Raw genomic sequence first — 115343 nt, 5'->3', positions numbered from 1 at the left:
GTCCTTCTTCTGCCGCGTGCTGCGGGCCGCGGCCTCGGCGGCCAGGTGCTGCTTGAGCGCGGCGGCGAACGCGCCCGCACGCTGGCCCAGCAGCGCGGTCTGCTCTTCGGTCAGCCCGATGTTCGTCGCGCCCTGCCACACGCCGGCCTGGCGCACGGCCCACTCGGCGAGCTGCTGCTGCGGTCTGGGATAGCGTGCCATCGTGCGGGCTCCGTGGTGCCTGGTCCGTGTCCATGGTGGCTATCGGCGGGTTCCGGGCGCGCCTTGAGCGCGAGCGGGCGGGCCATATCGAGTTTCTGCACGCCCGGATCGGGCGGTGGCGGGGCCATGCCGGCGTTGGGTCCGGCCAGACCGAGGGCTGATCCGGCCGGACGGGGGCTCGGTTCGGCTGCGACGGGGGCCCGTCCGGCCGCGCACGGGGCCGGTCGCGCCCGATCCGCAGCCGGCGCGGCTCCCATAGAGCGTGGTGCGGGAAGCCCGGAGGCCATGGCGCCCGCGCCCGTCCTGGTGTGCCGCCACCGCTCCCGGCATGCCGGGCACGGGGCGGGGCGGCAAGCGACGCGCGGCCCGGCGTCGCCCGGTGCAACCACCCGTTGGCCCGCCGGTACACGCAAGAGACCATGCACAGGGGAGGACACGATGACCAGACGATCCCGCCGCCCGACCATCCGCGCCGTCGCCGCCATCCTCGGAGCCGTCGCCGCCACGGCCGCCGCCCATGGTCAGACCGTCTGCGGCGCGTGGGAGCCCCTGGTTGCCGATCTGCTGGGCGACATCGGCGGAACCCGCACTCGCGTGTCGGACCTGATCGTCTTCGACGCGGGCGACGGACCGATGCTGTACATGGCCGGGAACTTCGAAGCGGTAGTCGATCCCGTGTTCGGCGAGGTCCGCGCGCCAGGGCTGGCGCGGTTCGACGGCGAGCGATGGGAGGCGGTGCCGGGGCTCGATGGGCCGGGGCTCGAGCTCGATCGTCGAGCGATCGAGATGCACGTATTTGATGATGGCTCCGGACCTGCGCTCTTCGTGGGCGGCGAGTTCACGATGGCGGGCGGGCAGCCGGCGACCGGCATCGCGCGGTGGGACGGCGTCACGTGGAGCGGATTGGGTGGGCCCGGTGTGCCCGGCGGCCTGACGCGAATCTACGACATCCACCACCACGACTTCGGCGATGGTCCGATGCTCTACGCCGGCGGGCTGGTCTTCAAGGGGGACGGCCTGCCCTTGGAGTTCATATGGCGATGGGACGGCTCGGCGTGGTCGCAACCGGGCGATGGGCAACCCTTTAACGATGAGGTCTACGAGTTGGCCAGCTTCGATGGCCATCTGTTCGCCAGCGGAAGGTTCCAGAGCATCGGCGGCGAGCCCGTCCCGGGAATCGCTCGATTCGATGGGACGATGTGGAGCCTGCCCCTCGGTTCCGACCAGCGCATCTCGGCGAATCGATTCTGGCCCCTGCTGCCGACCGAACTGGACGGTCAGGAGGTGCTGCTCGCCGCTGGGCAGTTCAGTATCGATGAGGGCGGCACGCTGATCGCGTTCAACTTGGCCTGTTGGGATGGGCAACGCTGGGACTCGCCGACCACGGAGCCCGCCTTTAGCGTCCGCACGCCGACGACGCTCGCGACCTTCGATGATGGATCCGGTTCGGACCTGTTCGTCGCGGGCGGCCAACTCGTCGGCCGCTCGAACGTCAACCGCTTGCTCGACCGCGAGCTCTCGCCGACGACGCCACTCGGGATCGATATCGTCTACGAGTTGTTCGTATATGACGACGGAACGGGCCCGGCATTGCTCGCCGGCGGAGAGGACCAGGTCGCCGGGAGGGGGCTCCCCTTCCTTGCACGCTGGAATCCCGCCGCGCCGTGCCCGGCCGACGCCAGCGGCGATTGCGTGCTCGACGTGTTCGACTTCCTCGCCTTCCAGGACCTGTTCATGGCGGGCGACCCCGCCGCCGACTTCGACGGCGACGGCGTGTTCACGATCTTCGACTTCCTGGCCTTCCAGAACGCCTTCGACACCGGTTGCCCCTGACACCCCGGCGTTCAGGAACCGTGAAGAGTTGGTCAGCAACGCGCAGCACGCGTGAGGGCGTTCGGTGGCCTCTCTACCTTCGGGCCGAGCCGGGGCGGCAGCGGATGCCGCGCGGCGTTCGTTGGCATCGAAGAGGAGAGCCCGGATATGTTGAAGAGCATGCTTGCCGCCTGCGGCCTGGCCATCGCGACCACCGCCGCGCCCGCCGTGGCCCAGAGCCTCGAACTCGAGTTCCTCGGCCGCTACGAGACCGGGGCGTTCGACGAGGGCGCCGCCGAGATCGTCGCGTACGACACCGACAGCGGCCTCGCGTTCGTCACCAACGCGAACGCCAACACGGTCGATGCGCTCGACATCGGCAACCCGGCGAACCCCGTCCTCGCGTTTACGATCGATCTCTCGCCCTACGGCGCGGGCGTCAACTCGGTGGCGGTCTCGCGCGGCCGCGTCGCGGTCGCCGTCGAGGCCGACGTGAAGCAGGACAACGGCACGGTCGCGTTCTTCGATCGCCAAGGCGAGTTCGAGTCGGCCGTCGAGGTGGGCGCCCTGCCCGACATGGTCACGTTCACGCCCGACGGCCGCTACCTGCTCGTCGCCAACGAGGGCGAGCCCAACGACGACTACACGGTCGACCCCGAGGGCAGCGTCAGCGTGATCCGCATCCGCCCGTGGCGAAGCGTCCGCCAGCGCGACGTGCGCACGATTGACCTCGGCGGCATCGACCGCGGCGACCTCGACCGCAGCGTCCGCATCTTCGGCCCGGGCGCGACCATCGCCCAGGACCTCGAGCCCGAGTACATCGCCGTCGATCCCGACAGCCGCACGGCCTTCGTGGCCTGCCAGGAGAACAACGCCATCCTGGTGATCGACGTGCGTCGCGCCCGCGTCACGGACGTCTGGGGCCTGGGCGTCAAGAACCACGCCCGCCGCGACAACGCGCTGGACGCCAGCAACCGCGACGGCGGCATCAGCATCGAGAATTGGCCGGTCTTCGGCCTCCCGCTGCCCGACTCGATCGCCGCGTACGAGGCCGGCGGGCAGACGCTGATCGTGACCGCCAACGAGGGCGACGCCCGCGACTACGACGGCTTCAGCGAGGAAGAGCGCATCGGCGACCTCGTGCTCGACCCGGACGCCTTCCCCGACGCCGCGCGCCTCCAGCTCGACGAGAACCTCGGCCGCCTGAAGATCACGACCACCGCCGGCGACACCGACGGCGACGGCGACTACGACCGCCTCTTCAGCTACGGCGCCCGCAGCTTCAGCATCTATACCACCGATGGCGACCTGGTCTTCGACTCGGGCGACGACTTCGAGCAGATCACCGGCTGCCTGCTGCCCGACAACTTCAACAGCACCAACGACGAGAACGGAAGCTTCGACGACCGCAGCGACGACAAGGGCCCCGAGCCCGAGGCCCTCACGCTCGGCGCCATCGGCGACAAGACCTACGCGTTCATCGGGGCCGAGCGCGTGGGCGGCATCTTCGTCTACGACGTCACCGACCCGCGCGAGCCGGTCTTCGAGAGCTACGCGACCAGCCGCGACTTCTCGGGCGATCCGGCCGCGGGCACCGCCGGCGACCTCGCGCCCGAGGGCCTGGTCTTCATTCCCGCCGAGGACAGCCCGACCGGCGACGTCCTGCTGCTGGCGGCCCACGAGGTCTCGGGCACGACGGCGATCTACCGCGTCGTCGGCGGCTGCAGCGTCTTCGGCGACGTCACGGGCGACTGCCAGGTCGACGTCCACGACCTGCTGGCCGTTCTGCATGCTCTGGGCCCCTGCGCCGGCTGCCCCGAGGATCTCAACGACGACGGCCGCGTCGACCTGATCGACGTGCTGCTCGTGCTGCGGGCGATCCGGGATCGGTAAGCCAATCAGGGCTTCCGAGCCTCGACAACCTGACGCGAGGATGGCGCCCGCGTGCGAGGAGTAAACTCCCTCGTCCACGGGCGCTCCGTGTTCCTGAGCGTCGCGAGCCGACGCCGTCGAGTTGCTGACCACGAGGGAGCGAGCATGACCAGCACCAGGCGCGGCGCTTCACGCCTCGTCATCGTGGCCCTCTGCGTGGCGGCGATCGTGGTCGCCGGCGCCATCTATGCCGCGAACCGCTTCCTCTACTTCGGACCGGCACTGCCGCAGCGGGACTACCTCGCCGACTACACCCTGCACGGGCTCGACGCCTCCGGCAAGTCCATCGAGGAAGCTCAAGCCGCGAGCGCGAAGCTCATCGAGATCGAGCAGATCCTGCGCAGCGAGATCTTGCCGGCGTTGCACGACGCGGACGCACACCTGGGCATGCTGAACACCGAGGCGGAACACGAGGACGACTGGCCCGAGACCGAGCCCGTCGTGCTTGCTTCGCTGCAAGAGGCCGAGCGGCTGGGTCTCCGGCAGCTCACCGACGAATTGACCGATCTGGGCGTGTTCATCGATCCCAACATCATCAAGGTCGAGGGCAGGGACCAGATGGGGCCGCCACGCATCGCCACCCTCAGGCGACTAGGTCACATGGAATCTGACTTCCTCGTGCTCGCCGCCCGCGCGGGCGACGCCGAAGGCGTGATCGAGGCGTACACGCGCATCGCGCGGCTCGCCGATCTGGCGGCCTCGAGCGGCGGCGGCATCCTGGTGCATCTCGTCGCGATCGCGCTCCGGTCGCATGGCATCGAGGCCTTGCTGGACGCCCTTTGCGAGCGTCGACACGATCGGGCCTTCCTCGATGCGGTGTGGGCCGTTTGCATGACTGAGGATGACTGGCCCGAGATCTCCGTCGTGTTCGAGGGCGAGCTCATCACCTCGCGGCACCTGTCGTCGCCACTGGGCAACCCACCGCTCAAGACGATCAACCCGGCGTACCAGATCGAGGTGATGTCTGAGAACTACCGGACGGCCTTGGATCTGTGGAGTAGCCACCCGGTGGGCCCGGTCGCCGGACTGCGTGCATTCCGAGAGCAGACTGCCGACGCCGGAGGGCCGGGCTTGCTGGCCGACATGCTCCTGCCCTCGACAGAACGCTACCTGGCCGCGGTCACGCAACTCGAATTGCTTCGCACGGCAGAGCGCACGGTGCTGGCCATCGAGCGGCACCGAGCGACGACCGGCGCGTTGCCCGGCTCGCTCGACGAACTCGTGCCCGAGTTCCTCCCCGCGCCGCCCTCCGATCCCTTCTCCGGACAAACGCTCGTTTACGCGGTCGAGCCGTCCGCCCCCGAGGGCTACCGGCTGTACGCGCCCGGCGCCGACGGAACGGACGACGGGGGCCTGTTCGACCGGCGGAGCAGGTCCCAGGGCACTTCTCTGGATGCCCAAGGCGTCGACATCCCGATCGTACCCAGGGCCAATTAGCGGCCGCGAGCGAGTACGCCCGCCTACCATCTCGACCCGCCTGCGGGCCCGGCCAGTGCCGGAACCAGCCCCCGACCAGCAGGCGTGTTCAGACAACCAGACCCAAAGGAGCATCCAGTGGTCCGGATCCGCATGCAGCGCCTCGGGCGCACCCATCGTCCCTTCTACCGCATCGCCGCCGCCGAAAAGCGGGTCAAGCGCGATGGCAAGGTCCTCGAGAACCTGGGGTGGTACAACCCCGTCGAGAAGGACCCAGAGAAGCAGCTCAAGCTCGAATCCGAGCGCATCAAGTACTGGCTGAGCGTCGGCGCCCAGCCCAGCGACACCATGATGGACATCCTGGGCCGCAACGACCTGCTGACCCCCAAGCTCAAGGAGAAGTGGGAGGCCAAGCGTGAGGCCGACCGCAACCGCGTGGGCTGCAAGGTGGGCCTGGCGACCGCCGAGAAGGCCCAGGAGCAGATCGGCGAGCTCTCCAGCAGCGACGACGCCGAGGGCGTCGATCTCGCCGGCTACGCCTCGAGCATCAGTGAGGCCGTAAACGAGGCCCGGGCCGCGGTGTCCGCCGCCGACCCCAAGGCCGCCGACGCTGCCAAGGCCAAGGCCGAGGGCGCGCTGACCGAGGCCAAGAGCGCGATCGAGCAGGCCCAGGCCGCCAAGAAGGCCGCCGCCGAAGCCGAAGCAGCCGCCGAGGCCAAGAAGAAGGCCGAGGAAGAGGCCGCTGCCGCCGAGGCTCCCGCCGAAGAGTCCGCCGAGGGTGGCGAAGAAAAGAGCGAGTAAGCTCGCAATTTGAATCTGATCGAACGAACCCACATCGAGAGGTGTGGGTTTTTCATAGGCTACCCAATGCGATTCGACGTCCTCACGACCTTCCCCGAGATGTTCGGCCACGAGCCGCCGGCGGCGATGGCCGTCAGCATCCCGGGCCGGGCGCGGGCTGCCGGGCTGGTCGACTGGCACGCCATCGACATCCGCGAGTACGCCGGCAACAAGCACAACAAGACCGACGATCGCCCCTTCGGCGGCGGCCCGGGAATGGTCATGACCTGCCAGCCCGTGTACGACGCCGTGATGGCGGCCGAAGCGATGGATGATCGCCCGGCCCACCGCGTGTTGCTCTCGCCCCAGGGCCGCCAACTCACACAAGCCACCGTCGAACGGCTGGCATCCATGCCCCGCCTGCTCCTGATCTGCGGCCACTACGAGGGCCTCGACGAGCGCGTCATCGAAAAGCTCGAACCCGAAGAGATCAGCCTGGGCGACTACGTCCTCAGCGGCGGCGAACTCGGGGCGATGGTGCTCATGGATGCCGTCATCCGCCAGCTCCCCGGCGTGCTGGGCCACGAGGAGTCCGCGGGCCAGGACAGCTTCGGCCCTGCGCCCGACAAGGACCCGAACGGCGACCCGCTCGATGCAAGGCTCGCCGTCGAGTTGGGCATCCCCGAGGACGCCCGATTGCTCGACTGCCCGCACTACACCCGGCCCCGAGAGTGGATGGGCATGGCCGTGCCGGACGTACTGCTGGGCGGCGACCACGCCGCCGTCGCCCGGTGGCGGCTCGAGCAGCGGCTGGCCCGCACCCGAGCGCGGCGGCCCGACCTGCTCGAGCCCGCAGGCCCCGATGACACGGGCTCCCTTGCAGGCGAGGGCCCCGACGCCTAACATCTCGACCCGCCTCGTTCGCGGCGGATCTGTCTATTGATCGCTGGAGTGCCCTCGATGTCGCTTTCCAACCCCAAGAGCCAACAGGCCATCCTGGAGTCGATCGCCCAGGACCACGTCAAGACCGACGTCCCCCGCATGGACATCGGCGACACCATCCAGGTGCACGTCCGGATCGTCGAGGGCGAGCGTGAGCGCACGCAGGTCTACACGGGCGTCATCATCGGCCGCAAGGGCCGCGGCGTCAACGAGAGCATCACGGTCCGTCGCGTGGTCGACGACATCGGCATCGAGCGTACCTGGCCCCTGAACAGCCCGCTGATCGCCAAGTTCGAGGTCGTCCGCCGCGCCGACGCCCGCCGCGCCAAGCTCTACTTCCTTCGCGATCGCGTCGGCAAGAAGCGTCGCCTCCGCGACCGCCGCCGCGGCATGAAGCACGTCGAGGGCTTGAAGACGGTGCAGAAGTAGGGCTCGACTATCTTGGACGAGCGTTCGAGCGACGAGGCCGCCTCTTTCGGGCGGCCTTCTTCTTTGGCTGGTCAGGCCGGTCATCGTCGCAGTTGACATACTTGATGGGATTCGCCGCCCCGCGCGGGAAGTAGGCCGAGACGTTGCGATCGACGTATTGCCGGCGAATCTTGTCATCGGCAATCGTGCCGACGAACTCGTACCGACGCTCGGGTTCCGTGTCGCGATTGCGATCAGCGTCATCCACGCGCAGGGTCGAGCCATCGGGAAGCCAGGCCGCGATTGCGTACACCTCGCGGACGACGCCCCTGTAGATCGCCATCGCATAGTCCGCACGCCGAGCACTGGCGAGGCTGACGACCCACGCGCTGCGGGTGACGTCGTATAACTCCGCAGCGCTCATGCCGTAGCGGTGCGTCTTGGTGATGTTGATCAAGACCGCCGAGTCCTTGGGATCGATCTCGACCGGGCTCGCGCTGAGCGTCGCTATCAGTTGCTCGACGCCTGAGCGAGATCCGACCCGGCTGCCGTGCCCGCGCACGCCGTTGGTCAGGTTGTCGACCTCCAGCAGATCGATTGCCGTCGCTTCGACCAGCAGCGCCTGCTGTTCGTTCAGCCCGTATTTGAGCACCTCGATGCGTGGCTCGAGCCGCGCCTTGCGGATCTCGGCGATGCGAGCGGCCTCGTCGTTCTCGCGAACGTCCTTCAAGTGGTGGAAGCACCGATTGCCCGTCCCCTTGCCGACGTAGAAGACCTCTTCGTTGCGCGGGTCGATGTAGAGATACACGTAGAATTTCAGTTGCTTGCGTGCCCGTTCGGCGAACATCTTCATGGTCGTTGCCTCCCGGCCGACAGCGTATGCCGGGTCTACCGTGGGCCATGAACGCCCTCGTCTGCACCGCACAGTCCAAGACCGTAGCCCCAAACATCGAACACCAGACCGACTGGCCCGACCTCGAGCCCACGCCCGCCGGTCACGCGAAGCTGCGCACGCTGTGCAGCGCGCTCAACCACATGGATTTGTGGGTTGGCATGGGCATCCCGGGCGTCGATCTCACTTGGCCCCGTGTCAGCGGCTGCGACGCGTGCGCGGTCGTTGAGGAAGTGGGGGAGGGCGTCGATCCCGCCTGGGTTGGCCGCCGCGTCATCGTCAACGCCGCCGTCGAAGTCCCGCCGCGTGAGCGGCCGAGCGATCCGCCCGGCAGCACGCTCGCGCCCGACTACGAGCTCATCGGCGAGCACCACCACGGCATGCACCGCCAGTTCTTCCACGCCCCGGCTACGCATCTGGCTGATCTTGGCCCCAACGACACGAGCGACATTGATCCTGTGCAGGCCGCCGCGTTCGGCCTCACCGCGCTCACGGCGTGGAGCATGATGGTCACCAAGGGTGGCCTTCGCGCAGGCCAGTCGGTGCTCGTCACCGGCATCGGCGGCGGCGTGGCGACGAGTGCGATGCAGATCGCCAAGCACTTCGGCTGTCCCGTCGTCGTCACCAGCCGCCACCAGTGGAAGATCGACAAGGCCCTGGAGATGGGCGCCGACCACGGCGTCTTGGACAAGGGCGATGACTGGTCGCGCGACGTCCGATCCTGGACCGGCAAGCGCGGCGTCGACATGGCCGTCGACAGCATCGGCAAGGCCACCCACCTGCCCTGCATCAAGAGCCTCGCCCGCGGCGGCGCCTACGTCACCCCCGGCTGCACCACCGGCCCCGACGCCACCACCGACCTCGCCCGCATCTTCTGGAACCAGCTCCGCGTCCTCGGCTCGACCATGGGCACCCCCGCCGAGTTCCGCGAGGTCGCGAGCCTCTTCAAGGCCGGTGCGCTGAAGCCAGTGGTCGATCAGGTCTTCAAGGCCACCGACGGCCGCGCGGCGTACGAGCGGCTGGAGGCGCAGGAGCAGCTCGGCAAGATTGTGATCGACTGGCGGTAATCACCGGATCGGCGGCCAGGTGTTGTCGCCATCGGGTCCGTGCCGGCCCTTGAGCACCTGCACGACGTCTGGGCCCTCGAGCCTGTTCATAAAAAGGTACCCCATGGGACGCTTGCTGTAGACGAGCCACGGGGCGATCGGCTCCGGCGGTTCCGAGGGCAGTGGCTGGGGTTGTGGCATCGGATTGCGCCGGCCGTAGTGCGATCGCAGAATCGCTTCGAGACCGCCATGTTCGTAATCGGCACTCTTCGCGCTCCACCAGTGCCGCTGCGAACGCCCATCAAGATTGAGACGCACGCGTGCGGCGACCCACCCCGCAGCACTGGGCTCCACGACGTATCCAACATCGCCGATCTCGGCCGTGTGGTCCATCGTCTCGCGCAACCAATCGAGGCGCTCTCGCGAAGCGGCCTCTCGCAGTTTGGGCAGTAGATTCCGCCGCTCGCAATCGAGGATCATGTGAGCCGCCATGCCTCGGACACATCGATGCTGGTCATCCAGCCCCTGGCTCAGGAGTTCGTCGGTCAACGAGCTTGGGTGATCGCTCCGCAGCGTCTCGAGTGCGGTCGCTCGGAGGATCCACTCGGGCCGATCGAGCATCCACCGAAGGGTCGCCGATGCCAGTGATTCATGATGCACAAGCACAGCGAGTAGCGAGTGGCCAACCCAACGGATGTCACGCTCTTTGTCGGGCCTTCCACAGCACCAGATCATCGGGGCCATCATCGACGGGGTCGCTGGCTGCCGATCGACGACCATCGCCCTGCCGTTAGCGATCGATGCAACGGCAGCAGAGCCGTATGCCACCATCGCCTTACGCCAATCCGGCTTGATACGCTCGTCCGTCTCGACGGCGGGTAACGCGTCGATCGATGCCTCGAACTCGGCGAGTGCGGAGGCAAGGTCGTCCATCGCGAGGCACCTCGCAAGCCTAGTCCAATCCAGGCTCAGTCCAACCAATCCTCCGCCGCCAGCCGCTCGGGCACGTACGTCTCGGTGACGTAGCTGATGTCGATGTTGATGAGCGCCTCGACCTCGAGCTTGAAGCCGTTCTTCAAGAGCTTGGCGATCTCCTTCTGCCAGCCCTTGTGGTCCTTGAACCACGGGTAGGCGGCGATCTGCTTCGCGCGGGCGATGTCGCGATCGTTCAGCGAGATCTGGACGCTGTCGCTCAGGTTGCACCGCTCGAAGTCATTGGAACGAATGCCCAGGAACTTCGCGTCGGGGATCGCCAGCCGCTCGCTCTCGAAGGCGAGCGAGATGCTGCCCTGCTTGATGACGCTGTAGATGTAGTGCCCCCACGGGTCGCAGTCGAGCAGGCAGATGATCGGCAGGCCGAGTTCCTTGTTGAGGCGGTGCAGCAGGCGGCGCACGCCGCGGGGGGGCTGGCCGCTGCCCTCGGTCAGGATGCAGTTGTGCGTCTTCCAGAAGCGGTCCTCGTTGAAGCGCTGCCACACGGTGTCCTTCTCGACGTGCAGCACGAAGTCGGCCTCGCACGTGCCGAACTTCACGCGGTCGGGCTCGCAGATGCTGGGGATCGCGTAGCCGCCGCTGCCCATCTTGCGGCAGTCGATCGTGTCGCCGCTGTCCTCGATGGTGATGTTGCCGACCATGGCGCCGCGCTTCTTAGCAAAAATGTGCAGCTCTTCTCTGAGCGCACCGAGCGTGACCTCCAGGTCCTCGAGGATCGAATCGCTCTCGGTCTGGTCGTCGAAAGTCTTCTCGCCGGTCTTCTTGCCGCCCGCGTCGTGCACGTCGCCCAGCCCGGTATAGAACATGCCGCGGAGGCTGGTCGTCTTGTCCTGGTCGATGAGGCGGCTGATGCCGTGGGCGTGGCGCAGGCTCTGCATGAACTTGCGGGCCTGGCCGAGGTTGAAGATCTGCCGCGTGCTGGCCGCGCTGCCCATCTGCAGGATGCCGCGCTTCTTGTTCCAGGTGGTATTGCTCGACGAGCGCGTGGGCACGTCGAACGTCGGCTCGACGCCCGAGAGCGCGCTCTTGGCGATGCCGCCGGCCAACGCCTTCAGCGACTCCTGCGTCTTGGCGTCACGCTCCTTGGCCTCGGTCGAGCGCTTGCGCGGGGCGGAGCGGACTTTCTTGGTGGTCTTCTTGGCCATTGTGTTAGTCCTGATTGATCGGAGGGGTGTCGTAGGGACCCACGATGATTGAGTTGGTCTTGTGTTCCGTGGGCGGATTGCTGCGGAAGTACTTGTCATATCGATGCCGCATAGCCGAGAAATCGAGGCCCTCTAAACTCTTTAGCCACTGGTAGAGACGAAATGAACCCCGGTCGACTCGTTCGCTACATCCGTCCGCGGAAAGAAGTGCGCTGATTGCCCACGGCCATTGTTGCGCATTGAGAACAACGCGCTGTGCAAGATCGAGTTGATCGCTAGTGGGCATTCCTTCCTCAAATAACTCGGTCAACGCTCCCGTAATCGCCCAAACGAGTTCGCCATGAGCAATCGGATGAAGAAAATCGACATCCAAATAGCATCGACACGCCTCTTCGAGCGCCACGTCGCAGGACCCAATGCCATATGGGTGCTCCCAAACATCGACGCCGAACCGCAGATGAAGGTACGCCTGAGAACAGGAGTACCAACCGCCGGAGTCCCGCAGATCATCCGTTGGAACGCTCACTTCCGGCTCACACTTGTTTTCTTCCCGACCTTCTTGCCCGTCTTCTTCCCGTTCTTCTTCCGCCGCACCGGCACGCTCTCCTCATCACCTCCGAAGAGCCCGCGGCCCGCGTCGGACTCGGCGGCTTTCGTTGCTTGGCCGTTCGACTTCGCTTCCACCTGCGACGGCCTCGACTCGCTGTCGACGATGATCACGCCGTCGTCGTCCGAGGCACCCTTGTCCTTCTTCACGAAGTTGCCGTCCTCGTCGAGCTCGGCGTCGGCGATGGCCGTCCGGGCCTGGGCTTGCTTCAGCAATGCGTCGAGCAACGCGCCCTCGTCCTCGCCCGTGAGGGCCGACGTCGAGCGCGCGATCTCGGCGATGTATCGCGCGAACACGTCGCGCCGTTGGCCCTCGCGCCGCATCTTCTGCCGGCGGCGGAGGTACGTCCCCAGCTTCCGCCCGCACTCCTGCAGCGCCAGCCGCATCTCCTTACGGATCTCGTCGTAGTCGGCGATCGCCTCCTTGCTCTCGCTCGTGAAGGGCACCCACACGCTGGCCATGTGCACCATGATGACCATCGGGCCCACCGGCAGCGCCCCGCGCGGCTGGCTGAGGCTGTAGTTCTTCCAGCCCGTCTCGACGACGGCCTTGAACGAGCAGCATGCGCTCTGCTGATACAGCAGCGGCACGCGGTTGGCAAAGCGGATGACGCGGGCCGGCTCGTCGCCCGGCAGGTCGCCCCCGAACGCGATCGCCGCCTCGATCTGGAACGGGTTGCCGCGGTACACCGCCGGGTCGCGGGTGCTCGCCGCGTAAAACTCGGCCTTCACGCCCTTGAGCAGCCCGCTGAGCATCTGCCGCACGCCGATGGGCGCGAGGCAGTCCGTCGGCGGCGCCCGCAGCTTGCTGTCCTGCAGCGCCCGGTACAACCGCTCGGCCGCGTCGTGGTCGACGGTCTTGACGTACGTCTGCCCGGTGAGCGTCTTGCCCTTGGTCGTTGCCTTGGCCGTGACGTCCTTCACGATGGCCGGCGGCACGCGGCTGAACTCGTTCTTGAAGAAGCCGGTCAGCTGCTTCTCGTTCGTGCTCTTGAGCATCCGCAAGAAGTTGCCGAGCTCAACGCCATACGGGTGAGGCTTGATCTCCTCGGTCTCGGGCGGCAGTTCCTCGACGGCCCGCGGGAAAACGTACCGATCGGCAAGCTCGGTGGTGTGGCTAAGCTCGGTCGAGACGTCGTCAACCTCGAGCGCCGGCCCGCCCGCCGCCTTCTCGGGCGGGATGAACGTGATCTGCGCGTGCGGGTTCGCGATGGCCGTCTGCTCGAGGTACGCCTCGACGCTGGTCTTGCCGCGCTGGTAGCGGGCCTCCATCTCGATGCGGACGCGCGTGCCTGTGCCGCTCGACGTCTCGGGGAAGTCATCCGTCTCGACGTCGATGGTCACCTCGGGCTTGTTCTTCGTGGTGTCCATCGCCAGCTCGAGGTGGTGTGCCGCCTTGCGCTTGCCCGGCTTGGTCGTGATGACCATGGGCTTGCCCGTCGTCATCAACCCATACATGCCCGCCGCCGAGATGCCGATGCCCTGCTGGCCGCGACTCATCTTCATGCGGTGGAACTTGCTGCCGTAGAGCAGCCGGCCGAAGATGTTCTCGACCTGCTTGCGGACGATGCCCGGCCCGTTGTCGGTGATGGTGACGGCATACCGCCCGGGCTTGCTCGTGCTCGGTGGGGCCGAAAGCTCCTCGATGAGGACCTCGATGTCCGGCAGGATGCCCGCTTCTTCGCAGGCGTCCAGCGCGTTATCCACGGCCTCCTTGACGGTGGTCAGCAGCGCCTTGCGCGGGTTGTCGAAGCCCAGCAGGTGGCGGTTCTTGGCGAAGAACTCGCTGACGGAGATGTCGCGCTGCTTGCCCGCCATGGTTTCGGCAGTGGCGCGAGACCTGCTGGCTGGCTTGCTGGGAGTCTTCTTCGTCGCCAACATGCCCCTCCATGATGGCATAGGCCCGGCCGGGCCGGTTGCGTGCTTCCGGGCGCTGCAGGATAGCTCCTCGAATCGGTCGCGGACCGCCCGTCGCTCCAGCAAGCTGGGCAAGTGAGGCGAGGCTGGCATAGCGACTACGTAGAAATGGCGGTCAAATCGCTGCGCCGTCTTGCCCGGTTTCCCGCATCGGCTTACAAACTCGCCCGGAGAGTGAACCAACACACAGGAGAGAGCCAATGCGTTACGCCAGAATCGCCGCCAGCCTCGCCACCACAGCCGGCCTTGCCGCTTTCGCCCAAGCCCAGACCCAGTGCAGCAGCGAGGACGCCAAGGTTACGCCGGCCTCCGTCGCCACCGATGATGACTTCGGGGCGTCGTTCGATGCCGCGGCCGCCGGCTTCGGCGTCGTTGGAGCACCAATCGGTGGCGCCGATGGCGCGGGCCGGGCCTTCATCTACGCGATCAACCCCACCGTGCCCCAGCTCCAGTTCACGCTCGCGCCGAACGACGGCGAAAATGCCGACCGATTCGGTGCGGACGTGGCCGCCGACAACGCCCTCGCGCTCGTCGGCGCGCCGTTCGAGAACGAACTGGGTCCGGCCGCTGGTGCCGCCTACCTCTTCCTTCGCTCCACGGGCGCCCAGATCGACAAGCTGACCGCTAGCGATGGCAGGGGCCTCGACCTCTTCGGCGGCGCCGTCGACATCGACTTCGATCGCGCGGTTGTCGGTGCATCGGATAAGAGCAGTTCCACCGGCGCGGTGTACGTCTTTGAGATCGTTGGCTTGGATGCGGTCGAGCGGTTCAAGCTGACCGCGTCCGATGCGGCCGCCGTCGACCGCTTTGGCAGCTCGGTCGCGATCGATGGCGGCGGCGTGACGGCCGGCGAAGTGGGCTACGCGCTCATCGGCGCGATCGGCAACGACGACATGGGCGCGAGTTCGGGGTCGGCGTACCTCTTCAACATCGAGACGGGCCTCGAGACCGCCAAGATCGTGCCCGCCGATGCGACGACCGGCAACAACTTCGGCTTCGTCGTCGATTTGTTGATCGAAGGCGACGTCGCCCTGGCCGCCATCGCCTCGGACACCAGCAACCCCGACGGCAGTACCGGTTCGGTCTACCTCTATGACGTGAGCGATCGGGCCAACCCGGTCCAATTGTCGAAGGTCCTTCCGACCGATCCCATCGGGGTCGGCGGCTTCGGCATCTCGGTCTCGCTGACCGAGGACCTACTGCTCGTGGGTGCCAGCTCCGGCGAGACCACGCTCGCTGGCACGGCCTACGCGTTTGACATCAGCGACCCGGCCAACCCGGTACAGACCTCGATCATTCGACCAGCCGACGCAATCCCGTTCGCCCGATTCGGTACGTCCTCGGCGTTGTACCAAAGCCCGAGCGGACTGCGCGTGCTCGCGGGTGCGCCCTCGGCCAACAGCGGAGATCCGGTCCCGGGCACGCCCAATACCGGCGCTCTCTATGCACTGACCGTCAGCGGATGCCGCCCGGACATCGACGGCGACTGCCTGCTCACGATCTTCGACTTCCTGGGCTTCCAGAACCTGTTCGACGCGGGCGACCTCGCGGCGGACTTCGACGGCGACGGCTCGCTCACCATCTTCGACTTCCTCGCGTTCCAGAACGCCTTCGACGCGGGCTGCGGGGGCTGATCGGCAACGTCCCTTCCCTTGTTCTGGTGATCCATGAAATTGGGCTTGCTTTGCGAGCCCAATTTCGTTAGATTGTGCGTGCAGCGGTCGGCGAGCCCGCCGCATGGGGTCTCTGGGGCAGCGCCCACTCGGCGCATTGTGAAGATGGGAGCGGGCGGCATGGTTGGTGCATTCATCGGGGCCCTCATCGGCGGTGCGGTCGGGGCAGCGATCTGGGCGGTCGTCGGGTTCTACACCGGGGCCGAGATCGGCTGGATCGCCTGGGGCGTCGGCGTGCTCGCCGGGGCCGGAGCCATGGTGGGGGCCAACCTCGTCGGAGGCGGGGCAAGCACCGGCTCGGGCATCGTCGCGGCGGTCGTCGCGATCGCGGCTGTTGCCGCAGGAAAGCTCGCCGTCATCGAACTGATCTACCAAGACGATCGCGATCTTGCCGTAGCCTCGCAGTTCTCCAACGAGATCCTCATGTGCTACGTCGCCGACCAGGTCGTCGAGCATTGGGAAGACGAGGGCTACGACATCGACTGGCCCGAGCTGCCCGAAGGCCAGTACTTCCGCTGGCGCGAAGCTGATTACCCGCCCGACCTCTGGGCCGCCACCCTCGAATACTGGGACGACCAGACGCCCGAACACCAGCAAGCCGTTCGCAAGGCCTACCGAGAGCAGCACGAGACCAACGTCGCGATGGTCGAAGAGGAGTACGCCAGCATGAGCGGCGAAAACTTCCTCAGCGGCTACGACGCCATCTGGATCCTGCTCGCCGTCGGCTCGGCCTTCGGGCTCGGCCAGGGCGGCAAGGACGAATGACCGACGAGTCGTCCCGCCTGCGCCTTACCGCTCGATCCGGTCGGCCGCCATCCACAGCCAGCCATCCCGGGCCGTGAGCGTCCCCGTGACGACCACGGGCTCGGCGATCAGGCTCGTGTCCTCGTCGCGCATGGGCTCGCCGCCGGCGGTCGTCAGTAGCGCATAATGCCTGACGCCCGCCGCATCGCTCCACGAGATCATGGGCGGGATGCCGCCGCGCACGCAGAGGATCGCGCATGCCTGGTGGCCCTCGCCGCTGCCGGGCTTCATCGCGCCCAGGTAGCACTTGCTGTCGAGAATCTCGGTTGCAATCGCATGCTCGCCACGATCCGCGGGAGTCCGTGCAATCGGCCCGCCCGAGCCCTCGCCCGCGCTCGTCGACTGCACCTCGAGCATTCGCATGCCGTCGCGCTCCAGGCGATAGCCCGTGACGCTCGCGCTGCTGCCAATCAGATCGAGCACCTCCTGCGGCGGGCCGACCTTGCCCACGCCCACCAGCAGCACGCCGGCCGCGCCATCGTCAGGCAGCAGCATCGGATACGGCTCGGCCACGATCGTGCCCGAGAGCGTGATGGCGCTCGACGTATCCCACACGCCCGTTCCTGGATCGCGCTGGCCCAGCGCGGCCGCCGCGGCGGTGCCCAGCATCAGCCCCGCCAGCGCACCGACGGCCGCCAGCACGAGCGTCAGCATGGCCGCCGGCAGCGGCCGATAGATCACGTAGATGCCCGGCCGACCGCTCACGACGCACCCCCTTCGGTGATGCTTACCGGCGTGGTCGGCGTGCCGGGCTCGTTCGGCCTGGGGTTCACCTCCACGCGCCCGCCGCGCACGCGCAGCTCGTACGTCGGAATCTTCTCGGTGTAGGGCGGCGGGCTCTGGCCGTTCTCCGTGTGGTACTGGTACCCGTGCCACGGGCAGGTCGCGCAGCCGTCGAGGATCTCGCCCTCGCCCAGCGGCCCCCCCTGGTGCGCACACACGTTGCTCAGGGCCGACAGCCGATCGCCATCCCGGAACACCGCCACGCGATTGCCCGACCCCAGGCACACGACGCGCGCCCGCTTGTCGGGAATCTCGTGCGGATCGCCGACGTCGATCCAGCCATCCTCAGATTCGTCCGACGATGCCGCATCGCGCCGCCACTCGCGGCCCCCGGCAACCAGGTGCAAGCCACCGAGCACCAACGCACCACCAAGGAGCAGCAAAGGAAACACGAGCGACTTCTCGCTCCGCAGCACGCCGAACACCACGTGCGCGACCACCAGCGCATACGCCACGTACACGGCCATGTGCATCGCCTTCCACACGCCGTGCCCGAGGAGCGCCAGCCAGAAGTCGTGGCTCGTCGCCGCCATCACCAGCAGCACGAGCAGCGCGAGAAAACCGACGAACTCGAAGCCCACGCTCCCGTCGGGCCGTACGAGCACCGCGAGCACCGGGTTCTCGACGCCGAAGCCGCCGTAGAACCCGTACACCACGAACGCATGCAGCCCGGCCACCAGGAACGTCGCGACGCCCAGGTGCCGGCGGTTTGCCAGCAGGAACGTCGTGCGTGGCCAGAGCCTCGCCAGCGGTCCGATCGCCAGCACCACGTGCAGCAGCACGATCGCCAGCGTCCCGAGCGCCCGCATCACCAGGATCGGCGGCGACACCTCGTTCGGCGGCGGGTGCACCACCATGCTCATCACCATGAACACGCCGACGAACGCGACGCACGCGCCCGCGAGCACCAGGTCGTACACGACCTTGTGCCGCGTCCAATTCACGGCCCGGTACTGCACGCTCACGGCGCCGGCTCCGCCGAGACGCTCGGCCCCGGCTCGACGTCACCCGAGCGCTTCATCGCGCCGGCAACGATGATCGCCAGCGTGCCAACGAGCACGAGCACCCACATCACCACGTGCATGCGCCGATGCCCGGCCTTCACGCCTTGCCCCGCTTCAGCCACCGCCCGAGCACGACCGGCCAGAGCACCATCACGCCCGGGATGGAAAGCACGCGGAAGCCCCACGTGCCCGCGGCCGCCGCCGGGTCGAGCCGGCCGAGCCCTACGAGGCACATCGGGATCGCCACCAGCAGGCCAAGGCCCGCATACCCGAAGACGATCGCGATGACGGCGATGGCCATGCCGCGATGATACCGCACCAAGGGCGACACGCCCCTATCCTGCGCCGTGAGCGAGAACCCCGACATCCGGCTGTCCCCGACCGCCCTGGAGCCCACCGCGGGCCTCGAGTCCGCCGTCGCCCACGGCGCACCCCGGCGGCAGGCGATCCTGCTCACCGGCGCGGGCGGCGAGGTCGGCCACGGCCTCATCCACCGCCTCAGCGAGTCGACCGACACGCCCATCGTCGCCTTCGACCTGCGCCCCATCCACGACGAACTCGCCAGCCGATGCCACGCCGTCTTCACCGGCGACGTGCGCGATCCCTTCGCCATCGCTTCCATCCTCGCCCACTACGAGATCACCGAGGTCTACCACCTCGCCGCGCTGCTCAGCTCGACGGGCGAGCGCAACCCTTCCCTCGCCCACGAGGTGAACACCCAGGGCACCATGAACCTCCTGCGGCTGCTCGCCGAGCAGGCTCGCGCCACGACGCGCCCGGTGAGGTTCATCTACCCCAGTTCCATCGCCGTGTACGGCTTGCCCAGCGAGGCCGAGAAGCAGCGAGCCGGCGCCGTCGCCGAAGACGACTACCTCAACCCCATCACCATGTACGGCGTCAACAAGCTGTGCTGCGAGCACCTGGGCCGCTACTACGCCGAGCACTTCCAGTTGCTCGATCGCGGCGACGCGCCCGCGACCATCGACTTCCGCTGCGTGCGATACCCAGGCCTGATCAGTCCGCACACGGCGCCCAGCGGCGGCACGAGCGACTACGGCCCCCTGATGCTCCACGCCGCGGCCAAGGGCGACGAGGCCGTCTGCTTCGTGCCCGAGCACGCCAGGCTGCCGTTCATGCTCATGGCCGACGCCGTCGACGCGACCCTCGCCCTGGCCCGAGCCGACGGCCTGTCGCGCAGGGTCTACAACGTCGCGAGCTTCGCGCCCACGGCTGGGGAGATCGCCGTCGCCATCGCCGCCCACTTCCCGGGCTTCCGCCCGCGGTACGACATCCACCCCGGCCGGGCCCGCATCGTCGCGAGCTGGCCCGGCGACGTGGATCGCTCGGCCGCGGCGCGAGACCTGGGCGTCCAGACCCACCGCGACTTCGCCGAGACGCTCCGGGACGACCTGCTGCCGGCCGTACAGGAAATGTATGGTAGGTAAGAACGGTTATGCGGACCGTTTGTGGTGATCCCGCGCCGGAATTGCCGACCTAGCCCGCGAGCTATCATTGAGACTAGCTCGGAGTCCGGGCCCGGCTGCGTCGTTCGACGCGTCGTGCCAACAGAGGATCCCCACTGATGGGCGAAACCCAGCCTCGCGTGCGATTCGGTGACTACACCATCACGCGCGAACTCCCCGAATCGCCGATCGCCCGACGCCTACTCGCGATGGAGCCCGGCGGTCGCGACGCGAAGGTCCTGCACCTGTTTCCGATCCGACCCGACGACGCCCAGGTGGCGGTGCTGCGGCGCGCGGTCGACAACATCCGCATGATCGACAACCGGCACGTGCTGCCGGTCCAGAAGCTGCTGCTGGGCATCGTCCACCAGCCCTGCGCCGTCACGCCCTACACCGGGCACCAGGACGGCCTGATCGACCTCGACTCGCTGCTCGCCGAAAAGGGCGGCCACATGGAACCGGGCGAGACCGATCGCCTGCTGCGTCAGGTCCTCGACGGCCTCGACGCCGCCCACGAGAAGCTCGTGCACCACGGCACCGTCCGGGCCCGCGACGTCCTGGTCGACCGCCGGGGCAGCGCCACCATCGAGATGCTCGGCGTCGCGCGCACGCTCGAGGGGCTTCGCGGCTTTTCGACCGAGATGCAGCGCGACGAGATCCGCAGCGTCGTCGAGCTGGGTTTTACCTGTCTCACCGGTCACGACGCCGCAACCGTGGGCCTGCCCGCCAGCAAGCTCGTGCGTCGGCTCGACCCGGCGTGGGACGAGTTCTTTGCCCAGGGGCTCGATCCGATCAACGGCTTCGACACGGCGGCCGAGGCCATCGAGGCCCTGCCCAGCGCGAGCTTCGACCGCGAGCCCGAGGCCCAGCGTTCGGCCCGGCCCGGCCTGCTCACCGGCTTCCGTCGCACCGGAGTCGATCGTTCCTGACGCCCAGCCGAGCGCGGTAGCCGCGATGCCCCCGGGTGCGAACACTTGAACGTGCCCGACCCATCCGAATCGACGCGTCAGCCCGAGCCAGCGCCCCAGGGGCCACCGCCCAAGGGGCCCATGGCCGTCGACCTAGCCGGCCTCGAACTCCAGAGCCCCATCATCCTCGCCGCGGGCACCGCCGGCTATGCCGACGAGATCCTCGACGTGCTGCCGTCACGGGTCTTGGGCGCTGTCACCAGCAAGTCGATCACCGCCCAGCCGCGCGAGGGCCACCCGACGTGGCGCATGGTGCCCCTGCGTGGCGGCATGCTCAACGCCATCGGGCTGGCCAACACCGGCATCGATCGGTTTGCCGAGCACGTCGCGCCCAGCCACAAGCTCGCGCGAAACGACGTCCGGCTCATCGGCTCGGTCGCCGGCGACACCATCGACGGATACGTCCGCGTCGTCGCCGAGATGGACGGGCTCGACGGCGTCGACGCGGTCGAGCTCAACGTCTCGTGCCCCAACGTGCACGGCGGCGCCGACTTCGGCGTCGATCCGGCAGCGCTGTCCGACCTCGTCGCCGCCGCACGCGCCGCGCTGCCCAGCAAGCCGCTCATCGTTAAGCTGCCGCCGATCGCCGCCGGCATGCCGGGCATCGTGGCCGTCGCGAGGTCAGCGATCGAGGCCCTCGGCCGACCCGGAGGGCCGAATGAACGCCCGGGTGCCGACGTGCTGTGCCTTGCGAACACGACCCCAGCGATGGCGATCGACGTGCAAACGCGCAGGCCGCGCATCACGAACACCACCGGCGGGCTGTCGGGGCCCGCGGTGCACGCCATCGTCGTCAAGCTCATCCACGACGCCTACCGGTCCATCGCCAGAGACGAGGGCGTGCCCATCATCGGGCTGGGCGGCGTCACGAATTGGCGCGAGGCCGCCGAGTTCGTGCTCGCCGGTGCCTCGGCCGTTGGCGTCGGCACGGGCGCGATGGCCGATCCGAGCTGCCCGGCTCGCATCTACAAGGGCCTGCAGCGCTGGACCGAGCGCATGGGCGCCATCAAGCTCACCGAACTGGTCGGAGCCGTCGAACTCGATTGAGTTTGAGGACGCGTCAGGACGACGCGGGATCGGGGCCGTTTCGCCGGCTCGGCGGTGGGGGTTCGCGACGCGAGTCACGCGACGGCCTCGTCTCGGTCTCGCGCATCGGGATCCTGCCGGTCAGGTGCGCGCGGAAGCGATCCACGTCCGAGCGGAGCGCGGCGGCCTCGTCCTGTCCGGGCAGCATGCTCGGAGCCTGATCGCCTGCGTTGGCAAACGAAGAACCGTTGAACCGTGCGTTGCCGCCATCAACTTCGTAGAAGCGATTCGCGAGGCCGTCGGCCCACGGCTGCCATGCTTCGGTGCCGCCCATGAAGTGCACGGCGGCCGACACGATCATCGCGATGACCGCGGCGGCAGCCAGCGGCGGACGCAGCGAGAATTCGAGCTTGCGGTTCGACCACCGACCATCGCGGTACATCGTGACGCGTTCGCCCCGGGCATCGGCCTGCCGCTGGGCGGCCAGGTTCGACATCACTCCGGCCCGCACCCGCAGCGGCGCCTTCTCGCTGGGCCAGCCCTTCGGGTCGCGCAGCAGCGACTCGATCCGACGGCTCACGGCCTTGTGCCGGTGACGGCTGGGAGATGCGGAATGGTGCTTCGGGCGGCTCACGAGATCGATGCTACTCCTGCTCAGTATTCGCTCCATCGGGGTCGAGCGTAACGCGGGTTCCTCCTGAATCGGAGTTTCCGCGACGCTCCCACGATTCAGTGCGAATTCTTTGCGGGAATGTCCTTATGGGGCGACGCGATGTCGACCGCACGCTCACGGAGGGCCTCGCCCAAGACGTTCCGCGAACGCAGCAGCATGACCCGGACCGCCACGCCCGACTTGTCCATCACGCGGGCGATCTGTGCGGGGCTCAGGCCCTCGACGTACCGGAGCCACACGGCCGTGAGCTGGTCGCGATTCAGCACCGATTCGGCGATCTTCCAGATCCGCTTGCGATCGTGACCCGCGTCGGGATTGGCCGGCTCGAGGCTCGGAGCCGCGGCATCGACGTAGCCGATGGCCGACTCGGGCGCGACGCGCACGCGGGCGCGGCGTCGAGCCGCCGACGCGGCCAACCGAGCGGCGATCGTCAGCAGCCACGGCGCCAGCGGGCGCTCGGGCTCGTAGGTGTGCAGCTTCTGCCAGGCACGCAGGAACGTGTCCTGGGCGACGTCCTCGGCCTCGGCCGACGAGCCCGTCCGCCGGAGCAGGAAGCGATAGACGCGGTCCTGATAGCGGGTCACGAGCACGTTGTACGCAGCGACCGACCCTTCCTTGGCCAGTTCAGACAGCTCCTGATCGCTCAGGTTGTCGACCGGTACGCCGGGCCGCCCGTGCAGCGGGGCTTCGAACGGAATGGGGCCAGCAACGGACGCGGACATTGCCATCAGGTTAACGCATCCGTGCCAAAATCCCAAGCGGTTGCATGCTTGGGGTTATCCTTAAATTTCCGTTCATACCGACGGCGTCCACCCAGGAATGGGCTTATCGGTCGTTGGGCATCGAGCCCTCCGGCTCGTCGGAAACGCCCGCGAGTCGCTCGTCGCCGTCGTCCTCTTCAGGTTCCGGCGGGGCCGAAGTCGCCGCGATCGCGTTCTGCATCGCCAGCTCCACGGTCCGGCCGTCGCGCGACACGGTGCCCGAGCCGACCAGGTCGACCATGGCCTGCAGAGCCGGGGCCTCGGCGGCCATCCGGCGGGCGCCGTGCGTCCAGAATTCGACCATGTTGTTGAGCGACACGACCATGCGATCGCCGTCGGCCTGCTCGCCCCCATCGACCCGCAGCCGGGCGAAGACCACGGTCCGATCGGCCTCTTGGCGATACCCCAGATAGCCGTGGATCGCGCTGGCTGACGCGAGCAATGCCGAACTCAGCGGTGGGTGGGCACAGTCAAGATCGTTGGCTCGCACCACGATGACGCACCCGGGCGGGCTCTCATCGCCCGCCGACGCGACCTCGTCGGCTTTCTCTGGGCTCGGCGGCTCTTCGCGCGAGCCTCGAATGACGAGATCGATGCAGGCCTGCAGCCGGTCGGAATGGTCCGAGAGCACCGCGACGAGCTCGCCCGAACCGGTAGATCCCACGGGCACGAGTGCCACGTGCACCGAAAGCGACTCGATCGTCCACGCGGAGATTCCCCGGCCGTCGGTCTTACGGGCAGGACGCAAGAGCAAGGGAAATCCATCGTGATCGGCAACGTGCTGCTGGATCGCGTCGCGCAGCGCAGATCCGCCCTGGAGCATGGTCGTGGTCTGGCCCTTCGCGTCGGGCCCGCGGGTGATGGTGCCGAACATCGTGATGTCGGTCAGGTCCATCCGCGCGTCGATGCCCATGTCGCTCAGCGTCGCGCCCCAGGCCGAGGAGACCAACGCATCGAAGATGGGCTGGAGCGCTTCGGCCTCTCGGAGCCGCTCGGCATCGACGTGCACGACCCAGTCGCACCCATCGGCCACCCAGTGCTCGGGAAGCGGGCCGGCGGTCGCTCGCGATGCAGATGCAAGGACGGCGACCATGCCGAGGACGACGGCCCAGGCTCCGAGGAGCTTCGACGACGTCTGGATGAAGGCACTCGTAGACACCGCAGGGCTCCCCGTGCCTGCATAGGGGTCGCACCGGCGCGGCGTTTCGGCCGGGCCGCGAATCGCCCCCGCGATCGTGGGACGTCCGGCGAGGCAGCCCAGACGCCCTCGGGCGGTACCATCAGCCCCCGAGGGGGGTTGCACCCGCATGCTTGCGCTGTACGCCATCGCCATCTTCGTAGCAGCCGCCCTGCTCTTCTGCGTGCAGCCCATGCTCGCCCGCATGCTGCTGCCTCGCCTGGGCGGCAGCCCGGCGGTATGGACGGCGGCCATGCTCTTCTTTCAATCCGGGCTGTTGCTGGGCTACCTCTCGGCCCACCTTTTGGGTCTGGCCGGGCATCGGGCCCCGCGTCTGGCAATCGGGGTGCACGTCGTGCTGGCGGCGCTGGCGGTCCTTGCGTTGCCATTGGTGCTGCCCTCGGGCACGCCCGACGGCCCGCCGGCATTGTGGGTCATGGCCGCCCTCGCCCTGGCCGTGGGCGCACCCTATCTCGTGCTGTCGTCGGTGTCGCCGCTCGTGCAGAAGTGGATCTCCAGAACGGACCACCCGCTCGCGGCCGACCCCTACCCCCTGTATGCCGCGAGCAACGCGGGCAGCATGCTCGGGCTGCTCGCCTATCCCTTCGTGCTCGAGCCGCTGCTGAGCCTCGAGCAGCAGCGCACGTGGTGGTCCGCCGGCTACGTCGCGCTCGTCGTGCTGCTCGGCATCGGCGGCGCGTTCGCGGCTCGGCGCACGCGTGGGCCGCGGGTTGAGTCGAGCGAAGCGCCCGTCGAGCCGATCGCCTGGCCTCGCCGACTGGCCTGGGTCGGTCTCGCGTTCGTGCCGTCGAGCCTCATGCTGGGCGTGACGCAGCACCTGACGACGGACGTGGCCGCCGCGCCGCTGCTGTGGGTCGTACCGCTGGCGCTCTATCTGCTCACGTTCATCGTTGCCTTCGGCGTGCGCAGGCCCGGCCTCGACCGCTGGGTAGCCAGGCTGACGCCCATCGCGGTCGTCGGCGTCGTGGTCGCCATTCTGCTGCATGCGCGCCAGCCGCTGGTCGCTGTCGCCGGAGCGCACGTCGCCGCGTTCACGCTCGCCGCGCTGCTGTGCCACCAGCGGCTGGCCTCGCTGCGCCCGCACGCGGGCCACCTCACCGAGTTCTACCTGCTCGTGGCGCTCGGCGGGGTGCTGGGCGGCGCATTCAACGCCTTGCTCGCGCCGATGGTGTTCGACCGCGTGCTCGAGTACCCCATCGCGATCGCCTTGGCCATGCTGGCGCTCCCCGGGCTGCCATCACGGACCGCCTCGGACAAGGACGCGGGCCTCGATCGCCCGGCCACGCAGATCGCGGTCGGGTTCGCAATCATCGCGGGGTTCGTGTGCATCCTGGTCGTATTGGGGGCGCTGGGCTTCCAGCCGCTGTCCTCGTCGGCTGCCTGGTGGGAGCGGGCGCTTGCCGTGGGCTTGCCCGCCGTAGCGCTGTACGTCGTTCACGCGCGCGCGGCGGCGTTCGCGCTCGCCGTCGGCGGCGTGCTGCTGACCGCCAGCTTCTGGCGCGGGCCGGCGGACGTCGTGTACATCGAACGCACCTTCTTCGGCGTGCACACGGTCGAGGAGATCCGAACCCGCTGGCGTGACGGCTCGATCGCCACGCTGCACCAGCTCCGCCACGGTTCGACGGCCCACGGCCTGCAACGCGTCGACCGCGGCGGCGTGCCCGTGCCCCTGGCCTACTACCACGACCTGAGCCCGATCGCCGACGTGTTTGCCCTCATCGATGGCCAGGCCGCCCAGACGCAGCACCGCGCCCTCGACCGCGTTGCGCTCGTCGGTCTCGGCACCGGCGCCCTGGCCGCGTACGGGCGACCGGGCATGACCATGCACGCCTACGAGATCGATCCCGCGGTCGTGCGTATTGCCACAGATCCGCGGTACTTCACCTTCCTGAGCGAGAGCCGAGCGGACGACATCGAATACTTCGTCGGCGACGGCCGGCTGCTGCTCGAGGCCCACGAGGGCGAGCCGTACGACCTAATCGTGCTCGACGCATTCAGCTCCGACGCCATCCCCGTGCACCTGCTGACGCTCGAGGCATTCGAGAGCTACCTCGAGCACCTGTCCGACGGCGGCGTGCTGGCGGTGCACATCTCGAACGTGTACCTCGACCTGGAGCCGGTGGTGGCCAGGGCGGCCGAGGAGCTCGGCCTCTTCGCCACGATGCGTTTCGACGTGCGAGACCCGCAGGAGAGCCTGGAGACCGGGCGGTACACGAGCACGTGGGTCATGCTCGCTCGCGATGCGGCCGACCTCGAGCCGCTGGCCCGCCGCTCGCTGTGGCGCCCGCCCCGGGCGCCCGAGGGCTTCCGACTCTGGACCGACGATCGCAGCAACATCCTCTCGGTGCTCGGCGCGCCGCCGCAGGGCTAGGGCCCACATACCATCTTCGATGCCGACACTCGACTACCAGACCGCCGGAGAGAGCCACGGCCCGGGCATGCTCACGATCGTGACGGGGATGCCCGCGGGCGTGCCGATCGATACCGACGCGATCAACCGAGAGCTCGCACGGCGTCAGGGCGGCTACGGACGTGGCGGGCGGCAGCGCATCGAGACCGACACCATCGAGTTCTTGAGCGGCGTCCGCATGGGCACGACGCTGGGCTCGCCCATCGCGATGCGCGTGGCCAACAAGGACTCGCGCATGGACGACGCCGAGCGCACGCCGCCGGTCTATCGCCCAAGGCCCGGCCACGCCGACCTGGCGGGCTCGCTCAAGTGGCTGACGACCGATTGCCGGGGAACGCTGGAGCGCGCGAGCGCCCGCGAGACGGCGGCGCGCGTGGCGGCGGGGGCGCTCGCCCGCGGCCTGCTGGGGTTCTTCGGCATCTCCGTGTTCGGCTTCGTCCGCAGCGTCGGCACGGCGCGCACCGAGGCGGCGATCCGACCGGAGGATCACGCGGCGCTGCTCGAGGCCCGCGACGCGAGCGAGACGTATTGCCCTGATGCCGAGGCAACGAAGTTGCAGATCGACATCATCCGTCAGGCCAAGGTCGACAAGGACACCGCCGGCGGGCTGTGCGAGGTGCACGTCTTCGGCATGCCTCCGGGGCTGGGCAGTTGTGTTGATTGGCGGCTGAAGCTCGATGCCCGGATCGCCTACGCCGTCATGGGCATCCAGGCGTTCAAGAGCGTCGAGATGGGTATGGGCCGCCGCGTAAGCGAGTTGCCCGGCTCGCAGGTGCACGACCCGATCCGCTTCGACCGGTCGAAGGCCGACGGGCCCTCGCTGGGTTTCGTGCGAGACACGAACAACGCGGGCGGAATCGAGGGCGGCATGACCAACGGCCAGCCGGTGGTCGTGACGGGTGCGATGAAGCCGATCTCCACGCTCCTGCGCGGCATGCCGTCCATCGACCTGAACACCAAGGAAGCCCAGCAGAGCGACTACGAGCGCAGCGACGTGTGCGCCGTCTCGGCCGCCAGCGTCGTGATGGAGAACGTCGTCGCCTTCGAGATCGCCCGCGCGTTCCTCGACAAGACCGGGGGCGATTCGCTCACCGAGGTGCAGGCGCACCACGAGGCGTACATGGACTTGGTGAAGATCCTGCCGATCGAGCCGCCGATCACGACGATCGCGCGCGACGACTGATCACGCCGCCTCGCCCGATCCAGCCTGCCGCATCAGCGACTTCCAGGATTCGGCGTCGACCTCATAGTGGCGGCGCAGGCCCTCGCCGAGCTGGTCGGTCTCGCAGAGCGCCAGCGTGCACTCGGCGCCGAACGTCGACGAGGCGAACCGCAGCGCTCGGGGCAGCTGCTCGCGTGTGGTGACCAGGACGAGCGACCGGCCGTCGTAGCGGATCGGGATGAGCGCGAACTGCGCAGCCTGGCGTCCGGAGAGCACGCACAGGACGTGGTCAGGAATGTCCACGAGTGCGGGGTCGAGCCACTCGGCGATGGCGCCGTACTGCTCGGCCCAGACCGTCTCGATCTCTTGTTGGCGCACGCCGAACATCTTCTCGGCGAGTTCGCCGAACGGGCGATTCGTGCCACGCTGGGCCTGCAGCACCTGGTCGCGCTGCGTGTCGCTCAGGATGCCTCGGTCGACCAGGATCTCGCCCATTGGCTTGGACATGCCAACACCCTCCGGCGCGGCCGATTCGCAGGGCCGCGTCGGTGGTGACATCGGGCGATCAACGTTGGAGGCCGAGCGTCGCTTCCGGCCTGGCGTTGCCGGCGTGACGCAGATACTCGCGCAGGCGGCGCCGCCGTTGCGATCGCTACCGATGGCGTCTTATCCGGACGCGTTCGTCTAGCCTACTTGCCCACGCAGAAGCTGGCGAAGATCCGTCCCAGCACCTCGTCGGGCGAGACCCTTCCACCAAGCTCTCCAAGGGCGTCCAGGGCCAGGCGCATCTCGGCCGCCACCAGCTCGCCTTCGGCGGGCAGGCCGTCGGGCGGATCGGCCGCGACCGACGCGATCGCCCGCCCGAGCGAGTCAACGGCGGCACTCGCGAGCGCGTGGTGCCGCGGCAGCAGGCCGGCGCCGGCGTCCTGGCGGGCGTGGTCGATGGTTTCGGCCATCGCCAGGCGGAGCGAGTCGAGGTTCAGCCCGGAGCGCACACTGACGGCGATGGTTCCTCCGGCCTCCACATCGACCTCGTCCGCCTTCGTGCGCACGAGCATCGCTTGCGGCGCGGTGTCGGGCCCGTTGAACAAGCCCTCGGGATCGCACCACAACACGAGATCCGCCCGCTCCAACGCCGCGTCGATGACCGACTGCACGCTGGCTCCCTCGTCGGCGTCGAGTTCGATGACGGATCGATCCTGCAGGCCGGGCAGGTCGGCCAGCTCGCAATCGATGGTGCCGATCGATGGATGCTCGAGGCGGAGCGGCTCGACGACGGCGTCGCGCGTGGCGTGCTCCATTTCGGAGACCACCGAACGCGTGCGCCCGAGCAGGGCGTTGAACAGGCTGGTCTTACCCGCGTTGGGCGCGCCCGCGAGCACGACCAGCGGCCTTGCCGACTGGCTCTCCTTGCCACGCTTGCCGGTACGTTCGGCCTCGAGCTCGTCGCGCAGCGAACGCAATCGATCGTGCAGCGTGCCGGCGGCGATGGGCACGACGTGTTCTTCCTCGCTGAAGTCGGCCGCCGCCTCGACCAGCGCGAGCAGCGATGCCAGCTCGTCGACCATCTCGGCGTATCGGCGTCCCGATTGGCCCGAGAGCAGGCGGTGGGAGGCCTCCAGCTGGGCGTCGGTGCCAGCAGCGATCGTGGCCGCCACGCCTTCGGCCTGTTCCAGTGTTAGCCGGCCGTTGAGGTAGGCCCGGGCGCTGAACTCGCCGGCCTCGGCGTGGCGCACGCCGGGTTGCCCAAGCAGCAGCCGGGCGATCATCGCCACGAGCGTGGGCGAGCCAGGGGGCAACAGCTCGACGGTGTCTTCGCCGGTGTACGAGCGCGGGCCGGGCAGGCGGACGGCGAGCGTGGGCAGCGCTCCGGTCGGCAGTTTCAGACGGATCGGGCCGACGCCCCGGCGGCGGTCGATCGGGGAGACAGCGATCGCATCGATGGCGTCGAACGCGCCGCGCCCCGAGAGGCGCACGACCGCGCGTGCGCCGGAGGCCATGGGCGTTGCCGGGGCCACGATGGTCGACGTCGTGTCCATCGTGCGGAGTCGACGCCCGTCAGGGCCGGCGGCCCTTTCGGCGGTTTTCGGTCTTCTTTCGCCGGGCGCCCAGCGCGCCGCTGGTCGGGCCCTTGGCGGGCCCCTGGCCTCGGGCGGCCTGCATCATCTCCTGGCGCTGCTGGGCGCGTTCCATGAGGCGCTGCATGTAGGTCTTCTTGCCCGGGTCGCGCTGCTTGGGGGTGAGCAGGTCGTTCTTGTTGATGTGGGCGCGGATGTAGCGCATTTCGATGATGCCCAGGGCCGAGTTGGCGATGAAGTAGACCGCCAGGCCGCTGGGCGCGTTGTACATGAAGATCGGGAACATCACGACCATCATGACCTTCATCATGCGCTGCTGGGCCAGCTGCTCGGGCGTCATGGTGGCGCTGGGCGGCGGCATCATGTACTTCTGCTGCACGAAGAACACCACGCCCAGCAGCAGCGGCAGCACGTTGATCGCCGTGATCGTGCCCATCAGCGGCAGGGAGAAGTGCACCGCCTGGGGCAGCGGGATGGCGCTGTCTGGCTGGGCGAGGTCGGCCAGGAAGGGCCAGCCGCCGATCATCTGGAAGACGCCGAAGAAGGCCGCCTCGTGGCGCAGCTCAATGGCGAAGTAGAGCGAGGCATACAGCGCGATCCACACGGGCGTCTGCAGGAACATGGGCAGGCAGCCCAGCATGCCGGCGGGGTTGATGCCCTCCTCGCGCCAGAGCTTGGCCATCTCGGCCTGCATGCGCTTGGGATCGCTCTTGTACTTCTCCTGGATCTTCTTCTGCTTGGGCGCCATCTGCTGCATCTGGTGGCTGAACCGCTGCACGCGGATCTGGCTCCACTTGGTCACCGGATGCAGCACCGTTCGGACGATCAGCACGAGGATGATGATGGCCAGCGCCCAGTCGAGCGTGACGTAGTCGTGGATGAGGTTCAGCAGCCACACCAGGATGTGGGCCAGCCACGGGAACGTGCAGAAGCCGCAGGGACCGCCGAACGTGTACTGCACGAGCTGCCGGAGCATGACGGCGTTCGCCGACGGGTTCGACGTGATGAGCGAGCGGGAGAGGGGGCCCGCGTAGATGCCGATCTGGTGCGCCGATGCCTCTCCCGCAGGCACCTCGTAGGCCGGGCTGGTGACTTCGAGACCCAGCACGTAGTTGGGCTCATTGGGGCGGGCGGCCGTATCGAGCAGCACGCGCGATACCGACTCGACCGGCGTCAGCAGCGGGATCGAGCCCGCAGAGGCATCGCCCTCGGCCACGCCGTGCATCGCCACGCCGAAGTAGCGATTGGTCAGGCCGGCCCAGGCGAGCCGGTTCCCGTTGTTCTCGGCCTGGGTCGTGGGCCAGAGCCTGCGAGAGGCTTCGTAGCGCCCGGTCTGCTTGTCGCGCTTGCCCGAGACGGCCGCGATCGTCTCCATGTAGTCGCCGCCGACGACGAAGTTGGGGTTGCCTGGCTCGACGAAACCGAAGCGCACGCGCCGCTTGTCGCCGCCGTAGCCCTGGCTCTCTTGGTAGAGCTGGGCGGGGCCGAAGGTGATCCAGCGGACGTCGAGGGGCTGGTCGGTCAGGTTGCGGGCCGAGTGGCGGAGCGTGAAGTCGTGGCTCGTGCCGTCGGCCTGGTAGTGGCGCTCCAGCGTGAGCACGGGCGTGCCCTGGGCGTCCACGATGGTTGCGTCGAATCGGCCGGGCCCGACCTCGTTCCACGCGGGCTGCACCACGCCGGCATCGTCGAGGGCCGTGTAGATCGGGACGCGTTGGCCGTCGATCTCGACGGCGACGGCGGCGAAGGGCACGATGCGAACGGTGCCACCGGTGACGGTGGGGAGGTTCCAGGTCTCTTGGACGGGCACGGGGTCGGCCGAGCCCAGCTTGCGCGAGAAGCCGGCCAGCTCGATGCGCTCGACGCCCGCGCCCAGGGGCGAGAACGAAAGCTCGAGCGCGAACGCCTCCGGGTCGACGCCGCCGATGCGGGCCGGCTGCATGGCGGCATTGGGATCGAGCGCCGGGAGCACGCGGTACGCCGGCATGTCGGCAGGGGGCGGGGCCTGCGTCTCTGGTTCGGGCGAGGGCGATTCGGTCGGCTCGTCCGCGGGCTGCGCGGTCTCGCCGGCGTCGGCCTGGACCGGCTCGTCGTCGGCTGCCTCTTCGGATGCGCCATCGGTCGCCGGCGTCGTGTCGGGCGTGGCTGGTTGTTCCTGTTGGCCCTGCTGTTGGCCGGTCGTTCCGGTGCCGCTGCCGCTCTGGTTGATCACCGGCAGCGCGATGAGCAGGCCGAGGGCGACCAGGATCGAGAGCGGGATCAGGATGCGTGCGATGCTCTTGGTCGGTGCTGCCATGGGTCTCTATTGCCCGCCAAAGAGGCGATCGCCCAGGTAGTCGTCGAGCTCGGCGATGGCCTTGATCTTGTCGGCGGTGTCCTGGACGTCGTACTCGACGCGGTGGAATTCCACGCGATCCTCGTGCAGCATCGCGTAGCAGGCCCGGGGGTCGCCGTCGCGCGGCTGGCCGACCGAGCCCACGTTGATGATGATCTTCTCGCCCTCGCGGAGCTTGAAGCCCGAATCGCCCAGTTCGTCGGGCGGGTAGAAGTCTGGCTCGTCGGTAAAGACGCCCGGCACGTGCGTGTGGCCGACCACGCAGGCGCCCTCGAAGCGCTCGAAGATGGCCTCGAGCTTCTCGGGCGCGTCGCGAACGTCCTTATCGAAGATGTACTCGTTGATCGGCCGGCGGGGCGAGCCATGGACCGCCAGCAGGGGCACGCCGAAGGGCGAGTCGGCGTCGGCGACGCGGACTCGCAGCCGGCCCAGGAAGTTGTACCGCTCGGTGCGCTTGGCCTCGTCGGGCTCCGCATCGAATTGCTCGCGCGTCCAGTAGGCCGAGCCGGCGGCCATGGGGTTGAAGTTCGTGGGCTCGTAGAGGACCGCGAAGTCGTGGTTGCCCATGAGCGACCAGGCGCACCGTTCGCGGACGAGATCGACGCAGGCCAGCGGCTCGGGGCCATACCCGACGATGTCGCCCAGGCACACGACGCGATCGACGCCCTTGGCCTCGATGTCGGCCAGCACGGCCCGCAGGGCGGTGGCGTTCCCGTGCATGTCGCTGATCACGGCGGTCGGCAAAGAACAGATCCTCCGCGGGCGAGCCCGCCGGCTTCCAGGCACCCGCAGGTCCCCGCCGGGACCGCAGTGGGCGGGAGTGTACGGAACCGGTGGCCCCAAGGCCATCGCCGGCCCTCGGTGGCTGATCGGGTCCGCGACGCCCCCCATGCCGCCCGGTCGCTATCGCTCGCTGCCAGAACGGCGGGCCGGCGGCGGGCCCCGGCCGAACCGGGCGCGGGCTTCCGGCCGATATGGGGTGCGTCGGCGACCCCGGGTAGCCTTGGGGCGTCTGGGATTGGTGGGCAAACTGGCCCATCGGTTGCAGCCCCGACGCCGGCGAGCCGATGAACGGCTTGTCGGGAAGCCTCCACCCCGGCCACCGGGCCCGAGCCCGGACCGGCCGGCAATTCCACGGATACGGGTCGGCTACCAGTCGGCTTCAGAGAGGAGAAGGTCCGCCCATGCCCGCATCGGCAGTTTCCTACCAGCGCACGCGTGAGATGACCATCGACGAGCTCTTGCTCGAGAATCGGGTCGTGTTCCTGATCGGTGAGATCAACTTCGCTTCGGCGGCCCGCGTCATGATGCAGATGCTGTACCTCGAAGACCAAAAGCGAGGCCAGCAGATCAACTTCTACATCAACAGCCCGGGCGGCGCCGTCGACGACACGCTGGCGATCTACGACACCATGCAGTTCCTCTCCAGCCCCGTCGCGACGTATTGCATCGGCCGCGCCTACTCGGGCGGGGCGGTGCTGCTGACCGCCGGCGAGAAGGGCAAGCGGTACATCCTGCCCCACGCCAAGGTCATGATCCACCAGCCCTACGGCGGCGTGACCGGCCAGGCCGAGGACATCCGCCTGCAGGCCGAGCAGATCATCAAGAGCAAGCGTGCGCTGAACGAGATCCTGGCCAATCACACCGGACAGGACGCCGAAACCATCCAGCGCGACAGCGAGCGCGACAAGTACTTCAGCGCCGAAGAGGCCAAGGCCTACGGCATCGTCGACGAGGTGCTCCAGCACACGAAGAAGTCCGGCGGCTGAGCCGACGCGACTTCCAACACCCCGTCATGCCGCTGACCGTAGAAGACCACCCCAAGCCGGAGACCCCCGCCCATGAGCGTTGAATCGAACTACCTGGTGCCCATCGTCATCGAGAAGACCGGCCGCGGCGAGCGGTCGTACGACATCTACTCGCGCCTGCTGAAGGACAGGATCATCTTCCTGGGCGGGCCGGTGATGGACGACATGGCCAACCTGATCGTGGCCCAGCTCCTGTTCCTGGCCAACGAAGACCCCGAGGGCGACGTGCACCTCTACGTCAACTCGCCCGGTGGCAGCGTCACCAGCGGCCTGGGCATCATCGACACGATGAACTTCATCCAGCCCGATGTGCGTACGTACATCATCGGCCAGGCGTCGAGCATGGGCTCGGTCATCGCCGCCAGCGGCGCGAAGGGCAAGCGCTTCTGCCTGCGCAACAGCCGCAACCTCATGCACCAGCCGCTCATCGGCGGCGTGATGGAGGGCCAGGCAACTGACCTGGAGATCGAGGCCAAGGAGATCATCCGCCTCCGCGAGCGCCTGTACCAGATCTACGCCGACGCGACGGGCCAGGACAAGGACAAGATCGAGCGCGACTGCGATCGAAACCTTTGGCTCGATGACGAAGAAATGCTCAAGTACGGGCTGATCGACAAGGTCCTCGAGAACATGCCGCGCGTCGCCCACCACGAGAAGGACGACTAGGCGGAAGTGAAAGAAATCCCCGGCACCGCGCACACGCGGCTGCCGGGGACGTTGGAGAAGAGCCGACCCCGTGGCTCGGCTCCAGAGCACCACGAGTCACGCCGCCCGGGTCCACACCAGGCCCGGGCGGTTTTCTGTTTAGCGTCCGCGAATGGTCGAGCGTTCCGACCGCTCGTACTCATCGAAGAGGCGGTCCTGCTGCGAACGCATGCTGGCGTCCGCTCTCGTGTAGGTGGCCTTGTAGATCACGTTGGGAGCGATCTGCGCGTCGCGGCCCTCCCGATCCTGCCGCTGGTCGCCGTCGCGACGGTCGCTGCGATCATCGTTCTGCCGGTCCCCACGCTGGCTCGGCTGGCCGCCGAGATCGGTGCTCGCGGCCGAGCCAACCGATGTCGGTCCGCGGTAGGCCGTGATGGAGTATTGCTCGTTGCTCTCCATCTGCAGCACGATGCTCATGCCTTCGACCGCGCCGACCTTGGTGACCGTGGTCGTGCCGTCACCGTTGCGGCTCGTGCGGTCCTGGCCCGGCCGCGTCGCCGACGGGGACGTACGGTCGGCGCCGGTGAACACGATGCGGCGGGCGCCCTGGTCGTACTTGCCGGTGAAGTAGTGGATGGCGGCGCTCTGCCCGGTCATGAGCACGAGGTTGTACTCGCCCGTGCGACCGTCGTAGCCGAGGAAAGACACGCTACGGAGGGCGTTGCTGTCGAAGCCGTCCTGCCGCATCGTGCGGGTGGACGTCGTGGCCTCACGACGCTCGGCCCGACGATCCATCTCCCGCTGGTCGTCGCGCTCGTTGCCGGGTTCACCTTCGCGAACCGCGGGCCCGCCACGCGTCTCGGCCACGCCCTCACCGAAGAGCAGCGTGGTGCGGAGGATGTTCCCGTCCATCACCCGGTGCGAGCGAGCGAGTCCGTCGGCGCTCGACGTCGCCTGCGTCTGCATCGACCCATTGCGAGCCGTGCCGGTGCGGTCCTGGCGCTGTCCATTGCGCTCGACGCCGTCGCGTTCGCGGCGATCCGTCTCACGGCGGTCCTGCTCGCGGCGAGCGTCGCCGTCGCGAGGCGTCGTCGAGTCTGGGTTGGCGCCTTCGCGGCCTTCCGGCGAGCGACGATCGGTTCCGCCGGTGTTCATCGCGTCCCAGTTGGTGCGGTTCACCCGCACCTGGACGTTCCACAATCCCTCGAGCGAGGTGAGGATGTTGGCGGACGAGCCATAGCGGCCGTCGCGATCACGGACGGCGGCGGCAGCTTCTTCGAGCCGGTCCTGGCGATCCTGCTGCGTGCGATCGGGCCTGTCCTGGTCGTTGTTGCTGCGGGTCTGCGCGAGGGCGGGGCCCGCCGAGATGGCAAGGGCAAGCCCGCTCACGAAGACGAGTTGCGTGGTGTTCATCGAGGTTCTCCTTGGTCGCGGCCCGTGGTCGAGTGTGACCATCCGCCGCGGTGTTGCGTTGCTCGCGTCCGATGTGGACGAGTCAATGACACAACTTTCCCCCGGCAGGGTGGAGTCCCCCTGAAGCGGGGGTGATTTTGGCTTTATTCTGTGGAAGGCGAGTTCGAACGCCGTGGAGCGGCGCGGCAAGCGGGCAGAACGGTTCGGACGCCGTCAGCCTTGCTGAGAACCCACGATGCGCGACTCCAGCCGCTCGAGTTCGCCGGCGAACTGCGGGTCGGTGTCCCGGAGTTCGGCCACCGTCTTGGCGCCGTGCATGACGGTCGTGTGGTCTCGCCCGCCGAGGTAGCCGCCGATCTCTTCGAGCGAGTGTCGCGTGTGCTTGCGGGCCAGGTACATCACGACCTGCCTGGGGCGGGCGATCGACCGCGTCTTCTTCTTGGCCTGCAGGTCGCTGAGCTTGACGCCGTAGAAGCTGATGGCCGCGTCGAGCACCGCCTGCATGGTGGCGCTGGTGGCCGCGTCGGTCTTCTCCGGGGCGGCGATCGTCTTGCGTGCCAGGTCGAGGTCGATGTCCTGGCCGTCGACCGACGAGCGGATCTGGAGGTTCGTGATGGCGCCCTCGAGCTCGCGGATGTTCGAGTCGATGCAGGCCGCCACGTGCTCTGCAACGCCCTCGCCCAGCGTCAGGCCCCGCAGGCGGGCCTTGGTCTTGACGATGGCGATGCGCGTCTCGTAGTCGGGGGCCTCGACGGCGGTGACCAGGCCCCACTTGAACCGGCTGACCAGGCGATCTTCGAGGTCGGGGATGTCCTCGGGCGGCGCGTCGGAGCTCAGCACGATCTGGCGGTTGGTCTGGTAGAGCGCGTTGAACGTGTGGAAGAACTCTTCCTGCGTCCGATCGCGCTTGGCCAGGAAGTGCACGTCGTCGATCACCAGCATGTTGACCTGCCGAAACTCGTTGCGGAAGTCGCCCATCCGTCCGGCCTGCACCGCCTCCATGAACTGGCTCGTGAACTCGTCGCACGAGACGTACTCGATGACCCAGTCGGGGTGCTGGTCCTTGATCCGGATGCAGATCGACTGCAGCAGGTGCGTCTTGCCCAGGCCGACGTCGCCGTGGATGAACAGCGGGTTGTACCGCATGCCGGGCTCTTCGGCCACGGCCTGCGCGGCGGCGTGCGCCAGGCGGTTGCCCGGGCCGATGATGAAGTTCTTGAAGGTGTTGTCGGCGTTGATCGCGAGCTGTCGCGCGTTTCGGACGGCCGGGGCTGCCTGGCCCTGGGGCCCGACGAACCGGACGTTGACCAGCTGGCCCGAGGCGAGCCGGGCGGCCTGGGTGAACATGCCGGCGTAGTCTCGCTCCATGTGGTCGCGCTGCACGTCGCTGGCGCACCGCACCGTCAGCAGGCCCGACGCCAACGCGACGGGCTCGAGCTCGTCGAACCACACGCGCACTAGCGTGGGCTGCTCCGAACGGACCGTCGCGAGGGCTTCGGTCCACAGCGTCACCGCCTCGGGCCGGCCGCTGTGCGAGTCTTGCCCCGATCCGCTTGACGAGCCGTTGGACGAGACGAACCCCATGCAGGCACCTCAGTCCGCGTCGGTTCCGTGTTCGGCGGTGGGCGCAAGACAGAGCGGCCGTTTCCGCGGCTTGCACTGCCTGACGGGTACGGGTGGCTCGGGTTCCCACCGCTCGAACGGACGCGGTGTTCAAGATACCACAAGTCGTCGAGCGTGTCAACCGCTTCCGACACCCGGCCGATGCCGAATGCGGCTGGCGTACTCGTGGCGCTACTTTTCGCTGGACTGTTCGTTCGACTCGGCGACCAGCCGTTCGTACTCGTGGCGGTTGGCTCGATGGTCCATGAGCACGCGGACGCGCGCAAGTTGCTCGGGGTCGAGCCGCTCTTCGAGCGCCTGACGGACATCCCCCAACTGCGTGCGGCGGGAGATGTGGCCCAGGATGAGCATCTGGCAGTTCAGCAGCGGCAGCCATTGGGCGATGTCGTCCACGTGCATGTGCATGCCGATGCGTGACCGCTTGTGGTGGCCCTTCTCGAAGAACGTGCACTCGGCGATGACGATCCGGGCCTCGCGGACGTCGGCGCGGAGCAGGTGGGCCCCGGGCAGCGTGTCGCCCGTGTAGGCCACCAGGGGCACCTCGAAGCTGCGGGTGATCTCTTCGCCGCGCTTTTTGAGCTCGACGAGCTTCTCCTGTGGCAGGCCGACGAAGTCTTCCTTGAGCTTGGTGCGCTTCTCGTAGACGACGTACCCCATCGAGGGGGCCGTGTGCTCGGTGTGGAAGCCGCGAAGGTAGTGGTTGGGCTTCAGAAGGTGGCTCTGGCCGTCTTCGAGGGGGTGGATCTCGTAGGGCGTGCGCTGGCGTTCGAGGCCGACGTAGCCCTCGACCATGCGGCGGATGTCGCCCTCGATGCGTGCGTCGCAGGCGATGGCTCCGGTGCCCATGCCCTGGAACTGCCGCTGGCTGAGGTAGTAGGCCAGGCCGCCCACGTGGTCCATGTGGCCGTGGCTGAGCGCGCAGATGGGGCTGGCCAGCATCGGCCTTGGGCACGCGCCCATGTCGAAGCACACGTCGAGCTCGGGGACCTGGATCGCGGTCGCCTCGCCGGCGATCGAGATGCCCTGGACGCGGTAGGGCGGCGAGTAGATGAAGCCCAGGGAGGGCTCACGCGGCGGGGGCTTGGGCAGCATGGAAGGGCAGGACCTCGGCCCGCGATCGCGGGCAGGAAAGGCGCCGGGGCGGCCGGTGGGCCGAACGGCGCGGGGTTTCTCGTCAACACACGAGGATAGGCGATGGCGCGTCTGGGCATCGCCGCGTACGCTGGGCCATGACCAAGCCCGACCAGCCCAGCGACGCCGAGCACGCCCCGACGAAGGATGCGGAGGCGAGCCAGGCGGCCGAGAGCGAGAGCACGGCGTCGGAGCAGGAGTCGACGGAGAAAAAAGAGGGCTTCGTCTCGTTCTTCAAGCGGCTGGGGCCCGCCGGAGTCCTCGCCATCGCGTGGACGGCGATGCCGCCGCTTGGGGGGATCTTGCTGCTGGCCTTCATCGGCGACATCTCGGCCTGGCTCGAGACACACCAACTGATGGGCGTGGTGCTGTACTCGGTGCTGTTCATGTTCAGCGCCGGGTTTGGGGCGCTGCCGACGTACTCGCAGGCGTTGCTCGGCGGGTGGGCGTTCGGGCCCGTCGTCGGCTTCCTCGCGGCGTGGGCTGGCTTCGTCGGCGCGTCGCTGATCGGGTACACGATCGCGCGGACCATCTCGAAGCGCCGCGTCGAGAAGATGATCGACGAAAACGCCAAGGCCCGGGCCGTGCGGGACGCACTCATCGGGCACGGCCTGGTGCGAACGACCGCGATCGTGGCGCTCATCCGCGTGCCGCCCAACTCGCCTTTTGCGCTCACGAACCTGGCGATGGCCGCTTCGGGCGTCAGGCTCGTGCCCTACGTGGTCGGGACGGCCCTGGGCATGGCGCCGCGTACGTTCGCGGCGGTGTGGCTGGCCTCCGAGGGCGCCAAGCGCGGCGACAACCTCGTCGACTTGTTCAAGCGAGACAGGCTGGAGATCATCATCGCGCTCGTGGTGACGTTTGCCGTGCTGGGCGTGATCGGCTACATCGCAAAGCGGGCGCTCGAGAAGGTCTCGGGCGCCCAGCCGAAGCCGGTCAAGGCTGAGTGATCAGGATCAGGGCAGGCGGCGAATGGCGTTGATGATCGATTCGCCCGCGTCGCCTCGAGCGCCCGTGATCGTGGTGGCGTTCGAAGCGTCGCGCTCATCGGCGGCGATCCAATAGATCGCGTCGACCTCGTCGGCCTCGCGGATCCACTCGCCCAGCATCTTGCTGCCCGAGGCCGTCCGCGGGTCGTTCATGCCGACGTAGCTGCGGAGCGTGGCGAGCAGCTCGGTGACGTGCGAAAGCTCGTCCGCATCGGCGTTGTGCGTGTCCAGCACGCGGACGCCGGCGGCCCGCAGCGCCGCGAGCCGGTGCTCGAGCACGGCCCGCTGCTCGAGGCTCAGCCCCGTCGCGTCGCGCACCACGAGCAAGGTGCCGTCGACGTCGCCCTTGCGCTCGGCCGAAAGACGGACGGCGTGGCGGATCTCCTCGGCCAGGTCGCCCGGGGAATCGAAGCGGCGGGGCTTCCACGGAGCGTCGGGGCCATCGGGGGCGCTGATGTGGCTGCGGCCCTCGTAGTAATTGCTATCCGGGCCGGCGTAGCGCAGCGTGATGAGGCCCGCGGCGATGGCGGGCATGATGACCAGAATGATGGCAAGCCCGACGCCGAAGCGGGCACCGCTGCCCGGCTTGCTGCCCTTGCCGGTGATCTGGCGGCGACGCTGGTGCGCGCGGTTGCGGCGGTCGTGGGCGCGCTGACGCGCGGCGGCGCGCTGCTCGGCGGCGGCGCGGTGCTTGGTGGCGCCCGGAAGCGGCGCTCCGGCGCGTACGAATGCGGGCGCGGGGGCGCCGACGTCGACCGGAACGTCGGCCTGCGGCTTGGCCTCCTTGCCGCCCACCGTGAAGCTGCCCGACCACCAGTTCAGCACGCGGATCCGTCGCGGCGGAACGGCGCCCTCGCCCTCGCCGTCTTCATCCCGTGGCAGGGGCGGCGGGGGAGTCTGGTGCGCAACCGGGGAGACGGCGCGCGGGTCGTCGACCTCGTCGGCCTCCATGGCCGATGCAATCGCGGCACCGCCGCCCATGCTGGGCAACTCGGCGGGCTTGATGGCGAACATGTCCTCGGACGTCAGCACGAACTGGATGTCGCCCAGCATCTCGCCGGCCGAGCGATACCGCTTGTCGTAGTCGGTCATCGCGCGGCGGATGATCCAGCGGACGGCTTCGGGGCACGGCTGGCTGACGCGGCTGAGCCCGCCGTGGGCGGGGAAGCTGTTCTCGATCATCGAGTACAGCACGGCGCCAGCGGCGTAGACGTCGAATCGCTCGCCGTCGACCTCGTTGACCTTCACGCCGCGGAGGGCCATGCGGACCATCTCCGGATCGCGGAAGTACTCGGTGCCATGCGTGGTCAGCGTCATGGCCGAGCGCAGGTGGGTGATGAGCCCGAAGTCGACCAGGCGTGCCTTGTCGCCGTCGACGATGATGTTGTCGGGCTTGACGTCCTTGTGCCACAGCCCGCCCTTGTGGTAGGCGGCCAGCGTGTCCAGCAGGTCGCGCTGGTAGCCCAGCACGGTCTTGAGGTCGCGCTTGCTCAGGCCCTTGGCGCCCGTCATGGCGTGCATCTGCTGCGTGACGCGGGTGAGCGACTCGCCCGGCGCGTAGCGCATGACGTAGTAAAACCGCTCGTCGGTCAGCTCGTGCTCGAGCACGAGGCCCATCTTGCGGGCCGCGTCGAGGCTCCGGCTCTCACGGACGATCTGCGGTAGGCTCGAGCCTTCGCGCAGGTGGAACGACTTGATCACGACCTGGTCGACCTCGCCGAGGTTCTGACGCAGGAACGAGCCACGCTTGCGCTCGTCCGGCGTGGCGAGGTACAGCTTGCCGCCCGACCCGCCGCCGGGCAGCGATCCCGTGACGGCGTAGCCGTCGAACGCGCCGGTGCGGCGGCTGGGCTTGTCGGGCCCGGGCGCGGCGGCGACGATCTCGGGAAGCCGGCGCTCCAGGCCCTCGGTGAGCGGGGTGAGGCACAGCAGGCGTGCCGGGTGGCCGATGCACAGGCGATAGAGCGCGGCGCCGAACGTCCGGACCTCGTCGGCCACGCCCTTGCCGAAGTGGCTGGCGGCCGACCATCGCCCGATGACGATGTTGGCGACGACGAGCAGGCTCAGGATGGGCACGACGATGAGCGTGCCGACCAGGCGCAGTGCGTCGCCGACCATGCCGAAGACGAACCCGAACACGCGCTTGACGATAAACGAGAACGCCTTGATGGCGTAGACGATGATGACGACGGCCGCAGGCAGGAGCAAGAGGACGGCGAGGATCAGCAGCAGCGGGGTAGTCATCGGAGCCTCCTGGCTGGCCGGGGGGAGGATGGCCGGTCAGCCGTCCAAGGCGGCCTGTTCGTCCCTCCGTCGGAGCTCGGCCTGCCGGTGATAGATCTCGGCGATGGCCTCGTCGAACAGATCGTCGTCAGCCTTTGTTGGATTCAGGTCGAGCCCGTTTCGCGCCGCCTCGCTCAGTTCGTCCTCGGTGAAGCTGAATTGCTGGACCATGATCCTGGAACGCTCCCGGACCATGTCGCGGATCTTGGCCAGCCGGCGGCTGACCGTGGGCTCGCTGACGCCGATCTGGGCCGCCACGTCACGTCCGGTCATGCCGTCCAGGACGCGCATCCGGTAGATCGAGAAGTCCACGAATTCGGCCTCGTGCTCGACGGCACGCAGGGCGGCCTCGATCTTGGCCCGGAATACGGCCGCCTCGTACTCGGCGTCGGCCCCGATGCTCGTGGGCACGGTCGCCCAACGCTCGTCAAGGGCGACGGCCTTCTTGCCCGAGCCGCGCTTCTGGGCCATGCGTCGGTCGATCTCATCGCCCAGGACGTGCTTGGCGATGGCAAGGAGCCACGTACTGAAGCGGGCGCCGCGGCTGGGGTCGTAGCGGTCGATCGAGTCGCTGAGGGCCGCGAGCGTCTCTTGGGACAGGTCGCGGACGGTCTCGACGCCGATGCGGCCCTTGCCCCAGCGCGTGAGCTGGGTGCGCACGACGGGCCCGAAGGTCTCCCACAACTCGAACCAGGCAGCCTCGTCGTTGCTCCTAAGTCGCCCGATAAAGCTTGTGGTGACAGAGTGCAGCATCCACGGATCCCCTGGTTCCTCGATTCGGCGGGGTGCGGTGGAACGCTCGCCCCCCTCATTATGACGTGCCGGCGGGCCGGGTGATCCCAAAAAGGGGCCTCTGGCCGCCCGCATTGCTTCTTTCGGAAACGGGAAAGTCCGGTTACCCGCGAAGCCGGCAGAATGGCGAGAAACACGGCGGGGCGTGAAATCTCCCGGCGTCGGTTCCCAACAACGGCTGTGACAGGGCGAGTGGCTCCGACAAGGAGGAGCCGACGCCCGCCGGCTGACTCGGACAGGGGCCCGTGCCCCGCGATGAGCCGGAGACACGAACGCCTGTAAGGAGGTCGGCACAATGCCCTTCGTCAAGACCATCATTCGCGTCGGCGTCATCGGGACCCTCGTGGGCGGCGGGCTGATCGCCGTCGCCGGCCCAGAGCGTGTCGGCGCCGCCCTGACTCAGGCCCGCGACACCGTGAACGACACCATCGATCGCAACATCGATGATCCGGTGAAGATGCGGGCCCAGCTCCGCAAGCTCGAGAGCCAGTACCCCGAGCGCATCACCCGCGTCCGCCAGGATTTGGCGACACTCGACACCCAGACCGCCGAGTACGAGCGTGAGCTGGCCGTCGCCGAGCGCGTCGTCGAGTTGGCGCAAGCCGATCTCGAAGCGATGCACGGCCTGTTCGATCGGGCCGAGCACGCCCGGGCCCAGGCCGGCCACGGTGCCATCGTCCGCGTCAGCTTCAACGGCAACAAGATGGATCTCGTCGAGGCGCAGGCCAAGGCGGCACAGATCGCAAAAACCCGCGATGCCTACGAGCTCGAGGCCCAGTCGATCTCGCGTGACATCGATCTGCTTGGCACGCAGCGCCAGCGCCTGAACGACCTGCTGGAGAAGCTCGAGAGCGAGCGGAGCCAGTTCCAGAGCGAGCTGTGGAGGCTCAACCAGCAGATCGACGCGATCGCCCGCAACGAGCGGATGATCGACATGATGGAAGCACGCCAGAAGACCCTGGACGAGCTCGGCCCGTACAAGGCCCACAGCATCGACCAAGTCAAGGACCGCCTGGCCCAGCTCCGGGCCGAGCAGGAAGCCAAGCTCGAGAGCCTGGCGACCGGCGAGAAGGAGCTGAGCTACGAGGACCGCGCCAAGCTGAGCATCGGCGGCCAGGACGCCGTCAGCCGCGAGGACCGCGTGATCGAGGTCGCCCCGACCATCATCGAGGTGCCCGAGGTCCAGACCGAGTCCGGCCGCGTCTACTAGGTCCAAGGTACCGCTTGTCTGACTTCCGACCCCGCTTCCCGGCGGGGTTTTTCGTGCGCCGATGCCGTCGGAGGCCTGCGGCGAACAACCGTGGCGGGACGCATATCCTCTCAACCGGTCGGATCGGGCGCGGTTCGATCGGTTGTTGTTTGGCCTGCCGCGTTGGGCCCGATCCAGTTTGACTGCTTCAGGAGCTTCCATGGCCCAGCCCCTTGGCGCTGCCACCACCGAATTCGAGAAGGCCGACCGCTGCGCGAGCCTCGACCACCGCCCGCGTGTGTTGCTGGGCAAGATGGGCCTGGACGGCCACGATCGCGGCGTGAAGGTGATCGCCCGCGCGATGCGCGATTCTGGCGTGCACGTGATCTATAGCGGGCTCTGGCAGACGCCCAAGAGCCTGGCGATCAGCGCCCGCGACGAGGACGTCGACGTCATCGCGGCAAGCATGATGAGCAACAGCCACCTCACGCTGGGCCCGAACTTGCTCAAGGCCCTCAAGGGCGTGGGGCGAGGCGACATCCCGGTGCACATGGGCGGCATCTTGCCGCAGGAAGACCTGCCCGCGCTCAAGGAAGCCGGCGTTGCCCGCTGCTTTACGACCGGCGTCGGGCTCATCGACATCGTCAACGCCGCGAGCGAGACGGTCGCGGCGTACCCGCAAGAAGTTGAGGGCGGCCATCCGACGGCGCAGCTTGCACGCGACATCAGCCTGGCGCACCTCGAGCGGCCGGTCCGGTCGAGCGCCGTGCGCCGCCGGCCCAAGCGCGTCATCGGCATCACGGGCTCTCCCGGCGCGGGCAAGAGCACGCTGGTGGCCCAGCTCGTGGCCGAGCACGCGCGGCGGGCGGAGGAGGACTCGAGCCTTGGTCGGTGCGCCGTCGTCGCGTTCGACCCGATGAGCCCGATCACCGGCGGCGCCCTGCTTGGCGATCGTTTGCGCGTCGACTTCAATCGCCTGGGCGAGGCGGCGTACTACCGGTCGCTCGCGATCCGGGGCGAGGACTACCACGCCCTCGAAGACGTGACCGACCTCATCGGCGGTGCGTGCGAGGGCCATGGTCCAGATCACTCGGCCTACGACACGCTCTTCATCGAGACCGTGGGCGCGGGGCAGAACGAGACGCGCATCCGCGACCACGTCGATAAGACCATCGTCGTACTCACGCCCGGCATGGGCGACGCCGTGCAGATGGACAAGGCCGGCATCCTCGAAATCGCCGACCTGTTCGTGTGCAACAAGGCCGACCACCCGGGCGAGAACGAGCTAGTGCGAGACCTGCGCGATATCGCGGGCCGCCGGCCGATCCTCGAAACGGTCGCCACGCACGGCAAGGGCATCGCCGAACTGCTCGACGCGCTCGCCTGAGCCCGGTTACTTCTTGGCGTACAGGTCCTGCATCGCGGCATCGACCGACTCGAACTCGAAGCGGAAGCCCTCGTCGATGAGGCGCTGCGGCACGACGTAGCGGCCGTAGATTGCAAGCTCGGGGTCGGTCTTCAGGATGAGCGGTGCGGCAAGGCGAACGCCGAACGCGGGCGCCGGCAGGCCGATTGGCATGCCGATGGCCCTGCGGACCGAGCGCATGAACTCGGCCTGGCTGACGGGATTCGCCGCGCTGGCGATGTATGCTCCCGATGTAGCGTCGTCCTCGATGGCGCGCTGGAAGATGCGGTTCATGTCATGCTCGTGAATCCAGCTGAAGCCCTGCTTGCCGCTGCCGACGCGGCCGCCCAGACCGAGGCGGGCGAGCGTGCCGAGCCGCGTCATCGCGCCGCCGCCCCTGCCGACGACGAAGCTGGTCCTTAGCACGACCCTGCGGACGCCGCTCGGGCACGCCTCGTCGAACGCGGCCTCCCATGCCCTGCCGACGGTCGGCGCGAGTCCGTAGCCGAACGCCGATTGCTCGTCGCAGATCGCCTCGGGCGGGTCGCCGTAGATGTGGGCGGTCGACATCTGCACCCAGACCGGCGGGGGCGTCTGCGCTGCGTCGATCGCCTCCCCGATGGCGCGCGTCGACTCGACCCGCGAGCGCAGGATCTCGTCGCAGTGGTCTGGCGTCTTGACGCAGTCGACCGATCGGCCCGCAAGGTTGACGACGGCTGCGGCACCGTCGATCTCGGCCGACCAGTCGCCCTGCGATCGGCCGTCCCAGCCCACGGCCCGGCCAACGCCGCGGTAGCGTTCGGGCCTTCGCCCGAGTACGACCGGCTCGTAGTTTCTGTCAGCCAGGAAGGCGGCGAGCGATGACCCGAGGAATCCGGTGCCGCCGGCGATGACGACCCGTTTGGGCGTGCCGCGCTTCTCGTCTCCATCCGGCGACACGTCCATGCGGGGACTCCGTGGGTTGTAGTTCGTGATCTTCTCGAGAGCATCCTAACTCAGCCGACACGGCCCTCAAGCCGCACCCGCCGCATCCCGATAACCCCTGCGTGGCCGTAACAAAACGCCGGCCTTGCCGTCGGCGTATAGCCTGCAGCAGGAGGGACGAGGCGATGGATGCGATGCGGATGCTGTTGGGGTTGGCGGTGCTCGGGCCGGTGGCCGGCGCGATCGGCCAGGACGTTCGCTACACCGACATGACCGACGCGAGCGGCATCGACTTCACGCACCGGCAGGCGGTGTGGCCCGTGCCGCCGCTGTTCCCCGGGCAGAACGAGCGGTTCGGCGTCGGAGCGGCGATCGGCGACTTCGACAACGACGGGCTGCAAGACGTCTACATCCCCAACTCGGCCGGCTCGGCCAACCACCTGTACCGCAACAACGGCGACGGCACGTTTACCGAGGTTGGGGCCGCCGCGGGGGTGGACCACGTCGCGGGGTTTAGCAAGCAGGCGCTCTGGCTCGACCTCAACAACGACGGCTTCGACGACCTGGTCGTCTTCAACGATTCGTCGCTGTTCGACGACAGCTTCCCGACCAGCCGCATCTATCGCAACGACGGCGATGGCACCTTCACCGACATGACCGACGCCAGCGGCGTGGTGCACTACGAGGCCACGCACGGCGGCGCGACGGCCGGCGATATCGATAACGACGGCGACCTGGACATCTTCATCGGCGGCTGGTTCGAGCAGACCGCCTACCTGCTCCGCAACGACGGGAGCTTCCGCTTCACCGACATCACCGATGCCGTCGGCGGCTTCCCGGCCGACGACCGGTTCCACTGGCAGCCGGTGATGCTCGACCTCAACGACGATGGATTGCTCGACCTCTACGCGGCCGTCGACTTCGACGAGGACTATGCGCTGCGGAACAACGGCGACGGCACGTTCACCGACGTGAGCAACGAGTGGAACCTGATCCACCACGCCAACGACATGGGCGTGGCGGTGGGGGACGTCGACGGCAACGGCGGGCTGGACATGTACACGACCAACATGTCCTTCAGCCCCTTCAACACCAACGACGAGCCCGGCCCTAATGCCCTGTACATGAACGACGGCACGGGCCGGTTCGAGGAACTTGCGACGGAGATGGGCGTCGACAACACGTTCTTTGCCTGGGGAACCTGGCTGTGGGACGCCGACCTTGACGGCAACCTCGACCTCATGGCCGTCAACGGCTGGGTGCAGCCCGAGTGGCACACGCGGGCGGTCTTCTTCCGAGGCCTGGGCGACGGCCGGTTCCAGGACGCGGGGCTCGGAAGCGGGCTCGACCACCGCGGCGACACGCGTGGCCTGGCGCCCATCGACCTCGAGAACGACGGCGACGTCGACTTCGTGCTTAGCGATGTGTATGGCAAGGCGGTGATCCTGCGCAACGAGACGCCGCGTGACGGCAGGGCGTGGCTCCGCGTCGAGGCCCGGGGCACCGTCAGCAACCGCAACGGCGTGGGCACCAAGATCTGGGTGACCGTCGGCGACAAGACGTGGCGGAGCGACATCTTCGTCGGCGGGAGCTTCTACAGCGCCCCGCCGCTGGAGGCGCACTTCGGGCTGGGCCGAGCCACCACGATTGATCGGGTACGCGTGCTGTTCCCCAGCGGCCGAGAGGTCTTGCTCGAAGACGTCGACGCGAACCAGTTGCTCACGGTCGTCGAGCCGCTCTGAGTGCCGCCGGGTCCGCGGCTGATCCTGTTCATCGCCCTGCTTACGTGGTACGTCGCGGTCGGCGTTGTTGCGTTCGTCGCTTACGCACGCGACAAGCACGCCGCGAAGCGTGGCCACAGGCGGTTCCCCGAGGCGAAGCTGCGCAGGCTCGAATTCATCGGCGGCGCGTTCGGTGCGGCGCTGGCCCAGCGAGTACTACGGCACAAGACGAGCAAGCCCGGGTTCCGGGCGCTCACGCTGCTGATCGCGGCCGTGCACGGCGCGATCGCGTGCGGCGTGGGCTGGTGGGCCTTCTCGGCCTAGTTCTGGTCGGCGCGGGGCGCGTAGCGGAAGCCGCCGAGCTCCGGCCGCGGCGCGAACTCGAGATCGACGCGGGCCTGGCCCAGGAGCGTGCCGGTTGCGACCGCAAGGTTGACCTGCGAGATCTGGTAATCGACGATGGCCGAGAGCTCGCTGAGCTGGGCGTCGGCCAGGCGCGTGCTCGCGTCGAGCACGTCGGTGCTGGTCGTGCGGCCGACGCCAAACTGCCGCTCCTCGGCCCGCAGGGTGCGGGTCGCCAGGCGAACGCGCTCGCGTGCGGCGATGACGCGCTGCCAGCTCGTGGCCATGTCGTCGAGCGCGTCGAGCACATCCTGGCGGATGGTCTGCTCGCGCGACTGCCTGGTCGAGATGCGCTGCAGCCGGCTGAGTACGAGCCCGCGGAGGCGTGAGAGCGCGGCTTCGTTGCCGATGGGGATCGCGGCGGTGAGCGCGATGCGCCAGTCCTCAAACTCGTTCTCGACCAGCACCTCGGTCGCCCCGCCGTGGTTGCCGCCCAAGCCGTTGATGCGGTAGAGCGCGTTGAGATCGAGCTGCGGGAGGGCCTGGTTCTCGCCCAATTCGATGCGGACGAGGTCTTGCGCGAGCTGGAGCTCGACCTCGAGCAGCTCCATGCGCGAGGCCAGGGCGCCGTCGATGAGCGTGGTGGTGTTGGCCTCGTAGAGCGCCGGGTCGGGCACGCTGGCCAGGTCGATCATCGTCTCGCTCTGCACGGGCAGCTCGGGCAGGTTGAGGAGGCGCTTGAGCTCCCGCTGTCGCACGGCGGCCTGGTTCTCGGCCACGATGATCGCCTCGGCCCGGTCGGCCACGCCGCTCTGGGCGCGCAACACCTCGATCTCGGCGATGCGCTGGGCCTCGAGCTGCCGCTCGGCCCGCTCGAGCTGGGCGATCGCGAGGTCTCGCTGCTGGACGCGGACCTCGATCTCCTGCCGGGCCGAGTAGAGCTGCCAGTACGCCCGGTCGACGGCGGCGAGTTGCGCGATGACCTCGAGCTTCGTGCGCGCGGCGGCAAGGTCGCGGTCGAGCGCGGCGATGCGGAGCGCCGCCGTCGTCGCGCGACGCCCGGCCCCGCGGAGCAACGGCTGGCTGATGCTGAACTCGAGGTCTTGCGTGAACGCGGGATCGACCGTCGCGAAGGGGTTGTTGGTCTGGTTGCGTGAGAAGGGCGTCGAGATCGTGAAGTCTCCGCCCAGCCTCGTGGGGATCACCAGCGCGGGATTGAGCGATTGGAACTCCTGCTGAGCGTCCTGCAGCGTGCTGAAGGTGGGCGTGTCGGTCTGCTGGGCCACGCCCGTCACGCGGAAGGTGGCCTCGAAGGCGGCCTCTTCTTCGGAGACCTGCTCGGCCGCGATGGCCGGGGAGATGAGCGAGACGCGGACGTCCAGGTTGTTCTCGATCGCGGCGGCCCGAGCTGCCTCGATCGTCAGTGGCACCACGCCGGCGCCGGCATCGATCACGACCGCACGCGGGAGCTCGGGCGCGGGCTCGGGGTTGGCCTCCAACTCGCTCGACACGGCGACGCGGCGGAGGTCCAGCGGCTTGATGTGCTTCAGGCGGCCATCGGGCCCGAGCAGCGCGTCGCTCTGCGGCGCACGGTCCCACGGCGTCACGCACCCGGATACCAAGAGAAGAGTTGAGGCGAGTGCCGGGGCGAGCACGGCGCGACGAAGCTGGGGCATGCTGGGCTCCACGAGGACAACAAATCAGTCGTGACGCAGCGCGACGATCGGGTCGAGCCGCGCCGCCTTGATGGCCGGGAACACGCCGAACACCACGCCGGTGAACGCGCAGAATCCAACGGCCAGGGCGATCGCCCACATCGGCATGTTGGCTTGTTCGAGCGGTGCATCGGGGATCTGCTTCAGCAGCAGGATGATCGTCTGGCCGATGACGATGCCCACGGCTCCGCCCATGAGGCACAACACGACGGCCTCGGTCAGGAACTGGATGAGGACGACCAGCGGACGCGCGCCGACGGCCTTGCGCAGCCCGATCTCGCGGGTGCGCTCCGAGACCGACACGAGCATGATGTTCATGATTCCGATGCCGCCAACCAGCAGGCTGATGCCCACGATGCCGGTCGCACCCGCGATGAGCCCGGCCGACAGCGACTTGAACTGCTCGACGTACTCCTGGGCGATCTCGATGTCGTAGGTGGCTTCGTCGTCGGGCTCGAGCTTGCGCAACGTGCGGAGCACGAAGTCGATTTCGGCCCGCGTCTCGTCGGCAAGCTCCGGGCTTTCCATCGTGGCCGTGGCGTAGTTGATCCAGCCGTTGGGGTTGAGGATGACCGCGGTCGAGAAGGGCACGAAGAACTCGGCCCGGCTCTCGCCCCCGCCGAACATGCCCGAGAGGTCGAGCGTCTCGACGACGCCCACGATCTGGAATCGTCGACCGCCGAGCAGGATGAACCGTCCGACCGGGTTTGTCGGCAGGTTCAGTTCTTCGATGGCCTGCTCGTTGATGAGCACGACGTAGCGGCGTTGCTCCTCGTCGACCTGGTTGAACGGCCGTCCGATGGTGACCTGGCGGTTCTCGACGTCGTGCCACTGCGGGCGGATGCCGATGGCCGGCGCCGACTCGAGGACGATGTTCTCGTAGTCCACGCGGGCCGAGGCGCGCCACTGGGGGCTGATGTTCGTGACCGACGGGGCGTGCTCGACGATGCCGTCGACCTCTTCGATGCTCAGCTGCACGTCACGCCAGGAGACGCGGCCGCGCCAGCTCTGGGGCAGGCTGCCGTCGATGAAGACCTTGTTGGTGCCGAAGGTCTCGAACTCGGTGAGCACGAAGCCGCGCAGGCCCTCGATCGCCGCGACCGTCGCGACGACGGCGGCCACGCCGATGACGATGCCGAGCGTGGTGAGCAGCGAGCGCACCTTGTTGGCCCAGATCTGGCCCAGCGCGAGCACGACGGTCTGCATGAGCAGGCGGACGATGATCATGCCGGTGCTCCCTCGGTGGCGACCGTCTGGGCGCGCTTGGCGGCCGTGCTGGCGATCGACTGCAGGTAGGCCGTGTGCAGCGGATCGTCGGCGGTCGACATGTCGCTGAACACCCGCCCGTCGCGCAGCCGGACAATCCGATCGGCGTACCCGGCGACTTCTTCCTCGTGGGTCACGATGACTATGGTCTGGCCCTCGTCGTGCAACTCGGTAAACAGCCGGATGATCTCGGTCGTGGTCTGCGAGTCGAGGTTGCCGGTGGGCTCGTCGGCCAGCAGGATGGCCGGATCGTTGACCAGCGCACGGGCGACGGCCACGCGCTGGCGCTGCCCGCCCGAGAGCTGGTTCGGACGATGGCGCAAGCGATCGCCCAGCCCGACCTTGCGCAGCGCCGCCTTGGCTCGGCGGCGCGCTCCGAACACGTGCTTCTTGCTGTAGATCATGGGCAGCATGACGTTTTGGATGGCCGAGGCGCGGGGCAGCAGCTCGAACGTCTGGAAGATGAAGCCGATGCGCTCGTTGCGGACCTTGGCCAGGCGAGTCGCGCTCATCTTGCGCGTGGGAATGCCCGCGAGTTCGTACTCGCCGGCGGTGGGGCGATCGAGGCAGCCCAGCACGTTCATGAGCGTGCTCTTGCCCGAGCCTGACGCGCCCATGATGGCCACGAATTCGCCGGCCTCGATGGTCAGGTCGACGCCATCGAGCGCGTGCACGCGCTCCACGCCCATCTTGTAGATCTTTTCCAGCCCCGTCACGCGGATGGCCGGCGCGTCGGTGTCAGCCCGGCGTCGTTTGAGCATCGCCGGCTCCTTCGTCGGGCGTCTGGTCGTCGGCCGCCGCTTCGGCGTCTTCGCCGTCGACATCGTCCTCGGTCACGGCCTTGCCGTCCTCGAGCTCCCGCAGCACGCGGAAGGGTCCGGTGATGACCGCGTCGTCGACATCCAGGCCCTCGAGGATGACGGTATCGGTCAGATCGCTCACGCCGGTCTTGACCGGCCGCGCCCGCGCGAAGCCGTCCTCCAACACGTAGACGACGGTGGTGAAGGTGCGCTGCCGATCGACCAGCGGAGAGCCGCGGACCGAGTCGGGAAGGTTCTCGACGCGTCGATCGAGCACCGCCTGACTGGGCACCACGATGGCGTCACGCACCGTGTCGACGTAGATGTCTGCGTTGGCGGTCAGGCCGGTGCGGAGCAGGTCGCCCTCGCCCTGCTCGACGAGCACCTCGGCCTGCACGTAGCTCGTGCCGTCGGAAAAGACGCGGCGTTGCAGGCCGACGCGTTCGACGACGCCCTCGAAGACGCGGTCGCCGTAGGCCAGCAGCCGCACGTCGGCGGTCTGGCCTTCCTGCACCAGCCCCACGCTGGTCTCGTCGATGCGGGCCTGCATGAGCATGGTGCCCAGGTCTGCGATCTCCATGATCAGCGAGCCCTGGTTGTTGAACGTGCCCAGCACGGTCTCGCCGACCTCGACGGGCAGGTTCACGATGCGACCGTCGATCGGGCTGGCGATGACGGCGTTCTCGAGGTCTCGCCTGGCGGCTCGGACGTCGGCCTCGGCCGCTTCGATGCCCGCCTCGATCACCGCGACGCTGCTGCGCGCCTGGAGGGCGCGGGTGTTGGCCGCGTCGAACTCGGTCTTGGCGATGTCCTTGGTGTCGAGCAGTTCCTGCAGTCTGCCCAATTCGAGCTGGGCAAGCTCCAGTTCGGCGCGGGCGCCGTCGAGCTGGCTCTTCTGCGAGCGGACGCGGGACTCGGCCGCATCGAGGCGGGCCTGGAGGTCGATGGCGTCGAGCCGGCAGATGACGTCGCCCTCGCGTACCGAATCGCCTTCGACGAACGGCAGGGCGACGATGCGGGCGCTGACCTCGGCGGAGATCTGGACCATCTGCTTGGGCTCGATGGCGCCCGGGGCGTTGATGGTGCGGCGCAGGTCGCTGCGGCGGGCTGGCTCGACGATCACGCGGGCGGCCTCGACCTGGGGCGTAAAACGCTCGCGCAGGCCCTCGGGTCCACCCATCTGCATGAGCCCGAGGGCGCTGCCGACGCCCAGGGTTATCAGAACAACGAGCACGATGGCAATGGTCTTGAGCATGCAGTGCTCCGCAGAGAGTCCCTATCGGGCGTGGTGATAATGCTTCTTGGGATGTCCCGTGGCCGCTTTTCCCGGTTCTGCTGGCGAATCCGGCTCAACGACTCCGGCCTTGCGTGTACAATCACTACCAGTGGAGGGTGTCCCTCTGGGGCCCCATGACGTTCGCAAAGACACCCGAGAAGGGGATGAAGAGATGAAGCATGGTATCGCGAGCATCGTTGTCGTGGCCGGCCTGACCGCAGCGGCCAACGCCCAGTTCACCGATTACGGCGACCGGGCTGCGTGGGAGAGCGATTCGATCGTCAGCGGCGACTTCGAGACCGAGACGTTCGACGGCAGCTTCGATCCGCTGCAGCCCTCGAGCGGCCCGATCGCGTTCGACTGGGGCACGGTCGAAGTCATCGGCGTTGACAGCACCACCGGTTCGCCGGCGATCGCCGACGGCACGTTCCAGGGTTCGATCTTCCCGGCCAGTGGCCACGTCCAGTATGTCTTCACCTTCGACAGCCCGATCCAGGCCTTCGGCTGGGACACCTTCGGCGCCGCGTCGGGCATCGGCATCGCCATCGAGACCGACGAGGGCGTCGCCGACGTGCTCGACTACACCTCGGGCTTCGGCGACACGTTCCTGGGCTTCACGAGCAGCGAGCCGGTGAGCGAGGTCCGCATCATCGCGGCGCCGAGCTACGGCGGCACCGCCGTCGGCGAGATCTTCGACGCCGACGACCTGGTCTTCGCTGGCGGAGAGCCCTGCCGCGCCGACTTCGATGGCGACGGCCAGCTCTCGATCTTCGACTTCCTGGCGTTCCAGAACGAATTCGACGCCGGCTGCGAGTAAGCAAGGCGATTCGAACACGCTGAGCATCCTTCAAACCCCTCGCCCGTCGGCGGGGGGTTTTCCGTGTGGCGATGGCCGACAACCAGCGCAGGACCCATTGCCCGAATGCCGGGCACGTTGGCCCATACCATGCAGGCAGACGTGGCCTCGCATCTCCCGCGACGGCTCGTCCCATATCGCCCTGATACCGGCCCCCTCGATCGGAGGCCCGGACACGAAGGAGAGCCCAGCATGCCTTACTCGCTTCCCAGCCTGCCCTACGCCACAGACGCGCTCGCGCCCCACATCGACGCGAAGACCATGGAGATCCACCACGGCAAGCACCACCAGGGGTACGTTGACAAGGTCAACAAGGCCCTCGAGGGCTCGCCGCTGGCCAACAAGCCGATCGAGGACGTCCTTCGGAGCATCAACGAGGTATCCCAGGACCAGCGGCAGGCGGTCATCAACAACGGCGGTGGCCACGCCAACCACAGCTTGTTCTGGGAGATCATGAGCCCCGACGGGGGCGGCTCGCCCGAGGGCGACCTGGTCAAGGCGATCGATGCCGATCTGGGTGGGTTCGAGAAGTTCAAGGAGGACTTCGCCAACGCCGCTGCGACCCGATTCGGATCGGGCTGGGCCTGGCTGGTCGTCGACGGCGGCGGCAAGCTCCAGGTCACGAGCACGCCGAATCAGGACAGCCCGTTGATGGACGGCCACACGCCGATCCTGGGCATCGACGTGTGGGAGCACGCCTACTACCTGAACTACCAGAACCGTCGTCCGGACTACGTGAAGTCGTGGTGGAACGTGGTCAACTGGACGAAGGTCGCCGAGCTCTACGGCAAGGCGCGCGGCTGAGTCTGCGGCTGATCGGCTCGTTGGTCGACGGGCCGCGTGGCGGCTCCGCCCTCGAGTTCGGCCTGGTAGGCTTGGTTCAGCAGCACGAACAAGACGATCAGCACCGCGATCGGAGACAGGACCACGCCTGTCACGATCGCGTTTTTCTTCCATCCGCCGCGCCGCGATTGCTCCGCCATGCCGGATCGTAGTTGAACCAGGCAGTAAGGGATAACCGTCAGGGAAATCTGGTGAAAACTGATGGACACGGACCAGGATTTCCGTTATCTTGGCGGCTGTGCTCGCGTGGGTCGTCGCAGGGATTGCGATGCATCGATCCGCTGACGAGGTCGTGGGGTCCGAGTGTCGACGAGCCCGGAAGATTCACCAGTCGTCGCGTCATGCGAGGAAACTTTTTCTCGCGCGTGTCGTATACCATGGGTGCGTCTCCGACAGGCAGCGAGCCAAGGCGAAGCAAGGGCCGCTGCCGGAGCCGAGGACGAAAAAACGCGTGCTGCCCCGAACGCCCGGACTGGGTTTCGTATTAGGGGTTTCCCGTGTATCTGAGTCGTCGGTGGCAGGAGGTAGGTACAAGTCTTGTTGGGGCTCGGAACCTCCGTGGACGGAGGGAATGGGCGATGTTGGTGGTGTGGCCGCTCGGGTTTTGGTATCACTCGGGCGAACAAGGCCGTACCGGTAGGTGTTAGCAGGCGTTGGGTTATTCGCGCGGGTCGGGAAGTCGGCCCGGGTGCAAGGCAGCATGATGTGCGGCATGGCAAGATCCGCCGGGATCGCCGCACGGTTCGGGCCCTTCGGGGCGTGAACCACTGCGAAGGGAAGTGACCGATGAGGCAGAATCGTGGCAAGGGGCCGAGCCCGCTGGAGCAGGCTCGCCGCAGGCAGCACGCCGGCATTGCCGGACAGGGCGTCGTCGCGCGCGGCGCCCGCCGCCGCCTGAGCCCCGACGACGAGCGGCTGCTCGACCAGATCATGGCCCAAGAGATGGACTACATCGACAGCCCCGCCTTCTACGAGGACGGGGCCGAGGGCAAGATCTACGAAGAGGCGCCCGACATCCAGAAGCCCGATACCGCGTGGTATCACCCAGTGATGGACGACCTTTCGGCCACGCGGACGCGGACGGTCAAGAGCAGCCAGCAGGTCATCCTGACGGCGGCCGAGGAAAAGGTCCTGTTCCACCAGTTCAACTACGCGCGGCATCGCGTGTGGATGCTGCAGCAGGAGGTCTGGGAGAATCCCAACCGGAAGCCCAACCCCGAGCAGGCCGAGAAGATCCTGTGGTGGTATCGCCGGGCCGACCTGATCCGCGAGCAGATCGCCGAGACGAACCTCGCGCTCGTGCTGGCGATGGCCAAGCGGACGCGGATGAGCGAGGTCGACTTTGCCGACCTGGTGAGCGAGGGCAACATGGCCCTGCTCCGCGCGGTTGACAAGTTCGACGCCGGTCGCGGCTACAAGTTCAGCACGTACGCCTGTCGGGCCATCCTGAAGGCGTTCAGCCGCCAGGGCATGAAGCTGAGCAAGTACCGCCAGCGGTTCCCGACCGACTTCGACCCCAAGCTCGAGAAGTCCAACTTCCTCGAGACCAAGCGGGCCGACTTCGAGCGTGATGCGGCCGAGGAGGTCAAGCGGATCGTCATGGACAACCGCGCCGACCTCACCGACGTGGAGCGCACGGTCATCGAGCACCGTTTCGGGCTCGAGAGCGGCGAAGAGAAGCCCATGACCCTCGAACAGGTCGGGCAGATCATCGGCGTGACGAAGGAACGCGTGCGTCAGATCCAGAACAAGGCCATGGAGAAGCTCCGGGTCGAGCTGGAGGCCAACTTTCTGGGCGTCAATCAGGAAGAAGAGGAGCAGGGCGCCGAAGCCGGCGAAGTTGCTCCGACGGCCTGACGCCGCGACATCTTGACCACCAATGGGGCCGCGATGGCCCCATTTTCGTGCGCGGGCCGGGTTGGCTGGTTGGGAACTGGCCGCCGCGCGCCTACGAACAGGGTCCGCGAATCGGGGGCGGCTGGCGTCACGGCCGCCCCGAGGACCCCGAAATTGGCCCTTGGGGGCCCGGAAAGGGCCATCGTCGGTAACGGTCGGGGGGGTGAGTGGCGCTACATTTAGGGCTCGACCCCTCGCGAGACGTCGGGGCGAACCCTTGCCCGCACGGGCGTTCGGGCAACCCGCCCGCGTCGGATCTGGTAGGCCTCTCCATGGGGCCGGCATTGGTTTCGGTGAATGCGTCGCCCTCGGCGGCGACGGGAGTTGGTAGAGCATGAGCAGCGCACACACGGCGGTCCACAAGGATGAACCCGAGGGGCATACGGCTCCGGCCGTCGACATCTTCGGCGGGCAGCGTGATCCCCACGCGACCCGGCTTGGCGAGTTCCTGAAGGCGTGTATCAAGTTCGGCGCGTCGGACCTGATCATTAAGACCGACCAGCCGCCGAAGCTCCGCATGCGGGGCGCCCTCAAGCCGCTGGACACCAAGCCGGTGACGCCCGAGGACTGGCAGGAGATCATCAACGCGACGCTCGACGAGGACCAGCTCAAGGACCTCGCCCACTACGGCAGCGTGGACTTCGCGTACGACTACGACGAGAGTGCCCGCTTCCGCATGAACCTGTTCAAGGCTCGCGGGCACATCTCGCTGGCGGCTCGCCTGATCACGAGCAACATTCTTCCCTTCGAAGGCCTGCACCTTCCTGAGGTCATGGGCAAGATCGCGTTGCAGCCGCAGGGCATCGTGCTGCTGAGCGGCGTGACGGGTTCGGGTAAGTCAACGACGATCGCGTCGATGATCGACTACGTGAACCAGCGCAAGAACGTGCACATCGTGACGATCGAAGACCCGATCGAGTACATCTTCCACGACAAGAAGGCCACCATCAACCAGCGCGAGATCGGCATCGACGTGCTGGACTTCCGGATCGCCCTGAAGGCCCTGGTGCGCGAGAACCCGGACATCGTGCTGATCGGTGAGATGCGCGATAAGGACACGTTCGAGGCCGCGCTCAACGCCGCCGAGACGGGCCACCTGGTGTACGGAACCATTCACGCGTCGAGCACGACGCAGACGTTCAGCCGTATCTACGGCTTGTTCGAGACCGAAGAGGTCGAGGGCATCCGCCGCATGCTGGCCTACCAGATGCGTGCGTTCGTGTACCAGAAGCTGCTGCCGACGCTGCACGAGAACATCCCGCGTATCCCGGCGATCGAGATCTTGATCAACGACACGGTGGTGCAGAAGCACATCCTCGAGGAACGCGAGGGCGAGCTTCGCGAGTATCTCAACTCGATCGAGGCGCAGCAGCAGGGCATGGTCGACTTCAATGCCTGGCTGGTGAAGCTGATCGAGGAGGAGTACATCCACCAGCGGATCGCGATGGAGAGCAGTCCGAACAAGGACGACCTGCAGATGCGCCTGAAGAAGTTCGGCGGCGCCTCGCAGAAGCGTTGAGCCTCGCGTACTCGATTCGTTCGGCGTCGATCGACCGCCGTGCCTCGCAGCCGACTGGCCCTTGACACGATAAAGGAATGCCACTCGTGGATCCGACCCAGTTCTTGCTCGTCCCCGCGCCGTCGGCCCTGCTTGCCGATGCCAGCGCGTTCGTGCTCGCCTCGTGGTGGAAGGCGTTGATCTTCGTGGCGATGTTCGCGGGCTGGGGATGGTTCGTCTCGACCGTGGCCGACAAGCACGCCGCACGGTTCTACCTGCCGCGCGAGAAGTGGAACTTGGTTTACATGGTGACGGCGCTGCTGGCGATCGCCGTGATCGTGGTGAACCCGCTGGAGGGCATCGTGGCGTTCCTGGCCGCGGTGCCGGCCGTCGCCTTGCTGCTGGCGGTGCCTCCGTTCATGTACGTGCAGTCGGCCAACAAGGACGAGCGCGTGCCAGAGGAGCACAAGCTGTCGATGAACATCGCCAGCTGGATGGAAGCCCGCAAGGAGGCCCGCGAGGCCCGCAAGGCAACCGGCGTCCAACTTGCCATCGTCAAGCCCGACGGCGTGTCGATGGATCCGCCCGAGGAAGGCACCAGCGAGATGGTCGTCCGTGCGGCGGCCGAGAAGCTGTACATCGATGGCATCGCGGCGCGAGCCCACAAGATCGAGCTGCTCCCCGCGGGCGAGAAGGGCTACGCAGTGGCCCACACCGTCGACGGACTGCGCACGATCGTGGGCGACCCGCTGAGCCCGCAGGACGCCATGCGGGTGATCGCATTCTGGCAGAGCGCCTCGGGCCTGGAGCCCGGCGAGCGTCGTCGCCAGGTGGGCGAGCCCGACATCTCCAAGGGCGGCGAGCGTCACCATCTTCGGATCATCACGAGCGGCGGCCAGCAGGGCCTGAAGCTGACGATGGTCGTGGACCCGTCGAAGTCGGTCCGCCGGAGCGGCGACAACCTCGGCCTGCTGCCCCAGCAGCGTGAACTGCTGAACAAGCTCGTGAGCGACGGCAGCGGGGTGGTGTTGCTCGCCGCGCCCAAGGGCATGGGCCGCACGACGATGCTGTACTCCGTGCTGAAGATGCACGACGCGTACACGTCCAACATCCAGACGATCGAACTGGAGCAGCAGGACACGCTGGAGGGCATCCGTCAGAACGACTGGAGCCCGACCGGTGGCGGCCCGGATCACGCGACCTTGCTGCGGTCGATCCTGCGACGTGACCCGAGCGTGGTGGGCGTTGCCGAACTCGTGGACGAGGCGACCGCCATCGAGGCAGCCAAGGGCGATCTTGAGCACACCCGCGTCTACCTGTCGATGCCCGCGGACAACGCCCTGCAGGCCGTCGAGATCTTCCGTCGCGCCCTGCACGACAACTCGCTTGCAGCAAGTGCGCTGCGGGGCGTGGTGGCGGGCAAGCTCGTGCGGGCGCTGGCGAAGTCGAGCCGCGAGGCGTACGTGCCCAGCCCGGACATGCTAAAGAAGCTGGGGCTCTCCCCTGAGAAGGTCAAGACGCTCTACCGCCACCGCACGCACGTGGAGGTCAACAAGAAGCTGGTGCCGTGCCCCGAGAGCGGCGGCACCGGTTTTGTCGGCCAGATCGGCGTGTTCGAGGTCTTCGGCATCGATGCCGATGCGAAGGCCGCCATCGAGCAGGGCGATATGAACGCCCTGGCGACGGCGTTCCGCAAGCAAGGCGTGCCGAGCATCCAGCAGGCCGCGATCATCCGAGCAGTCGAGGGGGAGACCAGCGTGGACGAGGTGATCCGCGTCACGGTCGGTTCGTCCAAGAGCAAGTCGGCCTCGACGCCCAAGCCTGCCGCCGCCGGCGCCTGAACAGCCTGCCCGCAAGGAGTATCCGATGCTTTTCACGATCTTCGCACTGGCAGCCGTGCTCGTGTTTACCTGGGTGTGGGTGATCCGCGGGTTCTTCAGCGCGTTCCTGCACCTGTTGTGCGTGCTGGCCGCGGGCACGGTGGCCTTCGCGGTCTACGAGCCCGTCACCATGCTCATCCTGGGCCAGGCGCCCGACCGTGGCATCGGCACGATCCTTCGCGACACGGCCCATGGCATCTCGCTCGGGCTGTCGTTCGCGATCGCGCTGACGATCTTCCGCGTCGTGGTCGACAAGGCCGTACCGCACAACCTCAAGTTCAACGAGAACATCGAGTACGTCGGCGCGGGCGTGTGCGGCTTGGGGACGGGCATCATCACCGTCGGCTTCATCCTGATGTCGCTGAGCATGATGCGGTTCGGGCCCGACAAGCCCGTGCAGGGACTGGTGTTCACGCAGGAGGGCGGCGGCGCTCGTGGAAGCGTCGTGCGGAACTCCTCGCCCTTCAGGCCCTACGTCGACGAGTGGACCGCGGGGCTGTATTCGTGGATGTCCCGCGGCTCGCTGGCGACCAGCCAGCCGCTGGCCAAGTGGCACCCGGGCTTCCATGAGATGGGCTCGGCGATGCGGACGACCTTTGCCGGTCAGAGCCGCAACGCCTCGCGACCGGACGAATTCAACGTCATCCAGTGGTACGCGCTGGGCGACATCGATCGCGGCGGGAACATCTCGCAGCTCATGCGCGACCGTTGGCAGAACGTGCAGCAGCGCGTCATCGGGCTCGATGGCGAGGAGATCACCAACGGGTACGTGGCCGGCGTGGTCGTCGAATTCGACGCACAGGCCCGCGAATTGGGCGGTGGTGCCAAGATCGTGCTGGGGAACGCACAGATCCGGCTCGTGGCCGAGCAGGGCGACACGGGCTACACGCGTGCCTTCCACCCGTCGGCGGTCATCAGCCAGGCCGACGCCGAAGAGCCCACGCTGGCACGCTTCCGCTTCGATGCCGACGAGACGTTCATCGCGTCGGTGGGCGGCGGTGCGAAGGCCATCATGGCGTTCGACTTTGCCCTTCCCCGCGGCTATCGGCCGATCGCCATCTACATCCGTGGTGCGCGGCAGAAGCTGGAGAAGACGCCCGATCGAACGTTCACGTCGACGGCCGCGCGTGACGACGCCGTCACGACCTTCGAGTATGGCGGCGTCGACCTTGCGGACTTTGACTCCAGCATGGCCGTAGAACTGGAGACCATGAGGGGGCGTCAAGAAATCGAGCCCGAAGAGTACTTCATGCGGCTGCAGAACACGCTGCCGGGCCGCCTGCTCATCAAGAAGGGCACCGAGCGTGGGCTGGAAGTGTTCAAGGGCGACAACGACCGGTACTTCACGATCGTCGGTGGCGTCGAGCAGTTCACCTCGAACCAGCTGCGTGGCCAGTTCATCGATCCGGCCCTGCGCGTGGGCGGCTTCGCGCAGTCGGAAGACATCCGGATCGTCCAGATCGACGTTGGTCGCGATTCGGACCTGGCGCTCAACGGCCCGGTCTTCCAGAACCTGACCGGCAACGAAGCACCCATGCTCGTCGACGAGGAAGGCCAGATCTATCCGCCGGTAGGCTACATCTGCATCGAGGATGCCAACACCTACATCGCCTTCACGCCCAGCCAGCCGATCTCCGATCTCGGCAGCCTGCCGTTCACGGTCAGCCGCAGCCGCGCCGTGCAGGACACGTACTTCATCTATCGCGTTAGCGCGGGGGCGAACATCCAGGCGATGATCGCGGGGAACATGGTGGTAGCCACGTGGGCGCCGTCGGTCGAGGTTCCCGTGGGCCGGCGGTAGTCCGCGGCCATACTCCGGACATCCTGCAACGCCGGTGCTGCTCGAAGCGCCGGCGTTGTTGCTTGCTACCCTGCTCCATGCCCACGACGCTCGCCCCGACGATCGACGCCGATGCACGCACGACGCACCACCGCTGGCTGGCCGCGCTGACCAGCATCCCCACGGTGGCGGGCCGGGAGGATCGCGTCGTGGCGTGGGTCCGCGACTGGGTGGCCCAGCGACCCGAGCTCAGGATGAGCCGCGACGACCACGGGAACCTGACGATCCGCCGTGTCGAGCCGTTCGCGCCGGGCGAGCCGGTGTACGTCACTGCCCACCTCGACCATCCGGGGTTCGCCGTCGAGTCGATCGAGGGCGACCGCGAGCTCGTCGTCGCATTCCGCGGCGGCGTGATGGACGACTACTTCAACGACGCCCGCGTGCAGGTGCACCCGGCCGAGGGTGAGCCGCGACCGGGTTCGATCGTCGAGCGGATCGAGCCTGCGTCGGGGGAGGAAGAGCTGTTCAAGCGGTACCGGGTCCGGCTCGACGAGGGCCACAACACCGATGGACTGAGCAGCGAAGACATCGCCACGTGGCTCTTGCCCGCGTCGTTCGTGGCCGAGGGCATCCTGAACGCGCCAGCCTGCGACGACCTGGCGGCGGCGGCCGCAGCGCTGGCGGCGCTCGACGAGCTGCTGAAGCTCAAGTCCCGCGGCGAGCCGGTCGGTCGCGACGCACGCGTGTTCTTCACTCGGGCGGAGGAGATCGGCTTCGTCGGGGCCATCGGCGCATGCCGCGACAAGAGCATCCCCGAGGGGGCGCCGGTCATCGCGTTGGAGAACAGCCGCGCGTTCGATGACTCGCCCATCGGCGGCGGTCCGATCGTGCGCGTGGGCGACCGGTTGACCGTCTTTACGCCGCGCCTGACGGCGGCCGTCGCCGCGCGGGCCGAGGCGGTGGCCGGCGGGCCCGCGACGCCCACGGCCTCGCAGAAGCAGAGCGAGATGCCCAAGTGGCGCTGGCAGCGCAAGCTCATGGCGGGCGGGGCGTGCGAGGCCACGGTCTTCTGCGCCGCGGGGTACGAGGCAACGTGCGTCTGCCTGCCGCTGGGCAACTACCACAACATGGCCGACCTCTCGGCCGTGCAGGCCGGCACGAACACCACGCCGGCGGCGATCGGGAGCGAGCAGATCTCGCTGGAGGACTTCGACGGGCTGGTCGACCTGCTGGTCGCGTGCGGCCAGGAGCTCACGCCCGGCGGCGGCATCGAGCAGCGATTGCAGAAGATCTGGGACGATCGCAGCTTCGTGCTGAGCGAATAGCGGACGCGGTCAGCCGGTCGATTGCATGGCCGCGGCGATGGCGTTGACGCTCGCTTGGAGTACCGTCCCGAGGCGCTCGCGTTCCCGCTCGTCTGCGTCGCGGTACCGCGTGAGCAGTTCGATCTGTGCCAGGTTCAAGACGTCGGTCCAGGGGTTGCGCTCGTGGATCGAGCGGCCGACGACGGGGGCGTGATCCATAAGGTACTTGCGGCCGGTGAGCCTCGCGATGGCGTCTCTGGTGCGATCGTGCTCGGCGGCGACGAGGTCGTACATCTGCCGGCCGCCCGGCCCGCGCATCGCGTAGCGGCGGAAGATCGGCATGCGTGCCCGGGCGAGCTCTTGGGCGGCGTTGTCGAGCACGGTGCCGAGGAAGGCTCGCTGGTCGATTGCCTCGCGGAGCTCTCCGACCTGCGCCTCGCTCGCGTGCTCGATGGCGGACCCCAGCCCGTACCACCCGGGCGCGAGGGCGCGCATCTGGACCCACGAAAACACCCAGGGAATGGCGCGGAGGTTCTCGAACAGCAGCCGGCTGCCGGTCGCGCGCGAGACGGGCCTGGACGCGATGGGTAAGCCGGCGATGTGCTCGACCGGGCTGGAGCCGGTAAACCAGGGCCAGAACGCCTCGTCGTCGATGAGCGAGCGGTACGTGCTGCGCGCGTGGCCAGCCAGGTCCAGCAGCGTGCTCTCGAAGGCGCCAGCGCCAGCAGAGGGCACGCGCGAGGCCTCGGCCAGCATCGCGGCGTGCACGATCTGCTCGAGGTGCCGGCGCGCCATGGCGGGCAGGGCGTATCGGAACGTGATGACCTCGCCCTGTTCGGTGAACCGCAGACGCCCGCTGCGGGCCGCCGGCGGGGCGGCCAGGATGGCCCGGCCGGCGCGTCCGCCGCCGCGGCCGATCGTGCCGCCCCGACCGTGGAAATACCGCAGGCGTACGCCGTGCCGCTCGAAGACCTCGGCGATCCTCCGCTGGGCGGCGTGCAGGGCGGCGTTGGCCATCAGGAAGCCGCCATCCTTGTTCGAGTCGCTGTAGCCCAGCATGATCTCCTGCTCGGGCGGGCCGTCGCTGGTTGCCTCGACGTGGGCTCGGAAGATCGGGTCGGCCAGCGCCTCGTCCATCAGCTTCGGCGCGTTGGCAAGGTCGTCGACGGTCTCGAACAGCGGCACGATCTGGATCGACAGCCCGACCTCGCGCATCAGCAACAGCAGCGCTAGCAGGTCGCTCACGTGGCTCGTCATCGAGATCACCCAGCAGCGGACCGAGTCGGGTTCACGCTCCACGGCGTCGCGAACGACGCGCAGGGTTGCCATGAGTTCGGCCGTCTCGTCGCTGAGCGCATCGGCCTCGCGCACGAGCGGGCGGTGGTGCGAGAGCTCGCGGCGGAGCAACGCCAGCTTCGCGTCTTCGTCGAGTCCTTGGTAGTCGTCTTCGACGCCGGCGATCTTGAGTAGTTCGGCCAGCGTGCGGGCATGCACGCCCGAGTGCTGGCGGACGTCGAGCGTCGCGAGATGCAGGCCGAAGGCGCGGGCTCGTGTGATGGCGTCGGCTAGCAGGCCCTCCTCGGCCACGCGCTTGAGGCCCGGCATGCCGGTGTGGTGCAGGGCCTTGCGGAGCGTGAGGAGGTCGGCCAGCAGGTCGCGCGATGCGTAGCCGGCGTCGTCGAGTGTTCCGATCATCTCGGTGATCTTGACGCGCAGCGGCTCGTGGCGGTACTGGCCCTCGTTGTCGGTCGGCAGGTCGCTGCCCAGGTCGGCGCGCTGGCTCGAGACCGAGAGGGCATCGTGCAGGCGGCCGAGCTCGTGCTTCCACAGGCTCCGCGCCGTCTCGCCCATGAGTGCAAGCGTGCGGTGCGTGACGTCGGCGGTGACGTTCGGATTGCCGTCGCGGTCGCCGCCGATCCAGGAGCGATAGCGGAGCATCGCGGGCAGGTCGTTGGCGACGACAGCGCTCTGGTCCTCGCCCAGCGTGCGCTTGGCTGCCCACGCCACGTCGCGCACGAGCCGGGGTACGGCCTTCCAGATGGTCGTGCGGACGAAGTACAGCCCGTTGCGCACTTCGGCGGGCACGTCCAGCCGCTGCACGCGTACGTCGTCGGTGGTGAGCAGGAGCGAGATGGCGCGCTCCAGCCGCCCGTGCACCTCCGCCCGCTCGCGGGCGGTCAGGTCGTCGCGGCCCAGCCGGGCCACGCTGGCTGCGACGTCGGCTTGCTTGTCGAGCACGGTCCGGCGGCGGGCCTCGGTAGGGTGGGCCGTCAGCGTCGGGCCGATGTCGAGGCGTGTCAGCAGTTCGGCGATGCCCGCCGCGTCCATGCCATCGGCGACGAGCCGCTCCATGCCTTGCTCGATCGACTCGGGCCGCGCGGGGCCGCCGGCCGACTGGATCTCCCGCTGGCGATTGACGCGGACGATGTTGAGCTGCTCGGCCTTGTTGAGCAGGTGGAATCGGGCCGTCCCCACGCGGATGAGCCCGGCCAAGGCGTCCAGGTCCATGCCCGCCAGCGTCTTGGCGGCCTGGTCGAGGTCTTCTTCGCCGGCGAACGAGCCGCAACGGTTGGCCACGGCCTGCCCGGCCCGGAAGTGCTCGCCCATGCCCACGCGCTCGCAGGCACGAGCGAGGGCGTCGAGCACGGTCGATTGATCGCGGGCGAGTTCGGACGGGGGGCTGGCGTCGGGCATGCCCGATTGTTCGAGCGCACGAACTCGGAGCGTGGCTCAAACAGGGGCCGCGCACGAAAAAGCGGCCCGACGGCTTGGTGACCGGGGCCGCTTGCATTCGTGGGGGCAACACGGGTGTAGGGATTCGAACCCCAAACCTCCTGATCCGTAGTCAGGTGCTCTATCCAGTTGAGCTACACCCGCTCGCGTAAACGCGGGGCGATGATAGCACGGACCCCTGCCTCGGGGCAACGCCCGTCTTGGCTCCCTGGTGGGATTCAGGCTCAGGGCGCTTGATCCGGGGGGGACTGGGCGGCAATAATCCTCTCACCCGAGGCGTGCTCTTGGCGAAGAGGCCGGCGTCACGCAGTTGCGGGAAAACGGCCTCATCTCGTCCAAAGGCCCGTCTCGCTCGCCCGCCCGTCCGTTTTGGCGGCGAGATCCAAGGAGGAATGGTTCGCCCATGGCCCACACGGTTTCTGCACGCAAGCGCATCCGCCAGAACGAACGCCACCGCGCCCGCAATCGCTGGCGCCTCAAGGCCATGCGCGAGGCGATCAAGGACTTCAACGAGAAGCTGGCCCACGGCTCGGTCGACGAGGCCAAGGCCTCGTTCCTCACCGTGCAGAAGGTGCTCGACCGCACCGCCTCCAAGGGCGTCATCCACCCCAACCAGGCCGCCCGTCGCAAGAGCCGCCTGAACGCGAGGCTCAAGGCCAAGGCCACCGGCGGCTGACCGACAGGCGCCGTTGCCACACCTGATCACTACGTAACCCGTCGCTTCGAGCGACGGGTTTTTGTTTTCGGGCGTTCAACGTTTACGATTGGCCGCATGCCACGTACGTCCGCGCCGAAGGGCGACGAAACCAAGCACAGCGATGCGTCGCCCGAGGGCCCGGCCCTTGCCGAATACGCCCGCGCGTCTCGCACGCCGCTGCACGTGCTTGCATTCTTGATTCCGCTCATCCTGATCTACGAGGTGGGCCTGGCGCTGCACCACGAGGAACTGGCCGCCTCGGGCGGCGTGCGCGCGTGGGCCATGATCGCCGGGGCGATGGAGACCCTGGGCGTTTCACCGTCGACGGTTGTGGGCTACTCGCTGCCGGCGGCGGTCATCGTGGTCGTGCTGCTGCTGTGGCACGTGTTCGAGAAGCGGCGGTGGAGGCTGAAGCCACTCGTCGTGCCGCTGATGTTCGCCGAGGCGGTGGCGTGGATGGTGCCGCTGCTGCTCTTCGCCGGCGTTCTGACGCGGATGACCCAGGCACCCGGTGCTGGCGTGCCGGCAACGCCCGAGCCGTCCGCGATCCCATTGGTTCCCGCGAGCCTCGACGCCCTGGGCCACCTGAGCTGGCAGGCACGCATGGTCATCGCCATCGGGGCGGGGCTGTACGAAGAGTTGCTCTTCCGCATGGCCCTGCTCGCGCTCCTGCACGCGGTCCTGGCCGACCTGTGCCGCCTGAAGCCCGGCGTGACGGTCGCCATCGCGCTGCCGGTGAGCGCGATCGCCTTCATGCTCTACCACGACGTGTGGACGAGCACTGGTCTGGCAATCGCCCCCGCGCTGCTGTATCTGGTCGGCGGGCTGTACCTCGGGGCCATCTACCTGCTGCGGGGCTTCGGCGTCGCGGTGGGGGCGCACGCGTGTTACAACGTGACGGTGCTGGTGCTACTGGGGCCGGCGTAGGGGCGGTTTACGGGCAGCCCGCGCTAAAGTCATTCAGATAGCCCAGGAAGTCGAACACCGTTAGCTCACCGTCGCGATCCCAGTCGGCGATGAGCGTGCGACCGATGCCGAACTCGTCCTGGAACACCAGGAAGTCGAAGAGCGTCAGCACACCGTCGCCGTCCAGGTCGGCCCGGCAGCCGGCCGTGAAGGTGAACTCGATCGTGTGGGCCGCAGTCGCGTCCAGGCCGGGCGTGCCCTCGGTGCTCGATGCCAGGGTGCCACTGCTCTCGAGGGAGTACACCCCCGGGCCGAGCATGATGCTGGTTCGATAGGAAAGCTGGCCGGGCACGGGCGGGCCTTCCAGCAGCACGGTGCCGTCGGCGTCGAGTACCGAGGCCGGAATGAGGTCGCGCAGCTCGACGCCGGGTTGGCTTGCGGGAGGCGTGGTCCGCACGTCGAGTTCAAGCGTGATGGTGTTGAAGACCACGATGGCTACCGCGTGCGACCAGCCCGATTCGCACCGCCGCAGGTACGGCGGCTCGATGGGATCGAACAACTGGTCAATCTCGACGCCAACGTCGGCGGTCAGCCGCTGGATGGGCTCGATCGCCGGACTCTCGAGCTCGCCCTCGACCAGCACGGTGGCGACTACGCCTGGCTCTGGAATCGTGGCAGGGCCTACGGGCAGGAACAACTCGGCGCTGGGAAAGGGCATGCGGTCGCCAAGGACGGAACGCTCTTCGAAGATCGGGACCCCGAAGCCTCGGTCGAGCTCGCCAAGGCCGTGTGCTCTCACGTCTGCCGCGGCCACGAAGGCGTCGACCTGGGCCGCTGTGCCCAGCGGAAAGGCGGCGAGCACCGTGCATGCGATCGCGAATTGGCGGTCGAGGGGCATGTCTGATCTCACACGAGATAGCTTACTGCAAGCTGGCAGGTCACGCAAGGCAAAGATGCCCCGGCTGCGACCGCGTCAGCCTGCCGAGTTGACCCCGCCCCACATCCCTGGTAGCGTTGCCTCTGGCGTTTTTGCTTTGCCGACTGGCCCCATCGTCTAGTCTGGTCCAGGACGCCAGGTTCTCATCCTGGAAACCCGGGTTCGAATCCCGGTGGGGTCATTCGCCCGCGGCGGTCCTTGGATCGTCGCGGGTTTTTTCTGTCTGGGCCGGGTCGGTCTGGGCCGAGACCTCCACGGGAGGGAGCACTCGGTCGGCCGCCAGGTACCCCAGCGTGACGGCGAGGACCAGCAGGGCCCCGATCAGCTTGTTGGGGGCCGGCACGGGGACGTCGATCCAGCGGCAGGCGGCCCCCAGAGCGAAGGCCAGGGCGAAGCCGATCACGGTCTTGAGCGTCACGGGCATGGGGCGGGATGCTCCGGATGGAACTAGGGGCAGATTCCCCGCGCGAGCGGGTCGGAAAACGGGAGTGTCCGATCTATGATCGGCCCTTCTCACGATCCGTCCTCGCCAGAATTCACGCGACGTGAACCCACGATCCGCATCTCGTAGAAGGGACCCTGCCTCATGCCCGTGCCATCGACGCCATCGCTGACCCTGACGCTCGGGGCCATCGGCGACATCCCAGCGCCGTTCTACGTCGCCCCGATCGCGGGCATCGCCGCCCTGGCCACCGCGGTCTACCTGCGCGGCAGCGTCATGAGCAAGCCCGAGGGCGAGGGCGAGACCGTCCGCATCGCCCAGGCCGTCCGCGATGGCGCGATGGCCTACCTCAAGAGCCAGTACAAGGTCGTGGGCATCGTCTTCATCTTCCTGATCGCCGTGCTCGGCCTCATGGTCTGGGCCGAGCTCGAGCCCGTCTGGGCCATGGTGGGCGTGCCCGTCGCCGGCTTCCTGAGCGGCCTGTGCGGGTGGTTCGGCATGCGGATGGCGACCAACGCCAGCGCCCGGACGGCGACGGCCTGTAAAGAGAGCCTCAACGACGGACTCACCGTCGCGTTCCGCTCGGGCGCGGTCATGGGCCTGACGTGCGTGGGCGTGGCCATCCTGGACCTGAGCTTCTGGTACTTCTTCTTCGTGAGCTTCGGCGACAAGCTCGGCGCCTTCAGCCTGGCCGAGGAAGGCAACCGCGAGGGCCTGCTGGCCGCGATGGTGACCGTGCTGATCTCGTTCAAGATGGGTGCGTCGCTGCAGGCCCTGTTCGCCCGCGTGGGCGGCGGCATCTTCACCAAGGCAGCCGACGTCGGTGCCGACTTGGTCGGTAAGGTCGAGGCCGGCATCCCCGAAGACGACGCACGCAACCCGGCGACCATCGCCGACAACGTGGGCGACAACGTCGGCGACGTCGCGGGCATGGGCGCCGACCTGTACGAGAGTTATTACTCGAGCATCATCGCCGCGATCGCCCTGGGCGTGTCGGCGGCCTTCAGCGTGACCGTGCTCCGCGGCATGGAAGGCGGCTTCGACCTGGCCATGAAGGTCGGCACGCTTCCGATCGTGCTGGCCGGCGTGGGCATCATCGCCTCGATCATCGGCGTGTTCGCCGTGCGGACCAAGGAAGACGCCGGCTTCAAGCAACTGCTCAAGAGCCTGCACGTGGGCGTCTGGCTCGCCTCGGGCCTGCTGGTGCTCGCGGCGTTCGGCGTGCCGTTCTTGCTGGTGGGCGACGCCGAGACCGGGCGGACCCTGGGCGTGCAGTGGTGGCAGTTCAGCCTCTCGATCTGCGCCGGCCTGTTCAGCGGCTTGCTGATCGCCTGGTGGACCGAGTATTGCACGAGCTACGAGCACCCGCCCACCAAGCGCATCGCCAGCCAGGCCATCACCGGGCCGGCGACCGTCATCATCACCGGCATCGCCGAGGGCATGAAGAGCACGTGGCTCTCGATCTTCGCGGTGGTCGTGGCCATCCTGGTTGCCTTCGGCATCTCGGGTGGCAACGAGAACCTGCTGATGGGCCTGTACGGCGTGGGCATCGCCGCCGTCGGCATGCTCGCGACGCTGGGCATCACGCTGGCGACCGACGCCTACGGCCCCATCGCCGACAACGCGGGCGGCAACGCCGAGATGGCCGGCCAGCCCCCGGAGGTCCGCGAGCGCACCGACCTGCTCGACTCAATCGGCAACACGACCGCCGCAACGGGCAAGGGCTTCGCCATCGGGTCGGCCGCGCTTACCGCGCTTGCGCTGCTGGCGGCGTATGTGCAGGTGGTCCAGTACCACGTCGATAAGCAGACGACCAAGTTCGCCAACGAGCAGGTCGTCGTGATGACCGCTGATGGCACGGCTGAGCTCCAGGGCGCTGTCGCGATCTACGAGGGCCACCGGCGTTTCGGGATCATGGCGCCCGGCGAGGGCCGCGACGGCGGGAACTACACGGGCGGCGCGATCATCCTCGACCCCAGCCAGTTCGACGAGATCGCCGAGCGCGGCCACTTCGGTGGCGGCGGGGCGCTCGACCTGGTCGAGCCCGGCATGGAGTTCACGCTGATGTGGGAGGGCGACCTCGCCACGTCTCGCAACCTCACGCTCGTGGGCGATCTGCCGCACGACAACCACTCGCACGCGATCACGATCCGTGCGGTGTCCACCGGGCAGATCACGATCTCCGACATCCTGACGTTCTACAACGTGACGATGACCAACCCGAGCCTGCTAGGCGGGCTGTTCATCGGCGTGATGCTGACGTTCCTGTTCTGCGCCCTGACCATGGACGCGGTGGGCCGGGCGGCCAACATCATGATGCAGGAGTGTCGCCGCCAGTTCGGCGAGATGCGTGGGCTCTTCCGCAAGGAGGGCATGAGCGAGGAAGACATCGCCAACCCGCAGAGCTGGCCCAACCAGGTCGGCTCGGGGGCCGAGACCTATCCCAACTACGCCCGCTGCGTCACCATCGCGACCAACGGCGCGCTCAAGGAGATGGTGCTCCCCAGCATCCTGGCGGTGCTCGTGCCGGTTGCGACGGGCCTGGCGCTGGGCGTCAGCGGCGTCATGGGCCTTCTCGCTGGTGGGCTGATCACGGGCTTCGCGGTGGCGGTCTTCATGGCCAACGCCGGCGGCGCGTGGGACAACGCCAAGAAGCTGCTGGAGAGCTACGGCCGCATCACCGCGACCGACGCACTCAACGACTCGGCCAAGCGCGAGAAGATTCCCGCGGACATCCGCGATGACATCCTCGCGCGTGCCCGCGAGATGGTCGAGAGCGGCCACGGTGACGAGTACGTCTACGGCAAGGGCAGCGACGACCACAAGGCCACCGTCGTGGGCGACACCGTGGGCGACCCGTTCAAGGACACGTCCGGCCCGTCGCTCAACATCCTCATCAAGCTGCTCAGCTCGGTGGCGGTGGTGTTCGCGGGCGTGGTCGTGAAGTTCGCGCCGGGCATCGGCGCGGCGCTCGGCCTGAGCTGAGTCCCTCGAACTGGCGGCTTCGGTCGCGATACCAATACGCTGAACGGCCCGTGGCTCGCTGCGGGCCGTTTTCCTTGCACGCGCGGAAATCGTGCGTCGGTGGTGCATCGGTCCTGCAAGTGGCCCCGAATCCGTCTCCAGACCCGCTCCAGGACGTTCGGCGGAGGCCGGGGCGACGCCGCCCCGGGCGCTGTCGCATGCCCCGCACGCGAAGGAGATGACGATGCCGAACATCCGAAACAGACTCGCCCGCACCGGAACCTGCATGACGGCCGCCGCCGCCATCGCTGCCGCCGCAGGCGCGGCTGCGTTCATGACGCCCGCGACGCTGGCCTCGAGCCACAGCGACGCGCCGTTGATCGACCAGGACCCCATGGCCAACCTGACGGACGTGTACGCCTTCGTCGGCACGAAGTACGACGACCCGAGCGTCGAGGTCCTGAACATCGTGGCGAACGTCCGCCCGTTCGTTGAGCCCGGCGATGGACCGCACTACGAGCGCTTCGCCGACGACGCCCGGTACAGCCTGCACGTGGCGAACCCGATGACCGGCGAGACGCTGATCCGCTACGACTTCACGTTCTCCGACGTCGACGGGGGCCTCAAGAATCCCGGCACGATCCTGAGCTACGGGCTGGGCACCGAGCCCGGCGCGATCATGGAGATCGGCGACGCGCGGCAGAACTTCACCCAGACGTATGCGGTTGAGCGTGTCGATGGCTCGGGCGCGACGACGCTCGCGTCCGATGCCGTCACCGGCCCGCCCAACCCCGGCAACCGCGTCACGCCGCTGTACAACGACGCCGACGGATTCGCGATGTCGGGCGCCCAGACGCTCGACGACCTCGACGCCTATACGCGCCAGGCGATCATCGACGGCGACGAGGGCACGGTGTTCTTCGCCGGCACCCGCGACGACAGCTTCTATGCCGACGTACCGGGCGTGTTCGACCTGCTGAACCCGCGCATCCTCGATCGCAACGGCGACCTGAGCGACGGCCTGGGCCAGGACGGCAACGGCGTCGACGGCTTCAAGGGCTTCAACGTTCTGACGTTCGCGGTGCAGGTGCCGCTCAGCGAACTGCCGCAGCTGCCCTACAGCGATGCCTTCTTCGGCGACCAGCGGGGCGTGGGCGTGTACGCCTCGGTAGCCCGACGCCAGTTCACCGAGCGCGTCGCGGGCGACGACATCCGCTCGACCGGGCCGTGGGTCCAGGTCAATCGCCTGGGCAATCCGCTGTTCAACGAGGTGCTCGTCGCGCTCGCCGACAAGGACCGCTACAACGCGACCGACCCGGTCGACGACGCCCAGTTCTCGACCTACGCCGAGAATCCGGAGGTTGCCGCGCTGATCAACCTCGTCTATGGCACCGACTTCGCGACCTCCGGCCGTGTCGATCTTGCCGCCGTCTACGTCCCAGACGTCATCCGTGTCGCGACGACGACCGGACCGGTGCGCCTGGCGGGCGACGACGGCTTCAGCCGGCTCGGCTTCATCGGGGGGGACGTGACCGCGGACATGGGCGGCGTCTCGAGCGGATGGCCCAACGGTCGCCGCTTCGGCGACGACGTCGTGGACATTGCGCTCACGGCCGTTGCCAGCGGCCCCGACTACGCCGCCATCACGCTCGTCGGCGACAACGTCACCGAGAACGACATTCCTTTCAACGGCGTGTTCCCGTATGCGGCGACGCCCCACTCGGGCGCCAACAACAGCAAGGATCGCACGCCGACGGACTTCGACATCGCCGACATCGACGGCGACGGCATGATCACGATCTTCGACGTGCTCGAGTTCCTGAACATCTGGGAGCGCGCCGGCGCATTCATGTAACCCAACCGACTCGATCTACGCCGCGACGCGTTGACGCGCTTCGCGGTGCTTCGCTCCCCGATCCACGGAGTCCCACGATGCAATCGCGACGCCTTCTCCCAATCATCGCGGCCGTGCTCGGCTGCGTCAGCCTCGCCAGCGCCCACGAATTCTGGGTGCGTCCGAGCCAATTCGAGGCCGCCCCGGGCCAGCTCGGCCGGTTCTTCCTCATGCACGGCCATCGCTTCGAGGGCGAGTTCGTGCCTCGCAACGAGCCGTACGTCAAGCGGTTCGAGATCGTCGATGCGCAGGGCACGCAGCAGGTCATGGGCCGCCATGGGCAACCGACCAACGTTGCTCGGCTCCGCACCGCTGGCACCAGCGTGATTGCCTACGAGAGCGAGGAAGTGCTCAGCGAGCTCGGGCCCGAGCGATTCGCGGCCTATCTCGAAGAGCAGGGGCTCGATCACATCACCACGCAGCGCGAGGCCCTCGGCGAGACCAACCAGCCGGGCATCGAGATGTACGCCCGCTGCGCCAAGGCGCTCGTGCGCGTCGGTGAGGATGCCGCAGGCCTCGAAGACCGCGTCGTCGGGCTTCCACTCGAACTCGTCCTGGAGCCGCTGGAATCTGCGAGCGCCGGGCAGCAGGCCCGCGTGCGGGTGCTCTACCTGGGCGAGCCGATGGCCGACGCGCGGGTAGTCGCCGTCTCCCAGCGGGCCGCGGCCGGCGGAACGTCGTCGGCCCAGATCGTGCGGACGGACGCCGAGGGCTACGCGCCGATCGACCTGGAACTCGCCGGCCCCTGGATGCTCACCTGCCTGCACATGTTCCGCACCGACGACCGGGACGATGCCGACTGGAAGAGCTTCTGGGCGTCCCTGACGTTCGCGGTCGGCGAGGGCTGAACGGGATCGAGCCAGCCGAAATCGGCGCGTGGCAACGGGCCACCGTAGGCGTCATGCCCATGGTCGCCCGGCGGCTTCCGTTGCCTCGTTCGGTTGTCGCGGCCGGGCCTACGTGGTCCGGCTATGCCACTTGTATCGGTCGCTCCGGATGCGCTGTTGAGTCGAACACGTGAAGTTTTAACGAACCGAGTAAAATCGGGTTTTGTATGGTTTGGGTGGCCACGCCCGCAGATTCTGCCGAGCAATGCGGTTCGTCCGGCCCCTGTGCATGCTGACCGATTCCTATAATCTCACGCCTGCCGTCCGCCGGGGCCGATGGATCGCCCCATGCGGAGTATCCGTCGCAATGACGCCGCGGCGGCTGGCCAGGAGGGCGACGCGGCAGTGCGGTACCTAGACCGTATCACGAGCTTGTTCAGTGTCGATATGGGTATCGACCTGGGCACTTGCAACACGCTTGTCGCCGTCCGCGGGCAGGGCATCGTGCTCAACGAGCCCAGCGTGGTGGCCGTCCGCAAGGGCACCAACGAGGTCCTCAAGAACGGGCAGGCCGTCGGCTGGATGGCCAAGGAGATGCTGGGCAAGACGCCCGGCTCGATTGCCGCCGTCCGCCCGCTGAAGGACGGCGTGATCAGCGATTTCCAGATCACCGAAGCCATGCTGGGCTATTTCATCCGTAAGGTGAACCAGCTGACGCGCAACTGGGGCTTCATCGGGCCACGCGTGGTCATCAGCGTGCCCAGCGGCATCACCGCCGTCGAGAAGCGAGCCGTCTTCGATAGCGCCGAGCATGCGGGCGCCCGCCGGACGTACCTGCTCGAAGAGCCCGTGGCCGCGGCTATTGGTGCCGGGCTGCCCGTGGCCGAGCCGACCGCGAGCATGATCGTCGATATCGGCGGCGGCACGACCGAGGTCGCCGTCATGTCGCTGGCCGATATCGCCGTGTGCGAGAGCGTCCGCGTCGCTGGCGACGACATGGACGAGGCGATCATGAACCACATGCGCCGCACGTACAACCTGATGATCGGCGAGCAGACCGCCGAGCGCATCAAGATCGAGCTCGGCTCGGCCGGTAAGGCCAGCGACGAGAGCACCATCGAGGTCCGCGGCCGCGACATGATCAGCGGCCTGCCCCGCAAGGCCACCATCACCAGCGAGGAGATTCGCGAGGCGCTCAGCGAGCCCATCAGCCAGATCATCGAGACCGTGACGCGGACGCTCGAGAAGGTCGAGCCCGAGCTGGCCGCCGACCTGGTCGAGAACGGCATCATGCTCGCCGGCGGCGGGGCACTCTTGAGAGGGCTGCCCGAGGTGCTCCGCAAGGCAACCGGCCTCGAGTGCAAGCTGGCCGACGATCCGCTGACGTGCGTCGCGCGCGGCACGGCGATCTACCTCGAGCACATCGAGGAGTGGAAGGCCACCCTCGAGAACGACATCGACGTGTAAGCGGGCCACCGCCTGCCCGACTCTCCCGGGGCGCCATGGCCGGACCACTCTCCAGACGACCCAGTGCCAGGACGCTGCTGCGAATCAGCCTGGTGCTGCTGTTCGTGATGGCGATCGTGCCGATGCGCTTTACACGCTGGACGACGGGCTTCGCCGACGTTGCCGTCACCGTCTCGGCGCCGGTCAGCAACGCCGTCCGCTGGGTGTCCGACCCGCTGACGCGTCCCTTCCGCCGGTCCGCCGACCCGGCCTTGGCCGAGCAGTACCTGCAAGAGCTCGAGGTCGCCCGCCAGCGCTCGCTCGACCTGGATCTCAAGGTGCGAGAGCTCGAGCGGCTGGTGTTCGAGCTGCAGCGGGGTGCCGAATTGACGCCCGAGCTGGGCGTGCAGCAGGTCGCCGCCCCGGTCATCGGTCGCTTCAGCGAGGCGTCGAGCAAGGCCCTGCAGGTGCGCGCCGGCACGGGCCGCGGCGTGGTCGAGAATTCGGTCGCCGTCGTCGAGGGCCTCCAACTGCTCGGTCGGGTCGAGCGCGTGACCGGGGCGTGGTGCGTCGTTCGCCCGATCACCGACAAGGCGGCCGGCGGCCTGATGGCACTGGTCATGACCGGCGATGAACTGGAGAGCGGCATCCAGTGCCGCCTCGAGCCCGCCGGTGGGGGGCGGCTCGAGGGCCCAGCAACTTGGGTGTTCGACGAGACCCGCCGCGCGCCCGTCGAGATCACCGTTGGCATGACCGTTCGCCTGCGCGACGAGACGTGGCCGCGGAGTGCGCAGATGTTGATCGTCGGTGAGGTGGTCGAGGTGTCGCCCGCGCCCGACGAGCCAACGCGGACCATCATCACCGTCGCGCCCACCGTGCCGCTGCAGCGTGTCAGCGAGGTCGTCCTGCGTGTGCCGATCGATCCGGACACGGAGGACGCGTCGGGCTCCGATGAAGGAGGCGCACCGTGAATTGGCCGGTGTTCGCCATCGTCGCCTACCTGCTGCTCGGCCTCGAGCGAGGATTGCGAGACGCGCTGGCGATCGGCCCGGTGCAGCCCAGCTTCCTGCTCGCGCTCGGGGCATACATCGCGCTCAGTGCGCCGCCCATGCACGCCGTCTGGGCCTGCCTCGTGCTCGGGCTCACGCTCGACCTCACCGGCGGCTGGCCCATGCTCGCCGGCGCCGCCCAGCCGCTCGTCGGTCCGTATGCCCTCGGGGCCGTGCTCATGGCCCAGGTCATCCTGACGCTCCGCGGCAAGCTCGTGCGACACCATCTCGCAACGCTCTCGGTGCTCACGCTCTTCGGCGTGATCGCAGCGCAGCTCGTCGTCGTCGTCCTGCTGACGATCCAGAAGCTCACAGGAGCCCCCCTCGCCTTCCAGCCGGGCAGCGAGCTGCTGGTCCGTCTCGGCTCGGCTGGCTACACGGCGGTGCTCGCTTTGCCGCTGGGCCTGTTGCTCATCGCGATCGCGCCCCTGCTCGGTTTTGCCGGCAACGGTCCGAGGCCTTGGCAGCGCCGGTCATAGCCTTCCGCGGTCCTTCTTCGGCATTCTTACGGGGAGCCACGGCGTGAAGCTCATCCTCTTCGACGACGGCCGGGGCGAGCTTGCCCCGCTGACCGACCTTCGACCGGCCTTCGACGTCCGCACCGGCGCCTGGACCGCGATGCAGCGCTGGGCCGACGCGGGCATGCAGCCCAGCGGCGTCATCGTGCCCGACGCGATGGAGGCCCTCGCCCGAGAGTCCCACCCGCGCTTGAAGGTGAACGAATCGGCACCCGAGGAAGCCGTGATCGTCAACGGTCGATGGCCGCTGGCGGCGCGCGAGTTGGAGGCGATCGCCGCGCTCGAGCCCGGGCAGGCGCTCATCCAGGGCGACACCCTGCTCGCTGCCCGGATCGCTGATGCCGGGGCCGACTGGCTCGATCCCGAGTCGTACGACACCAAGGAGCGCGACGCCGAGGTGCTCGAGCGCTGCTGGCACGTGCGGACCCATCGAGACGCGTGCATCGCGTACGACCTCGCAGCGATGGCGCCGGCCAAGGGCGTCGTCGTGCGCGAGGGCGCCAGGGTCGCCGAGAGTGCCGTGCTCGACGCCAGCGACGGCGCAATCGTGATCGACGAGCACGCGCGCGTGGGCCACCACGCCGTGATCATCGGACCGGCCTACGTCGGCCCGGGCTCGACGGTCATCGAGCACGCGACGATCCGACCAAACACGGCCATCGGTCCGATGTGCAAGGTCGGCGGCGAGATCACCGGCGTGATCTTCCAAGGCTACGCCAACAAGGCCCACGAGGGCTTCCTGGGCGATTCGTACGTCGGCTCGTGGTGCAACCTGGGCGCGGGCACCACCAACAGTAACCTGCTGAACACCTACGGCCCGGTCGTGATGGACCGCCAGCGCACGGGCGAGACGTTCATGGGCTGCGTGCTGGGCGACCACGTCAAGACCGCCATCGGCACGCGCATCATGACCGGCGCCATCGTGGGAACGGGCACGATGTGGGCCGCCAGCAAGCCCATCATCGGGCGCGTCGGCCCGATGCGTTGGGTGACCGACGCCGGCGAGAAGGCCTACCGGGCCGAGAAGTTCCTGGAGGTCGCCCGGGCCGCAATGGCGCGGCGGGACAGGGAGCCGAGCGAGGCCGAGTGCGATCGATTCGAGGTACTCTCGGGCAACTGACGCAATGGATGCGGGCAACCCGTAGCACCCTCTTTGGATTGAGTCCAAGCCTCAATTTCGGGCCCTATGCTGTGCCATGCACTTACGCCACAGCGATCATGACCACGGGCCCAAGGAGGTTCCCGTCAAGTTCATCCTCGAAGACCCCGAATCGCTGACCGGCTCGGATCGCGCCGAGTGGGAGGTCTTGGCGGCCAAGGGCGAGCACCTGCTCGAGGTCGCCGTCGACAACGGCATCAACATCGAGCACGCCTGCGGGGGCGTGTGCGCCTGTTCCACCTGCCACGTCTACGTCGAGCAGGGCATGGGCGACGTCGCCGAGGCGACCGAGGCCGAGGAAGACCGCGTCGAGGAAGCCCCCGGCCTGCAGATGAACAGCCGGCTGAGCTGCCAGTGCGAGGTCGAGGGCAGCGGCCCGATCGTCGTCCGCGTGCCGGCCTGGAATCGCAACGCGGTCAAGGAAGTGCCGCACTAGCTCGACTACGGATGCTCAGGCCGTTGGTCAGGCCGTCGCGCCCACGATGCCTTCGGCGGCCTGGTCGGAAAAGCCGGCCAGGTCGAAGTCCTTGACCGTGATGCCGCCGGCGTCGTGGGTCGACACCGTCAGCGTGACCTTCGAGTAGCGGATCAGCACATCGGGGTGGTGCTGCACGCGCTCGGCCTCCTCGGCCACCTCGTTAACGAACCGCATCGAGGCCTTGAAGTCCGCGAACTCGTAGGTCCGCTGGATCTCGCCGCCGACTTCGGTCCACTCGGGGTGATGCGTGAGGCGATCCTTCACCTCGGCTTCGGAGAGCTTCTCCATCGTGCCACACTCCATCCAGCCGGACTCCGGGGGCCCGCGACTCCTCCGCGTGCCGCCCGCCGGGCCTCAACGGTAGCGCCCGGGCCGGGCCGACCAACCCGGCCCCAACGCCTTCCCTACAAATGCAGGCGTGATGCCGACCCAAGCGTCCCAGAAGACCCGCCTGGCCCCCTCGCCCACGGGCGCCCTGCACCTGGGCAACGCGCGCACGTTCGTGGTCAACTGGATCCTCGCGCGCCGGCACGGGTGGGGCATCGTGATGCGGATCGAGGATCTCGACGGCCCACGCGTCAAGCCGGGCTCGATCGATCAGACGCTCGACACGCTCGCCTGGCTGGGCCTCGACTGGGACGAGGGCCCGACGATCCAGAGCGAGGACCTCGGGCTCCACGCCGAGGCCATGCGCACGCTGGCCGCCCATGCCCTGGCGTACCCGTGCGAGCTCACGAGGACCGAGATCGCCGATGCGGCCTCGGCGCCCCACGCCGGCGATGGCGCTCCGGCCGCCGTCGCTCGCCCGCGGCCGCTGGTCCCCGCCGAGTTTGCCGACCGAGAGACGAACTGGCGGTTCGCGACGCCCGACGGTGCGGTCGAGGTCGACGACGCGTTTCTCGGCCCGTCGACGACCAATCCGGCGGCCGAGGCGGGCGACTTCGTGATCTGGACCAAGCGGGGCATGCCCGCGTACCAGCTCGCGGTGGTCGTCGACGATGCCCGCCAGGGCGTGACGCAGGTGGTCCGGGGAGGCGACCTGTTGGACTCTGCGGGTCGGCAGACGCTGCTCTACGACGCGCTCGGGCTCGCGCCAAGGCCCCGGTACACGCACCTGCCGCTGGTGCTGGGCCCCGATGGCCGCCGGCTCGCGAAGCGGCACGGCGACAGCCGGCTGGCGACCTATCGGGCGGAGGGCGTGCCGGTCGAGCGCATCCTGGGGTTGCTGGCGTGCTGGAGCCTGCCGGACCAGCCGCGGGAGCCCATGGATCTCGCCGAGTTCGCCGAGCGGTTCGACCTCGATACCATGCCCCGCGGGCCCGCCCGCTTCACGCCGGAGGATGATGCATGGCTTCTCGGACGATCCTGATCTCGCTGCTGGCGCTGGTGCTGTTGCTGTCGAGCGCGTGCGTGCCCAACGAGGCGGTCTCGAACGACGTCGAGACCATCGAGATCAACGGGCAGGCGTTCTTCCTGGAGATCGCCGCGACCGACGCGACGCGCCTCAAGGGCCTGGGCGGCCGCGAGCAGATCGAGCCCGATGGCGGCATGATCTTCGTGTTCCCCAGGCCGAGGCGGCTCGAGTTCGTGATGCGCGACTGCTTGGTGCCGATCGACATCGCCTTCCTCGACCAGTTCGGCACGGTCGTGGCGACGCACGAGATGCCCGTGGAGCCCCAACTCGAGGGCGAGAGCCGCCAGGCGTACGAGAGTCGTCTGACGCGGTATCCCAGCAACGCGGCGGCCCAGTTCGCACTGGAGTTCCGGGCTGGCAAGCTCCGAGAACTCGGCCTGGAGCGCGGCGACACCGTGGATCTGGACTTTGCCCGCCTCCAGAAGGTCGCCCGCTGAGCCGATAGCACTCCCGGAGGCGGAGCCGATGCTCGGGTGCGCCTCGGGAGGGTGCGCCTTGGCTCCACAGGCTGTGATCGTGGCGAATTCCGACCCTTCAGGCCCGGGCGTACGCGGGCTCTGGGAGTCTGTCGTCGCGGCATGGGGCGACCAATGCCCCGAAGCCGAGTTCGTCGACGTGGGCGAGCTTGCCGATGCGGTGATCGTTCAGAGCGAGTCGGGCCGGAGTGAGGCGCCCGCCGTACTGGTGCTACTCGACGAGGACACGCCCAAGCCGACGATCGTGGCGTTCGCGCACCTGTTGCATGACGTCTCGGCCTACGGCTTCGTGCTCATGCCCGGCATGCCCCAAGACATGTGCGACCAGATCACCAGGGGCGGACTGCTTGGCGCCGACAGCGATCTGGCGCCACAGGCCATCGCCACCGCGCTGCGCGGCCTGCTCGGCCGGCAGGACTCGATCATCGAGATGGAGCGCGAGCTGCGCATCCTGACGGGGGCTCAGGGCGGCGTACGGCAGGAGATGGATCGCATGCACGAGGAGCTCAACCTCGCTGCGGCGATCCAGCAGGAGTTGCTACCTGCCGAGTTGCCCGAGGCCGAAGGCCTCGAATTCGGCGTGATGTTTCGACCGGCGACCTACGTGAGTGGCGACATCTACGACGTGACGCGGATCGACAAGGACCGGCTCTGGTTCTTCGTGGCCGATGCGGTGGGCCACGGCGTGCCCGCGGCGTTGCTCACGATGGTGATCTCGCGGAGCCTGCGGAGCGGCGCCGCGACGCGAACCCCGGCCGAAGCGATGACCGCGCTCAACGCCGACCTCGTCCGTACGCAGCGCGGTCGGTCGCGCTTCGCGACGGCGGTCTGCGGCATCTTCGACCTGCGCACGCACGAAGTGACGCTGTGCACCGCCGGCCACCCGCCCGCGCTCGTCCTCGGGGGCGACGAGAGTCGGGCGTACGACTCCGGAGGCGCGCTGCTGGGCGTCTTCGAGGGCGAGCCCTATGAGCAGCTCACCTTCACGCTGCAGGCCGGCGAGACGCTGCTGCTGTACAGCGACGGATTCGAGACGGCCTTCCCCGATGCCGGCGAGGCGAGCAAGGGCTCGGCCAACGGCAAGCTCGACGTGCAGGCCTATCTCACTGAGTTCGCCAACCTGCCCTGGGTAGGCTCGGGCGACGACGCCGATACCGACGCCGCATTCCGCAGGCTTGCCGAACGCGTCGATTGCCAGGCGGGCTCGCTGCACCAGCAGGACGACCTGACGGCGGTGGCGATTGCGCTCAAGCCGGCCGCACGCCGCCGCATGTGTGCTGCCTGAGGCTCAGGCCTCGGCGATGCCTGCGAAGCGGTCCATGACGCGTGCCCACGCCTTGGTGAAGTACTCGTAGACCTGGTCCCACTGCTCGCCCTCGCCGAAGCCAAGGTGGACCAGCTCGACGCGCGTTCCGCCGTCGACCGGTTCGAAGAAAACCACGACGCGGCTGCGCTGCTGGCGTACCTCGGGGAACATCGGCGGCGCGTTCCACTCGAAGCTCAGCATCCGCTCTGGTACGTAGCTGAGGACCTTGCAGTCTTCCGAGCCTTGCTCACCCCTGGGCAGTTGCATGGCGAACAGGATCTCGTAGTCCCCGCCGATGCGTAGCTCGATGGAGTTGTTCGGGCTCATGAACTCGCCGACGCCGTCGCCGGTCGTCCATCGCTGCCAGCACTGGGCGGGTGTTGCCGGTACGGTCCGGGCCTCGATGATCCGCCGATCGGTCGACTCGGTCGCGTGCCGCGCGCCGTCGATGATCAATCGAGCGTGTTCTTCGTTCTCGGCCATGGACCGTCCCTGCCTCTCCGCCGCCGGCCCCATCGCCAGCACCGTCAAGCCTACGGCGAATCCAATGACGACCGCTACGGTTTGTGTCATCCTTCCCATCACGAGTTCCTCATCCCTGATTGATCCCATTTCTCTGGGAGTCTGGTCTCGGAGATTTCCGTCGAGCTCACTGCGGCGATACAGCGGCGTGCCCTTGCAGCCGCACTGAGCGACCTTCGGGAGCAAGAAGCCGACAGCCAGCCTGCCATAACCGTCTCATAAACACGGAGACACCCGACGGGGCCAGAGGCCGGGTCGGGTGTTGGGGAGTTTGGATTGGTCTGTTCCAGACTGGTCGGGACTCAGGACTCGCAGAGTGCCTTGAGCTTCTGGAGGCCGTCCTGCCAGCCTTCTTCGAACCCGGCGGGCAGGTCTTCGTCGTACTCGCCGGCCATGCGGTGCTCGACGCTGACGCGTGTGCCGTTGCCGGCGGGCTCGAAGGCGATCGTCATGTTGGCGATGAACGCGTTCGGCACCGTGCAATCGCCCCGCATGCGGATCTTTCGGCCCGGCTTGAGCATCGTGATCGTGCCGATGACGTTCTCATCGGGTGGGCCGTCGGGGCGTTTCGTTTCGAGGTAGAAGTGCCCGCCGATCCGGCGCTCGGCGATGGTCGTCTGCGTCTTGCGGCTCTCCTCGCTCTCGTAGAACCAGTCGTTGGGCCGCTCGAAGAACAGGTCGTAGACGTGATCGGGCGGGGCGTCGATGGTGATCTCGGTATGCACGACGGTCGCCGACATGTTGATGGTCTGCGTGGTCATTCTTGATTCCCCCGTAGGTTGTTGCTCGCCCTCTGCGAGCTGTTGCAGGCCGATGAGCGAACCGGCCCATCGATCCTGGTACTTGCTGACCCAACGCTCGTACACCCTGCGCAGGGGGACCGCGTTGAGGTAGTTGAATTTCCTTCGCCCCTCCTTCCGCGCGATGACCAGCCCGGCCTCTTCGAGCACCGTCAGGTGCTTCATGACCGCGAAGCGGCTGAGCGTCGGAAACGCGCTGGCGACGTCTCCCGTCGTGGCGCGGCCGGCACGCAGAAGGTCCAGGATGGCCCGCCGCGTGGGGTCGCTGAGCGCCTTCCAGACGCCGTCCGCGTCGATCGAGCCGGGGGGTGCACTGATCGCGTCCATGCCTGGCATCCCTCGGGGCTCAGAACAACGGCGGCATGCCGAACACGCGGCGCGCGGCGCTCATCTGGCCGGCATGGAACGCTTCGTGCGACGCGAGCGAACCCATGAGCATGATGCGGTCCTGGGCGAGCTGTGCGATGCCGCCCGAGAGCGGCTCGAGCAGCTCGCTCTCGCTCAACCCGCTGAACCAGGCAACCACCGCTGCGCGCGAACGGGCCAGGCCATCGAGCAGTTCCTCTCGGCCGGGGTGCCCTTCGGCGCCGGGCTTGCAGGTGCTGCCGCCCTTGAACATGTCGTGCCAGTCGGTCGTCAGCACGGCCTCGCCGCCGCCGAGCGAGCTCCGGACGAGATCGTCCGTCACCGCGATGTGGCCGAGGTTCCAGGCGGCGTGATTGCCGCCATCGGCCGGCACCTGGTAGAACTTCTCGTCCGGCGTGGCCTTGGCCATCTCGAGCAGGAGGCCTCGGGCGAACTCCAGGTTCCGGAGGCCGTCGCGGACGTGCGTGAAGGACTGTGCGGCGGATGGTGCGTCGGGCATGGCTGGGCTCCTCGTCGTCTGGCGTGTTCGTGGCGTTGGTGTATCGGTGATTAAGGGGATCAATATGTGACTAAAGAGTAACATATTACCCGGCCCGTGTCAACCCCCATAACCAGAAAATGCATGGCCCGTCCAACGACGCCCGTTACGCCGGAGCAGGGGTGCAATACACTCTTAGTACCCATGGGAATCGGCACCGTACTACTCGACCGGGGCGTGATCACGCAGGAGCAGTTGGACCATGCGCTGGCTCAGCAGCGGTCCTCTGGCGATCGCATTGATCGGGTTCTGGTAAGGATGGGTCTGGTCGACTCCGACCAGGTGCTCCAGACCATCGGCGATCAGTTTCATCTGGACGTGGTCGACCTCGACTCGATCGTGGTCGAGGCCAAGGTCTTGCAAACCCTGCCGGCCAGCCTCGTACACAAGCAGCGTTGCGTCCCCATCCGCCGCGAGAACGGCACGCTGACCGTCGCGACGAGCGATCCCTTCGAGCTGGGCGTGCTCGACGAGCTCCGCCTGCTCACGGGCCACAGCATCGAATTCGTGCTTGCAGACGACGACGGCCTGCAGCGGTTCATTCGCGCGAATTACGGCGTGGGATCGGACACGCTCGATGCGCTCTCGGCAGAAGCTGGGGCTCAAGTCGAGGTCAAGGGCGGCGACGAGGACGAGATCGAGCAGGCCCAGGAAGCCAGCGTCATCAAGCTGGTCAACGACATCCTGCTCGAGGCCGTCCGCGAGCGCGCGACCGACGTACACATCGAGCCCTACGAGAATCGGCTCATCGTTCGGTATCGCATCGATGGGGTGCTGCAGCGGGCCAACGTGCCCGAGACCATCAATCGCTTCTCGGCGGCCATCATCAGCCGGCTGAAGATCATGTCCAACATGAACATCGCCGAGAAGCGCAAGCCCCAGGACGGGCGCATCACGCTCAAGCAGCGCCTGCCCGACGACAGCGGCCGGATGGCCCTGCAGGAGTTCGACCTACGCGTCAGCGTCATCCCGATGCTCTTCGGCGAGGGCGTCGTGCTCCGCATCCTGAACAAGTCGGCCGTGCTCATGGAACTGGGCGACCTGGGCATGCCGGGCTGGATCCAGGAAGAGTGGAACTCGCTCATCGAGCGGCCCTACGGCATCCTGCTCGTCACGGGGCCCACCGGCTCGGGTAAGTCGACGACGCTGTACGCCTCGCTCAACCGCATCGTGAGCGACGAGATCAAGGCCATCACCGTCGAGGATCCCGTCGAGTACCACGTGGGCGGGGTCAACCAGATCCAGGTCAACACGCAGGTCGGGCTGACCTTCGCGGCAGGGCTGCGGAGCATCCTGCGGCACGATCCCGACGTCGTCATGATCGGCGAAATCCGCGATAAGGAAACCGCCGAGACGGCCATTCAGGCGTCGCTGACGGGCCACCTGGTGTTCAGCACGCTCCATACGAACGACTCACCCGGCGCCATGACTCGACTCCTCGACATGGGCGTTGAGCCGTTCCTGGTCAGCTCGAGCATCGAGGGCGTGCTGGCCCAGCGGCTGGTCCGCCGCGTGTGCCCGAGCTGCGCCGCGACGTACACGCCCGACGCGACCGACCTGCCGCCGGGCTTCGAGCCCAACGAAGACGGCGTGCTCACCCGTGGCGAGGGCTGCCGCGACTGCAGGCACAGCGGCTATCGCGGCCGCATCGGCATCTATGAGCTGCTCCGCAGCAGCGACCGCCTCCGCGACGACATCATGCACGGGCGGAGCGCAGGCGACATCGCCAAGCACGCGCTCGCGGACGGCGTCTTGGCCCGCATGAGTCAGGACGGATTCGCCAAGGCCCGGGCCGGCAAGACCACGATCTCCGAGGTCATGCGCGTGCTGACGGTTTGAGCGACGCTACTCGATGACGATCTGGACGACGGCCGGCTCACGCTGGCTGTCGATGCCGATGCTTAGCGTGCTGCCGCCGAGGGCAGCCGCGACGTGTTCGGGCAGCGCGAGCGTGCCACCGGCACCGCCGGCCTCGAAGCCCGAGCCCACAAGCGTGGCACGCATGGCCTCGGCCAGGCGGGCAACTTCGATGCCCTCGCGGACGGGCATGACGAACTCCGTTCGCAGGCCATCGTCGCTTGCCTCGATCGACCAGTCCATGCCGATCTCGACCGCTTGCACGATGCCGCGGAGCCGGTTGCCGTGCTGGCCCATCCACTGCTGGAACTGCTGGCCGAAGGCCTGGCGTGGCTCGTCGCCCAGTGCAACGGCGTAGGTGCGCAGGCCGGCATCGAACATCGAGGGCCAGCGGGCGCCGACGGCCGATCCGGCTGCGGGCGCAGGACCGTTGCGAACGCTGACTTCATCGGGCGGCAGGGCCCGGCTCGAGTATGCAAGCCGCACCGGACCGCTCTCGGGCACGTGGACGTGGACCTTGCGCGCGTTGGCGAGCCCAGTGACGGCGACGACCCGGCGGGCGGGGCCATCGGCCAGCGACTGCGGCCAGGCGCGGCGGAGGTTCTCGAGGTCGAGCATGAGCTCGATGCCATCGGTGGTGGTGGGGCGGTGGTCGTCGAAGGTCTCTTGGAGCGATGCCAGCCCTCGAGCGAACGCCTCGGGCTCGAAGGGCGCCATCGGATCGTTCTGGTACGCGAAAAAGCGGCGGTCGTCTTGAGGCCAGCTACGCACGATACCGGCCTGGCCCTGCGGCGTCATCGTGATCCCCGCGCCGTGGACCTCCTCGTCGAGTTCGCTTCCGGGCACGCTTGCGACCACGAGCAGCGTCGAAGCGCCGTCGGCATCGCCAGCCACGTCGAGCAGCGCGACGCGTGCACCCGGAATCGTCGTGGCCTCGAGCATGACCCGCGTGATGGCGGCGATCGCGGCCGGGTCATCCAATGAGCCAACTCGACGCAGGCCACGCAATGCCTCTTCCAAGCCGTCGGCATCGGCAACGGTCGGGTCTTCGCCGGCATGCACGATGAGGCCCGCGAGCGGCGCACCCGGCCCGTCGTCGGCCTGGCCGCACGCCAGGGGCGAGATCACCGAGAGGCACGCCAGGCCGAGCATCACAAGTCGCTTCATACGCCAGCATAGTGCCCTTGCACGGCCCACCGCCGATACACTGGGCCGTGCGGCCCCCGAACAGCGAGCCCGAGCGCATCCTGATCATCCGCCCCAGTGCGCTGGGCGACGTGTGCCGCAGCGTGCCGGTGCTGGCGGCGCTGCGGGCCCGCTGGCCGCACGCGACCATCGACTGGCTGGTCCAGGACGCATTCGCGCCGGCCATCGAGGCCCACCCGGCCTTGAGCGAGGTGGTTGCCTTTCCGCGGCGAGACCTGTCTCCCTTGGCGCGGCCCGACCGCCTGATCGCAGCCCTGCGGTGGGGCAATGGTCTCCGCCGGCGGAAGTACGACCTCGTCGTCGATTGCCAGGGCCTCATGCGCAGCGGCCTGATGACGCTGGCGACCGCCGCCCCGGTGCGGGTGGGCGCGGCCGACGCCCGGGAACTCGCGCACCTTGCCTACACCCGCCGGGTCGAGAGCGAGGGCGGCGTCCACGCCGTCGATCGCATGCTCGGCCTGGCACAGGCGGCGATCGACACGTACGGAGCTTCGGAGCCCATCGCCGCCCCGGACATGCGCCTCTACGCGCCCGCGCACGCAATGCAAGCAGCCGAACGGCTCCTCGGCGAAGCGGCCCAACGTCCGCTGGTCGTCCTCGCGCCAACGAGCCGATGGCCGGCCAAGCAGTGGCCCGACGAGCGGTTTGCGCAGCTGGCGCTCGCGGTGCTCGACCGCACCGAGGCGAGCATCGCTGTCGTCGGCGGGCCGGGCGAGCGGACGCAGTGCGAGCGGACGTGCGCGCTGAGCCATGACCATCCGCGGGTCATCGATCTCGTCGCGCGGACGGGCATCGCCGAGTTGATGGCCATCGTGCAGCAGGCCGCCCTGGTCGTCGCCAACGATTCGGCCGCCCTGCACATGGCGGTCGGGTTCGACAGGCCTCTGGTGGCCCTCTTTGGCCCGACGCTGACGAGGCTCGTCGGTCCGTACCAGCGTTCGAGCGACGTCATCCAGCACGAGTCCCCGGGTCATGCGAGCGCGCACAAGTCACCGGCGAACGCGCGCATGATGCAGGCGATCGAGACGGAGGAGGTCGTCGCGGCGGCCTTGACCCGGCTGGGGTAGCCGGTTCAGCCGTTGCGCTGGGCGAAGTCTCGCATGAACTGGGCCAATGCCTGGCAGCCCGCGGGCGGGAACGCGTTGTAGATGCTCGCACGGATGCCGCCGACCGAGCGATGGCCCTTGAGCCCGTCGAAGCTGTGCGACTGGGCCTCTTCGAGGAACCTGGCGTTGAGCTCGTCGCTGGGGCAGTTGAAGGTGATGTTCATCATCGAGCGGCTGCCGGTCTTGGCGTGGGGCTTGTAGAAGCCCTCGTCGAGCACGTCATAGATCGCGCTGGCCTTCGCCGCGTTGCGTACGCCCATGCCGTCGAGGCCGCCGTTCTCGAGGATCCAATCGAACACGACGCCCATCACGTACACGCCGAAGACCGGGGGCGTGTTGAATCGGCTGTCGTTCTCGAAGTGCGTCTTGTACATGCCCATGCTCGGAAGCTCGCGCTCGCAGCGTTCGGCGATGTCCTTGCGAATGATGAGCAGCGTGACGCCCGAGGGGCCGAGGTTCTTCTGGGCGCCGGCGTAGATCAGCCCGTACTTGGTGACATCGATCGGCCGGCTGAAGATGTCGCTCGAGGCGTCGCACACCAGGAACGAGCCGTCCGGGCAAGTCGGCTCGGCGCTGAACTCGGTGCCGAAGATGGTGTTGTTGCTCGTGAAGTGCAGGTAAGCGGGCTTGTCCGAGCACGTGACGTCGGTGGGGATGTGGTCGAAGTTGGAGTCTTCGCTGCTCGCTGCCACGTGGGGCTTGCCGTACAGCTTGGCTTCCTTGATGGCCTTTTTCGACCAGACGCCGGTGTTGATGTAGTCGGCTGTCCCGCCCTCGGGCAGGTAGTTGGACGGCACCATCGAGAATTGCGTCGACGCGCCGCCCTGGACGTAGAGCACGGCGTAGTCATCGGGAATGTTGGCGAGCTTGCGGCAGGCGGCCTCGGTCCGCTCCCACACGCCGTCGACGACCGGTCCGCGGTGGCTGTGCTCCATGATGCCGATGCCCGTGCCGTCGATGTCCCAAATGTCTTCCTGCACGCGGCGGATCACGGCCTCGGGCAGGGCAGCGGGACCCGCCGAGAAGTTGAACGTACTACGCGTCTGGGCCGAATCGGTCAGGGTGCCGCGGGTTGCCGAAGCCGTCATCGTGTCGATCTCCTGGAGCGAGCTGTCTTGGAAGCAGGGTCTGGTGGTAGCCGTTCTCGTGGGTCTCAGGCGGGCTGGAGCTGGTTCACCACGTTGATGAACGAGCCGGTCTTCTCGTACTCGGCCACGATGCGGACGGTCTCGTCGGCGACGGCCTGCTGGGCCTGGTCGGTCGAGGCGCCGCAGTGGTGCGAGCAGAAGACGCCATCGGTCGCCATGGGCGTCTTGAACGCCTCGTCGGGCGTGCCGGGCTGGTTCTGGTACACGTCGGTCCCGACGCGCAGGCTCTTGTCCTGCACGGCGGCAAGCAGCGCGTCTTCGTCGACGAGGGTCCCGCGCGCCGTGTTGATGAACGAGGCGCCGTCCTTCATGGCCCGGAAGAAATCTGCGTCGCACATGCCCTTGGTCTCAGGTGTCGCGGCGACGTGCAGGCTGACGACGTCGGCACTGCCGAGAAGCGCATGCAGATCGTCCTGGCTGTTGCCGCCGAAGCGAACGCCCATGTGCTCGGCCCGCTCGGGCGTGAGGCTCCGCGACCAGCCGACGACGTCCATGCCAAAGGCATTGGCCCGGGTGGCGACTTCCCGGCCGATGGCGCCCATGCCCACCAGCAGCAGCGATTGGCCCTTCAGGCCGCGGGCCTTGGCGTATTCCTTTTTGTTCCAGTGGCCGGTGCGAAGCTCGGCGTCCTGGGCCGGCAGGCGGCGGTCGCAGTTGATGATGTGGCCCATCGCCAATTCGGCGACGGCCACGGCATTCATGCCGGGGCAGTTGCACACCGCAACGCCCTTCGCGCTCGCGGCGGCCGAGTCAATATTGTCGTGCCCGGCCCCGGCGCGGATGATGCCCTTGAGTGAATCCTGGCCTTCGATGACGCCGGCTGGCACCTTCGTCGAGCGGACGATCAGGATCTCGGGGCGGTGGGTTGAGAGTGCCCCGGGAAGCGAGTCTGGGCCGAGCCCAGGCTCGACCACCACGTCGTGTCCGGCGGACCGCAGGGCCTCAACGCCGGATTCCTCGAACTTGTCGGCAATCAACACTCGCACCGGGCAGACCTCCTGGATGCAGGGCAGATGCTGGGCACATACAGGGCCGTCCGATCGACCCGGGACACTGCTTCAATGCTAGCGCGTCACCAACGAAAACGGCCCGCCGAATGGGCGGGCCGCTTGGGATCAGACGTAGTTGAGCGTCGGCTTAGCGAAGCTGGCCGGTGTCGATCTCGGTGCCACCGTAGTCAACGCCCTTGAGGCCGCCGCGGGTCCAGCGGTAGTAGCCGTCGACCGGCGACGGGCCGCGAGCCTGGGGCTCCCAAGCCGAGCCGGACGGATCGAAGACGAAGCGCGTCGGGCGATCCTGGGTCGGGCTGTTGGGCTGCCAACCCACGTTGGCGTCGTCGGTCACGCGGACGCTGGCCGACAGGTCGAACATGATCATGGTGACCTTGGCGTCAGGGAACGCGTAGAAGAGTTCCTGCTTGCTGTAGCGATCGTTGCTGTCGTGCATGAAGACCTTCTGGGCCGGGCTGTCGACCGAGGTGATCTTCTTCTCGCCGATCTTCGCGCCGCCGGGGATCTGGTAGGACCGGTGGCTGCTGGGGTTCTGCGTGATGCGGCTCCCCACCTGCGATGCGTCGTACGAAGCGGGCACGACCTGGTAGCTCGAGCTGTAGGGCCAACGAATGTTGGGGTTGCTGGCCGGCTCCTGGAACGGGAACCAGTAGTTCTGGTCGAACAGGTTCTTGGGATCCTCCTGCCACTGCAGGCGGTAGCGGTCCATGGGCGAGACCACCATCTTCTCGGGCAGCTTCTGCGCGAGGTAGTCGTTCACGACCAAGTGGGTGTAGAGGACGTTGGGGATCCAGCTCCCCGGCTGGTTGAAGTCCGGACGGTTGGCCCGGAAGCGGATGATGTCGGTCGCCTGGGCGGCCGAGGCGGCGATGCCCGTGCCGCTCAACCCGCCACCATCGGACTGCTGGCCCCGGCGGATGTCATCCTCGTCGTTCCAGGTGAACGCGTAGATGCGGTCCTGGTAGTCGGCCGAGTAGGTGCCCAGCGCGAAACCAAACTGCTTGAGGTTGCCCAGGTCGATGGCCAGGCGCGCGGTCTTGCGGGCCTCACCCAGGGCAGGCAGCAGCACGCTGATCAGCAGCGCGATGATGGCGATGACCACCAGCAGCTCGATGAGCGTGAAGCCCGATCGGGTGCTGGAGGTGCCGCGCGTGCGGCGGATGCGTTCAGCGAGATTGATCATGTTTCGTGTGTCCTCCACTGCCGCCCACGACGGGGGCTCCTTGGATACCGTGCCGAGCGATGCTCGGGTCGATTCTCGTTCCGGCCGAATTCCGAACGGATGGGGCCGAGACCGCTTGATGGGGCCTCGGTAGGCTCCGGACGGACCTCTACGCGTGCAATTCGGTTCCGGATCCCCGGGACCCGGCCCGCGGTCGTAGAAATTCCTTCAAGCGATCTTAATAGGCAGGCCGGCCGGAGTGTTCCCACCCCGGCCGTCGTATTTCCCCGAATTGCGACTGCGGAAACCCTGTTAATCGGGCTGACCGGTGTCGATCTCGGTGCCGTTGAAGTCGACGCCCTTGAGGCCGCCACGCGTCCACCGGTAGTAGCCGGTGACGATGGAGTCGGCGCGGGCCTGTGGCTCCCAGGCCGATCCGCCGACGAACTGGTAGCGTGTCGGCGACGCAGACGTCGGACTGTTCGGCTGCCATCCGTCGTTGCAGTCGTCGGTCACGCGGACGCTGGCCGACAGGTCGAACATCAGGATGGTGGACTTGGCGTCAGGGAACGCGTGGTACAGCTCGGTCTTCGAGTAGCGGTCGACGTTGTCGTGCATGAAGACTTTCGACGCGGGTGCGTCGACGGCCGTGATGCGCAGGTCGCCCAGCTTGACAGCCGGGGGCACGAAGTACGAGCGGTGCGTGGCCTGCGAGATGCGGCTACCGACCTGCGATGCGTCGTAGGACGCGGGCACGACCTGGTAACTGGAGCTATATGGCCAGCGCTTGTTGCGGGCCGAGGCCGGCTCCTGGAACGGGAACCAGTAGTTCTGGTCGAACAGGTTCTCCGGATCTTCCTGCCACTGGAGGCGGTAGCGATCCATGGGCGAAACCACCATCTTCTCGGGCAGCTTCTGCGCGAGGTAGTCGTTCACCACGAGGTGCGTGTACAGCACGTTGGGAATCCACCCGGGGCTGATCTTTGGGATGTCGGTGCCACGACCCGTGCGGCGACGCAGGATGTCGACGGCCTGGTCGGCAGACTTGGCGATCGGGCTACCGGCCCCGCGGAGGTCGGAATACTCGGACTGGGCCGCGTCGCGCTGGTCGTTCCAGGTGAACGCGAAGATGCGGTCTTCGTAGTCGGCCGAGTAGGTGCCCATGGCGAAGCCAAACTGCTTGAGATTGCCAAGGTCGATGGCCAGGCGCGCCGTCTTGCGGGCCTCGCCCAGGGCGGGCAGCAGGACGCTGATGAGCAGCGCGATGATGGCGATGACCACCAGCAACTCGATGAGCGTGAAGCCACGCGTCCCCGGATGCGTCCCGTGGCGAAGGCGGGCCTTGGCAGAGGCGATCGCTTTCTTCATGTTGGTCCCCTTTGTATCCTCGGACTTTCCCGAATGGCCCCGTCGTTCATCCGGAAGAATACCGAACAGATGACGGGTTTTCGCACGATCTTAACTACACTAACCGAAAACGACCGGCGATTCCAGAGAAAATCACCGGCCGGACGGACTTGATGTCGGCTTCTTGCCACCGTTGACGAGACTGAGACGGCCGCCAGGGCTATCCGTTCACAGCTGGCCGGTATCGATCTCGGTGCCGCCGTAGTCGACGCCCTTGAGGCCGCCGCGGGTCCAGCGGTAGTAGCCGTCGACCGGCGACGGGCTGCGTGCCTGGGGCTCCCATGCCGAGGAGCTCGCATCGAACACGAACCGCATCGCTCGCGGCGACCGCGGCGTACGCGGATCCCAACCGAGGTTGGCGTCGTCGGTCACCCGGACGCTGGCCGACAGGTCGAACATCAAGATGGTCGTCTTCGCGTCGGGGAACGCGTAGAAGAGCTCCTGCTTGCTGTAGCGGTCGTTGCTGTCGTTCATGAAGACCTTCTGAGCGGGACTATCGACCGCGGTGATCTTCAACTCGCCGATCTTGGCGCCGCCGGGGATGAAGTACGAACGATGGCTGCTGGGATTCTGGTAGATTCGGCTCCCTGCCTGCGATGCGTCATAGGACGCGGGAACGACCTGATAGCTCGAGCTGTAGGGCCAACGCTTGTTGCGCGGAGATGCGGCTTCCTGGAACGGGAACCAGTAGTTCTGGTCGAACAGGTTTGCCGGATCCTCCTGCCATTGCAGGCGATAGCGATCCATCGGTGACACGACCATGCGCTCTGGCAGCTTCTGGGCGAGGTAGTCGTTCACCACGAGGTGCGTGTACAGCACGTTGGGAATCCACCCGGGGCTGATCTTCGGTATGTCCGTGCCGCGACCAGTCCGGCGGCGCAGGATGTCCACGGCCTGATCGGCAGACTTGGCGATGGGGGTCCCCGGACCACGCAGGTCGGCGTACTCGGACTGGGCGGCGTCGCGCTCGTCGTTCCAGGTGAACGCGTAGATGCGATCCTGGTAGTCGGCCGAGTAGGTGCCCATGGCGAAGCCGAACTGCTTGAGGTTTCCAAGGTCGATTGCCAGGCGCGCCGTCTTGCGGGCCTCGCCCAGGGCGGGCAACAGGACGCTGATGAGCAGCGCGATGATGGCAATGACCACCAGCAACTCGATGAGCGTGAAGCCGTGGCGACCCGAACTCGGCGAACGAGTCCTTGCGTTCTTGAGCAGGTTCTGGACCATGGTGCGTACTCCCCAGAGGGTGTTGAGGACGGCGAATCGACGCGGTTGTCACAGGTCCGCGCAGAAGGGCACCGTATCGGGGGGAAAGCCCGACTTTGTCAGACTACCAGAAACGGCGCCGCCATTCCAGCAAATTCTGGATGGATAATGAACAAAGCCCGCACAACGTGCGGGCTTTGCATCAGGCTTCACGAGACGGCGCGTCGGAACGCGCTGGCTCTCAGAGCTGGCCGGTGTCGATCTCGGTGCCGCCGAAGTCGACGCCCTTCACGCCGCCGCGAGTCCAGCGGAGCTTGCCGGGCGTGATGTCGGACGAGGCGCCGGTAAACGTCGGGGCCTCCCAGCCGCGGGGCTGGTAGCTGATGCGTGTGAACGCGGCGCTGGTCGGAGCGGTGGGGACCCAGCCGAGGTTGTAGTCCTGGCTCAGGCGGACGATGCACGAGCCGTCAAACGCGAGCACGGGCTGGCGACACTGGTCGTAGCCGGTCCAGATGGCTTCCTTGCCGAAGTGGCGTCCCTCGGCGTCGTGCATCTGCGCCTTCTGGGCGGGGCTGTCGACCGAGGTCAGGCGGACGTCGCCCAGCTTGGTGCCGCGGGTGCTGCCGTACGAGAAGTGCGCGCTTCCCTGGCGAACGCGATCGGTCGGGACCGCCGTCCTGTCGTACGCGGCGGGCACGAGCTGGTAGCTCGAGCTGTAGGGCCAGCGCTTGTTCCGCGCCGACGCCGAGGGCTGACGCGGGAACCAGTAGTTCTGGTCGAAGAAGTTTGGCGGATCTTCCTGCCAGTTGATGCGGTCGCGGTCGGCGGGCGAGACGACCATCTTCTCGGGGAGCTTCTGGGCCAGGTAGTCGTTGACCACCAGGTGGCTGTAGTAGACGTACGGGATCCAGCTCGTCACCCGGGGCATATCGTCGCGGGTCGCGCGGCGGCGGAGGATGTCGATGGCCTGGTTGGCGGCTGCCTGCATCGGATCGGCCGCGGCGCGGAGGTCGCCGTACTCCGATTGGGCGCAGTCGGCGCTGTCGTTCCAGGTGAAGCCCCACTGGCGGTCTTCGTAGTCGGCGGCGTAGGTGCCGGTGGCGAAGCCGAACTGCTTCATGTTGCCCATGCAGATGGCCAGGCGCGCCGACTTGCGGGCCTCGCCCAAGGCGGGCAGCAGGACGCTGATCAAGAGCGCGATGATCGCGATGACCACCAGCAGCTCGATGAGGGTGAAGCCCGGTCGATTCTCGAGCCGGCGCAGCCTTGAGGTCGGCAGCATGTCGTCCATCCTTCCTGGATCCGCCCGCCGATCAACGGGCCTCGATTGAGCCACGAGGCTCGGTGCAAGAACCCCCTACGACCCGGTGGATGGCCGATCGAAGCCATCGCACATATTCGGGTCGGCCCTTGACGTCTTAGCAGTCTACCCGATCATTCCGGAATGCCACAAGTCATTTTCCCGCGAAGCGGTTCCCTTTTTTCGTCAGCATCCGCCGGATTCGGCCATTCTGCAGCATTTGCTCTAATTTTGTTTGGATATGGATGCTCGTCCGCGACGCCTGAGCGAGATCTCGACAGGCCCGCGGCGCGATCGGAGGCGTCGCCGCGGGCGGCGCTGCTCGACGGCACGCTCGCGACGCGCGACGACCTCTGGCCGTTGCTTGCCGAGCGTGCCGGGGCGGCAAGCCTCGAGGCGATCGCGCTCGACCGGGCCGTTGCACGGGAGGCACGTCGGCAGGGCGTGACGGTCGATGAGGACGACCTGCGGGCCGAGCGGGCAATCGTCGAGCAGGCACTGGCGGGCGTCGGGCTGACCGATCGTCAGCAGCGGGGGCGCGTCGTCGCCGAAGCGAGGGCGCGGCGGGGGTGGGGGCCAACGTGGTTCGATGCCCTCCTGCGGCGCAATGCGCTCGCGCGGAAGCTCACGAGCGAAGACGTTCGCGAGCCGACCGAGGCCGACGTCGAGCGGTTGTACGAGGTGCTCTATGGCGATCGCCGCGAGGTCCGCGTGCTGGTCATGGCCAGCGAGCGTGAGGTTGCTCGGCTGCGGGCCGACGTTGCCGCGGCTCTGGCGGAGTCCCGGGCTTCGGGCGAGGCACGCTTCATGGTGCTCGCGGCCGAGTACAGCAGCGACGTGTCGTCGGCGCGGGGCGGACTGCTCGACCCGGTCGGCCGCTTCGACGTGACGTACCCCGACGCGTTCCGCGATGCGGTCTTCGGGACGCCGCCGGGCTCGTTGACGCCGGTCGTTGCGCTCGACGAGGGCTTCGCCGTGGCGTACGTCTCGAACGAGCGTCCGGGCGTGGGCCGATCTCGAGCAGCCGTGCGAGGCGAGCTTCTTGATCGGCTCGGATTGGACGCGCAGCAGCGCGCCATGGCAACGCTGTTCGAGCGATTGCGGGCTTCGATGCGTATCGAGCCGCTGGACGAGTCGCTGCGGTGGAGCTGGGAGCAGCGGCCGCGAGGGTGAAAGTCAGTCGTCCTCATCGTCTGCGTTGACGAGCGCCTCGTATGCGCGCGCGAGCCCGGCGAGCTGTAGGTCGGGCACGACGTGCTCGACGATCTCGTCGTTCTCGAAGAGCGGCAGCGCATCGCCCCCGGTCGCGATGACGCGCGGATAGCCGCCGTAGGCCAGCGCGAATCGATCGACGAGTCCGTGCACGAGGCCGACCGCCGCCGCGCGCACGCCGAGCGCCATGGCGGGCTCGGTGTCCTGGCCCCAGGGCTCTTTCTCGGGCTGGACCATCGAGAGCGCCTGGGCGGCAGAAAGCGAGGGCAGGGCGGGGGCCGCCGACGTGAGGCTCGCGAGCATGGCGCCCACGCCCGGTGCGATCGCGCCGCCGTGGTGAGCGCCCTCGCCGTCGACGAAGTCGACCGTGATGGCGGTGCCCGCGTCGATGACGATGCAGGCCTGTTCGGCCATGCGGAACGCGGCCAGGCAGCACAGCAGGCGATCGATCCCGACGCGTTGGGGCTGGGCGACCGAGGTGTGCATCGGGATCGCGAGGTCGATGCCTGCGTAGGCGACCTGCTCGACGCGGCCTTCGAGGGCGGCGGCGGCGGCCCGGGCGGCGGGCTGGTTGACGCTGGCGATCAGCAGCGGCGCACCGTGGTGGTCGTCGAGGAACGGTGCAAGCGCCTCGGCGATTGCTTCGGCGTCGGTCGCGGCGTGCGAGGCGGAGTGGTGCACCGATCCGTCGGCGTAGGAAGCGGTGCGTACGCGGGTGTTGCCCACGACGAGCAGGGCTGCCGGCGGGGCGGGGGTCTGATCGAGTTCTTGTGTCATGCTGTTCGTCGCTCCGAGGTCAGCGCAGAGCGTACGGGGGCTCGAAGACAAAACCGACCCCGCCGACGAGTGGGGCTGTGGCGGGGTCGGCGTACCAGCGCAGGAGCGCTAGCGGAGGGAGAGTTTCTGGGCGTGATTACTCGCAACCGGCGTCGAACGCGTTCTGGAAGGCAAGGAAGTCGAAGAGGGTCAAGTCACCATCGCCGTCGAAGTCGGCGGCGGGGTCGCCGGCGTCGAAGGCATTCTGAAAGGCCAGGAAGTCGAAGAGCGTGAGCTCGCCATCGCCGTCGAAGTCGGCCGTGCAGGCATCGCCGGCGATTTCCATGGACTCGAAGTCGATCGACATGACGACGTTGTCGGGGAAGATCTGCCAGACGTTGAAGTTAAAGCGGGTCAGGCCGCCGAATTCGTACACGCCGAACGCGTCGAGGATGTCCAGCGAATCGAGGGTCGTGCCTTCGTAGCCCAGCTCGAACCCGAGTTGGAAGGGTGTGGCCTCCAGCGGCACGCCGCCGGGGGAGAATCGCGAGGTGGACAGGAAGAAGCCGTCCGAGACCGGAAAGCCGTCGACCAGCGTGAAGTACGCCTCGGTGCCGGAGATGACCGTGGTGGCGACGCTCGTGAAGTCGACTTCGAACGAGTCGTTCTCGACGGTGTAGTTCCTCAGGTCGCCCGGTATGGCATCGAAGAAGTCGTCCGAATCGATCCTGAAGCTCACGGTCGTCTGGTCGCCGGGCGACACGGCGGCGAGCGGGCCATCAGAGATGCGGTTGGACACGACCTGGCCCGCGATGGTGATGCGAATGGTGTCCGCCCGAGCGGCCGCGGCCGCGCAAGCGAGCAGCGCGAGCGTGCAGAGGATCTTCATGACGTTGCCTCGTGATTCACGGTTGGGGTTACTCGCAGCCGGCGTCGAATGCGTTCTGGAAGGCGAGGAAGTCGAAGAGGGTCAAGTCACCATCGCCGTCGAAGTCGGCGGCGGGGTCGCCGGCGTCGAAGAGGTTCTGGAATGCGAGGAAGTCGAAGAGCGTGAGCTCGCCGTCGCCGTCGAGGTCTGCCCGGCACGATGGGCCGAGGCGGACCACCCAGGTCTGCGTGTTGCCCAGCGTGTCCGGATAGCCCCAGCCGGCGAGCCAGTTGCCGTCGGCCGAGATGGCGCTGACGAACGAGAACGTGTAGCCAGCGGGGTAGTCGACGCCGTTGGCGTCGAGGAAGTCGGCGACGGTCGACGTGCCCGTGCCTTCCTGCCAGATGAAGCCCCGGCCGAAGGTCGCCGGACCAAAGCCCCAGGTGCCACCGCCGATGAGGCTGCCGTCTTCGTTGGTGGCGGCGGCGCCCATGCGGCTCTCGCCACCGACGGCAAGGTTCGGGATGGTCTCGAACTCGTCGGTGGCGGTGTTGTACCGCCAAGTGTCGACCGCGCCGAAGGGGCCGCCGACGGCGAAGCCGGTTACCCACACGCCGTCGTCGGAGACGTCGAACGCCTCGGAGACGGGCTGGCCCGCGTCGTCGAAGATGAGCTCCTGCACGCCGTCGACCCAGGCGGCGGCCTGGCGGAAGCCGGTCGCGCCGTCCTGCCAGCCGGCCACGACGGTGCCGTCGGCGTTGACCGCGTTGGCGCGCGCCGAGCGGCCTTCGATCGCGGTGCCCAGATCGGTAATGCCGACGCCTTCGGTCCATTGCATGGCGTGGGTGTCGGCCGTTCCCAGTACGGTCCAGCCGAGACCAACGACGTGGCGGCCGTCGCCCGACATGCCCCAGCCGCTGGAGACCTCCGCGTCGATCTGCGTGCCGATGACCGGGATGGGTCCGAAGCCGGTCCAGGTGCCGGCGGCGACGTCGTAGCGCGACATCTCATGCCAGCCCTCGGCTGCGTTGAACGTGGTGCCGCTGATGAACAGTCCATCGCTGGAGATCTTGCCTTGCCCACCGACGCCGCTGCCGGGGGAGACGCCGCCGATCTGCATGGCTCCGGTGTCGGCGGTCCACGTCCAGTACTGGTCGCCAAAGCCGCTGGAACCGCTGACGACGCCGGTGTTGCTGACGTCGTCCGCCAGCCCCTGGCCGACTGGGATCGTGAAGAACTCCTGGCCAGCCGCGAGCGTGCACATCGAGAGCGTGGCTGCGAAGACGAGGGGCGCTTGGTGCTGCATGTTTCTCTCTCTTTGGCACCGTGATGGTGCCACGGGCTGGCTCGTTGCCGGGGTGGTGAATCGCTCAGGGCCGCCCTCACGCTGGAGGACGCACACCAGTGTAACGCCATCACAGCGATAGCTGAAGTTTTACTTGAGGAAACTTTCAGGACATATCGCAACGGAGGCCACCGACGGGTAACATGGGCACGCTGAAAGCACACGGGGCTCGGGGGGACAGCGTGTTTATCACCTGTTAGCGCGTGGACACGACCGAACAAGGCACGACGTTTGAAGATCACTGCCGCGATGCGGTCCGCGACCTGCGTGGGGCGCTGCTCGACCTCTATGCCCAGGTCGGGGCCGATCCGGACCGGCCGCAGAACGTGTCAAGGCTGCTCGGGCTCAACAAGAACCTGACGTGGAAGATCTCGCGTGTGCTCCAGACCGAAGAGGCGCTCGAGGCCTTGCCGTTGTTGCCCGGCGGTGCGGGCCTCGACCTGGTGCTCGAAGCAACCGAGCGGGCGGGAGCCAGCGATGCCTCGCTGCAGCGAACCAGGCGTGCGATTGCCGAGATCGATGCCATGGTTGCAACGCACGGCGGCGACCGGGCGACCATGGACCTCATGCTCGACAGCATGGCCCAGACGGGGTTGGAAAAGAGCCGGAAGCTGGCATTCCGGGGGAATGCCGGCCTGTGGGGCGTGATGGCCAAGTCACGGGTTTCGGCGCAGATCATCGCGCCGAGCCAGAGCGATGCCAGCATGCTCGACGTGCTGCTGCTCGTAGGCCTGCAGCGGGTGCGCCGCTTGCGTTCGATCCCTCGTTGGCCGGTCTTTCGGTTGGCTCGATACGAATTCGAGGGGGAAGAGCGTCGCTTCAGCGTCGAAGACGCCGGCGGGGCGCCGTGGGGGTTCCTGCCGTCGTTCTCGCGTGGCCCGATGCCAGAAGTCTTCACGCGCGATGAAGGCGATCAGGTCACCTACGAGATCGGTGACGGGCCCGTCGGCAAGACCGGCGAGTTTGGCTGCTACTTCGGGTTCGGTTACCGACGCGACGTGCCGCGATACGCGTCCGAATCCGATGACTCGGCGTGGCTGGCCGCCGCCGTCAACATGCCGGTGGAGACGCTGCTGTTCGACCTGTTCGTGCACAAGGACATGCCCGAGGCGCTGGACGCGCAGACGGGGATCTACGGCGGTTCGTGGCAGTTTGCTCCGGATTTTGCGGACTCTTCCAAGCTTCCGTTGCACGATCGACCGGTCCACTTAGGCCTGGGCGCGGATCTCTCGACGCCGCTGGCCGACCAATACGCGACCGTGGTGCAGCGATCGTTCGAGAGCGCCGGCTGGTCGGCTGGCGACTTCCACTGCCTTCGGCTCGTGGTGGAGCATCCGCCCATGCCGTCTTGGGCGGTCATCCGCTATCGACTGTCCCAACGCCCCGCCTAGCGGACGGCAACCGTTCGCGCGTTCGTCGGCCCCATGAGTGAGCCGCTGAACTGTTCAAACTTGTCCTTGGCCAGGCATACGGTCCGCCACCGTGCGCTGCGGACCTTCATGTTGGCGGCGTAGGCCTCGACGTCGATGGCGCGCAGGGCGTAGTAGTGGTCCTTGTGGATCCACACGTCCTCGAAGAGCGGGCTGGGCATCGTCGGTGGCTCGTGCGGGCACTCGTAGACGAAGACGAAGCAGCCCCGGTAGCCTCGGCCGAACATGGAGCACCAGCGGCGCAGGCTGTCGACGTCGTCGTCGGTCACCCAGTTCTCCAGGCGTGCGGATCCGGCGGGGAGGCGCCGGCCCTTGAGTTCGACCAGCAGGTTGGGCGTGCCGTAGAGCACGTAGTCGAAGGCCTTGAGGGTCTTCGTGTGCCCGGCGAGCGTGGTTTGGAGCGGAGCCTGTTCGCCCGGCAGGATGGCCCGCCGAGCCTCGTCGACGGCGACGAAGGGGACGTTGCGCTCGTTCAGGAGCGCCTTAAACGCCTGCTCGTAGTGGATCTGGCGGCGACCCATGTGCTGATGCTAGCAGCTTGTTCGGGATCTGGCGGTTGGCTTTGGGCGCGAGTGTTCAGATCGAGTGTGGCCGGCGCGAAGTGTGGGTGGTCCGCGCGGTCGGGCCATGAGGCGGGGCGTCGGTCGTGGTAGGCTGGCCCCGACGAACCGAACCCAAGACGCCGCGGAGTGCTGCCATGCGACCCCCTCGCCCGATCGCCTTGATGTTGCTCTCGTCCGTGCTGTGCCTGCCCTCCGCGGTGCTGGCCCAGCATGGCGAGTCGGGCGGCTCCTCGACCACCGACGGCGTGCGCGAGCCGGGCGCGATGGAGCCTGGCTACGAGGCCAAGACGGACACGCCCTTCCTCTTCCACGAGCGGCACCTGCACACGCACAACCGCGAGCACGCGACCGTCGCGCCCGATGGTACGCGCTTCTTCACGACGCGCGACTCGTCGGTCACCCTGCCCTTGCCCGGCGAGACCGATGCGTTCGTGTTCGCGATCTTCGGCGACCGCACGGGCGGGCCAGACCTTGGCATCAACGTGCTGGGCGACGCGGTTCGCGACGTGAACCTGATCGAGCCCGATCTCGTGCTGACGGTGGGGGACTTGATCGACGGATACAACCAGACCGACGAGTGGATGGTCGAGATGCGCGAGTACAAGACCGTCATGGGCGAGCTCTTGTGCCCGTGGTTCCCGGTCGCAGGCAACCACGACGTGTACTGGCGCGGCGACAATGCACCCGAAGGCGAGCACGAGAAGAGCTACGAGATGCACTTCGGCCCGCTGTGGTACAGCTTCAGCCACAAGGACAGCCACTTCATCATCCTCTACACCGACGAGGGTGATCCGCAGACGGGCGAGAAGAACTTCCGCCGGCCCGAGAGCCAGGCCATGAGCCCGCAGCAGAAGGACTTCCTCGAGCAGGCGCTGCAGCGCGGCAGGAACATGAACCACCAGTTCGTGTTCGTGCACCACCCGCGGTGGCTGGGCGGGGGCTATGGCGACGACTGGAACGAGAACGTGCACCCGATGCTGGCCGGGGCCGGCAACGTGCGGGCCGTCTTTGCCGGGCACATCCACCGCATGCGGCACGACTTCGGTCCGCAGGGCGACGACGGCATCGAGTACGTCACGCTGGCGACCGTCGGCGGCGGGCAGGGCCACCCCGTGCCCCAGGCCGGCTGGCTGCACCAGTACCACCTGGTCACCGTGCGGCCCGATCAGATCGCGCTGACGGCCTACCCGGTGGGCGCTGCGATGAACGTCCGCGAGATCACCGGCGAGATGGCCGACGCCCTGGCCCGCCAGGCGCGCCGCGGCCTCGAGATCGACGGCGTGGTGGCCTTCGGAGCCGAGGGCGGCGCTCGCGGCGAGGTTGCGGTGTCGCTCGAGAACACCACGGACCGGCCGCTCGAGCTGGCCGTCACGCCCAACAGCCGCGACAACCGCTGGCTCGTGCGGCCCGACCACGTGCACGCCGTGCTGCAGCCTGGCGAGACGAAGGAGATCGGCTTCTTGGTTGGTCGCCCGAGCGGGTCGGCCGACGACTACCTCGACAGCCTGCGCTTTGCGGTCGACGCCGACTTCATGGGCAAGACCGCGCGCTACACGCTGCCGACGACCGAGGTCGAGGCGCCCGTCGACCTGACCAGCCTGTTGGGCGACGCGCGGCCCGAGACGAACATGGCGCTCGTCTTCGACGGCGTCGACGATGCCATCATGGTGCCCTCGGGCGTCGCCAGCGTCGGGCAGGGGCCGTTTACGATCGAATGCTGGTTCAAGGCGCGCAACTTCGCCGGCCGACGGGGCCTGGTGACCAAGACCCAGAACAGCGAATACGGCTTCTTCGTGAGCGACGGCGTGCTGACGTTCTCGAATCACCTGGGCGGTCGCTACCGCAACAACCGCGTGGCCGACGCGCTCGAGGTCGGTTCGTGGCACCACGTGGCGGCGGTGTACGACGGCAACGCCACTCGGGTGTACCTCGACGGTCGGCTGGTCTCGACCGAGGGCGTCGAGAACGCGTGGGAGCGCCGGACCAACGACATGCCGCTGATCATCGGCGCCGACCCGGACGGGGGCGGCAACCCCATGAGCTTCTTCGAGGGCCAGATCGACGAGGTTCGGCTCTCGGGCACGGCCCGGTATACCGGGGAGCGGTTCATTCCCGAGAGTCGGCTGGAGTCCGACGCCGACACGCTGGCGCTCTACGCGTTCGATCGCTCCATGGGGCCCTACGTGCTCGACGAGTCGGGCAACGGGCACCACGCGAGGCGGGTGGGGGCGCCCAAGGCCGTCCGGGCCCGGTAGTCGCCTCCGCGCCCTGCCTCGGGACACCCCGGTGGATCGGGCCCGGGAATAGCGCGGGGTGGATCCGAATCCATATCATCGAACATGGACTACTTGCTCACGGATCCGAAGGCTCGGCTCGCGCTCGTGCGCGAGTTGCTCGAGGAAGTGAGTCGAGCCGAGGAGCCCGGGCAGATCCAGACCGCGTTCCGGCGGATGTGGCAGCTCCGCCCGGTCGACCTCTATGTGTCGGCGTCGACGCGCGGGCTGCAGCAGGGCCAGTACAAGATCACGAGGATCATCCATACTTCCGACGTGGCCAACTCCGACGATGGCGGCGAGAAGATCTACCGGCAGTTCGATCCGTGGCGGGACTGGAAGAAGCTGCCCCTGCGGACGGGTGGAGTGCTCGGCGAGATCATCCGCGCTGCGGAGCCTGCGATCGTTCCGTTGCCCGAGGGTCTGAAGGACGATCCGGCCATCGGGGACGCGGCTGTCGACATGCGATCGCTGCTGGTTACGCCGATCTTCGATCGAGGCCAGCCCCTGAACTGGTCTTTCCAGTTCGTCCGAGATCCCGACGCCTTCGACGACGAGACGCTGGAGATGTTCGTCATGCTGGCGAACCTCAGCGGCACGGCCACACGCAACTTGGTTGCGGTGCGCGAGGCCGAACAGGCGACGATGAAGCTGCGGGCCCAGTTCGAGGAGGTCGCCCGAGTCCAGCAAAGCCTGCTGCCGCGCACGCTCCCCGAGATTCCGGGCCTCACGCTCGCGACGAGCTACCTGACGAGCGACCAGGCGGGCGGAGACTACTACGACTTCTTCCCCTTCGAGGACGGTCGCTGGGGCATCCTCATCGCCGACGTCGCGGGCCACGGGGCGGCCGCTGCCACCGTGATGGCGATGCTGCACGCGATCCTCCATGCCTACGAGGGCAGCGGCATGCACCCACACCTTGTGCTCGAGCACGCCAACAGCCGCCTGGTGGCGGCGGGGCTCGAGGGGGCGTTCACCACGGCGTTCCTGGCGATCTTCGACCCCGCGACGGGCGAGTTCCAGTTCAGCCGGGCCGGACACAACCCGCCGCGGTGGAAGCGTGGCGAGACGGGCGAGGTGATCGCGCTGGAGGAGGCCGGCAGCCTGCCGCTGGGCGTGTTCGAGCCTCTGGGTGCGACGAGCGCGTCGATCAGGCTCGAGCCGGGCGACACCATCGTGCTCTACACCGACGGCATCACCGAGTCGTTCAACGCCGACCGCGAGATGTTCGGCGTCGAGGGACTCGATGCGTCGCTGGTGAGCTGCTCGGGCCAGCCCTCGTGCGTGGTCGATTCGGTGCACGGTGCGGTGTACGAGCACACGCAGTCCCGCACGCGCGACGACGACCAGACGATCGTCGCGTTGCGCTTCACGCCCGAGCCGGAGCGGACGAGCGTCACGATCGACTCGACCGCCGGCGTGATGGCATGAGTCGGAGTCACAGAGACTGGTTCGAGGCGTCGCCCTTCGGGCCCGCCGACCGCCACGGGGTCCGTCGGCCCGAGCGCGGGCTGCGGTTTGCGTGCACGATGTGCGGCAACTGTTGCACCGGCCCGCCTGGTACGGTCATGGTCGATGAGCGAGAGCGTGCCGCGCTCGCGCAGCATCTCGGGCTCAGCGCCGCCGAGTTCGACGAGCAGTACACGAGGACGCTCGACGAGGGCGTCACGCTCGTCGAGCGCTTGACCGCATTCGGTCATGACTGCGTGTTCCTCGACCGAACCACCGTGCCCGGGCGCGCGGTTTGCGGCGTGTACGAGCATCGGCCCAGCCAGTGCCGGACCTGGCCGTTCTGGCAGCGCAACCTCACGGACGAGCGGGCGTGGGACCGCGCCGCGGCGACGTGCCCGGGCATGAACTCCGGCCCGTTGCGAACGGCGCGTGAGGTCCGCCTGACGCGCGATTCGAGCCCGATCTGATGCACCAGTTCGACGCGCAGGACGAGTCCGATGCCCGGGCGTGGCTCGCAGCGGCTGCTCGGCCATCGGTCAGCGAACGCCTCGAGGCCATCTACGGGATGATCGCCGACCAGGTTGGCGTTCACGCTCCCGTATGCGTCGCCTCGGGTCGATGCTGCAACTTCGAGTCCTACGGACATCGGCTCTACGTGACGGGTCTCGAGGCGGCGTGGTGCATCCAACAACTGGGGCCCGAGCATCCAGAGCTCTCGACCGCGGCGGTTGCCGACGCGGTGCGGCGAGGCGGATGCCCGTTCCAGATCGGCACGCTCTGCGGGGTGCACGCGATCAAGCCGGTCGGCTGTCGTACGTATTTCTGCGATCCGCGGGCCGAGGGATGGAAGGAGGCATTGACCGAGCGGGCACACGGCATGGTGAAGGACCTGCACAAGGCCTCCAGCATCCCCTATCGCTACATGGAATGGCGGGCAATGCTGTCGCTGTTTGCCGGTCTCTCGCCTAGGACTTCGGCGCATCGATGACGAACGTCACCGGTCCGTCGTTGCACGCCGTGACGTGCATGTGGGCCCCGAACGTCCCCGTCTGTACTCGACCAATCTTCCCCACGAATTTCCCTGCAAACACGCGAAACATTTCACGTGCTGCATCCGGCGGCATGGCACGATCGAAGCTCGGTCGGCGTCCCTTGCCGATATCGCACCCGACGGTGAAGTTTGGGACGAGCAGGACGCCGCCCGCATCGATGTCGGTCACGCACAGGTTCATCTTTCCATCTTTGTCTGGGAAGATTCTCAGGTTTAAGAGCTTGTGAACCATCCACGTGAGCATGTCGTCCGTGTCTTCTTGCTGCAGTCCAACGAACACCAGTAGGCCCCGGGCGATCTGGCCGCTAACATCGCCCTCTTCAGGGAGCGTGACACTGGCTTCAGAAACGCGTTGGACGATCACTCGCACGACGCGGCTCGCTCCAGTGTCTCGAGAGAGGGAATGGCGACGAACACGATCATCATTGGTGGGGGCATGGCGGGCCTGAACTGCGCCCGCGTGTTGTATGCAGCCGGGCACGAGTGCGTGCTGCTCGAAGCGTCCGACCGCTGCGGCGGGCGTGTGCGCACGGAGCGGATCGAGTCGGACGATGGTACCTATCTCGTCGATCGCGGGTTCCAGGTCCTCCTGACGGCCTACCCGCACGCCGCCGAGGCCTTCGACTACGACGCGTTGGACCTGCGGAGCTTCTACCCGGGCGCCCTGGTGTTTCACGATGGCGAGCTCCACCGCGTGGCGGATCCGAGGCGAAAGCCGGGCGACGCACTGCGTGGATTCCGTACGCCCGTCGCGACCATGCGTGACAAGCTGCGGCTGGCCGAGTTCTCGCTTCGTGTTCTTGCGGGCTCGGTCGACAGCATCTGGGAGCGACCCAATCGCCGCTCGATCGATGCGCTGCGCGAGGCGGGGTTCCATCAGACCACCATTGATCGCTTCTTCCGACCGTTCTTTGGCGGCGTGTTCTTCGACCCGGCGCTCGACACGTCGAGCCGGATGCTGGAGTTCGTGTTTCGCATGTTCGCCCAGGGGCGCACGTGCGTGCCCGCCGGCGGCATGGGGCGACTCCCCGAGCAGATCGAATCGGGCCTGCCGGCGGACGCCATCCGGACGGGGACGAGGGTCGAGCGTCTCGAGCGCACCGGAGCCAACTGGACGGTGCACGCGGCTGCCGATCGGTGGGAAGCCCGATCGGTCGTGATCGCGACCGAGGGCGACGCGACCGAGCGGTTGCTCGAAGGGCACGCCGACGTCGAGGCGCCGGCTGTTTCGTGGCAATCCACCGCGACCATCTCGTACGCGGTGCAGGAGCCACCAACGGACGATCCGATCCTCGTGCTCGACGGCGAGGGGGAGGGGCCGGTCAACCACCTTGCCACGATGAGCGCCGTGGCGCCCGAGTACGCGCCGCCGGGGCGGCACCTCGTCTACGCCAACGTGATCGATCCAGAGATTCTGGCATCGCATTCCGATGACGCTGCACTCGATGCCGCGTGCCGACCCCAGCTCGAGCGTTGGTTCGGCGAGAAGATGGACGGCGCCCGCATCATCCACGTCGATCGCATCGACCGGGCACTGCCGAACCAGTCCACGGATCGGGCAGCGACGCCGCAGTGGCCCGTTCGCGTGGGCGACGGCCTGTATGCATGCGGTGACTGGCTCGAGAACGCGTCGATCGACGGGGCGCTCTCGAGCGGCAAGCGATGCGCCGAGGCCATCCTGAGCGATACGCCGGCCTGAGGCGGGCCGTAGGCTGGGGCACGGAGGTGCCCATGCGGATCATCGTCTCAGTGGTTGCGTTCCTGTGCTGCGGCGTGCCCGCGATCGCGCAGGCGGTCGTCGAGTGGCAAGCGGGCTCGGACGCCGTGATCGTTCGGGAAGCCCTGGCGCTCGAACGACTGTCGCGCGGGGGCCGAAGCCTGATCGTGAGCGATCCGGTCGAGCTGCGGCTCGTTCGCGGCACGTGGTCGCCGCCCGTCGCTGGCGAGACGATCGAAGCCGCCGACGGCCGAAGCGCAGCGTGGCGGCTGATCGAGAGCAACGACGACGGCCTGTTCAACGACCGGGCGCTCTCGGGCGGCTACGCGTTCGTCCGCGTGCGATCGAGCGAGCGGGCCGTGGTCATGCTCCACGCCCGGGGCCATCGACACGTCATCGTCAACGGCGAGCGGCGCGGGGGCGACGTGTACAACCTGGGCATCACGGCGCTGCCGATCGAGCTGCGCGAGGGCGAGAACGAACTGCTGTTCCGGGGTGGGCGTGGCAGGCTGCGTGTCGAGTTGCGCGAGCCCGAGTCGAGCCTCATGTGGCTGGATGCCGACCACACGCTGCCGCACGTGATCGCAGGGATGGACGCTCCGCTCTTCCTCGCCGCCCCGGTGGCCAACGCGAGCACGGACCAACTGCTCGGAATTCGCGGCGAGTCGACGAGCGAGGATGGCCTGCAGTCCCGAGCGTTGACGCTCGGCCTCGGGGGCGTTGCGCCGCTGGGCGTCCGCAAGGTCGGAGTGACGCCGATGCCGGAGTCCGTTGATGGCGAGGAGCCCTTGGTCGTTCGTGCTCGTGCCGTGGCCGCGGGCACGGACGCCGTCGACACCGGCGTTCGCGAGTTCTCGCTCAAGCGAAGGGAAGCTTCGCGGAAGCACGACCGGACGTTCATCAGCGACATCGACGGCAGCGTGCAGTACTACGCCGTGACGCCACCCATCGACGGGACCCAGCCCGAATCGTTCATCCTGACCCTGCACGGCGCGAGCGTCGAGGCGCGCAACCAGGCCAACGCGTACGCACACAAGGACGGCACGATCATCGTCGCGCCCACCAACCGCCGGCCCTTCGGATTCGACTGGGAGGACTGGGGCAGGCTCGACGCGATTGAGGTGCTCGCCCACGCCCGCGAGGCCTATGGGCACGAGAATGCCGGGCAAACGTACCTCACCGGCCACTCCATGGGCGGCCACGGCACGTGGCAGATCGGGGCCCACTTCGCGCCCAGGTTCGCGGCGATCGGGCCCAGCGCGGGCTGGCGAGACTTCTGGAGCTACGGCGGCGCGGGCCAGTTCGACGAGGCGGACCCCGTCGGCCAGATCCTGAACACCGCCAACAACGCGAGCCGGACGCTGCTGCTCGAAGAGAACTACCGAGACCTAGGCGTCTACGTGCTGCACGGCGACGCGGACAACAACGTGCCCGTGAGCCAGGCCCGCTTCATGCGAGAGCGGCTCGGTGCGTTCCACCCAGACTTTGCCTATTACGAGCGGCCCGGGGCCGGGCACTGGTGGGGCAACCAGTGCGTCGACTGGCCGCCGATGATGCGGTTTTTCGAGGAGCGCAGCATCGACCTGACGCCGCAGCGTGAGTCGTTCACCACCATCAATCCGGCCATCAGCAGCGAGGCACGATTGTTTTCGATCCATCGACAGGCGAAGGCGATGATGCCGAGCAGGGTCGAGGTTGCGCGCGCGACAGCGGACTCGCCCGTGGAGGTCACCACCCAAAACGTACTCGCCCTGACGCTGAAGCCCGCCGCCTTCGCCGACCAGCCGCCATCAGCGGTGACGATCGACGGACAGGCGCTCTCGCTCGATGACGCCATTGCTTCGAGCTTCGAGCGAGAGACGCTCGACGCGCCCTGGCGCCTGGTCTCAGCGTTCGACGCCGCCCTGAAGGGCGCCCACCGCGCGGGCCCCTTCAAGCACGCCTTCCAGAACCGCATGGCCTTCGTATACGCCACCGGCGGCACCGAGGAAGAGAACGACTGGGCCATGGCCAAGGCGCGCTACGACGCCGACACCTGGCAGTACCGGGCGAACGGATCGGTCGACGTCGTGCCCGATACGGCCTTCGATCCGCAAGCCGAAATCAACGCGAAGCGTAACGTGATCCTGTATGGCTGCGCCGACTCGCACCGGTTGTGGGACGAGCTGCTCGGCGATGCACCGGTGCGCATCGGTCGCGGCGCGGCGACGGTGGGGGATCGGACGATCGAGCGAGACGACGTCGCCGCGTTCTTCGCCTATCCGCGAACCGGAACGAATGCGGCGCTCGTCGGCGTCGTCGCGGGCACCGGTCCAACCGGCCGCCGCCTGGCCGACGAGTCACGGTACTTCATCTCGGGCGTGGGCTATCCCGACTGGTTGCTCCTGACGCCCGACGTCCTCGCAGCCGGGCCCGATGGCGGACTGATGGGCGTGATCGGTGCCGGCTTCTTCGCGCCCGACTGGTCGGTCGATGAATCCCAGAGCGCCTGGCGGTAGGAACCTATCGTTCTGCATGGTCAGTCAGATCGAGCAGGACGTCTTGCCCAGCCTCAGCATCGTCGCCCTCGACGACGACGCGGACTTTCGCGAGTACCTCGAGACGCTGCTGGCCGAGGGCGGGCACGAGATCCGCGTGGTCGCCACGCCCGCGGCCCTCTACGACGCGTGCGAGGCCCAGCTTCCCGAGGTCGTGCTGCTGGACATCAACATGGGCAAGGACCGCGGCGAGGACGTGCTCGAGGAGCTCCGCCGGCGGTGGGAGCGGCTGTGCGTCATCGTTATCACCGGCCACCCGACCATGGACTCGATGCGGCAGACCTTCAAGCGGCAGGTGTTCGACTACGTCACCAAGCCCTTCGAGCCCGCCGAACTCTCGCGCGTGCTGGGCCAGGCGGCCGCCGAGTACGCGCTGGGCGTGCGGCCCCAGGACAAGCTGCGGGCCGCGCTCGGCCGGCAGATCCGCCTGGCGCGTTCGGCCAAGGACTGGACGCTCAAGGACCTGAGCGAGGCCTCGGGCGTCAGCGTCAGCCAGCTCAGCAGCATCGAGCGCGGCGCCCACCTGCCGAGCCTCGAGAGCCTGCTGATGATCGCCCAGGCGCTGGGGGCATTGCCGAGCGAGTGGTTGGCGGGGGCGGAGTTTTAGGGGAAGGCACGAAGGCACCGAGGCACGCAGGCACGAAGGGTCGGATCTCTCCCCCTTCGTGCCTCCGTGCCTTCGTCCCTCCGTGCCTCTCTTCTCAACACCCCGCATCGAACGCCGTCTCGAACGCCAGGAAGTCGAAGATCGTCAGCTCGCCGTCGCCGTCGAAGTCGGCTAAGGCGTCGCCGTCCTGGAACAGGTTGAGGTAGGCGAGGAAGTCGAAGATGGTGAGGGCGCCATCGGCGTCAAGGTCCGGGCGGCATACGGCACACGAGAGGTCGTAGACGTGGACTGCGCCGAGCGGGTCGCGCTCGGTGCCGACCACCCACTCGTCATCAGCGCCAAAGACGGAGTACCAGCCGTTGGTTGCGGCGCCATCGCCGAGACCGGATGTAGGTGTGGCTGCGACTGATCGCTGGATCTGCCGCCATATACCGTCGAGGCCACGCCGATATGTATAACCGGCGCCAGCGCCGAAGGGGTCTTCAAACGAAGCTCCAGCGGCGATGAAGTCGTTATGCAAGTCAACGCTATTTCCCAGGAAAGTAGTAGTGTCTGGTCCTGAGTAGGCGAGTCGCTGCTCCACTATCCAATGCCCACCGAGAATAGTGTAAACATATACCGCACCTTGCCAGTCCCGCGGTGCACCTACAACAAAGTGTGCTGGGCCTGCATCAAGGGATTCTCCGAAATTCATCTGGATCGTGTCGGGCGTGCCTTCCGGCCGCAGCACCTGAACCAACTCGTATCGACCCTCCGTACCTCGCCGATACGCGTACGCCGCGCCGCCCTGAACGACGATCTCACTGTTCAACGGCTCGCCCACCACCAGCCATTCACCATCGATCGCCAGCCCGACGCCGTAGCCCGTCCCCGTGCCCGGCGGCGTGGCGGTGTCGAGGCGCTGCACGAAGCGCCAATCGCGGCCGACCTGCTCGTAGGCGTACACCGCGCCGCTCTGCGTCACGGCCGCGACGCTGCCGCTGATGGCGACGCGCTCGCCGAAGCCCCCGCCCGCCTCGGGCTCGCTGGGCAGGAGCACGCCCGTCTCGATCCACTGCGCACCGTCGAAGTCGAACACGTACGCCGCACCGGCGTTTGCGCCGCCCAGGTCGCTGCCCGTACCACCAACGATCAGACGATCGACGTCGAGGTCGATGTGGAAGCCGAAGAGGTGCCCCGCGTCGATGTCGGCCGGGTAGATCGTCTGGATCAAATCCCACCGATCCAAAGCGTCGTCGAACCGGTACGCATGCACGCCGCCGTGCAGGTACGACCCCGCCGGCACGGCTAGCGCCCCGTCGCGCCAGTCGGCGATGATCATGTGCCGCTCGTTCATCTCCACGTGCCCGCCGAATTCGCCCCAGTCGCTCAAGACCGGCGGCACGAGCCGCTGGGTCTCGCAGGGGGCGAGTTGGGCCGGGACGGAGGATGGCAGGGCCAGCGCGATGATGGGCACGATGGCGGATCGCATGCTCCTCATTGTCGTCGATCGCGGGGCGGGTTGCAAGGCTGTCTCGTCCAGTGTGCCCGCCGATGACGCGGGCCGTGCACGGACGTCACACGGGTCGTCGCACGCGTGCGAAGCCCAATCGAAGGCATGCGATGCCCCATCAAGGGCAAGCGATGGATCATCGAAGGCGTTCGACGCCCCATCGAAGCCGTGCGATGGCCCGTCGAAGGCGTTCGATGGCCCGTCGAAGGCGTGCGATGGACCATCGAAGGCGTGCGATGCTCCATCGAACCCGTTCGAAAAATTCGATGACCGCCGTGGCGGGCTACGAAAACGCCCCTGGCACGCCGCCAGGGCGGGTGCACGGCCGCGATAGTCCAGATAAGCTTCGCCGCACGTCCAGATAAGTCTGAGGGCACCGCCGGGGTTCTCGGGCCCCGGCTTCCCATCCCTTCGTGCCTCCGTGCCTCTCTTCCCTCCGTCGCTCCGTCGCTTCGTCGCTTCTCTACCCAACCGCCCCCGCCCCGCCCTTCAGCCGGCTCTTCATCGAGCGGTCGAGCTCGCGCTTCATCTCGCGGTCGGCGATGGCGTGCCGCTTGTCGACCTTGCCGCGGCCGCGGGCGAGGGCGATCTCGAGCTTGGCGTAGGGGCCCTGGAAGTAGAGCCGCAGGGGGATGAGGGTGATGCCCTTCTCGTCGCTGGCCTTGGCCAGCTTGGTGATCTCGCGCTTGTGGGCCAGCAGCGTGCGCACGCGGGTGGGGATGTGCTGGTGGCCCTGGGCGGGCGGAAACTCGGCGATGTTGACCGAGTGGAGTTCCAGGGCCAGCGGCGTGAGTTGGGCCCGCACGTAGCCCTCGCCCAGGCTCACCTTGCCATCGCGGACGCTCTTGACCTCGCTACCGGTGAGGCGGATGCCGACCTCGAGCGTGTCGAGGATGTCATACTCGTGCCGCGCCTTGCGGTTCTCGATCATGACGGGCCTTGGCTTGCGTGGCTTCTTGGCCATGGGGGATGGTAGGGGAGGGGGTCTGGGAGAATTCCCTTGCATCGGCCGCGGCTTCGGGTCAGAATGGGAGCATGAAGCTGCTCGTTTCGCTCGTTGTCTTGCTCACGTGTTCGAGCAGTGCCCTTGCCCAGTGCGACCCTCAGGTGTTGGTGCCGCCACCGCACGACACGATCAGCAGCTTTGGCAACGCCGTGGCCCTCACCGGCCAGCAGGCGATCATCGCGGACTTCCAAGCGCCCACGCTCTGCACCGAGCCCTTTGGGTGTGCGACTGGTGCGGTGTACGTCTACCTATGGAATGAAGCCACGGGCCTTTGGGAGGGCACCCAGACCATCGTGCCGCCGGAAGCCGCGTTCGGCGACGGGTTCGGGACGTCGATGTCGGTGGATGGCACGCGCCTG

Annotated in this window: 103 protein-coding genes and 2 tRNA genes (1 of these 105 running past the window's edge); 55 read left to right on the top strand and 50 right to left on the bottom strand. The window is 67.8% G+C overall.

Annotation, left to right across the window (positions count from 1 at the left end; translation table 11 throughout):
* Positions 1-201, bottom strand: the beginning of a protein-coding gene (locus RIA68_07520; protein ID MEQ8317289.1) for a hypothetical protein. Its footprint begins 489 nt before the window's first position; the window shows 201 of its 690 coding nt (coding positions 1-201); the start codon lies at positions 199-201; the stop codon falls past the left edge of the window.
* 438 nt (positions 202-639) lie between these two features.
* Between RIA68_07520 and RIA68_07515 the strand changes: the two genes are divergently transcribed.
* The 6 genes from RIA68_07515 (at position 640) to rplS (ending at position 7512) form a co-directional block, all read left to right on the top strand.
* Complete coding sequence (locus RIA68_07515) at positions 640-2034, top strand: GC-type dockerin domain-anchored protein (protein MEQ8317288.1); 1395 nt, start codon at positions 640-642, stop codon at positions 2032-2034.
* A gap of 147 nt (positions 2035-2181) precedes the next feature.
* Positions 2182-3906, top strand: coding sequence for a choice-of-anchor I family protein (locus RIA68_07510; GenBank protein MEQ8317287.1), 1725 nt, complete (start codon positions 2182-2184; stop codon positions 3904-3906).
* A 144-nt stretch (positions 3907-4050) separates the two neighbouring features.
* On the top strand, positions 4051-5382 hold the full coding sequence (locus RIA68_07505; protein ID MEQ8317286.1) for a hypothetical protein: 1332 nt from the start codon (positions 4051-4053) through the stop codon (positions 5380-5382).
* Between the two features lie 117 nt (positions 5383-5499).
* Positions 5500-6162: a 30S ribosomal protein S16 gene (gene rpsP / locus RIA68_07500; protein MEQ8317285.1), complete on the top strand. Its 663-nt coding sequence runs from the start codon at positions 5500-5502 to the stop codon at positions 6160-6162.
* A 66-nt stretch (positions 6163-6228) separates the two neighbouring features.
* Positions 6229-7044: a tRNA (guanine(37)-N(1))-methyltransferase gene (locus tag RIA68_07495; GenBank protein ID MEQ8317284.1), complete on the top strand. Its 816-nt coding sequence runs from the start codon at positions 6229-6231 to the stop codon at positions 7042-7044.
* Positions 7045-7101: 57 nt separating this feature from the next.
* A complete protein-coding gene (gene rplS, locus RIA68_07490) occupies positions 7102-7512 on the top strand; it encodes a 50S ribosomal protein L19 (GenBank protein MEQ8317283.1) in 411 nt (136 codons plus the stop codon).
* A 7-nt stretch (positions 7513-7519) separates the two neighbouring features.
* Here rplS and RIA68_07485 read toward each other — a convergent pair whose 3' ends face one another.
* Positions 7520-8344: a hypothetical protein gene (locus RIA68_07485; GenBank protein MEQ8317282.1), complete on the bottom strand. Its 825-nt coding sequence runs from the start codon at positions 8342-8344 to the stop codon at positions 7520-7522.
* A 47-nt stretch (positions 8345-8391) separates the two neighbouring features.
* Here RIA68_07485 and RIA68_07480 point away from each other — a divergent pair, with 47 nt between their 5' ends.
* Positions 8392-9450, top strand: coding sequence for a zinc-binding dehydrogenase (locus tag RIA68_07480; GenBank protein ID MEQ8317281.1), 1059 nt, complete (start codon positions 8392-8394; stop codon positions 9448-9450).
* Here RIA68_07480 and RIA68_07475 read toward each other — a convergent pair whose 3' ends face one another.
* The 4 genes from RIA68_07475 to RIA68_07460 form a co-directional block, all read right to left on the bottom strand.
* Complete coding sequence (locus tag RIA68_07475) at positions 9451-10050, bottom strand: hypothetical protein (GenBank protein MEQ8317280.1); 600 nt, start codon at positions 10048-10050, stop codon at positions 9451-9453.
* 347 nt (positions 10051-10397) lie between these two features.
* Positions 10398-11567 carry a DNA topoisomerase IV subunit A gene (locus RIA68_07470; GenBank protein MEQ8317279.1) on the bottom strand — a complete coding sequence of 390 codons (1170 nt, stop codon included), beginning with the start codon at positions 11565-11567 and terminating at the stop codon, positions 10398-10400.
* A 4-nt stretch (positions 11568-11571) separates the two neighbouring features.
* A complete protein-coding gene (locus RIA68_07465) occupies positions 11572-11970 on the bottom strand; it encodes a hypothetical protein (protein ID MEQ8317278.1) in 399 nt (132 codons plus the stop codon).
* 119 nt (positions 11971-12089) lie between these two features.
* Positions 12090-14054, bottom strand: a complete 1965-nt coding sequence (locus tag RIA68_07460; protein ID MEQ8317277.1) for a DNA topoisomerase VI subunit B — start codon at positions 14052-14054, stop codon at positions 12090-12092.
* A 236-nt stretch (positions 14055-14290) separates the two neighbouring features.
* On the opposite strand from RIA68_07460, the gene RIA68_07455 reads away from it, so the two are divergent.
* Both RIA68_07455 and RIA68_07450 read left to right on the top strand, forming a co-directional pair.
* Positions 14291-15724, top strand: a complete 1434-nt coding sequence (locus RIA68_07455; protein ID MEQ8317276.1) for an FG-GAP repeat protein — start codon at positions 14291-14293, stop codon at positions 15722-15724.
* Between the two features lie 159 nt (positions 15725-15883).
* Positions 15884-16528: a hypothetical protein gene (locus RIA68_07450; GenBank protein MEQ8317275.1), complete on the top strand. Its 645-nt coding sequence runs from the start codon at positions 15884-15886 to the stop codon at positions 16526-16528.
* 24 nt (positions 16529-16552) lie between these two features.
* On the opposite strand, the gene RIA68_07445 is transcribed toward RIA68_07450, so the two are convergent.
* The 4 genes from RIA68_07445 to RIA68_07430 are packed head-to-tail and all read right to left on the bottom strand — an operon-like array spanning position 16553 to position 18655.
* On the bottom strand, positions 16553-17272 hold the full coding sequence (locus RIA68_07445; GenBank protein MEQ8317274.1) for a hypothetical protein: 720 nt from the start codon (positions 17270-17272) through the stop codon (positions 16553-16555).
* The gene (locus RIA68_07440; GenBank protein ID MEQ8317273.1) at positions 17269-18315 is read right to left on the bottom strand and encodes a ferric reductase-like transmembrane domain-containing protein; all 1047 of its coding nucleotides are present in this window, start codon (positions 18313-18315) and stop codon (positions 17269-17271) included. The genes RIA68_07445 and RIA68_07440 overlap by 4 nt, the downstream gene beginning before the upstream one ends.
* Positions 18312-18434: a hypothetical protein gene (locus tag RIA68_07435; protein ID MEQ8317272.1), complete on the bottom strand. Its 123-nt coding sequence runs from the start codon at positions 18432-18434 to the stop codon at positions 18312-18314. The genes RIA68_07440 and RIA68_07435 overlap by 4 nt, the downstream gene beginning before the upstream one ends.
* A gap of 17 nt (positions 18435-18451) precedes the next feature.
* Positions 18452-18655: a hypothetical protein gene (locus RIA68_07430; protein MEQ8317271.1), complete on the bottom strand. Its 204-nt coding sequence runs from the start codon at positions 18653-18655 to the stop codon at positions 18452-18454.
* Positions 18656-18701: 46 nt separating this feature from the next.
* Between RIA68_07430 and RIA68_07425 the strand changes: the two genes are divergently transcribed.
* The 3 genes from RIA68_07425 (at position 18702) to RIA68_07415 (ending at position 21832) form a co-directional block, all read left to right on the top strand.
* Positions 18702-19799: an NAD-dependent epimerase/dehydratase family protein gene (locus tag RIA68_07425; GenBank protein ID MEQ8317270.1), complete on the top strand. Its 1098-nt coding sequence runs from the start codon at positions 18702-18704 to the stop codon at positions 19797-19799.
* 137 nt (positions 19800-19936) lie between these two features.
* Entirely contained in the window at positions 19937-20746 is an 810-nt protein-coding gene (locus tag RIA68_07420) for a hypothetical protein (GenBank protein MEQ8317269.1), read from the top strand.
* 51 nt (positions 20747-20797) lie between these two features.
* Positions 20798-21832, top strand: coding sequence for a dihydroorotate dehydrogenase (locus RIA68_07415; GenBank protein ID MEQ8317268.1), 1035 nt, complete (start codon positions 20798-20800; stop codon positions 21830-21832).
* A 13-nt stretch (positions 21833-21845) separates the two neighbouring features.
* On the opposite strand, the gene RIA68_07410 is transcribed toward RIA68_07415, so the two are convergent.
* From RIA68_07410 to RIA68_07400, 3 genes are all read right to left on the bottom strand, one after another.
* Positions 21846-22445: a hypothetical protein gene (locus RIA68_07410; protein MEQ8317267.1), complete on the bottom strand. Its 600-nt coding sequence runs from the start codon at positions 22443-22445 to the stop codon at positions 21846-21848.
* Between the two features lie 95 nt (positions 22446-22540).
* A complete protein-coding gene (locus tag RIA68_07405) occupies positions 22541-23206 on the bottom strand; it encodes an RNA polymerase sigma factor (GenBank protein ID MEQ8317266.1) in 666 nt (221 codons plus the stop codon).
* 103 nt (positions 23207-23309) lie between these two features.
* A complete protein-coding gene (locus RIA68_07400; GenBank protein ID MEQ8317265.1) occupies positions 23310-24404 on the bottom strand; it encodes a hypothetical protein in 1095 nt (364 codons plus the stop codon).
* Between the two features lie 148 nt (positions 24405-24552).
* Here RIA68_07400 and RIA68_07395 point away from each other — a divergent pair, with 148 nt between their 5' ends.
* Positions 24553-26814, top strand: coding sequence for a fused MFS/spermidine synthase (locus RIA68_07395; protein ID MEQ8317264.1), 2262 nt, complete (start codon positions 24553-24555; stop codon positions 26812-26814).
* A 19-nt stretch (positions 26815-26833) separates the two neighbouring features.
* Entirely contained in the window at positions 26834-28036 is a 1203-nt protein-coding gene (gene aroC / locus RIA68_07390; protein MEQ8317263.1) for a chorismate synthase, read from the top strand.
* Here aroC and RIA68_07385 read toward each other — a convergent pair whose 3' ends face one another.
* Entirely contained in the window at positions 28037-28522 is a 486-nt protein-coding gene (locus RIA68_07385) for a hypothetical protein (GenBank protein ID MEQ8317262.1), read from the bottom strand. It lies immediately after the preceding gene.
* Here RIA68_07385 and RIA68_07380 point away from each other — a divergent pair.
* Positions 28521-28703 (top strand): hypothetical protein, encoded by a 183-nt coding sequence (locus RIA68_07380; protein MEQ8317261.1) that lies wholly within the window; start codon positions 28521-28523, stop codon positions 28701-28703. The two genes, RIA68_07385 and RIA68_07380, sit on opposite strands and share 2 nt — an antisense overlap.
* Position 28704: 1 nt before the next feature.
* On the opposite strand, the gene RIA68_07375 is transcribed toward RIA68_07380, so the two are convergent.
* From RIA68_07375 to RIA68_07365, 3 genes are read right to left on the bottom strand one after another with little or no spacing between them, the layout of a single operon-like run.
* Positions 28705-30054, bottom strand: coding sequence for a GTPase (locus RIA68_07375; protein ID MEQ8317260.1), 1350 nt, complete (start codon positions 30052-30054; stop codon positions 28705-28707).
* A gap of 19 nt (positions 30055-30073) precedes the next feature.
* A complete protein-coding gene (gene yidC / locus RIA68_07370) occupies positions 30074-32386 on the bottom strand; it encodes a membrane protein insertase YidC (protein ID MEQ8317259.1) in 2313 nt (770 codons plus the stop codon).
* A 6-nt stretch (positions 32387-32392) separates the two neighbouring features.
* A complete protein-coding gene (locus tag RIA68_07365) occupies positions 32393-33169 on the bottom strand; it encodes a metallophosphoesterase family protein (GenBank protein MEQ8317258.1) in 777 nt (258 codons plus the stop codon).
* Positions 33170-33609: 440 nt separating this feature from the next.
* Between RIA68_07365 and RIA68_07360 the strand changes: the two genes are divergently transcribed.
* Both RIA68_07360 and RIA68_07355 read left to right on the top strand, forming a co-directional pair.
* The gene (locus RIA68_07360; protein ID MEQ8317257.1) at positions 33610-34194 is read left to right on the top strand and encodes an ATP-dependent Clp protease proteolytic subunit; all 585 of its coding nucleotides are present in this window, start codon (positions 33610-33612) and stop codon (positions 34192-34194) included.
* Positions 34195-34266: 72 nt separating this feature from the next.
* Entirely contained in the window at positions 34267-34899 is a 633-nt protein-coding gene (locus tag RIA68_07355; GenBank protein ID MEQ8317256.1) for an ATP-dependent Clp protease proteolytic subunit, read from the top strand.
* Positions 34900-35037: 138 nt separating this feature from the next.
* Here the strand turns inward: RIA68_07355 and RIA68_07350 are convergent, their stop codons facing one another.
* The 3 genes from RIA68_07350 to RIA68_07340 form a co-directional block, all read right to left on the bottom strand.
* Positions 35038-36291 (bottom strand): hypothetical protein, encoded by a 1254-nt coding sequence (locus RIA68_07350; protein ID MEQ8317255.1) that lies wholly within the window; start codon positions 36289-36291, stop codon positions 35038-35040.
* A gap of 213 nt (positions 36292-36504) precedes the next feature.
* Entirely contained in the window at positions 36505-37875 is a 1371-nt protein-coding gene (gene dnaA / locus RIA68_07345; GenBank protein ID MEQ8317254.1) for a chromosomal replication initiator protein DnaA, read from the bottom strand.
* Positions 37876-38085: 210 nt separating this feature from the next.
* A complete protein-coding gene (locus RIA68_07340) occupies positions 38086-39006 on the bottom strand; it encodes an MBL fold metallo-hydrolase (protein MEQ8317253.1) in 921 nt (306 codons plus the stop codon).
* Positions 39007-39143: 137 nt separating this feature from the next.
* Here RIA68_07340 and RIA68_07335 point away from each other — a divergent pair, with 137 nt between their 5' ends.
* Entirely contained in the window at positions 39144-39995 is an 852-nt protein-coding gene (locus RIA68_07335) for a VTT domain-containing protein (protein MEQ8317252.1), read from the top strand.
* A 6-nt stretch (positions 39996-40001) separates the two neighbouring features.
* On the opposite strand, the gene RIA68_07330 is transcribed toward RIA68_07335, so the two are convergent.
* Positions 40002-42278: a hypothetical protein gene (locus RIA68_07330; protein ID MEQ8317251.1), complete on the bottom strand. Its 2277-nt coding sequence runs from the start codon at positions 42276-42278 to the stop codon at positions 40002-40004.
* A gap of 36 nt (positions 42279-42314) precedes the next feature.
* Positions 42315-43070 carry a sigma-70 family RNA polymerase sigma factor gene (locus RIA68_07325; protein ID MEQ8317250.1) on the bottom strand — a complete coding sequence of 252 codons (756 nt, stop codon included), beginning with the start codon at positions 43068-43070 and terminating at the stop codon, positions 42315-42317.
* A gap of 334 nt (positions 43071-43404) precedes the next feature.
* Between RIA68_07325 and RIA68_07320 the strand changes: the two genes are divergently transcribed.
* A complete protein-coding gene (locus tag RIA68_07320) occupies positions 43405-44319 on the top strand; it encodes a hypothetical protein (GenBank protein ID MEQ8317249.1) in 915 nt (304 codons plus the stop codon).
* 199 nt (positions 44320-44518) lie between these two features.
* Positions 44519-45685 (top strand): cobalamin-dependent protein, encoded by a 1167-nt coding sequence (locus RIA68_07315; protein ID MEQ8317248.1) that lies wholly within the window; start codon positions 44519-44521, stop codon positions 45683-45685.
* Between the two features lie 6 nt (positions 45686-45691).
* Here the strand turns inward: RIA68_07315 and RIA68_07310 are convergent, their stop codons facing one another.
* Positions 45692-46648, bottom strand: a complete 957-nt coding sequence (locus RIA68_07310; GenBank protein ID MEQ8317247.1) for a TIGR01777 family oxidoreductase — start codon at positions 46646-46648, stop codon at positions 45692-45694.
* 164 nt (positions 46649-46812) lie between these two features.
* Between RIA68_07310 and RIA68_07305 the strand changes: the two genes are divergently transcribed.
* Positions 46813-48369: a CRTAC1 family protein gene (locus RIA68_07305; GenBank protein ID MEQ8317246.1), complete on the top strand. Its 1557-nt coding sequence runs from the start codon at positions 46813-46815 to the stop codon at positions 48367-48369.
* Positions 48370-48672, top strand: coding sequence for a DUF1294 domain-containing protein (locus RIA68_07300; protein ID MEQ8317245.1), 303 nt, complete (start codon positions 48370-48372; stop codon positions 48670-48672).
* Here RIA68_07300 and RIA68_07295 read toward each other — a convergent pair.
* From RIA68_07295 to RIA68_07280, 4 genes are read right to left on the bottom strand one after another with little or no spacing between them, the layout of a single operon-like run.
* Positions 48669-50366: a TolC family protein gene (locus tag RIA68_07295; GenBank protein ID MEQ8317244.1), complete on the bottom strand. Its 1698-nt coding sequence runs from the start codon at positions 50364-50366 to the stop codon at positions 48669-48671. The two genes, RIA68_07300 and RIA68_07295, sit on opposite strands and share 4 nt — an antisense overlap.
* 24 nt (positions 50367-50390) lie before the next feature.
* A complete protein-coding gene (locus tag RIA68_07290) occupies positions 50391-51632 on the bottom strand; it encodes an ABC transporter permease (GenBank protein ID MEQ8317243.1) in 1242 nt (413 codons plus the stop codon).
* The gene (locus RIA68_07285) at positions 51629-52432 is read right to left on the bottom strand and encodes an ABC transporter ATP-binding protein (GenBank protein MEQ8317242.1); all 804 of its coding nucleotides are present in this window, start codon (positions 52430-52432) and stop codon (positions 51629-51631) included. The genes RIA68_07290 and RIA68_07285 overlap by 4 nt, the downstream gene beginning before the upstream one ends.
* On the bottom strand, positions 52410-53726 hold the full coding sequence (locus RIA68_07280) for an efflux RND transporter periplasmic adaptor subunit (protein ID MEQ8317241.1): 1317 nt from the start codon (positions 53724-53726) through the stop codon (positions 52410-52412). Before RIA68_07280 ends, RIA68_07285 begins: the two co-directional genes overlap by 23 nt.
* Before the next feature lie 193 nt (positions 53727-53919).
* Here RIA68_07280 and RIA68_07275 point away from each other — a divergent pair, with 193 nt between their 5' ends.
* Positions 53920-54564 carry a hypothetical protein gene (locus RIA68_07275; protein MEQ8317240.1) on the top strand — a complete coding sequence of 215 codons (645 nt, stop codon included), beginning with the start codon at positions 53920-53922 and terminating at the stop codon, positions 54562-54564.
* Between the two features lie 231 nt (positions 54565-54795).
* Entirely contained in the window at positions 54796-55407 is a 612-nt protein-coding gene (locus tag RIA68_07270) for a superoxide dismutase (protein ID MEQ8317239.1), read from the top strand.
* Here the strand turns inward: RIA68_07270 and RIA68_07265 are convergent.
* Positions 55386-55655 carry a hypothetical protein gene (locus RIA68_07265; protein MEQ8317238.1) on the bottom strand — a complete coding sequence of 90 codons (270 nt, stop codon included), beginning with the start codon at positions 55653-55655 and terminating at the stop codon, positions 55386-55388. The two genes, RIA68_07270 and RIA68_07265, sit on opposite strands and share 22 nt — an antisense overlap.
* A gap of 577 nt (positions 55656-56232) precedes the next feature.
* Here RIA68_07265 and RIA68_07260 point away from each other — a divergent pair.
* The 5 genes from RIA68_07260 (at position 56233) to RIA68_07240 (ending at position 63825) form a co-directional block, all read left to right on the top strand.
* Positions 56233-57303, top strand: coding sequence for a sigma-70 family RNA polymerase sigma factor (locus RIA68_07260; protein ID MEQ8317237.1), 1071 nt, complete (start codon positions 56233-56235; stop codon positions 57301-57303).
* Positions 57304-57676: 373 nt separating this feature from the next.
* Positions 57677-58861: a PilT/PilU family type 4a pilus ATPase gene (locus tag RIA68_07255; GenBank protein MEQ8317236.1), complete on the top strand. Its 1185-nt coding sequence runs from the start codon at positions 57677-57679 to the stop codon at positions 58859-58861.
* An 86-nt stretch (positions 58862-58947) separates the two neighbouring features.
* Positions 58948-60681: an ATPase, T2SS/T4P/T4SS family gene (locus tag RIA68_07250; protein ID MEQ8317235.1), complete on the top strand. Its 1734-nt coding sequence runs from the start codon at positions 58948-58950 to the stop codon at positions 60679-60681.
* A 25-nt stretch (positions 60682-60706) separates the two neighbouring features.
* Positions 60707-62521, top strand: a complete 1815-nt coding sequence (locus RIA68_07245; GenBank protein MEQ8317234.1) for a CvpA family protein — start codon at positions 60707-60709, stop codon at positions 62519-62521.
* A gap of 77 nt (positions 62522-62598) precedes the next feature.
* Entirely contained in the window at positions 62599-63825 is a 1227-nt protein-coding gene (locus RIA68_07240) for a hypothetical protein (protein MEQ8317233.1), read from the top strand.
* A 9-nt stretch (positions 63826-63834) separates the two neighbouring features.
* Here RIA68_07240 and RIA68_07235 read toward each other — a convergent pair whose 3' ends face one another.
* Together RIA68_07235 and RIA68_07230 are read right to left on the bottom strand one after the other, a co-directional pair.
* Complete coding sequence (locus tag RIA68_07235) at positions 63835-66498, bottom strand: phosphoenolpyruvate carboxylase (protein ID MEQ8317232.1); 2664 nt, start codon at positions 66496-66498, stop codon at positions 63835-63837.
* Positions 66499-66607: 109 nt separating this feature from the next.
* A tRNA-Arg gene (locus RIA68_07230) sits at positions 66608-66681 on the bottom strand.
* Positions 66682-66940: 259 nt separating this feature from the next.
* Between RIA68_07230 and rpsT the strand changes: the two genes are divergently transcribed.
* Both rpsT and RIA68_07220 read left to right on the top strand, forming a co-directional pair.
* Complete coding sequence (gene rpsT, locus RIA68_07225; protein MEQ8317231.1) at positions 66941-67213, top strand: 30S ribosomal protein S20; 273 nt, start codon at positions 66941-66943, stop codon at positions 67211-67213.
* 96 nt (positions 67214-67309) lie between these two features.
* Complete coding sequence (locus RIA68_07220; protein ID MEQ8317230.1) at positions 67310-68161, top strand: CPBP family glutamic-type intramembrane protease; 852 nt, start codon at positions 67310-67312, stop codon at positions 68159-68161.
* Between the two features lie 7 nt (positions 68162-68168).
* Here RIA68_07220 and RIA68_07215 read toward each other — a convergent pair whose 3' ends face one another.
* Complete coding sequence (locus RIA68_07215; GenBank protein MEQ8317229.1) at positions 68169-69038, bottom strand: GC-type dockerin domain-anchored protein; 870 nt, start codon at positions 69036-69038, stop codon at positions 68169-68171.
* Between the two features lie 145 nt (positions 69039-69183).
* Here RIA68_07215 and RIA68_07210 point away from each other — a divergent pair.
* Positions 69184-69258, top strand: a tRNA-Glu gene (locus RIA68_07210).
* Here RIA68_07210 and RIA68_07205 read toward each other — a convergent pair.
* A complete protein-coding gene (locus RIA68_07205) occupies positions 69256-69501 on the bottom strand; it encodes a DUF1427 family protein (protein MEQ8317228.1) in 246 nt (81 codons plus the stop codon). The two genes, RIA68_07210 and RIA68_07205, sit on opposite strands and share 3 nt — an antisense overlap.
* A 162-nt stretch (positions 69502-69663) precedes the next feature.
* Here RIA68_07205 and RIA68_07200 point away from each other — a divergent pair, with 162 nt between their 5' ends.
* The 8 genes from RIA68_07200 to RIA68_07165 all read left to right on the top strand — a co-directional run bounded on the left by RIA68_07200 (position 69664) and on the right by RIA68_07165 (position 79812).
* Positions 69664-72504, top strand: a complete 2841-nt coding sequence (locus RIA68_07200; GenBank protein ID MEQ8317227.1) for a sodium/proton-translocating pyrophosphatase — start codon at positions 69664-69666, stop codon at positions 72502-72504.
* A gap of 223 nt (positions 72505-72727) precedes the next feature.
* On the top strand, positions 72728-74338 hold the full coding sequence (locus tag RIA68_07195) for a DUF4331 domain-containing protein (protein MEQ8317226.1): 1611 nt from the start codon (positions 72728-72730) through the stop codon (positions 74336-74338).
* Between the two features lie 77 nt (positions 74339-74415).
* Positions 74416-75225, top strand: coding sequence for a DUF4198 domain-containing protein (locus tag RIA68_07190; GenBank protein MEQ8317225.1), 810 nt, complete (start codon positions 74416-74418; stop codon positions 75223-75225).
* Positions 75226-75609: 384 nt separating this feature from the next.
* Complete coding sequence (locus RIA68_07185; GenBank protein ID MEQ8317224.1) at positions 75610-76671, top strand: rod shape-determining protein; 1062 nt, start codon at positions 75610-75612, stop codon at positions 76669-76671.
* 35 nt (positions 76672-76706) lie between these two features.
* Positions 76707-77621 (top strand): rod shape-determining protein MreC, encoded by a 915-nt coding sequence (locus tag RIA68_07180; protein MEQ8317223.1) that lies wholly within the window; start codon positions 76707-76709, stop codon positions 77619-77621.
* Positions 77618-78178: a hypothetical protein gene (locus RIA68_07175; protein MEQ8317222.1), complete on the top strand. Its 561-nt coding sequence runs from the start codon at positions 77618-77620 to the stop codon at positions 78176-78178. Before RIA68_07180 ends, RIA68_07175 begins: the two co-directional genes overlap by 4 nt.
* Before the next feature lie 43 nt (positions 78179-78221).
* Positions 78222-79337 (top strand): putative sugar nucleotidyl transferase, encoded by a 1116-nt coding sequence (locus RIA68_07170; GenBank protein MEQ8317221.1) that lies wholly within the window; start codon positions 78222-78224, stop codon positions 79335-79337.
* Positions 79338-79413: 76 nt separating this feature from the next.
* Positions 79414-79812, top strand: coding sequence for a 2Fe-2S iron-sulfur cluster-binding protein (locus RIA68_07165; GenBank protein ID MEQ8317220.1), 399 nt, complete (start codon positions 79414-79416; stop codon positions 79810-79812).
* A 27-nt stretch (positions 79813-79839) separates the two neighbouring features.
* On the opposite strand, the gene RIA68_07160 is transcribed toward RIA68_07165, so the two are convergent.
* Complete coding sequence (locus RIA68_07160; protein MEQ8317219.1) at positions 79840-80142, bottom strand: 4a-hydroxytetrahydrobiopterin dehydratase; 303 nt, start codon at positions 80140-80142, stop codon at positions 79840-79842.
* A gap of 133 nt (positions 80143-80275) precedes the next feature.
* Between RIA68_07160 and RIA68_07155 the strand changes: the two genes are divergently transcribed.
* From RIA68_07155 to RIA68_07145, 3 genes are read left to right on the top strand one after another with little or no spacing between them, the layout of a single operon-like run.
* Positions 80276-81223: a glutamate--tRNA ligase family protein gene (locus RIA68_07155; protein ID MEQ8317218.1), complete on the top strand. Its 948-nt coding sequence runs from the start codon at positions 80276-80278 to the stop codon at positions 81221-81223.
* Positions 81202-81705, top strand: a complete 504-nt coding sequence (locus tag RIA68_07150; protein ID MEQ8317217.1) for a DUF192 domain-containing protein — start codon at positions 81202-81204, stop codon at positions 81703-81705. Before RIA68_07155 ends, RIA68_07150 begins: the two co-directional genes overlap by 22 nt.
* A 58-nt stretch (positions 81706-81763) precedes the next feature.
* Complete coding sequence (locus RIA68_07145; protein ID MEQ8317216.1) at positions 81764-83029, top strand: PP2C family protein-serine/threonine phosphatase; 1266 nt, start codon at positions 81764-81766, stop codon at positions 83027-83029.
* A 3-nt stretch (positions 83030-83032) separates the two neighbouring features.
* Here RIA68_07145 and RIA68_07140 read toward each other — a convergent pair whose 3' ends face one another.
* From RIA68_07140 to RIA68_07130, 3 genes are all read right to left on the bottom strand, one after another.
* Complete coding sequence (locus tag RIA68_07140; GenBank protein ID MEQ8317215.1) at positions 83033-83533, bottom strand: SRPBCC domain-containing protein; 501 nt, start codon at positions 83531-83533, stop codon at positions 83033-83035.
* 341 nt (positions 83534-83874) lie between these two features.
* A complete protein-coding gene (locus RIA68_07135; protein MEQ8317214.1) occupies positions 83875-84699 on the bottom strand; it encodes a helix-turn-helix domain-containing protein in 825 nt (274 codons plus the stop codon).
* A gap of 19 nt (positions 84700-84718) precedes the next feature.
* Positions 84719-85237, bottom strand: coding sequence for a DinB family protein (locus RIA68_07130; protein ID MEQ8317213.1), 519 nt, complete (start codon positions 85235-85237; stop codon positions 84719-84721).
* A gap of 183 nt (positions 85238-85420) precedes the next feature.
* Between RIA68_07130 and RIA68_07125 the strand changes: the two genes are divergently transcribed.
* Complete coding sequence (locus tag RIA68_07125; protein MEQ8317212.1) at positions 85421-87115, top strand: GspE/PulE family protein; 1695 nt, start codon at positions 85421-85423, stop codon at positions 87113-87115.
* Positions 87116-87121: 6 nt separating this feature from the next.
* Here the strand turns inward: RIA68_07125 and RIA68_07120 are convergent, their stop codons facing one another.
* Positions 87122-88300, bottom strand: coding sequence for a hypothetical protein (locus RIA68_07120; GenBank protein MEQ8317211.1), 1179 nt, complete (start codon positions 88298-88300; stop codon positions 87122-87124).
* A gap of 47 nt (positions 88301-88347) precedes the next feature.
* On the opposite strand from RIA68_07120, the gene RIA68_07115 reads away from it, so the two are divergent.
* Positions 88348-89406 (top strand): glycosyltransferase family 9 protein, encoded by a 1059-nt coding sequence (locus RIA68_07115; GenBank protein MEQ8317210.1) that lies wholly within the window; start codon positions 88348-88350, stop codon positions 89404-89406.
* A 5-nt stretch (positions 89407-89411) separates the two neighbouring features.
* On the opposite strand, the gene serC is transcribed toward RIA68_07115, so the two are convergent.
* From serC to RIA68_07085, 6 genes are all read right to left on the bottom strand, one after another.
* Complete coding sequence (serC, locus tag RIA68_07110; protein ID MEQ8317209.1) at positions 89412-90533, bottom strand: 3-phosphoserine/phosphohydroxythreonine transaminase; 1122 nt, start codon at positions 90531-90533, stop codon at positions 89412-89414.
* Between the two features lie 65 nt (positions 90534-90598).
* Positions 90599-91579, bottom strand: coding sequence for an NAD(P)-dependent oxidoreductase (locus tag RIA68_07105; GenBank protein ID MEQ8317208.1), 981 nt, complete (start codon positions 91577-91579; stop codon positions 90599-90601).
* A 151-nt stretch (positions 91580-91730) separates the two neighbouring features.
* Positions 91731-92786: a type II secretion system protein gene (locus RIA68_07100; GenBank protein ID MEQ8317207.1), complete on the bottom strand. Its 1056-nt coding sequence runs from the start codon at positions 92784-92786 to the stop codon at positions 91731-91733.
* Positions 92787-93077: 291 nt separating this feature from the next.
* Entirely contained in the window at positions 93078-94133 is a 1056-nt protein-coding gene (locus RIA68_07095) for a type II secretion system protein (GenBank protein ID MEQ8317206.1), read from the bottom strand.
* Positions 94134-94340: 207 nt separating this feature from the next.
* Positions 94341-95396, bottom strand: coding sequence for a type II secretion system protein (locus RIA68_07090; protein MEQ8317205.1), 1056 nt, complete (start codon positions 95394-95396; stop codon positions 94341-94343).
* A 220-nt stretch (positions 95397-95616) separates the two neighbouring features.
* The gene (locus RIA68_07085; protein MEQ8317204.1) at positions 95617-96657 is read right to left on the bottom strand and encodes a type II secretion system protein; all 1041 of its coding nucleotides are present in this window, start codon (positions 96655-96657) and stop codon (positions 95617-95619) included.
* Positions 96658-96906: 249 nt separating this feature from the next.
* Between RIA68_07085 and RIA68_07080 the strand changes: the two genes are divergently transcribed.
* The gene (locus RIA68_07080; protein MEQ8317203.1) at positions 96907-97848 is read left to right on the top strand and encodes a peptidylprolyl isomerase; all 942 of its coding nucleotides are present in this window, start codon (positions 96907-96909) and stop codon (positions 97846-97848) included.
* A gap of 3 nt (positions 97849-97851) precedes the next feature.
* Here the strand turns inward: RIA68_07080 and RIA68_07075 are convergent, their stop codons facing one another.
* The 3 genes from RIA68_07075 to RIA68_07065 form a co-directional block, all read right to left on the bottom strand.
* Positions 97852-98664: a type III pantothenate kinase gene (locus RIA68_07075; GenBank protein ID MEQ8317202.1), complete on the bottom strand. Its 813-nt coding sequence runs from the start codon at positions 98662-98664 to the stop codon at positions 97852-97854.
* 136 nt (positions 98665-98800) lie between these two features.
* Positions 98801-99532, bottom strand: a complete 732-nt coding sequence (locus RIA68_07070) for a GC-type dockerin domain-anchored protein (protein MEQ8317201.1) — start codon at positions 99530-99532, stop codon at positions 98801-98803.
* Between the two features lie 28 nt (positions 99533-99560).
* A complete protein-coding gene (locus RIA68_07065) occupies positions 99561-100817 on the bottom strand; it encodes a GC-type dockerin domain-anchored protein (protein MEQ8317200.1) in 1257 nt (418 codons plus the stop codon).
* Positions 100818-101059: 242 nt separating this feature from the next.
* Between RIA68_07065 and RIA68_07060 the strand changes: the two genes are divergently transcribed.
* Entirely contained in the window at positions 101060-102247 is a 1188-nt protein-coding gene (locus tag RIA68_07060; GenBank protein ID MEQ8317199.1) for a hypothetical protein, read from the top strand.
* Here the strand turns inward: RIA68_07060 and RIA68_07055 are convergent.
* A complete protein-coding gene (locus tag RIA68_07055) occupies positions 102244-102807 on the bottom strand; it encodes an HYExAFE family protein (protein ID MEQ8317198.1) in 564 nt (187 codons plus the stop codon). The two genes, RIA68_07060 and RIA68_07055, sit on opposite strands and share 4 nt — an antisense overlap.
* Positions 102808-102983: 176 nt before the next feature.
* On the opposite strand from RIA68_07055, the gene RIA68_07050 reads away from it, so the two are divergent.
* From RIA68_07050 to RIA68_07035, 4 genes are all read left to right on the top strand, one after another.
* Positions 102984-105104, top strand: coding sequence for a LamG-like jellyroll fold domain-containing protein (locus RIA68_07050; protein ID MEQ8317197.1), 2121 nt, complete (start codon positions 102984-102986; stop codon positions 105102-105104).
* A gap of 84 nt (positions 105105-105188) precedes the next feature.
* Positions 105189-106553, top strand: coding sequence for a SpoIIE family protein phosphatase (locus tag RIA68_07045; protein ID MEQ8317196.1), 1365 nt, complete (start codon positions 105189-105191; stop codon positions 106551-106553).
* Positions 106550-107041 carry a YkgJ family cysteine cluster protein gene (locus RIA68_07040; protein ID MEQ8317195.1) on the top strand — a complete coding sequence of 164 codons (492 nt, stop codon included), beginning with the start codon at positions 106550-106552 and terminating at the stop codon, positions 107039-107041. The genes RIA68_07045 and RIA68_07040 overlap by 4 nt, the downstream gene beginning before the upstream one ends.
* Positions 107041-107562 carry a hypothetical protein gene (locus RIA68_07035; GenBank protein MEQ8317194.1) on the top strand — a complete coding sequence of 174 codons (522 nt, stop codon included), beginning with the start codon at positions 107041-107043 and terminating at the stop codon, positions 107560-107562. Before RIA68_07040 ends, RIA68_07035 begins: the two co-directional genes overlap by 1 nt.
* Here RIA68_07035 and dtd read toward each other — a convergent pair.
* Positions 107540-107995 (bottom strand): D-aminoacyl-tRNA deacylase, encoded by a 456-nt coding sequence (gene dtd, locus RIA68_07030; GenBank protein MEQ8317193.1) that lies wholly within the window; start codon positions 107993-107995, stop codon positions 107540-107542. The two genes, RIA68_07035 and dtd, sit on opposite strands and share 23 nt — an antisense overlap.
* 33 nt (positions 107996-108028) lie before the next feature.
* Between dtd and RIA68_07025 the strand changes: the two genes are divergently transcribed.
* Genes RIA68_07025 through RIA68_07015 form a run of 3 tightly spaced genes read left to right on the top strand, consistent with a single transcriptional unit; the run spans position 108029 to position 112486 of the window.
* Positions 108029-109324 carry an NAD(P)/FAD-dependent oxidoreductase gene (locus RIA68_07025; GenBank protein ID MEQ8317192.1) on the top strand — a complete coding sequence of 432 codons (1296 nt, stop codon included), beginning with the start codon at positions 108029-108031 and terminating at the stop codon, positions 109322-109324.
* Between the two features lie 32 nt (positions 109325-109356).
* The gene (locus tag RIA68_07020) at positions 109357-111840 is read left to right on the top strand and encodes a prolyl oligopeptidase family serine peptidase (protein MEQ8317191.1); all 2484 of its coding nucleotides are present in this window, start codon (positions 109357-109359) and stop codon (positions 111838-111840) included.
* 16 nt (positions 111841-111856) lie between these two features.
* Positions 111857-112486: a response regulator gene (locus RIA68_07015; GenBank protein ID MEQ8317190.1), complete on the top strand. Its 630-nt coding sequence runs from the start codon at positions 111857-111859 to the stop codon at positions 112484-112486.
* Positions 112487-112580: 94 nt separating this feature from the next.
* Here RIA68_07015 and RIA68_07010 read toward each other — a convergent pair whose 3' ends face one another.
* On the bottom strand, positions 112581-113957 hold the full coding sequence (locus tag RIA68_07010; protein ID MEQ8317189.1) for a GC-type dockerin domain-anchored protein: 1377 nt from the start codon (positions 113955-113957) through the stop codon (positions 112581-112583).
* A gap of 484 nt (positions 113958-114441) precedes the next feature.
* A complete protein-coding gene (smpB, locus tag RIA68_07005; protein MEQ8317188.1) occupies positions 114442-114942 on the bottom strand; it encodes an SsrA-binding protein SmpB in 501 nt (166 codons plus the stop codon).
* A gap of 71 nt (positions 114943-115013) precedes the next feature.
* On the opposite strand from smpB, the gene RIA68_07000 reads away from it, so the two are divergent.
* The coding region (locus RIA68_07000) for a hypothetical protein (protein MEQ8317187.1) at positions 115014-115343 on the top strand (330 nt) is incomplete at its 3' end.

It is taken from the genome of Phycisphaerales bacterium (genome assembly GCA_040217175.1).
Classification (GTDB): Bacteria; Planctomycetota; Phycisphaerae; order Phycisphaerales; family UBA1924; genus JAHCJI01.
The sequence above is the reverse complement of the archived record's forward strand: the minus strand, read 5'-3'. Positions and strand labels throughout refer to the sequence as shown.

Excerpts from the sequence above, each read along its gene's own strand:
- RIA68_07515 (MEQ8317288.1), top strand. The coding sequence starts at position 640 with ATGACCAGACGATCCCGCCGCCCGACCATCCGCGCCGTCGCCGCCATC.
- RIA68_07510 (MEQ8317287.1), top strand. The coding sequence starts at position 2,182 with ATGTTGAAGAGCATGCTTGCCGCCTGCGGCCTGGCCATCGCGACCACC.
- RIA68_07505 (MEQ8317286.1), top strand. The coding sequence starts at position 4,051 with ATGACCAGCACCAGGCGCGGCGCTTCACGCCTCGTCATCGTGGCCCTC.
- RIA68_07495 (MEQ8317284.1), top strand. The coding sequence starts at position 6,229 with ATGCGATTCGACGTCCTCACGACCTTCCCCGAGATGTTCGGCCACGAG.
- rplS (MEQ8317283.1), top strand. The coding sequence starts at position 7,102 with ATGTCGCTTTCCAACCCCAAGAGCCAACAGGCCATCCTGGAGTCGATC.
- RIA68_07485 (MEQ8317282.1), bottom strand. The coding sequence starts at position 8,344 with ATGAAGATGTTCGCCGAACGGGCACGCAAGCAACTGAAATTCTACGTG.
- RIA68_07480 (MEQ8317281.1), top strand. The coding sequence starts at position 8,392 with ATGAACGCCCTCGTCTGCACCGCACAGTCCAAGACCGTAGCCCCAAAC.
- RIA68_07475 (MEQ8317280.1), bottom strand. The coding sequence starts at position 10,050 with ATGCTCGATCGGCCCGAGTGGATCCTCCGAGCGACCGCACTCGAGACG.
- RIA68_07470 (MEQ8317279.1), bottom strand. The coding sequence starts at position 11,567 with ATGGCCAAGAAGACCACCAAGAAAGTCCGCTCCGCCCCGCGCAAGCGC.
- RIA68_07460 (MEQ8317277.1), bottom strand. The coding sequence starts at position 14,054 with ATGTTGGCGACGAAGAAGACTCCCAGCAAGCCAGCCAGCAGGTCTCGC.
- RIA68_07455 (MEQ8317276.1), top strand. The coding sequence starts at position 14,291 with ATGCGTTACGCCAGAATCGCCGCCAGCCTCGCCACCACAGCCGGCCTT.
- RIA68_07450 (MEQ8317275.1), top strand. The coding sequence starts at position 15,884 with ATGGTTGGTGCATTCATCGGGGCCCTCATCGGCGGTGCGGTCGGGGCA.
- RIA68_07435 (MEQ8317272.1), bottom strand. The coding sequence starts at position 18,434 with ATGCACGTGGTGATGTGGGTGCTCGTGCTCGTTGGCACGCTGGCGATC.
- RIA68_07430 (MEQ8317271.1), bottom strand. The coding sequence starts at position 18,655 with ATGGCCATCGCCGTCATCGCGATCGTCTTCGGGTATGCGGGCCTTGGC.
- RIA68_07420 (MEQ8317269.1), top strand. The coding sequence starts at position 19,937 with ATGGGCGAAACCCAGCCTCGCGTGCGATTCGGTGACTACACCATCACG.
- RIA68_07405 (MEQ8317266.1), bottom strand. The coding sequence starts at position 23,206 with ATGTCCGCGTCCGTTGCTGGCCCCATTCCGTTCGAAGCCCCGCTGCAC.
- RIA68_07395 (MEQ8317264.1), top strand. The coding sequence starts at position 24,553 with ATGCTTGCGCTGTACGCCATCGCCATCTTCGTAGCAGCCGCCCTGCTC.
- aroC (MEQ8317263.1), top strand. The coding sequence starts at position 26,834 with ATGCCGACACTCGACTACCAGACCGCCGGAGAGAGCCACGGCCCGGGC.
- RIA68_07380 (MEQ8317261.1), top strand. The coding sequence starts at position 28,521 with ATGCCAACACCCTCCGGCGCGGCCGATTCGCAGGGCCGCGTCGGTGGT.
- RIA68_07385 (MEQ8317262.1), bottom strand. The coding sequence starts at position 28,522 with ATGTCCAAGCCAATGGGCGAGATCCTGGTCGACCGAGGCATCCTGAGC.
- RIA68_07375 (MEQ8317260.1), bottom strand. The coding sequence starts at position 30,054 with ATGGACACGACGTCGACCATCGTGGCCCCGGCAACGCCCATGGCCTCC.
- yidC (MEQ8317259.1), bottom strand. The coding sequence starts at position 32,386 with ATGGCAGCACCGACCAAGAGCATCGCACGCATCCTGATCCCGCTCTCG.
- RIA68_07360 (MEQ8317257.1), top strand. The coding sequence starts at position 33,610 with ATGCCCGCATCGGCAGTTTCCTACCAGCGCACGCGTGAGATGACCATC.
- RIA68_07355 (MEQ8317256.1), top strand. The coding sequence starts at position 34,267 with ATGAGCGTTGAATCGAACTACCTGGTGCCCATCGTCATCGAGAAGACC.
- RIA68_07350 (MEQ8317255.1), bottom strand. The coding sequence starts at position 36,291 with ATGAACACCACGCAACTCGTCTTCGTGAGCGGGCTTGCCCTTGCCATC.
- dnaA (MEQ8317254.1), bottom strand. The coding sequence starts at position 37,875 with ATGGGGTTCGTCTCGTCCAACGGCTCGTCAAGCGGATCGGGGCAAGAC.
- RIA68_07340 (MEQ8317253.1), bottom strand. The coding sequence starts at position 39,006 with ATGCTGCCCAAGCCCCCGCCGCGTGAGCCCTCCCTGGGCTTCATCTAC.
- RIA68_07335 (MEQ8317252.1), top strand. The coding sequence starts at position 39,144 with ATGACCAAGCCCGACCAGCCCAGCGACGCCGAGCACGCCCCGACGAAG.
- RIA68_07330 (MEQ8317251.1), bottom strand. The coding sequence starts at position 42,278 with ATGACTACCCCGCTGCTGCTGATCCTCGCCGTCCTCTTGCTCCTGCCT.
- RIA68_07325 (MEQ8317250.1), bottom strand. The coding sequence starts at position 43,070 with ATGCTGCACTCTGTCACCACAAGCTTTATCGGGCGACTTAGGAGCAAC.
- RIA68_07320 (MEQ8317249.1), top strand. The coding sequence starts at position 43,405 with ATGCCCTTCGTCAAGACCATCATTCGCGTCGGCGTCATCGGGACCCTC.
- RIA68_07315 (MEQ8317248.1), top strand. The coding sequence starts at position 44,519 with ATGGCCCAGCCCCTTGGCGCTGCCACCACCGAATTCGAGAAGGCCGAC.
- RIA68_07310 (MEQ8317247.1), bottom strand. The coding sequence starts at position 46,648 with ATGGACGTGTCGCCGGATGGAGACGAGAAGCGCGGCACGCCCAAACGG.
- RIA68_07305 (MEQ8317246.1), top strand. The coding sequence starts at position 46,813 with ATGGATGCGATGCGGATGCTGTTGGGGTTGGCGGTGCTCGGGCCGGTG.
- RIA68_07295 (MEQ8317244.1), bottom strand. The coding sequence starts at position 50,366 with ATGCCCCAGCTTCGTCGCGCCGTGCTCGCCCCGGCACTCGCCTCAACT.
- RIA68_07290 (MEQ8317243.1), bottom strand. The coding sequence starts at position 51,632 with ATGATCATCGTCCGCCTGCTCATGCAGACCGTCGTGCTCGCGCTGGGC.
- RIA68_07285 (MEQ8317242.1), bottom strand. The coding sequence starts at position 52,432 with ATGCTCAAACGACGCCGGGCTGACACCGACGCGCCGGCCATCCGCGTG.
- RIA68_07280 (MEQ8317241.1), bottom strand. The coding sequence starts at position 53,726 with ATGCTCAAGACCATTGCCATCGTGCTCGTTGTTCTGATAACCCTGGGC.
- RIA68_07275 (MEQ8317240.1), top strand. The coding sequence starts at position 53,920 with ATGAAGCATGGTATCGCGAGCATCGTTGTCGTGGCCGGCCTGACCGCA.
- RIA68_07270 (MEQ8317239.1), top strand. The coding sequence starts at position 54,796 with ATGCCTTACTCGCTTCCCAGCCTGCCCTACGCCACAGACGCGCTCGCG.
- RIA68_07260 (MEQ8317237.1), top strand. The coding sequence starts at position 56,233 with ATGAGGCAGAATCGTGGCAAGGGGCCGAGCCCGCTGGAGCAGGCTCGC.
- RIA68_07255 (MEQ8317236.1), top strand. The coding sequence starts at position 57,677 with ATGAGCAGCGCACACACGGCGGTCCACAAGGATGAACCCGAGGGGCAT.
- RIA68_07245 (MEQ8317234.1), top strand. The coding sequence starts at position 60,707 with ATGCTTTTCACGATCTTCGCACTGGCAGCCGTGCTCGTGTTTACCTGG.
- RIA68_07240 (MEQ8317233.1), top strand. The coding sequence starts at position 62,599 with ATGCCCACGACGCTCGCCCCGACGATCGACGCCGATGCACGCACGACG.
- RIA68_07235 (MEQ8317232.1), bottom strand. The coding sequence starts at position 66,498 with ATGCCCGACGCCAGCCCCCCGTCCGAACTCGCCCGCGATCAATCGACC.
- rpsT (MEQ8317231.1), top strand. The coding sequence starts at position 66,941 with ATGGCCCACACGGTTTCTGCACGCAAGCGCATCCGCCAGAACGAACGC.
- RIA68_07220 (MEQ8317230.1), top strand. The coding sequence starts at position 67,310 with ATGCCACGTACGTCCGCGCCGAAGGGCGACGAAACCAAGCACAGCGAT.
- RIA68_07215 (MEQ8317229.1), bottom strand. The coding sequence starts at position 69,038 with ATGCCCCTCGACCGCCAATTCGCGATCGCATGCACGGTGCTCGCCGCC.
- RIA68_07205 (MEQ8317228.1), bottom strand. The coding sequence starts at position 69,501 with ATGCCCGTGACGCTCAAGACCGTGATCGGCTTCGCCCTGGCCTTCGCT.
- RIA68_07200 (MEQ8317227.1), top strand. The coding sequence starts at position 69,664 with ATGCCCGTGCCATCGACGCCATCGCTGACCCTGACGCTCGGGGCCATC.
- RIA68_07195 (MEQ8317226.1), top strand. The coding sequence starts at position 72,728 with ATGCCGAACATCCGAAACAGACTCGCCCGCACCGGAACCTGCATGACG.
- RIA68_07190 (MEQ8317225.1), top strand. The coding sequence starts at position 74,416 with ATGCAATCGCGACGCCTTCTCCCAATCATCGCGGCCGTGCTCGGCTGC.
- RIA68_07180 (MEQ8317223.1), top strand. The coding sequence starts at position 76,707 with ATGGCCGGACCACTCTCCAGACGACCCAGTGCCAGGACGCTGCTGCGA.
- RIA68_07165 (MEQ8317220.1), top strand. The coding sequence starts at position 79,414 with ATGCACTTACGCCACAGCGATCATGACCACGGGCCCAAGGAGGTTCCC.
- RIA68_07160 (MEQ8317219.1), bottom strand. The coding sequence starts at position 80,142 with ATGGAGAAGCTCTCCGAAGCCGAGGTGAAGGATCGCCTCACGCATCAC.
- RIA68_07155 (MEQ8317218.1), top strand. The coding sequence starts at position 80,276 with ATGCCGACCCAAGCGTCCCAGAAGACCCGCCTGGCCCCCTCGCCCACG.
- RIA68_07150 (MEQ8317217.1), top strand. The coding sequence starts at position 81,202 with ATGGCTTCTCGGACGATCCTGATCTCGCTGCTGGCGCTGGTGCTGTTG.
- RIA68_07140 (MEQ8317215.1), bottom strand. The coding sequence starts at position 83,533 with ATGGCCGAGAACGAAGAACACGCTCGATTGATCATCGACGGCGCGCGG.
- RIA68_07135 (MEQ8317214.1), bottom strand. The coding sequence starts at position 84,699 with ATGGACGCGATCAGTGCACCCCCCGGCTCGATCGACGCGGACGGCGTC.
- RIA68_07130 (MEQ8317213.1), bottom strand. The coding sequence starts at position 85,237 with ATGCCCGACGCACCATCCGCCGCACAGTCCTTCACGCACGTCCGCGAC.
- RIA68_07125 (MEQ8317212.1), top strand. The coding sequence starts at position 85,421 with ATGGGAATCGGCACCGTACTACTCGACCGGGGCGTGATCACGCAGGAG.
- RIA68_07120 (MEQ8317211.1), bottom strand. The coding sequence starts at position 88,300 with ATGAAGCGACTTGTGATGCTCGGCCTGGCGTGCCTCTCGGTGATCTCG.
- serC (MEQ8317209.1), bottom strand. The coding sequence starts at position 90,533 with ATGACGGCTTCGGCAACCCGCGGCACCCTGACCGATTCGGCCCAGACG.
- RIA68_07100 (MEQ8317207.1), bottom strand. The coding sequence starts at position 92,786 with ATGATCAATCTCGCTGAACGCATCCGCCGCACGCGCGGCACCTCCAGC.
- RIA68_07095 (MEQ8317206.1), bottom strand. The coding sequence starts at position 94,133 with ATGAAGAAAGCGATCGCCTCTGCCAAGGCCCGCCTTCGCCACGGGACG.
- RIA68_07090 (MEQ8317205.1), bottom strand. The coding sequence starts at position 95,396 with ATGGTCCAGAACCTGCTCAAGAACGCAAGGACTCGTTCGCCGAGTTCG.
- RIA68_07085 (MEQ8317204.1), bottom strand. The coding sequence starts at position 96,657 with ATGCTGCCGACCTCAAGGCTGCGCCGGCTCGAGAATCGACCGGGCTTC.
- RIA68_07075 (MEQ8317202.1), bottom strand. The coding sequence starts at position 98,664 with ATGACACAAGAACTCGATCAGACCCCCGCCCCGCCGGCAGCCCTGCTC.
- RIA68_07070 (MEQ8317201.1), bottom strand. The coding sequence starts at position 99,532 with ATGAAGATCCTCTGCACGCTCGCGCTGCTCGCTTGCGCGGCCGCGGCC.
- RIA68_07065 (MEQ8317200.1), bottom strand. The coding sequence starts at position 100,817 with ATGCAGCACCAAGCGCCCCTCGTCTTCGCAGCCACGCTCTCGATGTGC.
- RIA68_07055 (MEQ8317198.1), bottom strand. The coding sequence starts at position 102,807 with ATGGGTCGCCGCCAGATCCACTACGAGCAGGCGTTTAAGGCGCTCCTG.
- RIA68_07050 (MEQ8317197.1), top strand. The coding sequence starts at position 102,984 with ATGCGACCCCCTCGCCCGATCGCCTTGATGTTGCTCTCGTCCGTGCTG.
- RIA68_07045 (MEQ8317196.1), top strand. The coding sequence starts at position 105,189 with ATGGACTACTTGCTCACGGATCCGAAGGCTCGGCTCGCGCTCGTGCGC.
- RIA68_07040 (MEQ8317195.1), top strand. The coding sequence starts at position 106,550 with ATGAGTCGGAGTCACAGAGACTGGTTCGAGGCGTCGCCCTTCGGGCCC.
- RIA68_07035 (MEQ8317194.1), top strand. The coding sequence starts at position 107,041 with ATGCACCAGTTCGACGCGCAGGACGAGTCCGATGCCCGGGCGTGGCTC.
- RIA68_07025 (MEQ8317192.1), top strand. The coding sequence starts at position 108,029 with ATGGCGACGAACACGATCATCATTGGTGGGGGCATGGCGGGCCTGAAC.
- RIA68_07020 (MEQ8317191.1), top strand. The coding sequence starts at position 109,357 with ATGCGGATCATCGTCTCAGTGGTTGCGTTCCTGTGCTGCGGCGTGCCC.
- RIA68_07015 (MEQ8317190.1), top strand. The coding sequence starts at position 111,857 with ATGGTCAGTCAGATCGAGCAGGACGTCTTGCCCAGCCTCAGCATCGTC.
- RIA68_07010 (MEQ8317189.1), bottom strand. The coding sequence starts at position 113,957 with ATGCGATCCGCCATCGTGCCCATCATCGCGCTGGCCCTGCCATCCTCC.
- smpB (MEQ8317188.1), bottom strand. The coding sequence starts at position 114,942 with ATGGCCAAGAAGCCACGCAAGCCAAGGCCCGTCATGATCGAGAACCGC.